This window comes from Acinetobacter tibetensis (assembly GCF_023824315.1).
In the GTDB taxonomy this organism is placed as follows: domain Bacteria; phylum Pseudomonadota; class Gammaproteobacteria; order Pseudomonadales; family Moraxellaceae; genus Acinetobacter; species Acinetobacter tibetensis.
Window position 1 is genome coordinate 2,766,207 of the sequence record NZ_CP098732.1, and the last position, 115,343, is coordinate 2,881,549.

Annotated in this window: 102 protein-coding genes, 4 tRNA genes, 1 pseudogene and 1 riboswitch (1 of these 108 only partly in view); of the genes and pseudogenes, 57 read left to right on the top strand and 50 right to left on the bottom strand. The window is 41.2% G+C overall.

The genetic code is table 11. The features are described from left to right. Positions 1–2 precede the first annotated feature (2 nt). On the top strand, positions 3–488 hold the full coding sequence (yfiB, locus tag M5E07_RS13360; protein WP_252219914.1) for an outer membrane lipoprotein YfiB: 486 nt from the start codon (positions 3–5) through the stop codon (positions 486–488). Between the two features lie 249 nt (positions 489–737). On the opposite strand, the gene M5E07_RS13365 is transcribed toward yfiB, so the two are convergent. From M5E07_RS13365 to secA, 8 genes are all read right to left on the bottom strand, one after another. Beyond that, a tRNA-Pro gene (locus tag M5E07_RS13365) sits at positions 738–814 on the bottom strand. Between the two features lie 4 nt (positions 815–818). Then, positions 819–894, bottom strand: a tRNA-His gene (locus M5E07_RS13370). A 33-nt stretch (positions 895–927) separates the two neighbouring features. After that, positions 928–1,004 (bottom strand) — tRNA-Arg (locus tag M5E07_RS13375). Positions 1,005–1,049: 45 nt separating this feature from the next. Continuing rightward, a tRNA-Pro gene (locus M5E07_RS13380) sits at positions 1,050–1,126 on the bottom strand. Between the two features lie 154 nt (positions 1,127–1,280). Then, positions 1,281–2,348 carry a quinolinate synthase NadA gene (gene nadA, locus M5E07_RS13385; RefSeq protein ID WP_116761533.1) on the bottom strand — a complete coding sequence of 356 codons (1,068 nt, stop codon included), beginning with the start codon at positions 2,346–2,348 and terminating at the stop codon, positions 1,281–1,283. Positions 2,349–2,497: 149 nt separating this feature from the next. Beyond that, complete coding sequence (argJ, locus tag M5E07_RS13390; RefSeq protein ID WP_252219918.1) at positions 2,498–3,718, bottom strand: bifunctional glutamate N-acetyltransferase/amino-acid acetyltransferase ArgJ; 1,221 nt, start codon at positions 3,716–3,718, stop codon at positions 2,498–2,500. A gap of 218 nt (positions 3,719–3,936) precedes the next feature. Beyond that, positions 3,937–4,293, bottom strand: coding sequence for a hypothetical protein (locus M5E07_RS13395; RefSeq protein WP_252219921.1), 357 nt, complete (start codon positions 4,291–4,293; stop codon positions 3,937–3,939). A gap of 176 nt (positions 4,294–4,469) precedes the next feature. After that, entirely contained in the window at positions 4,470–7,202 is a 2,733-nt protein-coding gene (gene secA / locus M5E07_RS13400) for a preprotein translocase subunit SecA (protein ID WP_252219924.1), read from the bottom strand. A 335-nt stretch (positions 7,203–7,537) separates the two neighbouring features. On the opposite strand from secA, the gene M5E07_RS13405 reads away from it, so the two are divergent. From M5E07_RS13405 to M5E07_RS13415, 3 genes are all read left to right on the top strand, one after another. Beyond that, positions 7,538–8,179 carry a peroxiredoxin gene (locus tag M5E07_RS13405; protein ID WP_252219927.1) on the top strand — a complete coding sequence of 214 codons (642 nt, stop codon included), beginning with the start codon at positions 7,538–7,540 and terminating at the stop codon, positions 8,177–8,179. Between the two features lie 138 nt (positions 8,180–8,317). After that, positions 8,318–9,130: an MBL fold metallo-hydrolase gene (locus M5E07_RS13410; RefSeq protein ID WP_252219930.1), complete on the top strand. Its 813-nt coding sequence runs from the start codon at positions 8,318–8,320 to the stop codon at positions 9,128–9,130. Continuing rightward, on the top strand, positions 9,127–9,717 hold the full coding sequence (locus M5E07_RS13415; RefSeq protein WP_252219933.1) for a dual specificity protein phosphatase family protein: 591 nt from the start codon (positions 9,127–9,129) through the stop codon (positions 9,715–9,717). The genes M5E07_RS13410 and M5E07_RS13415 overlap by 4 nt, the downstream gene beginning before the upstream one ends. A 17-nt stretch (positions 9,718–9,734) precedes the next feature. Here the strand turns inward: M5E07_RS13415 and M5E07_RS13420 are convergent, their stop codons facing one another. The 4 genes from M5E07_RS13420 to trpA are packed head-to-tail and all read right to left on the bottom strand — an operon-like array spanning position 9,735 to position 13,730. Next, on the bottom strand, positions 9,735–10,760 hold the full coding sequence (locus tag M5E07_RS13420) for an SPOR domain-containing protein (protein WP_252219936.1): 1,026 nt from the start codon (positions 10,758–10,760) through the stop codon (positions 9,735–9,737). Continuing rightward, positions 10,751–12,037 (bottom strand): bifunctional tetrahydrofolate synthase/dihydrofolate synthase, encoded by a 1,287-nt coding sequence (folC, locus tag M5E07_RS13425; RefSeq protein WP_252219939.1) that lies wholly within the window; start codon positions 12,035–12,037, stop codon positions 10,751–10,753. The genes M5E07_RS13420 and folC overlap by 10 nt, the downstream gene beginning before the upstream one ends. Continuing rightward, positions 12,034–12,930 carry an acetyl-CoA carboxylase, carboxyltransferase subunit beta gene (accD, locus tag M5E07_RS13430; protein ID WP_116761552.1) on the bottom strand — a complete coding sequence of 299 codons (897 nt, stop codon included), beginning with the start codon at positions 12,928–12,930 and terminating at the stop codon, positions 12,034–12,036. Before accD ends, folC begins: the two co-directional genes overlap by 4 nt. Then, complete coding sequence (gene trpA, locus M5E07_RS13435; RefSeq protein ID WP_116761554.1) at positions 12,927–13,730, bottom strand: tryptophan synthase subunit alpha; 804 nt, start codon at positions 13,728–13,730, stop codon at positions 12,927–12,929. The genes accD and trpA overlap by 4 nt, the downstream gene beginning before the upstream one ends. 362 nt (positions 13,731–14,092) lie before the next feature. Between trpA and M5E07_RS13440 the strand changes: the two genes are divergently transcribed. After that, the gene (locus M5E07_RS13440; RefSeq protein WP_252219942.1) at positions 14,093–15,430 is read left to right on the top strand and encodes a Na+/H+ antiporter NhaC family protein; all 1,338 of its coding nucleotides are present in this window, start codon (positions 14,093–14,095) and stop codon (positions 15,428–15,430) included. A gap of 45 nt (positions 15,431–15,475) precedes the next feature. On the opposite strand, the gene M5E07_RS13445 is transcribed toward M5E07_RS13440, so the two are convergent. Next, positions 15,476–16,510 carry an AraC family transcriptional regulator gene (locus tag M5E07_RS13445; RefSeq protein ID WP_252219945.1) on the bottom strand — a complete coding sequence of 345 codons (1,035 nt, stop codon included), beginning with the start codon at positions 16,508–16,510 and terminating at the stop codon, positions 15,476–15,478. 134 nt (positions 16,511–16,644) lie between these two features. On the opposite strand from M5E07_RS13445, the gene M5E07_RS13450 reads away from it, so the two are divergent. After that, positions 16,645–17,529 (top strand): metal-dependent hydrolase, encoded by an 885-nt coding sequence (locus M5E07_RS13450; protein ID WP_252219947.1) that lies wholly within the window; start codon positions 16,645–16,647, stop codon positions 17,527–17,529. A 68-nt stretch (positions 17,530–17,597) separates the two neighbouring features. On the opposite strand, the gene M5E07_RS13455 is transcribed toward M5E07_RS13450, so the two are convergent. The 4 genes from M5E07_RS13455 to M5E07_RS13470 all read right to left on the bottom strand — a co-directional run bounded on the left by M5E07_RS13455 (position 17,598) and on the right by M5E07_RS13470 (position 21,611). Further along, positions 17,598–18,590 carry a DUF2804 domain-containing protein gene (locus tag M5E07_RS13455; protein ID WP_252219949.1) on the bottom strand — a complete coding sequence of 331 codons (993 nt, stop codon included), beginning with the start codon at positions 18,588–18,590 and terminating at the stop codon, positions 17,598–17,600. A 169-nt stretch (positions 18,591–18,759) separates the two neighbouring features. Beyond that, the gene (locus M5E07_RS13460; RefSeq protein WP_252219951.1) at positions 18,760–19,275 is read right to left on the bottom strand and encodes a DUF1543 domain-containing protein; all 516 of its coding nucleotides are present in this window, start codon (positions 19,273–19,275) and stop codon (positions 18,760–18,762) included. Positions 19,276–19,756: 481 nt separating this feature from the next. Beyond that, on the bottom strand, positions 19,757–20,986 hold the full coding sequence (gene trpB / locus M5E07_RS13465; protein WP_116761563.1) for a tryptophan synthase subunit beta: 1,230 nt from the start codon (positions 20,984–20,986) through the stop codon (positions 19,757–19,759). Then, complete coding sequence (locus M5E07_RS13470) at positions 20,970–21,611, bottom strand: phosphoribosylanthranilate isomerase (protein ID WP_116761565.1); 642 nt, start codon at positions 21,609–21,611, stop codon at positions 20,970–20,972. Before M5E07_RS13470 ends, trpB begins: the two co-directional genes overlap by 17 nt. A gap of 143 nt (positions 21,612–21,754) precedes the next feature. Next, positions 21,755–21,961: riboswitch (cobalamin riboswitch) on the top strand. A gap of 35 nt (positions 21,962–21,996) precedes the next feature. Here M5E07_RS13470 and M5E07_RS13475 point away from each other — a divergent pair. The 6 genes from M5E07_RS13475 (at position 21,997) to M5E07_RS13500 (ending at position 28,872) form a co-directional block, all read left to right on the top strand. Next, positions 21,997–23,856: a TonB-dependent receptor plug domain-containing protein gene (locus tag M5E07_RS13475; protein WP_116761567.1), complete on the top strand. Its 1,860-nt coding sequence runs from the start codon at positions 21,997–21,999 to the stop codon at positions 23,854–23,856. A 98-nt stretch (positions 23,857–23,954) separates the two neighbouring features. After that, positions 23,955–24,533: a cob(I)yrinic acid a,c-diamide adenosyltransferase gene (locus tag M5E07_RS13480; protein ID WP_252219953.1), complete on the top strand. Its 579-nt coding sequence runs from the start codon at positions 23,955–23,957 to the stop codon at positions 24,531–24,533. A gap of 221 nt (positions 24,534–24,754) precedes the next feature. Continuing rightward, positions 24,755–25,474, top strand: coding sequence for a glycerophosphodiester phosphodiesterase (locus M5E07_RS13485; protein ID WP_252219955.1), 720 nt, complete (start codon positions 24,755–24,757; stop codon positions 25,472–25,474). 292 nt (positions 25,475–25,766) lie between these two features. Further along, positions 25,767–26,933: an acyl-CoA desaturase gene (locus tag M5E07_RS13490; protein ID WP_252219956.1), complete on the top strand. Its 1,167-nt coding sequence runs from the start codon at positions 25,767–25,769 to the stop codon at positions 26,931–26,933. Positions 26,934–27,018: 85 nt separating this feature from the next. Next, entirely contained in the window at positions 27,019–27,348 is a 330-nt protein-coding gene (locus tag M5E07_RS13495) for a DHCW motif cupin fold protein (protein WP_252219960.1), read from the top strand. A gap of 78 nt (positions 27,349–27,426) precedes the next feature. Beyond that, on the top strand, positions 27,427–28,872 hold the full coding sequence (locus M5E07_RS13500; RefSeq protein ID WP_252219963.1) for a protein adenylyltransferase SelO: 1,446 nt from the start codon (positions 27,427–27,429) through the stop codon (positions 28,870–28,872). Positions 28,873–28,881: 9 nt separating this feature from the next. Here the strand turns inward: M5E07_RS13500 and M5E07_RS13505 are convergent, their stop codons facing one another. The 4 genes from M5E07_RS13505 to baeS all read right to left on the bottom strand — a co-directional run bounded on the left by M5E07_RS13505 (position 28,882) and on the right by baeS (position 34,033). Beyond that, on the bottom strand, positions 28,882–29,952 hold the full coding sequence (locus tag M5E07_RS13505) for a hypothetical protein (protein ID WP_252219966.1): 1,071 nt from the start codon (positions 29,950–29,952) through the stop codon (positions 28,882–28,884). 50 nt (positions 29,953–30,002) lie between these two features. Further along, positions 30,003–31,412 carry a hypothetical protein gene (locus M5E07_RS13510; protein ID WP_252219969.1) on the bottom strand — a complete coding sequence of 470 codons (1,410 nt, stop codon included), beginning with the start codon at positions 31,410–31,412 and terminating at the stop codon, positions 30,003–30,005. Positions 31,413–31,673: 261 nt separating this feature from the next. After that, a complete protein-coding gene (locus tag M5E07_RS13515) occupies positions 31,674–32,360 on the bottom strand; it encodes a response regulator (RefSeq protein ID WP_116761579.1) in 687 nt (228 codons plus the stop codon). Between the two features lie 11 nt (positions 32,361–32,371). Further along, positions 32,372–34,033, bottom strand: a complete 1,662-nt coding sequence (baeS, locus tag M5E07_RS13520; protein ID WP_252219972.1) for a sensor histidine kinase efflux regulator BaeS — start codon at positions 34,031–34,033, stop codon at positions 32,372–32,374. 133 nt (positions 34,034–34,166) lie between these two features. On the opposite strand from baeS, the gene M5E07_RS13525 reads away from it, so the two are divergent. The 4 genes from M5E07_RS13525 to M5E07_RS13540 all read left to right on the top strand — a co-directional run bounded on the left by M5E07_RS13525 (position 34,167) and on the right by M5E07_RS13540 (position 39,452). Further along, entirely contained in the window at positions 34,167–34,775 is a 609-nt protein-coding gene (locus tag M5E07_RS13525; RefSeq protein ID WP_252219975.1) for a hypothetical protein, read from the top strand. Between the two features lie 309 nt (positions 34,776–35,084). After that, the gene (locus M5E07_RS13530) at positions 35,085–36,887 is read left to right on the top strand and encodes an acyl-CoA dehydrogenase C-terminal domain-containing protein (protein WP_252219978.1); all 1,803 of its coding nucleotides are present in this window, start codon (positions 35,085–35,087) and stop codon (positions 36,885–36,887) included. 168 nt (positions 36,888–37,055) lie between these two features. Next, positions 37,056–38,837, top strand: coding sequence for an acyl-CoA dehydrogenase C-terminal domain-containing protein (locus M5E07_RS13535; RefSeq protein WP_252219982.1), 1,782 nt, complete (start codon positions 37,056–37,058; stop codon positions 38,835–38,837). 117 nt (positions 38,838–38,954) lie between these two features. Beyond that, positions 38,955–39,452 (top strand): phosphate-starvation-inducible protein PsiE, encoded by a 498-nt coding sequence (locus M5E07_RS13540; protein ID WP_116761587.1) that lies wholly within the window; start codon positions 38,955–38,957, stop codon positions 39,450–39,452. Between the two features lie 83 nt (positions 39,453–39,535). Here the strand turns inward: M5E07_RS13540 and M5E07_RS13545 are convergent, their stop codons facing one another. Continuing rightward, positions 39,536–39,907 (bottom strand): RcnB family protein, encoded by a 372-nt coding sequence (locus M5E07_RS13545; RefSeq protein WP_252223840.1) that lies wholly within the window; start codon positions 39,905–39,907, stop codon positions 39,536–39,538. Between the two features lie 216 nt (positions 39,908–40,123). Between M5E07_RS13545 and M5E07_RS13550 the strand changes: the two genes are divergently transcribed. Then, positions 40,124–40,576 carry a hypothetical protein gene (locus M5E07_RS13550; protein ID WP_116761591.1) on the top strand — a complete coding sequence of 151 codons (453 nt, stop codon included), beginning with the start codon at positions 40,124–40,126 and terminating at the stop codon, positions 40,574–40,576. Positions 40,577–40,655: 79 nt separating this feature from the next. Here the strand turns inward: M5E07_RS13550 and M5E07_RS13555 are convergent, their stop codons facing one another. Both M5E07_RS13555 and znuD read right to left on the bottom strand, forming a co-directional pair. After that, on the bottom strand, positions 40,656–42,119 hold the full coding sequence (locus tag M5E07_RS13555) for a phospholipase D family protein (protein WP_252219985.1): 1,464 nt from the start codon (positions 42,117–42,119) through the stop codon (positions 40,656–40,658). A gap of 105 nt (positions 42,120–42,224) precedes the next feature. Further along, positions 42,225–44,294 carry a zinc piracy TonB-dependent receptor ZnuD gene (znuD, locus tag M5E07_RS13560; protein ID WP_252219988.1) on the bottom strand — a complete coding sequence of 690 codons (2,070 nt, stop codon included), beginning with the start codon at positions 44,292–44,294 and terminating at the stop codon, positions 42,225–42,227. 159 nt (positions 44,295–44,453) lie between these two features. Here znuD and M5E07_RS13565 point away from each other — a divergent pair, with 159 nt between their 5' ends. The 5 genes from M5E07_RS13565 (at position 44,454) to M5E07_RS13585 (ending at position 49,832) form a co-directional block, all read left to right on the top strand. After that, positions 44,454–45,218, top strand: a complete 765-nt coding sequence (locus M5E07_RS13565; RefSeq protein ID WP_252219990.1) for a DUF4184 family protein — start codon at positions 44,454–44,456, stop codon at positions 45,216–45,218. 161 nt (positions 45,219–45,379) lie between these two features. Further along, positions 45,380–47,167 carry an aspartate--tRNA ligase gene (gene aspS / locus M5E07_RS13570; RefSeq protein WP_252219993.1) on the top strand — a complete coding sequence of 596 codons (1,788 nt, stop codon included), beginning with the start codon at positions 45,380–45,382 and terminating at the stop codon, positions 47,165–47,167. Between the two features lie 308 nt (positions 47,168–47,475). Next, complete coding sequence (locus M5E07_RS13575; protein WP_252219995.1) at positions 47,476–48,360, top strand: lysophospholipid acyltransferase family protein; 885 nt, start codon at positions 47,476–47,478, stop codon at positions 48,358–48,360. Between the two features lie 140 nt (positions 48,361–48,500). Next, entirely contained in the window at positions 48,501–48,719 is a 219-nt protein-coding gene (locus tag M5E07_RS13580) for a hypothetical protein (protein ID WP_252219997.1), read from the top strand. Positions 48,720–48,734: 15 nt separating this feature from the next. After that, entirely contained in the window at positions 48,735–49,832 is a 1,098-nt protein-coding gene (locus M5E07_RS13585) for a glycosyltransferase (RefSeq protein WP_252219999.1), read from the top strand. A 47-nt stretch (positions 49,833–49,879) separates the two neighbouring features. Here M5E07_RS13585 and M5E07_RS13590 read toward each other — a convergent pair whose 3' ends face one another. Next, positions 49,880–50,944, bottom strand: coding sequence for a glycosyltransferase family 4 protein (locus M5E07_RS13590; protein ID WP_252220001.1), 1,065 nt, complete (start codon positions 50,942–50,944; stop codon positions 49,880–49,882). Between the two features lie 449 nt (positions 50,945–51,393). Here M5E07_RS13590 and M5E07_RS13595 point away from each other — a divergent pair, with 449 nt between their 5' ends. Both M5E07_RS13595 and M5E07_RS13600 read left to right on the top strand, forming a co-directional pair. Next, positions 51,394–52,095 (top strand): ELM1/GtrOC1 family putative glycosyltransferase, encoded by a 702-nt coding sequence (locus tag M5E07_RS13595; protein ID WP_252220003.1) that lies wholly within the window; start codon positions 51,394–51,396, stop codon positions 52,093–52,095. A gap of 4 nt (positions 52,096–52,099) precedes the next feature. Beyond that, positions 52,100–53,032: a glycosyltransferase family 2 protein gene (locus tag M5E07_RS13600; protein WP_252220005.1), complete on the top strand. Its 933-nt coding sequence runs from the start codon at positions 52,100–52,102 to the stop codon at positions 53,030–53,032. Here M5E07_RS13600 and M5E07_RS13605 read toward each other — a convergent pair whose 3' ends face one another. The 5 genes from M5E07_RS13605 to M5E07_RS13625 all read right to left on the bottom strand — a co-directional run bounded on the left by M5E07_RS13605 (position 53,033) and on the right by M5E07_RS13625 (position 60,101). Then, entirely contained in the window at positions 53,033–53,839 is an 807-nt protein-coding gene (locus tag M5E07_RS13605; RefSeq protein ID WP_252220008.1) for a polysaccharide deacetylase family protein, read from the bottom strand. 10 nt (positions 53,840–53,849) lie between these two features. After that, the gene (locus M5E07_RS13610; protein WP_252220011.1) at positions 53,850–54,743 is read right to left on the bottom strand and encodes an ELM1/GtrOC1 family putative glycosyltransferase; all 894 of its coding nucleotides are present in this window, start codon (positions 54,741–54,743) and stop codon (positions 53,850–53,852) included. A 75-nt stretch (positions 54,744–54,818) separates the two neighbouring features. Then, entirely contained in the window at positions 54,819–55,745 is a 927-nt protein-coding gene (locus tag M5E07_RS13615; RefSeq protein WP_116758602.1) for a branched-chain amino acid transaminase, read from the bottom strand. Positions 55,746–55,763: 18 nt separating this feature from the next. Next, on the bottom strand, positions 55,764–58,523 hold the full coding sequence (glnE, locus tag M5E07_RS13620; protein WP_252220014.1) for a bifunctional [glutamate--ammonia ligase]-adenylyl-L-tyrosine phosphorylase/[glutamate--ammonia-ligase] adenylyltransferase: 2,760 nt from the start codon (positions 58,521–58,523) through the stop codon (positions 55,764–55,766). A 315-nt stretch (positions 58,524–58,838) separates the two neighbouring features. Continuing rightward, positions 58,839–60,101 (bottom strand): sensor histidine kinase, encoded by a 1,263-nt coding sequence (locus M5E07_RS13625; protein WP_252220017.1) that lies wholly within the window; start codon positions 60,099–60,101, stop codon positions 58,839–58,841. 323 nt (positions 60,102–60,424) lie between these two features. On the opposite strand from M5E07_RS13625, the gene M5E07_RS13630 reads away from it, so the two are divergent. Beyond that, complete coding sequence (locus M5E07_RS13630) at positions 60,425–61,999, top strand: sensor domain-containing diguanylate cyclase (RefSeq protein WP_252220019.1); 1,575 nt, start codon at positions 60,425–60,427, stop codon at positions 61,997–61,999. Positions 62,000–62,083: 84 nt separating this feature from the next. Here the strand turns inward: M5E07_RS13630 and M5E07_RS13635 are convergent, their stop codons facing one another. Further along, a complete protein-coding gene (locus M5E07_RS13635) occupies positions 62,084–64,144 on the bottom strand; it encodes a putative bifunctional diguanylate cyclase/phosphodiesterase (RefSeq protein ID WP_252220021.1) in 2,061 nt (686 codons plus the stop codon). 274 nt (positions 64,145–64,418) lie between these two features. Further along, positions 64,419–66,608 carry a carboxy terminal-processing peptidase gene (locus M5E07_RS13640; RefSeq protein WP_252220022.1) on the bottom strand — a complete coding sequence of 730 codons (2,190 nt, stop codon included), beginning with the start codon at positions 66,606–66,608 and terminating at the stop codon, positions 64,419–64,421. Positions 66,609–66,833: 225 nt separating this feature from the next. On the opposite strand from M5E07_RS13640, the gene nagZ reads away from it, so the two are divergent. Beyond that, the gene (gene nagZ / locus M5E07_RS13645) at positions 66,834–67,853 is read left to right on the top strand and encodes a beta-N-acetylhexosaminidase (protein ID WP_252220024.1); all 1,020 of its coding nucleotides are present in this window, start codon (positions 66,834–66,836) and stop codon (positions 67,851–67,853) included. 109 nt (positions 67,854–67,962) lie between these two features. Then, on the top strand, positions 67,963–68,835 hold the full coding sequence (locus M5E07_RS13650; protein WP_252220026.1) for a class I SAM-dependent methyltransferase: 873 nt from the start codon (positions 67,963–67,965) through the stop codon (positions 68,833–68,835). Between the two features lie 70 nt (positions 68,836–68,905). On the opposite strand, the gene M5E07_RS13655 is transcribed toward M5E07_RS13650, so the two are convergent. Next, positions 68,906–70,231 (bottom strand): alpha/beta fold hydrolase, encoded by a 1,326-nt coding sequence (locus M5E07_RS13655; RefSeq protein WP_252220028.1) that lies wholly within the window; start codon positions 70,229–70,231, stop codon positions 68,906–68,908. Positions 70,232–70,538: 307 nt separating this feature from the next. Between M5E07_RS13655 and M5E07_RS13660 the strand changes: the two genes are divergently transcribed. The 4 genes from M5E07_RS13660 to pta all read left to right on the top strand — a co-directional run bounded on the left by M5E07_RS13660 (position 70,539) and on the right by pta (position 76,071). Beyond that, complete coding sequence (locus M5E07_RS13660; protein ID WP_252220030.1) at positions 70,539–71,804, top strand: glutamate-5-semialdehyde dehydrogenase; 1,266 nt, start codon at positions 70,539–70,541, stop codon at positions 71,802–71,804. Positions 71,805–71,932: 128 nt separating this feature from the next. Then, positions 71,933–72,334 carry a hypothetical protein gene (locus M5E07_RS13665; RefSeq protein ID WP_252220032.1) on the top strand — a complete coding sequence of 134 codons (402 nt, stop codon included), beginning with the start codon at positions 71,933–71,935 and terminating at the stop codon, positions 72,332–72,334. Positions 72,335–72,637: 303 nt separating this feature from the next. After that, entirely contained in the window at positions 72,638–73,861 is a 1,224-nt protein-coding gene (locus M5E07_RS13670) for an acetate/propionate family kinase (protein WP_016168219.1), read from the top strand. 50 nt (positions 73,862–73,911) lie between these two features. Continuing rightward, entirely contained in the window at positions 73,912–76,071 is a 2,160-nt protein-coding gene (gene pta, locus M5E07_RS13675) for a phosphate acetyltransferase (RefSeq protein WP_116758612.1), read from the top strand. Between the two features lie 99 nt (positions 76,072–76,170). On the opposite strand, the gene M5E07_RS13680 is transcribed toward pta, so the two are convergent. Then, positions 76,171–76,779: a class I SAM-dependent DNA methyltransferase gene (locus M5E07_RS13680; RefSeq protein ID WP_252220035.1), complete on the bottom strand. Its 609-nt coding sequence runs from the start codon at positions 76,777–76,779 to the stop codon at positions 76,171–76,173. A gap of 57 nt (positions 76,780–76,836) precedes the next feature. After that, entirely contained in the window at positions 76,837–77,742 is a 906-nt protein-coding gene (locus M5E07_RS13685; protein ID WP_252220039.1) for a DMT family transporter, read from the bottom strand. Between the two features lie 180 nt (positions 77,743–77,922). Between M5E07_RS13685 and M5E07_RS13690 the strand changes: the two genes are divergently transcribed. Next, on the top strand, positions 77,923–78,828 hold the full coding sequence (locus M5E07_RS13690) for a helix-turn-helix transcriptional regulator (RefSeq protein ID WP_252220041.1): 906 nt from the start codon (positions 77,923–77,925) through the stop codon (positions 78,826–78,828). Here the strand turns inward: M5E07_RS13690 and M5E07_RS16420 are convergent. Further along, positions 78,737–78,952: a hypothetical protein gene (locus M5E07_RS16420; protein ID WP_491523324.1), complete on the bottom strand. Its 216-nt coding sequence runs from the start codon at positions 78,950–78,952 to the stop codon at positions 78,737–78,739. The genes M5E07_RS13690 and M5E07_RS16420 overlap by 92 nt on opposite strands. Next, positions 78,861–79,070 (bottom strand): annotated as a pseudogene (locus M5E07_RS16425) (hypothetical protein); the annotation flags it as partial. The gene M5E07_RS16420 and the pseudogene M5E07_RS16425, both read right to left, overlap by 92 nt. Before the next feature lie 379 nt (positions 79,071–79,449). Between M5E07_RS16425 and M5E07_RS13695 the strand changes: the two are divergent. Together M5E07_RS13695 and M5E07_RS13700 are read left to right on the top strand one after the other, a co-directional pair. After that, positions 79,450–80,976 carry a fumarate hydratase gene (locus M5E07_RS13695; protein WP_252220044.1) on the top strand — a complete coding sequence of 509 codons (1,527 nt, stop codon included), beginning with the start codon at positions 79,450–79,452 and terminating at the stop codon, positions 80,974–80,976. 107 nt (positions 80,977–81,083) lie between these two features. Then, on the top strand, positions 81,084–81,632 hold the full coding sequence (locus tag M5E07_RS13700; protein WP_252220047.1) for a DUF2059 domain-containing protein: 549 nt from the start codon (positions 81,084–81,086) through the stop codon (positions 81,630–81,632). 5 nt (positions 81,633–81,637) lie between these two features. On the opposite strand, the gene M5E07_RS13705 is transcribed toward M5E07_RS13700, so the two are convergent. The 4 genes from M5E07_RS13705 to tig form a co-directional block, all read right to left on the bottom strand. Continuing rightward, entirely contained in the window at positions 81,638–82,351 is a 714-nt protein-coding gene (locus tag M5E07_RS13705; protein WP_116758618.1) for a DUF2846 domain-containing protein, read from the bottom strand. Positions 82,352–82,518: 167 nt separating this feature from the next. Beyond that, positions 82,519–83,829: an ATP-dependent protease ATP-binding subunit ClpX gene (gene clpX / locus M5E07_RS13710; RefSeq protein ID WP_116758619.1), complete on the bottom strand. Its 1,311-nt coding sequence runs from the start codon at positions 83,827–83,829 to the stop codon at positions 82,519–82,521. A 28-nt stretch (positions 83,830–83,857) separates the two neighbouring features. Then, a complete protein-coding gene (gene clpP / locus M5E07_RS13715; protein WP_016168229.1) occupies positions 83,858–84,463 on the bottom strand; it encodes an ATP-dependent Clp endopeptidase proteolytic subunit ClpP in 606 nt (201 codons plus the stop codon). 190 nt (positions 84,464–84,653) lie between these two features. Continuing rightward, positions 84,654–85,985 (bottom strand): trigger factor, encoded by a 1,332-nt coding sequence (tig, locus tag M5E07_RS13720; RefSeq protein ID WP_116758620.1) that lies wholly within the window; start codon positions 85,983–85,985, stop codon positions 84,654–84,656. A gap of 267 nt (positions 85,986–86,252) precedes the next feature. Between tig and M5E07_RS13725 the strand changes: the two genes are divergently transcribed. From M5E07_RS13725 to M5E07_RS13755, 7 genes are all read left to right on the top strand, one after another. After that, positions 86,253–88,400: a TonB-dependent receptor domain-containing protein gene (locus M5E07_RS13725; RefSeq protein ID WP_252220050.1), complete on the top strand. Its 2,148-nt coding sequence runs from the start codon at positions 86,253–86,255 to the stop codon at positions 88,398–88,400. 215 nt (positions 88,401–88,615) lie between these two features. Then, positions 88,616–90,916 carry a TonB-dependent receptor gene (locus M5E07_RS13730; protein WP_252220053.1) on the top strand — a complete coding sequence of 767 codons (2,301 nt, stop codon included), beginning with the start codon at positions 88,616–88,618 and terminating at the stop codon, positions 90,914–90,916. A 102-nt stretch (positions 90,917–91,018) separates the two neighbouring features. Further along, on the top strand, positions 91,019–91,702 hold the full coding sequence (locus tag M5E07_RS13735; RefSeq protein WP_252220056.1) for a Fe2+-dependent dioxygenase: 684 nt from the start codon (positions 91,019–91,021) through the stop codon (positions 91,700–91,702). Positions 91,703–92,140: 438 nt separating this feature from the next. Next, the gene (gene leuA / locus M5E07_RS13740; protein WP_116758623.1) at positions 92,141–93,838 is read left to right on the top strand and encodes a 2-isopropylmalate synthase; all 1,698 of its coding nucleotides are present in this window, start codon (positions 92,141–92,143) and stop codon (positions 93,836–93,838) included. A gap of 101 nt (positions 93,839–93,939) precedes the next feature. After that, positions 93,940–95,100, top strand: coding sequence for a homoserine O-succinyltransferase MetX (gene metX / locus M5E07_RS13745; RefSeq protein WP_252220059.1), 1,161 nt, complete (start codon positions 93,940–93,942; stop codon positions 95,098–95,100). Next, positions 95,100–95,693 carry a methionine biosynthesis protein MetW gene (metW, locus tag M5E07_RS13750; RefSeq protein ID WP_116758625.1) on the top strand — a complete coding sequence of 198 codons (594 nt, stop codon included), beginning with the start codon at positions 95,100–95,102 and terminating at the stop codon, positions 95,691–95,693. The genes metX and metW overlap by 1 nt, the downstream gene beginning before the upstream one ends. Continuing rightward, positions 95,690–96,277 (top strand): tetratricopeptide repeat protein, encoded by a 588-nt coding sequence (locus M5E07_RS13755; protein ID WP_252220062.1) that lies wholly within the window; start codon positions 95,690–95,692, stop codon positions 96,275–96,277. Before metW ends, M5E07_RS13755 begins: the two co-directional genes overlap by 4 nt. A gap of 43 nt (positions 96,278–96,320) precedes the next feature. On the opposite strand, the gene M5E07_RS13760 is transcribed toward M5E07_RS13755, so the two are convergent. Next, positions 96,321–96,761, bottom strand: coding sequence for a GNAT family N-acetyltransferase (locus M5E07_RS13760; RefSeq protein WP_350464045.1), 441 nt, complete (start codon positions 96,759–96,761; stop codon positions 96,321–96,323). A gap of 122 nt (positions 96,762–96,883) precedes the next feature. On the opposite strand from M5E07_RS13760, the gene rdgB reads away from it, so the two are divergent. Beyond that, on the top strand, positions 96,884–97,510 hold the full coding sequence (rdgB, locus tag M5E07_RS13765; RefSeq protein WP_116758627.1) for an RdgB/HAM1 family non-canonical purine NTP pyrophosphatase: 627 nt from the start codon (positions 96,884–96,886) through the stop codon (positions 97,508–97,510). Positions 97,511–97,553: 43 nt separating this feature from the next. Here the strand turns inward: rdgB and M5E07_RS13770 are convergent, their stop codons facing one another. Beyond that, positions 97,554–98,432, bottom strand: a complete 879-nt coding sequence (locus M5E07_RS13770; RefSeq protein WP_252220065.1) for an AEC family transporter — start codon at positions 98,430–98,432, stop codon at positions 97,554–97,556. Between the two features lie 150 nt (positions 98,433–98,582). On the opposite strand from M5E07_RS13770, the gene tatA reads away from it, so the two are divergent. The 4 genes from tatA (at position 98,583) to M5E07_RS13790 (ending at position 102,394) form a co-directional block, all read left to right on the top strand. Next, positions 98,583–98,801, top strand: a complete 219-nt coding sequence (tatA, locus tag M5E07_RS13775; RefSeq protein WP_252220068.1) for a Sec-independent protein translocase subunit TatA — start codon at positions 98,583–98,585, stop codon at positions 98,799–98,801. A gap of 18 nt (positions 98,802–98,819) precedes the next feature. Then, the gene (gene tatB, locus M5E07_RS13780; protein WP_252220071.1) at positions 98,820–99,284 is read left to right on the top strand and encodes a Sec-independent protein translocase protein TatB; all 465 of its coding nucleotides are present in this window, start codon (positions 98,820–98,822) and stop codon (positions 99,282–99,284) included. A gap of 2 nt (positions 99,285–99,286) precedes the next feature. After that, positions 99,287–100,063 carry a twin-arginine translocase subunit TatC gene (gene tatC, locus M5E07_RS13785; RefSeq protein ID WP_252223844.1) on the top strand — a complete coding sequence of 259 codons (777 nt, stop codon included), beginning with the start codon at positions 99,287–99,289 and terminating at the stop codon, positions 100,061–100,063. Positions 100,064–100,219: 156 nt separating this feature from the next. Further along, positions 100,220–102,394 carry a PhoX family protein gene (locus M5E07_RS13790; RefSeq protein WP_252220074.1) on the top strand — a complete coding sequence of 725 codons (2,175 nt, stop codon included), beginning with the start codon at positions 100,220–100,222 and terminating at the stop codon, positions 102,392–102,394. A gap of 54 nt (positions 102,395–102,448) precedes the next feature. Here the strand turns inward: M5E07_RS13790 and M5E07_RS13795 are convergent, their stop codons facing one another. After that, the gene (locus M5E07_RS13795; RefSeq protein ID WP_252220077.1) at positions 102,449–103,228 is read right to left on the bottom strand and encodes an NRDE family protein; all 780 of its coding nucleotides are present in this window, start codon (positions 103,226–103,228) and stop codon (positions 102,449–102,451) included. Positions 103,229–103,321: 93 nt separating this feature from the next. Between M5E07_RS13795 and lgt the strand changes: the two genes are divergently transcribed. From lgt to M5E07_RS13810, 3 genes are all read left to right on the top strand, one after another. Then, the gene (gene lgt, locus M5E07_RS13800) at positions 103,322–104,134 is read left to right on the top strand and encodes a prolipoprotein diacylglyceryl transferase (protein ID WP_116758633.1); all 813 of its coding nucleotides are present in this window, start codon (positions 103,322–103,324) and stop codon (positions 104,132–104,134) included. A gap of 93 nt (positions 104,135–104,227) precedes the next feature. Further along, positions 104,228–104,602: a hypothetical protein gene (locus tag M5E07_RS13805; protein ID WP_116758634.1), complete on the top strand. Its 375-nt coding sequence runs from the start codon at positions 104,228–104,230 to the stop codon at positions 104,600–104,602. A gap of 8 nt (positions 104,603–104,610) precedes the next feature. Continuing rightward, a complete protein-coding gene (locus tag M5E07_RS13810; RefSeq protein ID WP_252220079.1) occupies positions 104,611–104,982 on the top strand; it encodes a hypothetical protein in 372 nt (123 codons plus the stop codon). 97 nt (positions 104,983–105,079) lie between these two features. Here M5E07_RS13810 and M5E07_RS13815 read toward each other — a convergent pair whose 3' ends face one another. Continuing rightward, positions 105,080–105,589, bottom strand: coding sequence for a CHAP domain-containing protein (locus tag M5E07_RS13815; protein WP_116758636.1), 510 nt, complete (start codon positions 105,587–105,589; stop codon positions 105,080–105,082). Positions 105,590–105,928: 339 nt separating this feature from the next. Between M5E07_RS13815 and thyA the strand changes: the two genes are divergently transcribed. The 5 genes from thyA to msrA all read left to right on the top strand — a co-directional run bounded on the left by thyA (position 105,929) and on the right by msrA (position 109,622). Beyond that, positions 105,929–106,771: a thymidylate synthase gene (gene thyA / locus M5E07_RS13820; RefSeq protein WP_252220081.1), complete on the top strand. Its 843-nt coding sequence runs from the start codon at positions 105,929–105,931 to the stop codon at positions 106,769–106,771. 72 nt (positions 106,772–106,843) lie between these two features. After that, positions 106,844–107,356 (top strand): dihydrofolate reductase, encoded by a 513-nt coding sequence (locus M5E07_RS13825; protein ID WP_116758638.1) that lies wholly within the window; start codon positions 106,844–106,846, stop codon positions 107,354–107,356. Between the two features lie 24 nt (positions 107,357–107,380). Further along, complete coding sequence (locus M5E07_RS13830; protein WP_252220083.1) at positions 107,381–108,418, top strand: Lnb N-terminal periplasmic domain-containing protein; 1,038 nt, start codon at positions 107,381–107,383, stop codon at positions 108,416–108,418. Between the two features lie 106 nt (positions 108,419–108,524). After that, the gene (locus tag M5E07_RS13835) at positions 108,525–108,980 is read left to right on the top strand and encodes an META domain-containing protein (RefSeq protein ID WP_252220085.1); all 456 of its coding nucleotides are present in this window, start codon (positions 108,525–108,527) and stop codon (positions 108,978–108,980) included. Positions 108,981–109,097: 117 nt separating this feature from the next. Next, positions 109,098–109,622 carry a peptide-methionine (S)-S-oxide reductase MsrA gene (gene msrA, locus M5E07_RS13840; protein WP_252220087.1) on the top strand — a complete coding sequence of 175 codons (525 nt, stop codon included), beginning with the start codon at positions 109,098–109,100 and terminating at the stop codon, positions 109,620–109,622. A 51-nt stretch (positions 109,623–109,673) separates the two neighbouring features. Here msrA and M5E07_RS13845 read toward each other — a convergent pair whose 3' ends face one another. The 5 genes from M5E07_RS13845 to M5E07_RS13865 all read right to left on the bottom strand — a co-directional run bounded on the left by M5E07_RS13845 (position 109,674) and on the right by M5E07_RS13865 (position 113,351). Then, a complete protein-coding gene (locus M5E07_RS13845) occupies positions 109,674–110,078 on the bottom strand; it encodes an ExbD/TolR family protein (RefSeq protein WP_252220089.1) in 405 nt (134 codons plus the stop codon). Then, positions 110,078–110,701: a MotA/TolQ/ExbB proton channel family protein gene (locus M5E07_RS13850; protein ID WP_252220093.1), complete on the bottom strand. Its 624-nt coding sequence runs from the start codon at positions 110,699–110,701 to the stop codon at positions 110,078–110,080. Before M5E07_RS13850 ends, M5E07_RS13845 begins: the two co-directional genes overlap by 1 nt. A 19-nt stretch (positions 110,702–110,720) precedes the next feature. Further along, the gene (locus tag M5E07_RS13855; protein WP_252220102.1) at positions 110,721–111,494 is read right to left on the bottom strand and encodes an energy transducer TonB family protein; all 774 of its coding nucleotides are present in this window, start codon (positions 111,492–111,494) and stop codon (positions 110,721–110,723) included. 216 nt (positions 111,495–111,710) lie between these two features. Further along, positions 111,711–112,577, bottom strand: a complete 867-nt coding sequence (gene purU, locus M5E07_RS13860; RefSeq protein ID WP_026440903.1) for a formyltetrahydrofolate deformylase — start codon at positions 112,575–112,577, stop codon at positions 111,711–111,713. Positions 112,578–112,658: 81 nt separating this feature from the next. Then, on the bottom strand, positions 112,659–113,351 hold the full coding sequence (locus tag M5E07_RS13865) for a TetR/AcrR family transcriptional regulator (RefSeq protein ID WP_016168259.1): 693 nt from the start codon (positions 113,349–113,351) through the stop codon (positions 112,659–112,661). 116 nt (positions 113,352–113,467) lie between these two features. Between M5E07_RS13865 and M5E07_RS13870 the strand changes: the two genes are divergently transcribed. From M5E07_RS13870 to rpmG, 3 genes are all read left to right on the top strand, one after another. Then, the gene (locus tag M5E07_RS13870; protein WP_252220104.1) at positions 113,468–114,916 is read left to right on the top strand and encodes a coniferyl aldehyde dehydrogenase; all 1,449 of its coding nucleotides are present in this window, start codon (positions 113,468–113,470) and stop codon (positions 114,914–114,916) included. A gap of 161 nt (positions 114,917–115,077) precedes the next feature. Then, on the top strand, positions 115,078–115,314 hold the full coding sequence (gene rpmB / locus M5E07_RS13875) for a 50S ribosomal protein L28 (RefSeq protein WP_000048256.1): 237 nt from the start codon (positions 115,078–115,080) through the stop codon (positions 115,312–115,314). Between the two features lie 12 nt (positions 115,315–115,326). Next, positions 115,327–115,343, top strand: the 5' end (the start) of a protein-coding gene (gene rpmG, locus M5E07_RS13880; protein WP_003654787.1) for a 50S ribosomal protein L33. The gene runs 139 nt beyond the window's last position; only the first 17 of its 156 coding nucleotides appear in the window; it begins with the start codon at positions 115,327–115,329; the stop codon falls past the right edge of the window.

Sequence of the window (115,343 nt, forward strand, 5' to 3'; positions counted from 1 at the left end):
CAATGATAACTTTTTCTCGCCCTATTAAACTCGCACTCATTCTATTGCTCAGTAGCGTTTTAAGCGCATGTGCCAGTTGGGGGCATTTAAACTACAAGCAAGCTCGCATGCTGAAAAAAGAAGGCTTCGTATTAACTGATGAAGGCTGGAGTCTACGCTTACCCGAGCGCTTATTATTTGGTTTTGACAGCTATGAGATTAAAGTTGAGCAAACTGACGAACTTATGCGCCTTTCAACCCAATTACAAAAATACAAACTCAATAAAATTAAGATTGTTGGTCATACCGATGATATTGGTGACAGTACGTACAATCAAATTTTGTCAGAAAAACGTGCGACCAGTGTATCTACAATTTTTCTTCAAACCGGCTTTCAACCCAATCATCTTCACACCATTGGACGTGGTTCTTCACAACCCCTTGTAGAAAATAGCTCTGATGAAAATCGTGCAACCAACCGTCGCGTGAATATTATCATTATCCCTTAGACTTGAATCGCTCAACTGTATTCAAGCTATAAAATAACTTACAAACCTATCAACGCTTATCATATTTCAGGTTGTCTAGCAATTCGCCAAGACAACCTTTTTTTGATTTTAAAAACTAAAGATAAAACAAGGAGAGTTTAATTACCGATCTGGTTATGAGAATTTGGCAAGATATAATATCGTTTTATTAAATTTTAGACATAAAAAAACCGCTTAACGCGGCATCTTTATCTCGACCATTTTAATAAATGGTCGGAGCAGTAGGATTCGAACCTACGACCCCCTGGTCCCAAACCAGGTGCACTACCAGGCTGTGCTATGCTCCGAAATTGGGGTGAATGACGGGATTCGAACCCGCGACAACTGGAATCACAATCCAGGGCTCTACCAACTGAGCTACATCCACCACTATATAGTCCTACAATATCAAGCTACCAAATGGCGCGCCTGACAGGATTCGAACCTGTGACCATCCGCTTAGAAGGCGGATGCTCTATCCAACTGAGCTACAGGCGCATGACCGATGATACTAATATCATATGATACTTTGCCTTGAAGAATTGGTCGGAGCAGTAGGATTCGAACCTACGACCCCCTGGTCCCAAACCAGGTGCACTACCAGGCTGTGCTATGCTCCGATTCATCTCAGCTTTTACCGTATCGCACATCGTGCGGTACGGTGTGCATTCTAGGCGTGACGCCCAAGAACGTCAACACCTATATTTAAAAAAAGTTAAAAAAACACATCAACCGTATAAATATCAAGCATTTCTGATATTTTTTATACAAATTTTAACGTTTTAAACTCGCACTGAAGTTTAGCATGCGATCTAGAGGTAATTTGGCACGCTCTGCCAAAGCTGGATCAACATGAATTTCCTGATCGCCTTGCTGTAATACCTGCAAAATTCCATCCAACTCATTCATCGCCATCCAAGGACAATGTGCACAGGAACGACATGTCGCCCCCTCACCTGCCGTCGGTGCTTCGACTAAAATTTTATTGGGTACCGCTTGTTGCATCTTGTAGAAAATACCGCGGTCTGTTGCCACGATTAAACGTTCATGCGGTAAGGTCTGTGCAGCTTTAATCAGTTGTGAGGTACTTCCAACAGCATCGGCGATATCAACCACAGATTCTGGCGATTCAGGATGAACCAAAACAGCCGCATCTGGATAGAGTGCTTTCATGTTGGCAATGCCACGTGCACGGAATTCTTCATGTACGATACATGCGCCATCCCAAAGTAGCATATCTGCACCCGTTTTCTTTTGAATATAGCGCCCCAAGTGCTGATCTGGTGCCCAAATGATCTTCTCACCCAAGCTATCCAAGTGCTCAATAATCTCAACGGCACAACTAGAAGTCACGACCCAATCTGCACGTGCTTTTACGGCAGCAGAAGTATTGGCATAGACCACGACAGTATGATCAGGATGCTGGTCACAGAACGCTGTGAATTCATCTACAGGGCAGCCTAAATCGAGTGAGCAGGTTGCTTCTAGCGTCGGCATGAGTACCGTTTTTTCTGGCGAGAGAATTTTTGCTGTTTCTCCCATGAATTTCACACCAGCCACAACTAAAGTTGAGGCAGGATGATCACGACCAAAGCGAGCCATTTCTAAGGAATCTGATACACAGCCGCCAGTTAATTCTGCCAATTCCTGTACTTCAGGATCGCAGTAATAATGCGCGACAAGAACAGCATCACGTTTTTTCAATTCCGCTCTGATTTGTTCAAATTTTTCCTGTTTGGCTTGCTCAGTCCAATGATTGTCTTTTGGCTCGCCTAAACGGTCTAAATGCGCCTGCACAATCGATTTTGCGTCATTGGCAATTAAATTGGTCGCATCATTCATAAAAACGTCTTCTCTATCCCAGCTGCTTGTTCACAAGCGGTGCATCCATAACACGGTCAAACTTTTGCATATGCCGTTGACCAGTCATTCAAAAAACCTTGATTGATAAAAAAGCCTCACATCGGAGGCTTTTCTTCACTCAAATTCCATTAAGAACGGTAATCCGCATTAATTTTGACATAGTCATAAGATAAATCACAGGTATAGACCGTGTCCTTCGCTTGACCGCGACCTAAGTCCACCCGAATGGTAATCTCTGGTTGTGCCATTACGTGTGCGCCCTCGGCTTCCGTATAATCCGCTGCTGCGCCACCATCCTTACAGATTTGTACATCATCTAACCAAACCTGAATTTTTTCAACCTCTAAATTTTTTACTCCAGCATAACCAATCGCCGCCAAAATACGTCCCCAATTTGGATCTGAAGCAAAGAATGCCGTTTTTACTAACGGAGAGTGCGCAATACTGTAGGCGATATCACAACATTCTTGCGTATCTGCACCACCTTCAACTGCTACTGTCATGAACTTGGTTGCACCCTCTCCATCACGTACAATCAGTTGCGCTAGGCGTTTCATGACACGAATGAGGACTTCAAGCACAGTTGCATAGCGAGCATCTTCTGTTGATGTAATTTCAGTACCACCTGCTTGACCTGTGGCGACAAAAATACATGAATCGTTGGTCGAAGTATCCCCATCAATGGTAATGCGGTTAAAAGATTGATTCACAGCAATCTGTAACAATTGTTGAACCAATTCACGTGAGATTGGTGCATCCGTCGCAACATAACCCAACATGGTCGCCATATTAGGACGAATCATGCCAGCCCCTTTAGAAATACCCGTCATGGTATACACAACACCATCTAGTTCAAACTGCTCAGATGCTCCCTTAGGTGTTGTATCCGTAGTCATAATACCAAATGCAGCATCTGTCCAAGCATCTTCCTGCAAACTATCCAACGCTGGCTGTAAACCTGCGACTAAACGTGGCAATGGCAATTGCTCACCAATCACACCTGTAGAAAAAGGAAGAACCTGTTCTGGATTAACGCCTACCAATTTTGCCAATTGCATACAAGTTTCTTGGGCATTTTGCATTCCCAAAGTACCTGTTCCAGCATTGGCATTGCCTGTATTAATAATTAAATACCGTGGATTTCCCACAGCTAAATGAGCTTTTGACACATGTACTGGTGCTGCACAGAATGCGTTCTGTGTGAAAACACCCGCAACATTTGAACCTTCGGCAAATTCAAAAATGACCAGATCACGTCGGTTCTGATAGCGAATATATGCTTCAGCCGAACCGATTTTTACCCCTTTGACCACATGCATCTGTGGCATAGTAACGTCACCCACTGCCATTTTTAAATGTCCACTTTGTTGTTCAAGTAAGTGTCACAGCTTAGTAGAAATGCAACTAAAAATCGAGGTGTTTCAGGCAATTTCCTGCGTATTCCGCTTACACAGCTAAAAATTATTTTCACCCCAATTTAAAAGGGTATTTCGCATAATTAAATTCGACTCGAACCCATACTTATGTAAAAAAAAGCAGCTCGTAAGCTGCCTTTTGATGTATTGACTTAGTTTGCAGCCAACTGCGTTGAACCACCTATAAGGGTTTGTTTCGCTTGTTCTTGGCTTTCCATCGAAAGTGCTGGGTTTGTAGCAACAATACGAGTTGCCGTCGTTGTAGTTGCAGCACTCACTGCTGCGGTTTTTAAGATGATTGGGCGCTGTTGCGTATTTGGAAAAGTATATTTAATTCCTGTACGCGGGCTCATTACAGTCACATTAGTATCTTGTACGGTGGCTGATGCAGTTGTTGCACCTTGAGCAGCTTGTACTTTTTCAACCGTCGTTGTTTCAGGCGTATTCGCCATAGCCAAAGTCGGAATTGCCAAAACAGCAATGACTAAAGGTTGTAATAATTTTTTCATTATCTTTCGCTTTTCAGGTTCCAATGAGCAACTTAATACCACTTAATAATAGACACTGCAAACCTTATTCACATCTTGAAAATATTTAACTACAGTTCGCACAAAAACAAAAAACCCTTGCAGTACGTCAAAAAGATAGAAGCCATACAAGGGTTTACTTTAGTCAATTGATAAAATTAAATTTTACCGTGACATTGTTTATATTTTAAACCTGAACCACATGGACAAGGAGAGTTACGACTAGCTGGTGCAACTACATTGTGATCTGCCACAGGGCTGAAACCTGAATGTTGCTCTGAAGTAACGAGCGAAGTTACTTCACCTGTTAATCCATCCACTTCATCATGCGAAAGATTCAATTGCATTGCTTCGGCTTGCGCTTGCTTCTGTGCTTCCATCGCAGCTAACTCTTCTGGTGTTGGCACATGTACACGAGATAAATCAGTCACCACATCCGTTTTGATCACAGCCAACATATTCACAAATAAGTTGAATGCTTCTTTCTTGTATTCTTGCTCAGGGTTCTTTTGTGCATAACCACGTAAATGAATCCCTTGGCGCAAGTAATCCATTGCCGCCAAATGATCTTTCCAATGGCGATCTAAGGCACTCAAAACAAAATGACGCTCAAGCATGGCTGCCGATTCTGCTCCCATTTGTTCTCGACGTGAACGGTAGCGCGTGACAATCTCATCAGTAATGCGATCAACCAGTGCTTCTTCATCGAGACGACGCTCATTTTCCAACCAGTGATTAATCGGTAAATCGACTGCAAATTCTTCACGTAATGCACGCTCAAGACCTTCAATATCCCACTGATCGTGAATCGACTCTGGTGGAATGTAATTGGCAATCACCGCTTTCATCACTTCATGATGCATTTCTTCAACATATTCTTGCAGCGTATTTTCTGCGAGAACATCATCACGTTGTGAATAAATAATCTTACGCTGTTCGTTATTCACATCATCGTACTTCAATAGATTCTTACGAATATCAAAGTTACGTGCTTCCACTTTACGCTGTGCATTTTCAATCGAGCGCGACACCATTTTGTGTTCAATCGCTTCGTCTTCTTGCAAGCCCATGGCACGCATCATGGCAACCACACGGTCACCTGCAAAGATACGCATCAAGTCATCTTCAAGTGACAAATAGAAGCGTGATACACCAGGGTCACCTTGACGACCCGCACGACCACGCAACTGGTTATCAATACGACGTGATTCGTGGCGCTCAGAACCAATAATATGTAAACCACCTGAAGCCAAGACCATTTCGTGGTTTTGCTCCCACTCTTCTTTTAAGCGAGCTTCATCTTCAGGTGTATGATTTTCAATTTTCGCGAGTTTTGCTTTCCAGTTACCACCCAAAATAATGTCGGTACCACGACCTGCCATGTTGGTGGCAATGGTTACCGCGCGTGGTGAACCTGCTTGGGCAATAATATCGGCTTCACGTTCATGCTGTTTCGCATTCAAAACTTCATGCTGAATGCCTGCTTCTTTCAGCTTTTCAGACAAGATTTCAGACGCTTCAATAGTTGCCGTACCAATCAAAATTGGAGCAACACCTGCTTCATGCACACGTTGAATTTCTTGAATAATCGCATTGTATTTGCCATTACGATTTAAATAGATTAAATCATTTTGATCCAGACGAATCATTGGTCGATGCGTTGGAATAATGACCACATCCAAACCATAAATTTCTTTCATTTCCGCAGCTTCTGTATCTGCGGTACCGGTCATGCCTGACAATTTTTTGTATAAACGGAAATAGTTTTGGAAAGTCGTGGTTGCCAAAGTTTGGTTTTCTGGCTGAATTTCCAAGCCTTCTTTGGCTTCTACAGCTTGATGCAAACCTTCAGACCAACGGCGTCCAGGCATAGTACGACCAGTGTTCTCATCCACAATGATGACTTCACCTTCGTGGATGATGTAATGTACATTGCGTTGATACAAGAAATGCGCACGAATTGCAGCCGTCACATGGTGTACCAAATTAAGGTTTGATGCTGAATACAGGCTCTCACCTTCAGCCAACAAGCCCATTTCAATCAATTCATTTTCAACAGTTTCAAAACCAACTTCGGTCATTTCTACCGAACGTTGCTTTTCATCAATCCAGAAATGACCGCCATCTGCAACTTTTTCTTCTTTTTGCGCATGCAGTTTGGGTGGAATGGCATTGATCGCTGCATAAAGCTGAGAAGAGTCATCGCTTTGACCCGAGATAATCAACGGCGTACGCGCTTCATCAATTAAAATCGAATCGACTTCGTCAATAATGGCATAAATCAAACCACGTTGTTTTTTCTCTGCAAGCGCAAACACCATATTGTCGCGCAAGTAGTCAAAACCAAATTCATTGTTGGTCCCGTAAGTGATATCTGCACGGTAGGCATCTGCTTTTTCCATTGGATTTTGCATGGAATAAATAATCCCAATACTTAAACCCAAGAATTCAAACAGTGGGCGGTTTAACTCGGCATCACGCTGAGCCAAGTAGTCATTGACTGTAATGACATGCACGCCCTGACCACTGATCGCATTCAAATAACACGCCAGTGTGCCCATGAGAGTTTTACCCTCGCCCGTACGCATCTCAGCAATTTTACCTTCATGCAGGGTAATACCACCAATCAACTGCACATCGTAATGACGCATACCCATGACACGTTTTGCTGCTTCACGACAGACAGCAAATGCTTCAGGCAATAATTTATCGAGGCTTTCACCTTTGTTATAACGTTGTTTGAATTCTTCGGTTTTTGCAGATAAGTCTGCATCGTTTAAGGCAGATATCGTCGGCTCGAGCGCATTAATCTTGTCTACGATTTTACGCATGCGTTTGAGTTCGCGCTCATTTTTGGTACCGAAGATTCCTCCGATCAGACTTGCCAACATGAATAGACTCTCTAAATCTTGCTTGTCAATGAATAAATTTTTTCTCAGACGTTATTATGGTGCTAGAAATTTGAAGTACAAGGGTTTTGCACAAAACCAATAAAAAAATTCTGATCACAGGTTCTAGCCACAGATCTAAGGCGAATTAATGTAACAAATTTCAGCCATGCGATATAGAGCGTTCCTCTTGAATGGCAGGATATTTTCCAACCTTGATGCAACCCTTTTATTCCTTATTGGTATAAGCAAATGCAAAAAAGCTATTTTTCAGAGTAAAAGAATTGCGCGATAGTCTGACTTAAATCACATACACAAAACAATTGAGGTAAATAAAAATGTCACTACGTTTAGGCGATATCACCCCCAACTTTGAGCAAGATTCAAGTGAGGGAAAAATTAATTTTTATGATTACTTAGGTGATAGTTGGGGCATTCTGTTTTCCCATCCCGCTGACTATACGCCTGTATGTACCACAGAGTTAGGTTATACCGCAAAACTAAAAGATGAATTTGCACAACGCGGAGTCAAAGCGATTGCGTTGTCAGTCGATGATGTCGAATCACATCATGGCTGGATTCAGGACATTAATGAAACCCAGAATACTACGGTCAATTTCCCGATTATTGCTGATAAAGATCGTAAGGTCTCCACCCTATATGACTTTATTCATCCCAATGCCAGTGAAACCTTGACAGTACGTTCTTTGGTGATTATCGACCCAAATAAGAAAGTCCGCTTAATCATTACTTATCCTGCGTCAACAGGACGTAACTTCCACGAGATTTTACGTGTCATTGATTCATTACAACTGACTGATCATCATAAAGTTGCGACCCCTGCCAACTGGACACATGGCGATGATGTGGTAATTGTACCTTCTTTACAAGATGAAGCTGAACTGAAACAACGCTTCCCGAAAGGCTATACCGCAGTAAAACCTTATTTACGTCTTACTCCACAGCCGAATCTAAAATAAAACGTAAGCTTTCCAACCTGCATGATGAACCTGTCTACGGACAGGTTGCTTATGCTTCACAAAGGTCGACCAAGTTCTATTTGGTATTTTGATCACAGTCAGTTATAAATACAGCAAACCATTTTAAGAATAACGACTGTGATTCATAACATTCATCATTTACACTGCGGCACCATGTGCCCTGTTTGCGGCCCCTTATTTGGGCAAAAAGGATTCCATGCTCATGTGATCTGTCATTGCTTACTGTTAGAAACAGACCGTGGATTGGTCTTGATTGATACAGGTTTAGGTATGCAAGATCTCCTTCATACCAAAGCCCGTCTTGGGAACATGATTGCGCGGTTTGGAAAAATTGAAAACAATTTAGAACTGACAGCCATCGCACAAATACAAAAATTAGGCTTTAACCCCAAAGATGTGCAACATATTTTTGTCTCACATTTAGATTTTGACCATGCTGGTGGTATCTCTGATTTCCCTCAAGCGACGGTACATGTGCTGTCTTCCGAATACAATGCTACACAAAATTTGAACCACTACAAACGCAAAGCTCGCTATAAAGTGAAACAATTTCAACAACATCGTTACTGGAACTTTATTGAACCCATTGCCAACGACGACTGGTTCAACCTCAAACAGATTCGCAATTTTGATTTATTTAAAAATGACCTGTTGATGATTCCCCTCTTGGGACATACCGCAGGTCATAGTGGTATTGCTGTTCGTAACCAAGATCAATGGTTACTGTTCTGTGGAGATGCCTACTATTCACATTTACAACTCGATGGTCAGCATAAGCTCAGAACCTTAAATCAAGTGGAGCAATTCTTTGCCGAAGATAATCAAGCACGTGTGGAAAATTTAACACGATTGCAAACACTGTCCCAAACCCATCCTGAAGTTCAACTCATCTGTGCACATGACCCTGTAGAATTGGCCCGATACCAATGAAAATTCAAACGCGTATACTTTATAGCTGCCTATGTCTCAGCACGTTAAGCTTTACTGGCTGTATGACCACGCCAGCACTACCGCCCGAAGCTCGACCAACGCAATGGGGAACCTTAATCAATCAAGCTGATAATTTTTATCAAATCAGTACAGATGTCTTTCGTAGTGAACAACCCAATACAGAAATGGCCGCAGCACTCAAAGCTCATGATATTGATGTCGTGATTAACTTAAGATCACGACATCAAGACCCGCAAAATTTGAATGCACAAAATTTTAAGTTGGTGCATATTCCCATTCATACTTGGGCTATTGATCGGGAAGACTTATTAGCAGCGATGCGCCAAATTCAATTGGCCAAAGCACAACAACAAAAAGTACTTATTCATTGTTACCACGGCTCAGATCGTACAGGTGCCAGCATTGCCATGTATCGAATTATCTTTGAAAAATGGAGTATTGATGATGCTTTACAAGAAATGAAATATGGGGGCTATGGTTTCCACCCCATTTGGCAAAACATCGAAAATTTATTTACCCCCGAAAATGTAAAATGGATTCAAGAGCAACTCTCGAATCCATCTTAAAGCATGACTGAAATGAACTAACGACGGTCTAAGGGTACCCAATCAATCACCCATGCGGACTTCATATTTAAGCTCGCATCAGTGGTAATCTTTTTACGGGTTACGTCTGCAACATCACGACTTTTGGCAGGTCCAACCATAATTCGAATACCTTTCGATGTTGGGCTTTGTACCACCTTATAGCCTTTCGCCTTTAACTTGGAAATGACGCTATCAGCATTGGCCGCATTGGCCGCCAGTGCCACTTGAACCATCCACTGCTTATCACCATTTTCGAGTAAGTCTCTTGCCTTTTCGGCCTCAGCTTTCTTCTTGGCATCTTCTTTGCGTTTCGCTTCGGCTTCACGCAATTTCTTTTCTTCAGCAGCTTTGGCTGCTACTTGACGCTCTTGATCTGCTTTACGCTGTGCCTCTAATTTACGTTGAGCTTCCGCTTCACGTAATTTTTTATCCTCAGCAGCTTTCGCAAGCGCCTTACGTTCTTCATCTGCCTTACGTTGAGCTTCTGCCTTTAAACGCTCTTCATTACGTTTTTTATCAGCTTCAGACGATTGTGATGCCTTCTGCTGATCTAGCTTCTTTTGTGCAGCAAGCTTTTCCTCCGCTAAGCGCTTTTGCTTGGCTTTTTCATCTTCAACCAATTCAGGCGGAATGTTATCTGAGCTTTGCTGTGCACCCGTCCGTGCTGCATTTAATGCTGCATATTCTTCGGCTGCTTTACGTGCAGCATCGGCTTCTGCCTGCTGTTGCTGTGCCAGAAACTCCGCTGCACGGGCTTCCTGCTCTGCTACGGCCTTTTCACGGGCACGGCGTTGCTCTTCAAGCAAACGCTTTTCCGTTTCAACATCAACAGTGAGGCCTTGCAGTTGCACCATGCCACTGTCTTTGACATTCTGTTGCTGAACTTGCTCGACCAATTCAGGGTGTTTGATGTTATTTTGATGTATTTCTTCTTTACCTTTCAGAAGCAAGGCTGCCAATAAAACACCACCACCTAATAAAACAACGCCACCCATCCAGCGTTGTTTGTTATTCATTGACATTCTTCCAAATACTCCCAGACTGCTTCCAAAGTATGAAATGAACCACATACTAAAATCAGCTGATTATTTTTAGATTCATCGAGGGCTGATTGGAAAGCTAATTGAACATTAGTGAAATGCTGTACTGTCTGTTGTTGTAATGCGTCATCGAGTTGGGCAATTTCCGCAGCTCGTGGCACCGTTAATGGTGCAATTTTCCACATTAAAATACTATTTTTCAATGACTCAACCACAGATTTAATATCTTTATCGGCCAACATTGAAAAAACAGCAACCACTTCTGTGTATTGTTTATTGTATTTTAGGAAATTTCGCAATTGCTTTAACAAAAAATCAACGCCATGTGGATTATGTCCCGCATCAAAAATAACGGTTTTATCCGCAATTTGACGAATTTCAAAACGCCCTGACAGTTGTGCCTGCTGAATACCCTGTGCAATTACTTCCTGTCGAATCTCCAAGCCACTCAACAAAACAGCGGCAACAGCGGTAGAAATATTTTCTAATGCCAAACGCCCGAGTGGTAATTTTAAGGTGGTTCCAGAAGATGCAAACAACCAATGCTGCCCATCTGCACTCAGTTGATAAAAATAATCGCGTTCAGCAGCAAATAGTGGCGCATGACACTCTTGTGCTTTTTTGGCAATCGCTTCTGGTAAACTTTGTAATCCACCAAAAATAACAGGAATATTAGGGCGAATAATGCCTGCCTTTTCATAGGCAATTTTTTCAATGGTATCACCAAGCCAATCGGTATGGTCTAAACCAATATTGGTAATGACTGCAACATCTGGATCAATCACATTGACCACATCCAGACGGCCACCTAGCCCCACCTCAAGCACCCAGACATCACAAGCTTGCTGTTTAAAAATCAAGAAAGCGGCCAAAGTGGTCGCCTCAAAGAAAGATAAACTCAAATTGCATGCACGACGTGCTTGATCGACCTGTACAAAAGCATCAATCAGACTTTGATCATCAACTTCCTGACCTGCAAGTTTCACACGTTCATTAAATCGATAAATATGCGGCGACTGATAAAGTCCAACCTTATAGCCTTGCGCATTTAGAATTGCTGCCAAGGTGGTTGTGGTTGAACCTTTGCCATTGGTGCCAGCAACCGTAATTACTTTCGCTTCTGGTTGCGTTACACCAAGCATTTCAGCGACGGGAATGACGCGTTCTAAACCTAAATCAATTCCCGTAACGTGAACATGGCCCCAATACGAGAGCCATGTGTCTAAATTATCTTGTACAAGTGGTGCAGTATGGTTCAAGGTAAATTCATCAATTTAGTCACAATGCGATATACAGTATCACGTAATGCATGACGATGAACGATTTGATCGACTACACCATGATCAAGCAAGTATTCAGCACGTTGGAACGGTTCTTCCAATTTCTCACGTACTGTTTGCTCAATCACACGTTTACCCGCAAAACCAATCATTGCTTTCGGCTCTGCAATATGCACATCACCCAACATGGCTAATGAAGCGGTTACACCACCATATACAGGATGGGTTAACACCACGATGTACGGTAAGCCTGCTTCTTTTACACGTTGAATCGCTGCTGATGTACGTGCCATTTGCATTAAAGACAACATGCCTTCTTGCATACGTGCGCCACCTGATGCGGCAAAACAAATGAATGGCTGTTTCAATGCAATTGCACGTTCAGCCGCTTGCACAAAACGATCACCAACAACTGTACCCATTGAACCGCCCATAAAGTCGAATTCAAAAGCACATGCGGTCATGGCTACATCTTTCAATGTACCTTGCATCACGATTAAAGCTTCAGATTCACCTGTTTTCTTTTGCGCTTCAACCATACGTTCTGGGTAAGGCTTACTGTCAACAAATTTAAGTGGATCTTTGGCAACAAATTCTTGACCCAGTTCAGTTTTAACTTGGTCAAAGAACCATGTTAAACGATCACGCGCTTTCATGCGTAAATGCTCGTCACATTGTGGGCAGACATAAGCATTGAATGTCATTGCGGTGCGTGTCACCAATGCATGACATTCAGGACATTCAACCGTTGGTTCTGTAAACGTTGCTTTGAGTGCTTGTTGCTCATCGGGAACTTCAATGCCTGGAACGCCACGTTCAGTCCACGGTGTCGATGGGCTAAGAATTTTCCCTGATTTCACTTCTTGATTCATACTAACTCATCGAGCGCTGCTCGAAGCTCCTTGACTTTATTAACCGTTTCAACAACGGCTTGTTCTGGTGCCAAGCTTGCAAATTGTTTTACAAATGCACTGCCGACAATCACAGCATCCGCCACACCACCCATTGCTTTCGCAGAAGCAGCATCGCTAATACCAAAACCGACACCAACAGGAATATCTGTCTCTGCTTTAATTTTTTGGATACGTGCCGCAGCTTCAGACACATCTAAAGTTGCTGCACCTGTTACCCCTTTCAAAGATACATAATAGATAAATCCACTGGCCTGCTTCACCACATGACGAATACGTTCATCCGTAGAAGTTGGCGCAAGTAAGAAAATTTGATCCATTTCATACTTTTTCAGGACATCATCCAGAGCTTGGGCTTCTTCTGGCGGTAAATCGACCAGCAAAATGCCATCCACACCACATTCGTTGGCATAGGCTACAAATTTTTCATAGCCAATCACTTCAACAGGATTTAAATATCCCATTAACACAACAGGTGTTTCTTGGTCTTTTTGACGGAACTCTTTCACCATATTCAATGCATCTAGGGTATTGGTTCCACCAGCCAAAGCACGCTCAGCGGCTAAAGCAATGACAGGACCATCCGCCATAGGGTCTGAAAATGGTAGTCCAAGTTCAATAACATCTACGCCCGCCTCAACCATTTGATGTAACAGAGGTACTGTTACTTGTGGATGAGGATCTCCAGCCATCACATAGGAAACTAGCGCTTTACGCTGTTGAGATTTAAGTTGTCCAAAACGAGTGGCTAAACGTGACATAGGGTTGTACTTTCCTTGAATTATTTAAAACTGAGGAGTTGGTTTTGTAGAAATACAAGACAACGCATTGTAACGCTATTTTTTACACCTTGAATAGAGTTCATGCACTTCCTTTGAATTTCATACGACATCACCTGATTCAGAACAACCCGAAAGCTACATTTACTAATATTTGGCGAGTTTTCTCAATGATCAAAGATGCCTAATTTTCGCTTTTATGCAGACCGCACCAACTCTAGAAAATGACAATCCCTTTAGCAAAGTCAACGAAATTCAGCTACTCAGGTTTTACATTTTAAATTTTTAGAAATGATCAAAGCTCCATTATACTGTGCGCACTTATTCGCTGTTTCCTAACATTTATGACCTCCGACCCACAGGGTAAAGTGCAAGCCCGAGCGCTTGCGCTACTCCCCCTTATTGTTTTTTTGGCTATCTTTTTGGGTAGCGGAATTTATCATTCCCTAATTGGCACTGAATTTGCCTTTTATCAAATTAAAGCCCCAGTAGCCGCGCTCCCTGCTGTAATACTGGCTGTACTTATTTATAAAGGTCACTTAAACCAAGCCATTGAGACTTTCCTCAAAGGTGCCAGCCACCCTAATCTGATTCTCATGTTTATGGTGTTTATGCTGGCTGGGGCCTTCGCGAGTATCAGCAGTGCAATTGGCAGTGTAGATGCGACCGTCCAACTTGGGCTATCGCTCATTCCTCCTGCTTTTGTTCTCCCCATGTTGTTTGTCATCTCTGCCTTTATTGCAACAGCCATGGGCACTTCCATGGGCACCATTGCGGCCTGTGCCCCCATTGCTTTTGGTTTTGCCCAAGTGACCAATATTGAAACCGTGATGGCGATTGGTGCTGTCGTGAGTGGTGCGATGTTTGGTGACAATCTCTCTATGATTTCAGACACCACCATTGCAGCAACCAGCAGTCAAAAAGTGCAACTCCGCGATAAATTCCGCGTCAATATTTGGATTGCAGGGCCAGCGTCTATCATTACCATTCTGGTGTTTATTTTGATGAGTAAGGATTCTCAAGCCATTCAATATCAAGACTATGATTTATGGCTGATTCTTCCTTATGTTGCCGTGTTTTTCTTGGCTTTTAGTCGCTTACACGTTTTAGCGGTTCTAACCATTGGAATCATGATTTCTGGTGTAATCGGTTTAATACAACAGAGCGGCTTTACCTTACTTAAATTGAATACCTCAATTTATGATGGCTTTGTCGGCATGTTTGAAGTGGCATTGCTCTCAATGCTATTGGGCGGGCTATCCAGCATCATGCAACGTGAAGGTGGTTTAGAATGGCTGATTCAACGGATTTATAGCCTGACGCGTCTTTTAAAAATTGGACAACAACGTGCTGGCGAGCTTGGTGTCAGCTTTCTGGTGATCTTCTCGAACTTATTTGTTGCCAATAATACTGTCGCAATTATTTTATCGGGTGATATGGCCCGTGAAGTGGCACAAGAATACGGATTAGATCCGAAACGTGTTGCCGCACTCATGGATATTTTCTCCTGCGTGGTCCAAGGTCTGATCCCCTATGGCGCACAACTACTTTTGGCATGTTCTATCGCCAAACTCTCTCCAGTCGAACTAATTGGTCATATTTACTATTGTTGGGTCTTGGCGATTTTTGCCATTTTAGCCATCGTACTACGCTACCCGAAATTGAATCAAAAGACGATCTAATCAAACTTGCTCAATTCCAGCGGTTCAATGAACCGCTTTTTTATCTCATTCACGCAGTTTGAGCTGTTGCCGTCGCCCTAAAAGCGTCTGTCCTGTTGCCGCCTTATAGGCACGTGCCAAAGCCGATTGGTCTGAATACCCCAGTGCTAAAGCCACTTCACTCAAACTCATTTTTTGCTGTAGCAAAACATCGCAACGTTTCATTCGTTCCGTTTCAATAATTTTTTTAAATGAACTGTCAAATTCACTGAGCTGCCGCTGTAAAGTACGTACCGATAAGTGCAGTTCTTGCGCCACCCATTCCAGCTTTGGCACATCTTGATGAAATACTAAATATTCTGCCACAAGCGTATGTAAATGGGTCATGAGCGTGATATGCGCTGATTTTGCTGCAATCACCTCTTCAGCATGTTTAAGTAGTAAATGATTAAGCGATGGGTCGGGTTGCTGAGACTTCAGCAACAAACTTTCACGATTCAACTCTAAGGCATAACGCACTTGATGGAAAAATACATCACAGCCATAAAAACGCTGATAATGATAAACCGCACAACGTGGTGCATGCGCAAAATATAATTTTTTCAATGAGAACTGATCAAAAGAAAAAATCTGTCGAGCCAATTGCACCATTGCAGCAACGGTCATTTCATTAATCAGCACATGCTCGCTGTGGGAAAATCCCCAATGAATATGAATGCTCTGATCCACTTGAGACATATGCATGGGCAGCGTTTCTCGCCCATCAATCACTAAACGGTTAAAACGTAAAACAAACTGTAACGCTTCTGCCACACTGGTACTTTTCGATGCGATATAGCCCAACACGCCAAAATGTTCAGGTTGTATATGCTGTACAATATCGAAAATAAGATGAGGACAATTGAGTTGCTGCTCTGTTTGTTGTATTAAATCAATAAATAAAGCATACGATGATTGTGCATCAATCGGTTGTGATAAAATATAACTCAACTGTTGTTTTTGCACTGCCGAGAAAGGAAAGGCAAAACCATCAATATCACGTAATTTAAGATAGCTATGCCATAAATGAAAAAAGCCATTGGGGATTTGTAATGTATACATGGCTCTACCTGTCTGTTTGACATTTTTTATTTTCGATATGGCATAAAATGTATAAAAAATGGCAAGTACTGTCAAAACTTCTCCGATAAACACCGACATACTGCTCTTATCGAAGGTTCTATTAGTAAAAAACAATGAATACAATAGTCCGAAATCAAGTTCATCCCGTTGTGCGTACCGAATTCGATTTTAAATTGGATCAGGTCCCTCGCTTCTGGATGAACAATGACCCATTTTTAACCCGTGTATTTGACGCGTTGAGCCTCACTTTTCCTGATGGGGAGCGTTACTTTATTCAATCGGTACGCTTGTTTCGCGATAAAATTACGGATCCTGAGTTAGAACAACGTGTCGGCGCTTTCATTCGCCAAGAAGCCCAACACGGTATCGCACATGAAAAAATGAACCATGTCATGCGCGCCCAAGGCATGCCTGTCGATCAATTTATTCAACGAATTAACCGAGTATTTAAGTTCGAACTTGAAGAGCGTTCTCCTCAATACAATATTGCCATGACAGCAGCGGCAGAACATTTGACCGCCTTAATGGCAGAAACCTTTTATGGTAAAAAGGAAACTTTAGCCAACGCTCATCCTTACGTACGTGCACTCTTGGCGTGGCATGCGATTGAAGAAATGGAACATCGTGATGTCGCATTTGATGTGATGCAACAAGTGGGTGAAGTATCAGAGTCAATGCGTCGATGGGCACTCATTCTCACCACGCTTATGATGATTGGCTTTACGCTCTATCGCGCCAATGTCATGTTAAGACATGATGGCTTTGGTCGTTGGCAACGCTTCTGTATGATTATGAAAGGATTACCTTGGTTCTTTGGTCGTAAAGGTACCTTAACCAGTATTCGCAAACAATATTTTGATTGGTTTAAGAAAGGATTTCATCCCAGCCAACAACCAATTATTCGTCAATACAATGTGTGGGTCGATACCCTTGCTGCAACCAACGATCCTATTCAAGCAGGTGAAGCTTTTTGGCAGGCTGCACAAAGTAAAAAATAAGATGCAACCAGATCATGCTGCATCTAAATTAAATGCCCTAATTTAGATGCAATTGAAAGTAGATATTTCTACCATTTCGCATAATGCTGTTCCAAAAGACCATACTCATCGACCAATACTATTTCTTGATCATCTTGCTGAATCGTTCCACTGATACGTGCCTGCCATTGACTAAATTGGCTACCGACCAATCTTAAGTTCAAATTTTCATAACGACGCCAACTGGTCGTAACGATTAGATTCAGACGTTGATCCAAAGAACGAATATTCCAACGTCCTTCTTCAAGATGCTCAAATAAAATATCGGTCAATTGAAACAACTGACCATTTACCCACAAGCAATTCTCATTACCAAAACTTTCATTGACACCAGAGGCTAAATTCAGTCCAATTCGTTGATGATTGGTATCCCAGAAATTACAAGACAACCAGAACCAAGCCGTTTCTGGTCGAAGAAATCCACATGTATCATCTAAAGAAGCAAAAGTCTTATCATGAAATTGCACCATTTCATTTTGCTTATTGACAAAATAGCCTTCACACCCAAGTGTGGTGAGTTTTTGCGTATAGGTCCAACCATTAATTCCTGTTGGACTACACATGCTTAAGGGTTGTGTTCCTGCACAGAAAATACGGGCATTCAGTTTAATTTCACCATATTTAGTCACACGGATATAACGCACCCCATTGGCATGTTGCATTTCAATTTGAAACGGCGATTTATGAAAAAAACTTTGGTTATATAAAGGCTGCTCATCTAAAAGTGTATTACGCGCCAAAAAATTAATGGCATTCCATTCCATGACGTCCTGAGTAAGGTGGTTATAAACGTAAAAAAAACCATGCCCTGCCCATGCAATATCGGCAATGGCTACCCCAATGGTGTAATGTTCATGCTGAATGGAGCAAAATTTAAATTTCTTATATTTTAAACGTTTACGCCAACCATCCAACACCTCTCCATAAGGGGTTTTGTATTGGTATTTCTGAACGTCAATATTTTGAGGTAATGCATTAAAGCGACCATAATGTGGCTGCCCATTCGACTGAATTAAATCCATTTATCCAATTCCATTTCACATATCGCTAGATCTGCTTTGACCTATACAGCATGTCACATTAAGAATTTTTTTCGTTCTTTTTATGCAGCAAGTATCGATCATTTCTTACTCACCCCATGTTAGCATAAAAAAATGCTATATCAGCACAACGCACTTAAAATGTTTAAAATTAAACATTTAACGTAAGATAAGTATTTTCCCATGTGTTTGCATCAAACTCAGCTTCAACCAGACTCACATAACGACCATGTATACAATCAATGGCAATACAGTCATCCACTTCTAAAACACGATCTGTATGTTGCTTTTGCCACTTTTGATCAAAGTGATGTTTGCCAAGGTGTTTGGCTTCTGCGGCATGAGGAGCAACAACCAGCACATAGCGATGTAACTCACCAAATTCACGCGCATCATAGCCGCCTAAATTAATTAGCCACAGCTTTTCATCTGCGACTTGAGGTTGGGCATCACTAAACTGAATCTGGTATTTTTTTCCTGCACTTTCGACACCATTTACCTGTGCCCAAGCATCAATGTGTAAACCTTTTTGTTCACCAAACCATGCATTTTTTAACTGTGTATAGGTGTCTTCTAGGCTATCGCCCACAGCAAATACAACATCATGGACTTCGGTATTGGCACGTGCATGGCGACCACCAAGCATGACCATAAATAGACTAGGCATTTTCTTTCCTTTCTTTTGAGATATTTTTTTATAGCTAACAGGCGATTCACGGAAACGTCATTCACAATTGTTCGAGGTAGACCACACTTCGAGAGAAATGTTTTTGCAACTCCATTAATCACATGAAAGTATAGGACGAGTTTTGCGAATGACAATGCCTTTGGTTACTTTGGGCTTATCCAAAGTAACATGACAAACTCCTTACATTCGAGGTGTAAGCAGCAAGACTCCGTCAAAATACAAATAACGTTACATGACCAATAAGATAGATTTGACCAGAGTTTTCATTGGTAGGAAATATCTTACTTTTGTTTCGAATAAATCAACAAAATCATCTTGTTGAGCAGACATCCATATCGCCTTTCCTTATTCATGTTTTGGATAAACTTTTATTTCAACAAAAAACGTGCTGAATTGCTTCAGCACGTTTTTAATATTTGACAACCTTCTCCAAAGAGAGAAGCTTCACATCAGAGGAAAATCACATCTCAACCATTTCCACACCATCAATACGTGCCACGGTCATTAAGTCTTTATCACCACGGCCTGAAACCGTCGCAATAATAATTTGATCCTTAGACATGGTTGGCGCAAGTTTTGTCACATAAGCCATCGCATGTGAACTTTCTAATGCAGGGATAATCCCTTCAATATGGGTTAAATCGCGGAAACCTTGTAAGGCTTCATTATCATTGATCGCCACATAATCCACGCGGTGCATATCTTTTAAGAAGCTATGTTCAGGGCCTACGCCCGGATAATCTAGACCCGCAGAAATTGAATGCGTTTCAATGATCTGACCTTGTTCATCTGACATCAAATAGGTACGGTTACCGTGTAAAACACCAACATGACCAGCATTTAAAGGTGCAGAATGTTTACCTGTTTCAATGCCATAACCTGCGGCTTCGACACCATACATTTTGACATCTGGGTCATTCAAGAATGGGTAGAACAAGCCCATCGCATTTGAACCACCACCTACACATGCCACTAAGGCATCAGGTAAACGTCCTGCTTGCTCTTGAATTTGTTTGCGAGCTTCACGACCAATAATAGACTGGAAATCACGGACTAATTGTGGATATGGATGTGGGCCTGCAACCGTACCAATCACATAGTAAGTTGAGTCAACATTAGTCACCCAGTCACGCATCGCTTCGTTCATGGCATCTTTTAATGTTTTAGAGCCACTTTCCACAGGTACAACGGTCGCACCGAGTAAACGCATACGATAGACGTTCATGGCTTGACGTTTCACGTCATCTGCACCCATGAACACTACACACTCAAGACCTAAACGCGCTGCGATGGTTGCCGTTGCGACACCGTGCTGACCTGCACCAGTTTCAGCAATAATACGTTTTTTACCCGAAAGTTTTGCCAGTAAAGCCTGACCAATGGTGTTGTTCACTTTATGTGAACCCGTATGATTCAGGTCTTCACGTTTTAAGTAAATTTGCGCACCACCCAACTCTTTCGACCATCGTTCAGCATAATATAAAGGACTAGGACGACCTACATAGTAGGCGAGATCACGGTCGAATTCTGCCAGAAACTGCTCATCATCTTTCATACGAAAATAGAGCTTTTCTAAGTCTTCTAATGCTGCCATTAGAGTTTCTGACACAAAACGTCCGCCATGGATACCAAAATGCCCACGTTCATCTGGGTATTGGGTATAGTCAATCATATTACTTTGCTGATCCACGATGGACTCCTTGCATGAAGTTTTCTATAAGTTGTTGGTCTTTTATACCTTTAGCGGATTCTACGCCTCCGCTGACATCTACAGCATAAGCCCCAGTCGTCTTTATAGCGTCTTCAACATTAGTGGGGGTTAAACCACCAGCTAAAATTAAAGGAATATCAAGCTTAGGGAATTGCGACCAGTCAAAACTGTGCCCTGTTCCCCCTTTTAGTTCAGGATGCCATGCATCTAACAGTACTGCACTTGCCCCTGCCTGTTGGAAGCGTTGAACTTCTGCCACTACATCCAGTTCAGGTTTCACCTGAATGGCTTTATACCAACGACGCCCAACTTGTGTCGCAATCATCTGACAGTCTGCTGGTGTTTCATCACCATGAAACTGAATAATATCGAGCGCCACTTGTTTTAACACATCCGCAATGTCATCCGCAGTGGCATTCACAAAAAGTCCAACAGTTTGCACATAAGCAGGCACATGTTGAATCAATTCTTTGGCTTGAACTACACTGACATGGCGTGGACTGGGCGGGAAAAATACAAAACCAATTGCATCTGCCCCTGCATTGACCACAGCTTGAATATCTTGGCTACGGGTAATTCCACAAATTTTGGCACGGGTTCGCATAGATTATGACTCTGGCTCGACCCTATTTATAGCTGATCTATAAATAACAGGGCGAATCATTGTAATGCAATTTTTTCGCCTTGCGTAAAGTTCATCCTGAAAAATCTTTACATCGATTGTTTAATTCGCATACAAACCGTATACTGCGCCCAAATGCAATAAGTCATAGCCATATGCTTTAGGGAAGTTGGTGCAAATCCAACACTGCCCCCGCAACGGTAAAACGAAACGTATATCTTTATAAGTGCTTGCACTTACATCACTGCACTCGTGTGGGAAGATGGGTATACCAATATTGTTCGCAATATTTATATTTAAGTCCGGAGACCTGCTTATTGCGCCGTTTAACTCAATCATTCACGGGGGGTGAATGTATGGAGCCAGCATGCCAAATTTATTTCAGCCTACTGCTTTAGTGGGCGCAATCGCTATTGCGATGGGTTTCTCTACGTCTGTATCTGCGCAAGACAACACGAATGTTGTGAATGCTTCTCTAGATACTTTGGTGGTAACTGCAACACGTTCTGAAGAAAAAATTAAAGACGTCCCTGCACGTATTTCAATCATTGAACCACAAATTGTTGAACAATCTCCTATTGCAGAATTACCACATTTGCTCATGAGTGATGCTTCTATCGATATGATGCAATACGGTGGTTATGGTCAAGCAGCATCAATTTTTACTCGTGGAACAAATTCAACTCATACTCTTGTATTACGTGATGGTGTTCGCCTTAACACAGGTTCTGCTGGTTCTGCTTCACTAGCATTTATTGATACAACTGATATTAAGCAAATCGAAGTACTTAAAGGTCCTGCATCCGTTCTATATGGTACAGATGCAATTGGTGGCGTAGTCCAGTTAGTTTCTAAAACACCAGAAAAAACTGGGGCTTTTGTAACTGGTGAAATCGGTGAGCACAGTACCTATAAGTCTGTCATTGGCGCAGATTTGGCTGAGAATGGAATTTATGCGCAAATTCGGGGTCAACGCTTAGAATCTGACGGAACACAAGTTACAGACTTCAAGGATGCTCAAGTCAATGCAGGAGCCTATGATCAAAAAGGCTTTAGTGCAAAATTCGGTATAGAAAAAGAACAATATGCTGCATCAGTTGATTATTCAGAGAATCAAGGTACTTCTACCTATGTTGATGGTATCAATGATGCGAATTGGAATCTGATTGGTCTAAAAAATGTCTCTCAAGATTTTAAAAATGAAATCATTAATGTTAAAGGTCGTGTAAACCTAAGCGATAACTTTGCACTTCATGCTCGCTTATCTCAATTCAAAGATGATCTTGAGCAAAATGATTCTCATGATGCAATCTACAATACAACAAAAGAAGCTGAACTTTATAGTAAATGGCAATTTAGCCCTACTCAGAATCTCTTGGCTGGGGTCGCAACGAAAAATGTCGAATCTGACGTTCTTTCAGGTAGTGGTTATAATGCTGTGGACTATGACAAAGAAGTTGATAGCACAGGTTATTTTGTTCAACACCAATACCAATCTGAAAAACTACACACCCAATTAGGTGTCCGTGTAGAAGATCATGAGACATTTGGTACTCATACCGTAGGGCAAGCTGCTGCACGTTATCAAATTTTACCAGCTACTAGTATTTACACCAATATTGGTACTGCTTTCCGTGCCCCAACGAATAATGACTTATATGCATTAAGCTGGGGTGGAAACCCTGAGTTAAAACCAGAAGAAAGTGTTTCATATGAAATTGGTCTTGACCAACAACTTACAAATCACTTAACAATGGGATTATCTGCTTACCGTAATGAGGTTGATAACTTAATTACTTGGCAGAATGGTAAAAATTTCAATGTAAAGGAAGCAACTTTTACTGGTGGCGAATTCAACCTTGATTGGGCAAAAGATGAGTTATTTACAAATCTTTCATATGCCTATGTACAGCCAAAAGACAAAGAAACTGATCAAGATCTGCCTCGTCGTTCACGCCAAAGTCTAACTTTGACATCAGGACTACAAAATGAAGTGTATGGCATTAGTGCATCACTTTCAGCTAAATCTAGACCTAAAAATAGCACTATTTCAGGATATGCTACTGTTGATGTAAATGCATTCTGGAATGTAAATCCTAACGTTAAATTATTTACGAATATTCAGAATATTGGTGATGTTGAATACAAAACGACATCTTATGGTAGCGGATACTATTATGTGAATGGTGGCCGTCAAGCTTCCGCAGGAGTCACTTTCCGTTATTAATTTAACTTAAAGACTCAAAAAAATTTTAAAACAGCGCAGTTTATGGATAATGTTTTGACCGGCATTATCCTTTTTTTCATTTAAACCTAGGAAACATTATGGGCCACCGTTTAAGTAAAATTTATACCCGCACAGGTGATACAGGAACCACAGGACTTGGCGATGGTTCTCGTGTAGCCAAAGATGATCTAAGAATTACCGCACTTGGTGATGTGGATGAACTCAATTCAACGATTGGTGTCCTGCGTGCTCAAATTAGCGCAAGCTCAATCACTGACAAAGCAATCTGGGATAAAAGCTTAAGTCTCATTCAGCATTGGCTTTTCGACTTAGGTGGTGAAGTGTGCATTCCCAACTATCATTTGCTACAGCCGGTTTGCATTGAGTTTCTTGAACAAGAAATTGACCGTATGAATGAAAACTTGCCCATGCTGAAAGAATTTATTCTCCCTTCTGGTTCTTTGGCATGTAGCTATGCACATCAAGCACGAGCAGTATGCCGCCGAGCAGAACGTAGCCTAATGTCGGTACAGACCCGTGATCAGAACATTCAAGCCACTGCATTAAAGCTGCTCAACCGTTTATCCGACTGGTTGTTTGTTGCCTCGCGCGCCTTGCAACGTGCTGAAGGTGGCTCAGAAGTGCTTTGGCAAAAAAATATTAACGACACGATTTAAAAAACAACCTGATTGAGGCTAGATCATAAATCTTCAGTCTCAATCATCACTTTTGCTCTGTTCAAGTTCATTGAATCGAACTTTGATTTTTATCACTATTCAAACAATCCTATAGCGTTTAAATTTCTAAAAATAAGGATTCAAATACAAGTCAATGGACTGTGAAATTTCACATAACTCCGTAATAATCAAAATAGAGTAATCACTAAGCAGATTTAAACATGCAAATTATCGGACATCGCGGCGCACGGGGTGAAGCACCTGAAAACACCTTAGGTGGATTTCAATATTTACATGACTTAGGCATCCGTGCTGTCGAGTTCGATGTGCGCCAGCTCAAAGATGACACTTTTGTGGTGATGCATGATGATAATTTTTTACGCACCACTTCAATTGAACAAAATCTTTATGCCTGTACAGCTCATGACTTACACCACTTCAATCAAGCTTCTATCTGGATGGATTGGCAACATGAAAATACGCCAACCCTAGAACAAAGCCTGAATATTCTGCGTGAATTTTCTCACCTAGAAGTAGAAGTGAAAGCCGTGAATGATTTCACAGCCGCAGAAAAACTAATTCAAAGTTTAGAACACGCTTTAACAGGGTTTGAGCACAATGCAGTCATCACCAGTTTTGACTTGAAAATTCACCAAGCTTTACAACAGTCTAACTCGCGATTTAGACGCGGACTTCTGATTAAAGAAGACATCCGAGAACGTGCGATTGAACAAGCACTGGAATTAGGCTGTAGCCGTATTGGTTGGATGAACCAATTGGCAAGCGATGCCTTAATTCAAGCCACCCAAGCTGCAGGATTAAAGGTCAGTGTCTGGACCGTCAATGATGTACAGCGTGCCAAACATTTGCAAACCTGTGGTATTGATGGCCTGATTACCGATTTCCCTAAATTGATGCTGCAACAGCTAAATTTGGACTAAAAATTGGTTCGGATAACAAGCAGAATTGATCCGAAATTAAGAGGAGTACAGCAGTTGACCTAAAGTACAATAGAAATATATCAAGCAACCAATAAAAATAGCGGATTGATTACGATAAATTCAATCTTAGCATGGTCTTATTCTGTTACTGTTTAGTACAATACAACTGTACAATAATGCTAGAGTACGAATGTTGCTCATGCTAATATGCCAGAATCTTAATCCTTACAAGTTGTAATGATTTAAGTTCTCAATTTTAACCTGTATCAGGTTTCTAGGAGTGCTGTTGGAGATGAATCCTCCCCTACCTCAAGCCCCAATTAACTGGATTGCAATTTTTGCACTGGTTTTTTTACCTATTGTTGCGGTTATCGCTGTTCCACTCTATGCCATTAATCATGATTTTAGCGCAAGCGCGTGGGTCAGCATGATTGTGTTATTAGGTATAAGTAGTTTGGGTATTACTGCGGGCTATCATCGCTTATGGGCACATCGTGCTTATGAGGCGACGCTACCTTTAAAAATCATTCTGATGATTATGGGTACTTTTGCAGTTCAGAACAGTATTTTATTCTGGTCTTCTGGTCACCGTACCCATCACCGTCATGTCGATGATGTGGAAAAAGATCCGTACTCAATCAATAAAGGCTTTTGGTTTGCCCATATGGGGTGGATGTTACATGACTATCCTGCAGCAGAGCCTAATTTTAAAAATGCACCTGACCTGCTAAATGACAAGTTGGTCATGTTCCAACATAAATATTATGTGCCTTTGGTTATTTTGGTACATACTGGTATTTTATTACCGATTGGTTGGGCGGTTGGCGATATGTGGGGCGTGTTACTTTTAGGCGGATTAGTACGTTTAATCCTGAGCCATCATGTGACCTTCTTCATTAACTCACTTTGCCATATGTGGGGTAAACGCCCATATACGGACGAAAATACAGCACGTGACAACTTCTTGCTTGCGATTGCCACTTGGGGCGAGGGTTATCACAACTATCATCATATTTTCCAATACGATTATCGTAATGGTGTGAAATGGTGGCAGTATGATCCAACCAAATGGTTAATCTGGTCATGTTCAAAACTCGGTTTAGCGAAAAACTTGCGTCGTATTCCAAGCTTTAATATCAAGAAAGCTGAACTTGCGATGAAGTTCAAATACGCTGAACAAGACTTAGAAGTTCATGGTCTAAACGTTAATGACGATATCAATTCGGCTAAAGCTCGTATTGCTCAAGAGTATGATGCATTTACTCAAACCTTGAATGACTGGGCAAAGTTGAAAGAACAAGAAATTCAAGCCAAGAAAACTGCTGTGGCTGAAAAAATCCATCTAATGGATGAGAAACTCAAAGTTGAATTTCAGTTGGTCGAAAAGCGTTTAGGACATCATCGTGAGACTTTAACCAAGCTGATGCGTAGCATTAAAAAAGCACCTGTTTCACAGTAATTGCTGTCTAATGAATTGATCATTTCAAAAGAAAGCTCCGTAAGGGGCTTTTTTTAGCAATACATAAAACCTAAAGGAAAACCATATGGATATAATGAACATCCCTTTTGGCATCACCAACTGGGCAGAGATACCAACCACCCGTCATACAGGTGATCAAGGTTATGCCTTGTGGCGTACTCAGCAATTTGACACGATTCGCGTGCGCATGGTGGAGTATTCGGAGAACTATCTTGCCGACCATTGGTGTTCTAAAGGACATATTCTGTTGTGTTTAGAAGGTGAACTCCACACCGAACTAGATGATGGCCGTAGCTTTACCCTCACGGCTGGAATGAGTTACCAAGTTGCGGATCAGGCCGAAGCCCATCGCTCATCTACCTCAAAAGGTGCCAAGCTGTTTATAGTTGACTAAAATAGTTGGATATATGTCTTAACACGAAAACTTTGCTATATTGATGGAATCATGGCTTATCCCTTGTGATCCTTCACTATGCAGTTCAATTCACGCTACTCCCTCCTTCCTTCAAAGCTTTATCACCATCAACAACCCTTGCCTCTGAAAGGGGCAAAAGCAGGTCATTTCAATACCGCTTTGGCAGAACAGTTGCAATGGTCTGAAGCCGACAAACAGTCTTGGGTGGACATTTGTAGCGGACAAAAAACCTTTGCTGAGTTCCCGCCGCTTGCGATGGTTTATGCTGGGCATCAATTTGGACAATGGGCGGGTCAACTCGGTGATGGGCGCGGTTTACTGATTGCCCAAATTCTCGATCAAAAACAACAAACCATAGACTTACATTTAAAAGGTGCTGGTTCTACCCCTTACTCGCGTATGGGCGATGGGCGTGCTGTATTACGCTCGGTTATTCGGGAATATCTGGCAGGTCATGCCCTAAATGCACTGGGGGTTCCCTCTAGCAATGCAGTCGGTTTTACTTCATCTACCCAAGGTGTACAGCGGGAAAAACTAGAGTTAGGTGCAATGATGCTACGCACATCAGACTGTCATATTCGTTTGGGACATTTTGAGTGGATTAATCAGTATCAATCCGACCTATTGGCAGACTTTACGCAAAAATGTCTTGAATGGCACTATCCTGAATGCCTGCTAGCCGAACAACCCATTTTGGCATTTGCCACCCAAGTGGTTCAACGGACTGCGGTGATGATTGCCAAATGGCAATTGGTTGGTTTTGCACATGGCGTTATGAACACCGATAATTTGAATATTACGGGTTCAACCCTCGATTTTGGCCCTTATGGCTTTATGGAACGCTTCCGCCCCAATTGGATCAATAACCACTCCGACTACCAAGGCCGCTATACCTATCAGCAGCAACCGAGCATTGGTCACTGGAATTTATGGACATGGCTAAATAACCTCATTCCGCTTTGCCCTCAAGACTATGACAAAGAACAATGGAAGCAAGACCTTGCCACTTGCCTAGAACACTATGAACCAACATTCTTGGAGCACTATAAACTAGGTTTAAGTCAGAAAATGGGCTTGCCTCATTTCCATACTGACAGTTTTGACTGTGCCATGGCCTTCTTACGGATTCTACAAACCGAACAGCTCGATTACACGCAAAGCTTTATTCGTTTGCAAAATAAACAATATGAAATAATCAAAGACGATTGTCTCGACCGCCGTCAGTTTGAAAGTTTCCTTGCGCAGTACGAGCAGATTCGTGCCAATCAAGACACAGCAGAACTGGATGCAGCAATGCAACAAGCCAATCCAGTTTATATCCTGCGCAATCACATGGCGCAAAAAGCGATTGAACGGGCTGAACGAAATGATTTTTCAGAAGTCGATCGACTGTTTAACTTGCTCAGTCAGCCTTTTACACAACAGCCTGATTTAGAAAATGCTGAAGATTTAGCCCCATTAGCAAATGATGCGCCTGAAGTGATGGTCAGTTGTTCGTCCTAGCACAGCATATTACCAACGATGTTGGGCATACAAATAAGTCTGAAAACGATGTGCCTGATTGGTCTTTAAATCATCTGTAAGATATTTCAGCCCCCAATTATGATGCTGTAGGGATATGCCATAAGCATGTGTCTGCGGTTCAAAATGCGCACCGTATTTTACGGTGCCTTGGTTCCAGTAACTATTCAATTGGGCAAGGGTTAAATATTCATTTGAAAAACTGCTGATACTTACGCTCCATGGTTGGGTTTCAGCAACATATGTAACTTCAGCACGGAGCTTATAAGGTAAAGTCTGACGATATTGTTGATCTGTGCTAAGTTGCCCTTTTAAATCCATTCTTGGTCGTGCATTTTGATCATAGCTAAGCATATAGCGTGTATAAGGTGCATCTTCCCAATATAAAAAACCCAATATATCTTCTGCCGAAAAATACAGCTCCCACTGCTGATATTTCCCTGTTAAGGCAAAATCTAAAGCATAACCGTAACCATTATTCGTTTGCCCATCCCACCCCAATTCATCTTCTTTTAATGCTGGTCGATCATAACTGTAATCTAAATATCCATTTAACCAATCAACACGATCCATCAATTCAGGCATATCAATGGTTTGCCCTATAGCCTTAAAATTTCCGTCTACGTAATGACGTCCTAAAAGTGCAGTAATCCCTGTAACAAGATTCCATTGCGAATTTAACTGCCAATCATAAGCAAAACGCGCCCCAAGTGTTTCTACATGTTGCGCCTCCAACGCTAATACATAACGCGTATTGGCATCAATTTGCTGTTCATTCTGTGTTTGATAATACAGTCGCGCCATATCCTCACTAAAATGTAATTGATAATCGTACGACCACACCCAACCATAAGACCAATTATCTTTTTGAGTCAATAAACTCATTTTGCCATGTGCAAATGCATTCTCGCCTTTTTTTAAATTAGGACTATCCCAATCATTAAGAAATGCATGTATTGAAACTGGCTGACTGTATAGATCAGCATAAACATGATATTGAATCGCCTCTTGTGAAAAGGCATGTACGGGCAATGACAGCATTAAATACGTAATTTTTTTCATGCAAATTAAAAAAGAGACAGCCAAGACTGTCTCTTTAATACCTATTCAGATTATGGGGTAATGTAAATAAAGCTATTATCAGTAAATTTAGCAACATACTGACCTGAAGAGTTTTTAGTCACAGTCCCGTAGCTACTGTTGCCTACTTGTACTGCCGCTGACTTAAAGTTTTGAATATCATTAACTTGAACAAAGGCACCATTTGCATGACGGATGGTAGCATCCATGATTTTTTGCTCTTGGTCCAAATTTCTTGCAATTAAATCGATGCTAAGCGCATTTTGGTCAACCTTTAAAGTCACTGTCGCAGTTCCCTGAACAAACTCAGCTCGTTTTGCACTGATATCAAGATTAAATGGCGTTGGAGCAGCATTCGCGCCTTTGAGCTTACCACTGAGCTTCACAGCTAAATTTGCATTGATAAAGTTGGTCGCTGTTTCACCTAGGCTTACATCAATCGGTTTACTAAAATCATTATTTAGTTTTATTGTTGCATCAAGATTTAATGATTCTTGTAAATAAGTTACTGTTCCCTTAAGCGTTAATTCTAAAGGTAGCAATTGTTCAACAGTTTCCACACCAGATTTAAACGTGACTTTTTGTGCTATAGAGGTTAATTCTGTCAAAGCGAACTGCGCACCAGCACTTTCTAGCATAATCCCTTTTAAACTGATCGTCGCTTTTGCAGGAATATCTTCTCTGTTTTCAATCGTATCATTGCTTGCATAAACAATAGATGCCGTACTCTCTGCAGTAGCACTGAAACTTGCGGTTTGATTATTTTGGTTTTTGACCGAAATTTTCCCATCTTTCTGTATTTTAAAATTGTAGGTTGTTCGAGGCGTATCAACAAAAGGGGCGACCAATGTCAAATTAGAAGCAGTGACTTCTGCTTCATCCGCATAAATTGAATATGTTGGATCATTAAACCAAGCCTCTACTTTAGACCATGCTTGATCTGCAGTGACCTTATCCCAATCATAACCTTGCCAATACTGTAGCTTGGCATTACCTGAAATCGTAATTGTCTCGCCAGCCACTTTTGCTGTTAAGGTATTACTCACAAACTTATAATCAGCAGAATTCGCTTCTATCAAATCTTGTATTTGTTGAGTGGTATATGACTTTGTTTGGCCTTGTGCATCTTCAGCCACGACTTCAGCAATAGCCAATAATAATCCCGTTGCGCGGCTTAAATCCGAGGCTGTTTCATTAATGACTTGGGCTGGAACTTTATACTGTTCAGAAATATCCTGAAAACCATCATAATAAGCGACTATGCTATTGGTTGTCTGAATCAACTTTTTCGCTTTATCTAAATCTGAAACTGGGGTTGTTGTACTCCCATTATCTGTTGTTCCGCCAGTTGTTGGTGTAGAGGATGAACTCCCACCGCCCCCACCACCGCAAGCAACCAGTGAAAAACCACACATAACTACCAGTAATGTTTTTTTCAACATTATTTATACCCTCGAATAAAATTTTTATATTTAGAATGATTTAAGCCGATGAAAATATATTTTTTTGAATATTAATTCAACTTTTTATTCAAATATTTGATTGATTTCTTTAAATTTACACTCAGATTTTTTAGCTTTACTTATTTTATTTTTTAGTAAAATTATAAAAAGATTCTTGTTTATTTCCTCTACACGGTTATCCACATTTTCTGTGGATAACATTGTGATTATCCACAGGAAAACTTCATTTATCCTTAAAGCTTAATCTTCTGGATACTCAAAACGATAGCCAACACCATACACAGCTTGAATCCATTCATGACGGTTGCCGGTCTCTGCCGCATCCGAAATTTTTCGACGTAAGTTCTTGATATGACTATCAATTACACGGTCTGCCACATCAAAACTATCTGGATTAATATGGTCTAATAATTGTACGCGTGAATAAACTTGTCCCACATGTTCAAGGAACAATTCCAATAGGCGGAATTCGGTTGGGGTTAAGTTGAGGGTCTTTTGTTGATACCAAATGCGTTGTTGTGCTTTATCTACTCGAAATAAGCTGTTTTCTTCAGGCTCAGCTTTACGCTCTAAACGGCGTAAAACTGCTTGTACACGCGCCACCAATTCTTTCGGGCTAAAAGGCTTACACACATAATCGTCTGCCCCCATATTTAAGCCCAACACACGATCAATTTCTTCTGTTCGTGCAGTCACCATAATAATCGGCAAGTCAGATTGTTCCCTGACCTTACGACAAATAGTGAGCCCGTCCATACGTGGCACCATCAAGTCTAAAATCATTAGACTGGGTTTACGTTGCATAAAACTGTCATAGGCTTCCTGCCCATCATGGAACAGGCTCACTTCCAGACCTGCTGCCTCTAGATAATCACGGACCAATTGAGCCAGTTCAACTTCATCTTCAACCAGCATAATATGCTTCATGAATATTTCCTTTATGGTTTCATTTGTTTGGGAAAAGTGAGTTTGCAACGCAAACCACCCAAGGGTGAATGTTCAAAACCTAAACTTCCACCGAGTGCCTGAGCAATCTTACATGAAAGTGCCAAACCTAGCCCTGTTCCACCTGTGCTTCGGGTTCGCGAATCATCCACACGATAGAATCTTTCACCCAAATGCCGCAATTGTTCATCAGTCAAGCCATACGGGCTATCATCGACATACAGGCTCCACGCTGTTTCTGTTTGCTCAGTGTGAATCTGGATTTCTCCACCCAATTCAGTATAACGAATGCTATTGCTGAGTAAGTTGACCACAATTTGTTTGAATCGGTCTGTATCTAATTGTAAGACTGGAGCATCACCCTGCACACTCACATTTAGATTCGCCTGTTCAAACTTCGGTTTGAAGTTTTCCACTTCTTGCACGACCACATCCCACGGATTTACAGCAGTAAAATAACACTTCAATTGCTGAGCATCGGCTTGAGCCAAATCAGCTAAATCTTGGGTCAATTTTTTCAAACTGCTCACTTGACGCATCATGGCATCCAGATGCTCAGGGGTCGCCTTACGGATACCATCTTGCATGGCTTCGATTTGCGCCTGTAACACAGCCAATGGCGTTTTTAATTCGTGCGAAGTATCAGCCACCCATTGACGACGTGACGTTTCATGTTGATTTAGAATTTCAGCCAATTGATTCAACTCATTGGACAAATCACCTAATTCATCATTACGGTTAATTTTGACTTGATGTTGGTAATTGCCTTGAGTCAGTTCACGTGTACCGTTCAATAAGCGCTGAATCGGTTTCTTAAAATAAGTTGCCAGCAATAATGCAGCAATTAGACTGGCTAAAATGGTCAAACCATAGACCAAGAACAAATAGCGCTTTTGATTACTAAAGAAGTTGATACTTAATGCATCATCCTGATCCAAGACAGGCTTTAACCCTAAATAACCCACCACTTTGTCATCCACAATAATCGGGCGATAGGAAATTTGATCTGAAGAGGGTTCACCTACCACAAATTGTCGTTTGGCATCATATAAAGATAAACGTGAACTCAAGCCCAAACGGTCTGGCATCGAAATAAATTGCTTTTTCTGATTGCTATTTTTTAACTTATTCTGTGCTTGACCTTCTTTACGATCAGGCGGTCGGAAAGCATTTTCATTCGATTTTAAAGGAAATTTTAAACCTTCAAAGGGTTGGTATTCAGAAGGTAAATTTAACTCTAACCAACTTAATTCCTCTTGGTCGAGCAACGGTTTTTCCTGATCTGCCCGTGCCAGCGTTGGTGGTAAATTCACAAAAGTGTGTTCTTCAAAATAACGCTGCTGTAAGGCAATATCATATTGTCGACGTAACCACCAATGCGACAGTCGATCATAATCATCAGGGTCGGCCTGCCCCTCAATTTGTAAAATCTGAGCTTGTATGGCATTGCCCCAATCATGATAAACCGTGTACACCCCTGCCAAGTTGGAAATCAGATGATCGAGCTTTTGCATTTCGACATCTGCCACATACTTGGTGAAGTTTTTTTGCATGGTCCAGTGCAACACCCCTAAACTCAGTGTGATAATCACCAAGGTGGTTAGCAATACAGTCAAGAAGAGGCGTAGCGCAATCGGGACACGTCGAGTATTCAACAGTGGTGCTCGGTTGTTATTTTGTTAGCACTATTGTAACCAACCTATTTTCAAAAAACCCTCCATTGTTTCTTCATCTTTATTATTTAATCTTTAAGCACAAATTTAATAATCGCGGCTGGGGTAACTTGTAATGAACTTGACCAAAAAAATTGTATTAGCAACCTGTGGCGTTTTAAGTGTTGGTGCTTTAACGGCTTGTCAATCACACCCAGAACCACAAGAGCAATCTCATCGTATGATGGATGGTCGTCATGCAGATCGTATGACGCCTGAACAACGTGCCGAACATAAACAAATGCGTGCTCAACACAAAGAAATGTTCAAACAGATGAAACAGGCTTGTGAGGGTAAAACTGCTGGACAAACTGCTCAGGTGAAAGCTGGTACACAAACGATTGATGGTCAGTGTCAGGTGGTATTCCAGCCTGATCAAAAACGCGGTCATGGCATGCGTATGGGGCAACCTCCTATGCAAGATGATGAAGGTATGATGCGTCCACAACGCGGTGACAAACTAACCGATGCACAACGTCAGCAAATGGTGCAGCAATACGATCAACGTTTGAGAGAAAAACAAGCCTTCCAACAAGCCGTAGAAACTGCATGTAAAGGTCAAGCAGATGGTAAAGTGGTGCAAATTAAAGCAGGTGAACAAACCTTATCGGGTAAATGTGCGGTACGTTTCTTCCCGAATCAGCCGCAACCGAATGCCATGCCTACAGCAAAACCAGCAGCATAAGCAGATTTACAACAAAAAAGACGCCGTAAGCGTCTTTTTTTATGCCTAAATAGCAACATAACTTTTTACGTTTTTTGACTATTTGTATCATTAAAAAAAAACATAAAAACGTTTACACTCAATGTACTTATAAAATTCAAGCCACCTTTTTTTGACTTTACAGTCACTAAGAAATGGGGGGCAAGTGCTTGTACCTTATAACAAGATGTTGCACGATTAACTTGTACTTAAAAACGTGTCATTGAAGGCACGTCACCATGTTTATTAGGATTATAACGCTGGTTAAAACCAGTATTGAGGAAAACCGACATGCCACAATACAAAGCGCCCTTACGTGATATGCAGTTTGTTTTGCATGAATTACTAAATGCTGAACAACATTATGCAAAACTTCCTGCTTTCCAAGAAACCGTAAGCCGTGAATTGGTTGACCAATATTTAGAAGCTGCGGCAGATTTCTGTGAAAATGAATTGTCTCCAATCAATCAAAGCGGTGACCGCGAAGGTTGTACTTGGAATGATGGTGTGGTGACTACACCAACTGGTTTTAAAGAAGCGTACCAAAAATATATCGAGTTAGGCTTCCCTTCACTTTCAGCAGAAGAACAATACGGCGGTCAAGGTTTACCAGTTTCTTTAGGTAACGTGATTTCAGAAATGGTCGGTACTGCAAACTGGGCTTGGGGTATGTATCCTGGGCTTTCTCACGGTGCAGTCCGTACTTTAGAACACCATGGTTCTACAGAACAGAAAGACGCTTACTTACCAAACCTTGTATCAGGTGTTTGGACAGGGACCATGTGCTTAACTGAATCTCATGCAGGTTCTGACTTAGGGATTATCCGCACTAAAGCTGAACCAAATGCTGACGGTAGTTATGCAATTACAGGCGAGAAAATTTTTATCTCTGCTGGTGAGCATGACATGGCAGAGAACATTATTCACATTGTACTTGCTCGTCTTCCTGGTGCACCAAAAGGTACCAAAGGGATTTCACTCTTCATCGTGCCAAAATTCAACTTAAATGCTGATGGTACTGTGGGTGAGCGTAATGCGGTACGTTGTGGTTCTATCGAACACAAAATGGGTATTCATGGTAACGCAACGTGCGTCATCAACTTTGACAACGCAAAAGGTTACTTGATTGGACCTGAAAACCGTGGTCTAAACTGTATGTTTACCTTCATGAACACAGCACGTATTGGTACTGCTGTTCAAGGTCTTGCTGCATCTGAAGGTTCATTCCAAGGTGCGCTTGCATATGCTAAAGATCGTTTAGCAATGCGTTCACTTTCTGGTCCTAAAGCACCTGAAAAAGAAGCAGATCCAATTATTGTTCACCCAGCTGTACGCAACATGTTGTTAACGCAAAAATCTTTTGCTGAAGCAGGTCGTGCATTGGTTTACTTGTTGTCTTTCCATGCCGACATCGTAGAGCAAGGGGCAACTGAAGAAGAGCGTAAATACTCTGACAACATTTTGTCGTTGCTTACTCCAATTGCAAAAGCTTTCTTAACTGAAACAGGTTCTGAATCTGCAAAACACGGTGTACAAGTGTTTGGTGGTCACGGTTTTATTTCTGAACATGGTATGGAACAAATTGTTCGTGATACCCGTATCGCTTGCTTATACGAAGGTACAACCGAAATTCAAGCTTTGGACTTGTTAGGTCGTAAAGTTTTGGGTACTCAAGGTGCAATGTTGAAAGACTTCACCAAGATTATTCACAAATTCTGCGAAGCCAACAAAGACAACACTGCAATGAAAGAATTTGTTGAACCGCTTGCTGCACTCAACAAAGAATGGGGCGACCTCACCATGCAAATTGGTATGCGCGCTATGCAAAACCCAGATGAAGTCGGTGCTGCTGCTGTAGATTACTTGTATTTCTCTGGCTACGTCACGCTGGGTTACCTCTGGGCTCAAATGGCGTTGGTTGCACAGCAAACACTTGCTGCGGGTACCTCTGATGTTGACTTCTACAATGCCAAAGTGACCACTGCACACTTCTACTTCAAGAAAATCTTGCCACGTGTTCGTTCACACGTTGATGTGATTGCTGGTGGTGTAGAGCCATTAATGTCATTAGACGCAGAACACTTCGCGTTCTAACCATACTTTAATATTGCTTGCAATGTTAATTTAAGAAAAAAGGACTGGTCGGTTTTGACGGTCCTTTTTTTATGTAATCAATGCTAAATTTAATTCTATCAATAATACGTGTGAATGCGTGTTATTCCACATTCAGCACATGATGTATACAACAAAGGTGAACTAACTATGCCAATTTATAACGCACCGCTTGCAGATATGAAATTCATCTTAAATGATGTTTTTAACGCAGAACAATTCTGGCAGTCGAACGAAAATCTAGCGCATTTAGATGCCGCGACTGCAGAAGCTATTTTGGAAGAAATGGCAAAATTTGCGCAAAATGTAACGCTTCCGCTAAACCGTACAGGTGATGAGGAAGGTGCAACTTATAACAATGGCACAGTAACGACACCTGCTGGTTTCAAAGAAGCATTTAAGCAATATGCCCAAGGTGGCTGGATTGGTTTAGGTGCAGAAGAAGAATGGGGTGGTCAAGGCATGCCAAAAATGCTGACTGTACTTTCTGACGAAATGCTATTCGCAACCAACCCTTCTTTCATGCTTTACCCATTACTTTCTGTGGGTGCTGGTATGGCACTGAACAGTTATGCCTCTCAAGAGCAAAAAGAAACCTATTTACCTAAAATTTACTCTGGTGAATGGTCAGGCACCATGTGCTTAACAGAACCCCACTCAGGTACAGATTTAGGCATTATCAAAACTAAAGCTGAACGTAACGAAGACGGTACTTACAACATTACGGGTACTAAAATCTTCATTACTGGCGGTGACCACGACTTAGCTGAAAACATCATTCACTTGGTGTTGGCGAAAACTCCAGATGCACCTGCGGGTTCACGTGGTATTTCATTATTCATCGTGCCGAAATTCATGGTAAACGAAGATGGTTCAGTGGGTGAGCGTAATGCTGCTGGTCCAGGTTCAATCGAACACAAAATGGGGATCAAAGCCTCTGCAACTTGCGTCATGAACTTTGACGGTGCAAAAGGTTACCTCGTCGGTAAAGAAAACGAAGGTCTTGCAGCAATGTTCGTCATGATGAACTACGAACGTTTATCAATGGGTATTCAAGGTCTTGGCGCATCTGAATTTGCTTACCAAAATGCAGCACAATATGCGACGGATCGTTTACAAGGTCGTAGCGCTTCTGGTGTGAAATCTCCAAACAAACCAGCAGACAGTATTTTGGTGCATGGTGATGTACGTCGTATGTTGTTAAACGTACGTGCCAACAACGAAGCTTCTCGTGCATTTGCTGTGTATGTGGGTCAACAGTTAGACATCACCAAATTCTCGACTGATGCGGCAGCGGTGAAAAAAGCCAATGACCGCGTTGCACTTCTTACACCAATTGCGAAAGCTTACTTAACTGACACTGCATTCCAAGCAACGCTTGATGCACAAATGTGCTTCGGTGGTCATGGTTATATCCGTGAATGGGGTATGGAACAATGTGTTCGTGACTTACGTATCGCACAAATCTACGAAGGAACCAATGGCGTTCAATCTCAAGACTTGATCGGTCGTAAAACCATTAAGTGTAACGGTGCCTACATTGCAGAATACATCGAAGAAATTCGTGATTTCGCTAATAGTTTAGATGCGGACTTAAACTTCATTAAAGACGCAACTTTGGATGCAGCGACAGAAATTGCCGACCTGACTCAATTCGTACTTGCTCAAGCGGCTGAAAGCGTAGAATTCCCAAATGCAGCAGCAGTAGACTACTTACATGCTGTGGGCTTACTCAGCTTCGCTTATATGTTTGCTCGCATTGCCAATGCAGCAAAAGACAAAGATGGCGAGTTCTTCCAAAACAAATTGGCACTTGCTCAATACTTCGCACAACGTATTCTTCCAGAATTAGACATGCGTATTGCTAAAGTAAAAGCAGGTTCTGACTTGATTATGAATTTCAGTGAAAATTACTTCACTAGCCAAGCATAATCCTTAAGTGTAAAAAAACGCCTGCTCTGTCAGGCGTTTTTTTATGCCACAATGTTCATGTGCATGAAATTTGCTTATGATTGAATAAGTTGTTATTTCAAATAATAGGAGGTAAAGATGTCTGAACGAGATACTAAAGTGGTTAAAATTGAAACCCTCCTCGACCGATTAGGCAATTTAGCAGTTGAAAGCTTTCACTACATTGCCCTATTCATTATTGGCTGTATGGTGGCATGGTCCGCCGTTCATACCGTAATCGAAATCCTCACCGTCAAACAATACGCCACCATTGACGATATTCTGTTGTTATTTATCTATTTAGAATTGGGTGCCATGGTTGGCATTTATTTTAAAACCAATCACATGCCTGTCCGCTTTCTGATTTATGTGGCAATTACCGCCCTCACCCGTCTTTTAATTTCAGATATTCAACACGATCATAAAGCCGATATGGACTTGGTAATTATTACAGGTTCAATCTTGATTCTTGCGCTAGCCATTTTAATTGTGCGTTATGCGTCATGGACGTTTCCTTCCGTCATGCGTGATAAACATCAAGATCAACCCTTACCTCAAGGTAAAACCCCGCGCCCTGAAGATGATGAATTGGCTTAATTGAATCTTGTAAATCTAGCTTACCTACTTTCGAGCATGACCTCTGTGGCTGCGTGAAAATCGGAAGTTGGTAAGTTTTTTCTCTATCTTGGGACTAATACATAGCGACCATTTTCAAAGATCCAGTACATGTTTTGTGGCGGTTCAGGTAATCCTAAACGTTGCCAATCATTGATAATCCGATAATTTGAACTTTCAATGCGCGAATTGGCATCACCAAAAACATAACTGGTACTTTGATGATTGTATTGAGTATAAGTAGGCGCCTGTAAATTAATACTGACATTGGCTTGTGGTCGATTCCAATTGGGTGGCCGATGATCCTGTGGCGGATAAGGTCGGTTTGGATAAGGCGGTTGCGGTGGATAAGGTCGATAATTCGGGCGTTTGGTACTGGTGCCCTGATAGTTTGACCAGCCATTGGCATCTGCGAAGGCATAGTTAGAACTCAGCATCAAGATGACTATCCCACATGCAAAACAGGACTTCACTTTCATCTGCTGCTCCCAATGATATTTGTTGATATTTTAACCTAAGTTTATACCCAAGCATGCATAAAAATAGCAGGCTGGGCAAAGATTTGTACAGGATGTTATTCCTGCTCTGAATGTGAATTTTGATTGCTACGCTTTATGTTAAAATAATTTTTTTCATGGATTAGGTGGAACATTGTGGCGGAATTGAACTTTGAACGACTGCATCAATTTTTCTCAAAAGTACCGAGCGTACAAAAAAGATTAATCGACTCTTATGGAACAGACGGTCAACATGCGTGGTGGTTTAAATTCCAAATTAATGTCGATCATCCTCTTGCATGGCAAACCGTTCAAGAACTAGGACATGTACTGAATTACATTTCAACCAATGAACGTTTACCAACGCAATTTCTTCCAGTTTCGCCTCCACCTTATATGAATGGTGAAGCCAAGGAATTTCTGGCGTGGGTCATTCAATGTAATCACCCAGATTTTCCACCCGATGTGGTTTGTGACTGGCTTGAAGCCCGTTTACCACAACCTGTCGAAGATGAAACGCAGTGGAAAATCAAAACGGATCTACATGAATTAGACAATATGACCGACAAAGAGCTGGATCAAATCATTCCACCAAATCCTCAGGTATAAACAACACCCCCTCTCAATTCCTGATCTAAATCAGGAATTCCCTCCCTTTAAATAAAGGGAGGTTAGCAGGGATTAAAAATTAAAACGTCGATAAACCACTCCATTCCATAAAACGATACAACGCATATTTCAACTTCGAGTCATCCGCGTACTTGGTATAGTCCACACTCATTTGTTTCCCTTCAAGGTTTGACCATGCTGTATTAAAATACTGATTCGCATCTTGGAACACTGGGGCCTGAGTCGAACCCAATACACGCAAGTCTGTCTCTAAATTATAATTTTTAATATTTCTCGCAGTAAAATTGGCTGAACCTAAAATCATCTCACTGCTATTCGCACTCCGCTTCACAATCATTTTACTGTGGCATTGTTCACCTTGGGTATTACACCAACGCACAGCTATGCCCGCTTCATGTAACTCCGATGCCACCTGACGGTTTGGAATGCCATTTTTTTGACGTCCAAAAGCATCTTTATTCGGGTCAAGTAAAACCCGCAGTTGCACACCACGCTCCTGTGCTGCAATAAGGGCTTGAATAATTTGTCGTTCAGATAAATAGAACATTGCCAAATCAATCTGATCGTGTTTTTTTGCAGTCGTAATTAAGTTTAACGTCGCATCTAAAATTGCTTGTTCCGTCAAGACTTGCACTTGGGGTTCTGTTTTGGCGGCTTCAAACTCACCCAGAATAATCACAGGCATGTCACCACCAGACATTCGACCGACCGCTTGCTCAGTCTTTAAAATATCGATGGCGGTATTTCCCGTCACCACTAAAGCGATATTAGAATGTCGCGAACTGCCATCATGTGGGTTCATCGAAGTGACTAAAGCCTTCCACCCCTGTGCAGTATCCACCACCAAAGTTTTACGATGATTGGCTTTAAAATTAAACAAATTAAAATAACTGCGTAAGGTAATTGGTTCTTTACCGAATGGATTTGGCAACCAACCTTTTTCGGGATTATTGCCTGCATTTTGACAGCACAAATACCAGAAACCTGACCAAGTTGGATTTGATGCCCGGAGTGGACGCAAATCGGTTTCAATCACATCAATGCCTGCCTGACGCAGTTGACGATAATGTTCAGGCGCTACGCCACCATAGACTGAATTAATGGGATCGGTAATAAATTTAATTTCAACCTGCGGAAACTGACGGCGTTTCGAAATTAAGGCATCGGTTAATTGTTGGGTTAAAGCTTGCTGTTGCAGCTTCGACTCACCCACTTCTTTATTGAATAAAAACATATCCAATACAATGGTGGTTTGGGCTTCATCAATCATTTTTAACATTTCATTAAAAATGACATGCTGTTGCTGCTGTTTGCCATCACGGGTTAAATAAGTCTGATCCGCTAAAAACTTCACTTGGGCATGCCGTAGTTTCCCTGTGTAATTTAAACCTTCGGGTAATGGCTTTAGCGTATGATAAATCCCTGAAGCCAAATAGCCCAGTGCCAAGAAACTGACAATCACCGCAACATAACGCTGCGGTGTCCAATTTAATTTATGATGAATTTTTCGGAAAATACGCATAAGAAAAAACCTAACCCAATAGGTTCAGGCTAGGTTTTCTTGACACATTTTTCAAGTGGCTTTGTGTGACATCACCTTGAATCCATTCAAAAAGCTGATAGTTCCTTAAAAACCGAACTCCAACCCAACTGTGAAGTTCCGCCCCATTTGTGGAAGTGTCGATAAGAATGACGCGTGGTTATATACGGTTTCATCTAACAGGTTATTGGCTTTGGCATAAACCCGATAATCTGTTTTATCTGAAAGGCGGGCGGCATAAGCTAGACCCAGATTTACCATATTGTAGCCATCTGTTTCTGTTTCATAGACTGCAATTTTGTCTTGCTTGAAGGCACGGTAATATTCCGCAGTTCCTGAAAAACCATCACCAAAATCAGCATCAAAACGTGTTCCTACACGGCCACCAGGAACACGTGGCGCATCCCCTTCAGCATCAATTTTTCCTCGCACATAGTCACCAAATAACGTGGCAGTATAGATTGGCGACAGTTGATAGGAGATTTCCCCTTCAGCCCCATAAAAGCGTGCTTTATCTTGCGTATATTGAATTAAACGAAAATCTTCATAACGATCTAAGGTCTGCGCATAAATATAATCATCAAACCAGTTATGGAACACATGAACATGATAGTTCAGTCGATCAGTATCGTAATGGAAACCCAATTCAAGGTTATTCGATTTCTCAACAGCTAAATTTTCATTGCCCAACTCATAGGTATTGGTTGCCAGATGCTTACCTTGTGAATATAGCTCCTGCGCCATCGGTAAACGTTCTTGATGAGAGGCCACCAAAGACAATTTATAATTCGGTGCAAATGCCCAGTTTGCTGCACCTGAATAAGAAAATGCATGATCGTCATAATCTTTTTGTGGCGAATCAATATCAATACTTTGCTGATCCAAACGTGCTGCCAGTTCAAAATGCACATCGTTCCATTGACGATGCTCTAAAGCAAATAAGCTCCATTTATCTGTGGTACTTGGCCCAGCAAATAACGCTTCTTCTCCCGTAATATCGAGTTTTTGACGACCAAACTGCGTGCCGATTACCCCTTCCCATGCCCCAATCGGGTTATGCAGCAATTCTAAACGCGTGTCATAACCTTCGCTTTTAAAGGTTGTGGCAGCTTGACCTTCTTCAATTTCATCATGTTGATAATCGGTATAACTTGCTTGTACACGTAGTTTTTGGAAGCCTGCAAATGGGTCTGCCAACTCACTTCTAAAATCATAACGCTCGGATTTTAGATCGACCCAAGGACCAGTTTCATGTACGTGCTCGTCATGCGCTGAATCATGTTCGCCATGTGCTGAATGATCATCTTCACCCTCTCCACAGCCAATCAGTACATTTCCTGATGCTTCACAGCTTTCATATTCATGATTATGACCTGGCAATCCATATTGATCTTGACGATTGGTATAAGAAATTCCCGTAAAACCACGATCATAAATCCACGACAACCCCAAGGTCACATTTTGAGACTCCGCAAAAGTGTTATCTACACGACGTTCTTTTTCACCTTCATGAACATAATCTGGGGCAATATAATTATTTGCATCGCGTTTTAGGCCTTCAACACGTAATGCAACTTGATCACCCAAACCAACTGTTACCCCTGCTGTAGCTAACTTTTCATCGTTGCCCGTGTTGTAACGTACACCAAGTTTTCCTTCATAGCCGTTCTCTGGCATCTGGGTGGGAATCTTATTGTCCGTGACATTAACTAAACCACCCACATTTCCAGCACCATACAATAAGGTTGATGGGCCACGTACAATTTCAATTTGCTTGGCCAAAGTGGGATCAACCGTCACCGCATGATCGGGCGATAAAGTGGATACATCCATGGTTTCAGAAGCATTTGCCAAGACTTTTACACGTGCTGCATCTTGTCCTCGAATCACGGGGCGACTGGCACCTGGACCAAACTGATTGGAATATACGCCGACCTGATCACTTAATGCTTCACCTATGGTGGTACCGCCTTGTGCCAACTGATCGCTCTTAATAACATTATCGGCAGCAGAATAATCCACTGCGGTCTGTACCAAAGGATGTGCTGTCACTTGAATGGTTTCTAATTTTTGCGTAGATTCATCATCTTGTGCAAATGCAGAAGGTGCGATTACCGCAAGAATCGCAACGGAAAGTAAATTCTTATGAAATAACATGAGTCAGGTTTGGTCTGGTGAAAGCTATTAATTGTTATAATATAACATTGCAATTATTTTGCAATAAAAAACAGAATCTACATGCTAAGTTCTTTATCCTGTTTGAGCGCAATATCTATTTTATCGCCTTATTTCGAATTATGGGATTAACCAGATTTCATGCCCTTTACCCTGTCTCATGCTGTTCTCGCACCTCCTCTTGCTAAACTCAGCAAAGGATATTTACCCACTGCTGCCCTCGCGATTGGTTGTATGACGCCCGATCTGATACGGCTTTTTACCCAACAAGATGGCGGAAAAACCCATCTCTGGAATGCTTTAATTTATCCGAATTTGGCAATTGGACTGATTTTTTGTCTGTTCTGGTATTTACTCTATCGCCCTGTGTTATATCGTTTTTTAGGATTACAAGATCCATTACAGCTCACACAACTCAAAACAAGCATGGGTTTTATTGTAGGCGTTGTCATTAGCATTTTGGTTGGGGTAAGTACCCATCTCATTTGGGACGGCCTGACCCATGTCGACTTCAGAACCTTTGCCTTTCATGATTTCCTGAGTCAAAGCATCTCCCTATTCGGGCAGAATTTTCCTGTGCATCGTGTGCTTCAAATTGGCACATCAATCGCTGCATTACCCATTCTTGTTTGGATGTGTATCCATTATTTTCAACAGTTCCGACAAAGAGAAAAAGTTTCGCTCAAGATTAAGCTCTATGCTTGGAGTTTATGTGGCTTAACGTTGCTGAGTGGTATTTATTCAGTTTGGGATTATGCTCGTTATTTTTCTCATGAAATCTGGGTCGCAGATCTTTACTATTTTACCGGGCGAAGCATCAATGAATTTAGTCAAGCCGCTTTAGTCATCTTCAGCGCAGGCTGTCTTATTTTTATGTTCTTCGATCAAAAACAGTATTTCAAATAACCTTTTGTTCCCGAATTTTGCACCGAAACGTCCTGAAATAATGTGGAATTTGGATCTAGTCCTTGTGACAAAATCATCAACGAGGCATAATCCTTCCTTTACAGGCGGTACGCTGTTTACGTATGCGCTTCCTTAACCCATATAGTTGGATTTTATACGCTATGATGCGAACTCATTACTGCGGTTCTTTAACCGAAGCCCAAATTGATGAAACAGTAACCCTTTGCGGTTGGGTACATCGTCGCCGTGACCACGGTGGTGTTATCTTCCTCGACATGCGTGACCGTGATGGTTTAGTTCAAGTCGTTATTGATCCAGATACTCCTGAAGCATTCGCAACTGCGGACAAAGCACGTTCAGAATTCGTATTAAAAATTACAGGCCGTGTACGTCGCCGTTATGAAGGCACAGAAAATGCCAATATGGTGAGCGGTCAAATCGAAGTTTTGGGTAAAGACATTGAAGTTCTTGCTCAGTCTGAAACTCCGCCATTCCCTTTGAATGACGAAAATACCAATATTTCAGAAGAAATTCGTTTGAAATATCGTTTCTTGGATATCCGTCGTCCAGAAATGTTAGAGCGTTTACGTTTCCGCTCTAAAGTGACTAACTTAATCCGTAATTACTTCGAAGATCACGGTTTCCTTGACGTTGAAACACCAATTTTGACCCGTGCAACGCCTGAAGGCGCACGTGACTATTTAGTGCCAAGCCGTGTTTCTAATGGTAGCTTCTACGCACTTCCACAATCACCACAATTGTTCAAACAGTTGTTGATGGTGGGTGGTATTGATCGTTACTACCAAATCGCGAAATGTTTCCGTGACGAAGATTTGCGTGCAGATCGTCAGCCTGAATTTACCCAAATCGACGTTGAAACATCGTTCATGAGTGACGATGACATCATGGATTTAATGGAAGGCTTAACGGTTAAAATGTTCAACGAATTATTGAATGTAAAATTCGATAAATTCGAACGTATGACTTATGCAGATGCGATGCGTGACTATGCCTCTGACAAACCAGATATGCGTATTCCATTGAAACTGGTTGATGTTGCAGACTTGATGCAAGACGTTGAGTTCAAAGTCTTCGCTGGCCCTGCAAAAGATCCTAAAGGTCGTATTGTGGCTTTACGTGTGCCAGGCGCAGGTTCACTACCACGTAGTGCGATTGACGAATACACTAAATTTGTTGGCATCTACGGTGCGAAAGGTTTGGCTTATATCAAAGTCAACGAACTTGAAAAAGGCATCGAAGGTCTTCAATCTCCAATCGTTAAATTTATCGAGCCAATCGTACTTGATCTATTGAAGCGTGTTGGTGCTGAAAATGGCGACATCGTATTCTTCGGCGCAGACAAAGCCAAAGTTGTAAATGACGCAATGGGCGCACTTCGTGTGAAGATTGGTCATGACATGAAACTTGCAACTTGTGAGTGGGCGCCGCTTTGGGTGGTTGACTTCCCAATGTTTGAAGAAACAGATGATGGCAAATGGACTTCTGTGCATCACCCATTCACACTGCCAAAATCAAGTGTTGAAGAAGTGAAGAACAACCCAGGTGCTGCGCTTTCTGTTGCTTACGACATGGTATTGAATGGTACAGAAGTCGGTGGTGGTTCACTGCGTATCTATACTTTAGAAATGCAAAAAGCCATTTTTGAAGCATTAGGTATTGGTGAAGAGGAAGCAGAAGAAAAATTCAGCTTCTTACTCAATGCATTACGTTATGGCGCGCCTCCGCACGGTGGTTTAGCTTTTGGTCTTGACCGTTTGATCATGTTAATGACAGGCGCATCATCTATTCGTGATGTGATTGCATTCCCGAAAACCAAGACTGCTGAATGCCCATTGACTCAAGCACCTGCACCAGTTGAAGCCAACCAATTGCGTGACTTAGGTATTCGTTTACGCGAAAAACAAAAAGCTGAAGCAAAAGAAGCATAAGCTTTCGCTTCACTCAAAACCCTGCCTTGTGCAGGGTTTTTTTTATTTTTTAATGAACAACTTTTTTGGACATTGTATTTTTACAGATCATTGCTATTTTTCTTTTGAACTTTTTCTTAATCACGCTTAGAGTAAACCCCAATAGTCAATATTCTGCTGCGACGGTTTTTGCCCTAATTACGCTATTCAAAAATCCATTTTGCTCTTAAGATGCTCTTCTTTTTTTGATTCTATCTATCATAGATTTTAAGTTTCTTTGCAAAATTTTCTCTTACCCTTTCTTGTAAAAAAGATGCTTGAGTCAAAATATGGCTATTTATTTCCTGCTTAAATTTATCGCAATTTTACCTTTGTCATTTTTACAAAGAATCGCGCTTTGGATTGCCTATCTACTCTTTCATACAAACTCCTCCATCAAACGAATTACAGCGATTAATCTCCGATTAGCATATCCTGAATTAAATGAGCAAGCCTTACAAAGGCGTCTTCGTCTCAGCATTCAAAGCCAATGCATGACCTATATCGAATTTGTAAAATGCTGGGGAATGTCACCTCAATACAGCCTAGACTTACTCAAAAATATTCATGGTGCAGAGCTCTTAGAAAAGGCTTTAGCCAATCAAAAGGGCGTGATTGTGGTCGTTCCTCACTTTGGTTGTTGGGAACTGTTAAATGCTTGGTTAAATATTTATACGCAACCCATGATCATGTACAAACCTGACAAAATAAAAGGCGTGAATCGGTATATTTTAAATGCCCGACAGAAATTTAATGCCACCTTGGTACCAACAGATGAAACAGGAATACGTCAAATTTTTAAACATCTAAAGCAAGGTGGTCTGACTGTCGTTTTGCCTGATCATTTACCTAAAGCATCTGGCGGAATTTATTCACATTTTTTCCAGCAAAATACACTATCGGCAACATTGGTTTCGAAAATGGCGGCCAAGACCCAATGCAATGTCATTGGCTTAAGCTGTATCCGTAATCCTGAATTCTCCAGTTTTGATGTATATTGCACCGAATTGCCTCAAACAATTCTTTCAAAAGATTTACAACAATCTGTGGACAGCTTAAATCTGGCAATGCAAGAGATGATTCAGCTCGCGCCCGAACAGTATATCTGGTCATACAAACGTTTCAGGAATTGTTATGGCAATGTCAATGTTTACTGTAAACAACCCACGATCTGACTTTTTGTAGATTATAAAAATGAAAGCTCAAATTTATATAAATTTGTATAACATTGAGCTGATTGTTTTTATTCATTTGAGATCAATTCTGAGCAGTGGCATAATAGCCGCCAGTTTTATATAGATAGATGAGCAAGCTTATGGCTATGCGTCCTGAAGTCCGCCGTCGTGGTCTTGTGGTAATTGTTTTTGCAGTCGTCCAGTGGTTATTCATGCGCTATATTCTTGCCAATGGTTTATTTAACTTAGACACCTCTGACCGTATTCTGTATTTCTGTGTGAGTAGTTTAGGGGGGGCCTTTGCCATCTTTGTCGGCTTGATTTACATGGTATTGAAGGGTAATCCAGAGAAGGATTAATAAATAAAGTACGAAATGAAAAAAATTTTATTTATTGTAGATGATTTAGGAAAAGGTGGAGCCGAAAAGGTAACACTTGAACTGGCGCACACTTTAGCAAACAATGAAAATTTAGTAACTCTTGCTGTTTTAAATTCAAGCAAAAATACTCTAGTCGTTGATTCATCTATTGAATATATTGATTTAAATATCAATCCTAAATTCGCATTTGGAAAACTTTGGAAATTCAAAGAACTATCCTTACAAGAACAAAAAATAGTTTCTTCGGTGATTAATGAAAAAAAATTTGATCTTATTATTCTAGGTTTTCATAATGGCTATTATTTGGGTAAATATCTGACCCAGAAAAAAAATGTCTGGTATTGGATTCATGGGGAACTGATTGAGTACCGTCCAACTAAAAGCTTATTTAAACGTATTAAAGAAAATTTTCGACAAATCAAAAATCAATATAAATTTCGTAAACTCTTCGCACATAAAAATCTGATTACAGTTAATAGAGATCTACAAAATAAATATCAATTTTTATTACCCAATAGTAAAGTCATACATATTGCAAATGGTGTTACTATTCAATCAGAATGTTATTCTAAATTAGAAAAAAAATGGGATGTCATTTTTGTAGGGCGTTTAACATCTATTAAACAAATCGATCATGCTATTTTAGCTTTTTCTAAAAGTTGTTTATCTGGAAAGATGGCTATTGTTGGTGATGGTAATGAAAGTGATAAAGCTAAACTTATAGCATTATGTGAAAAACTCAATATTATTGAACGTGTTGATTTCTTGGGTTGGATCAATGATCCATATCCTTTCATAGCCCAAGCATCCTGCTTGGTCATGTCTTCAAATTATGAATCTTTCGGTTTAGTAATCGCAGAAAGCTTATGTCTAGATACCCCAGTGGTTGCCTACAATTGTTCACAAGGTGTTGCTGATATTTTATCATTACAAACTGATATGCAAGAATATTTGGTTGAAAAGCAAAACATTGATGAACTTGCACAAAAGTTAGCACAATGTGTGCAATCCCCCTATCCCATCTTAACCAACACTAAGAAAAAATTAAGTATTCAAAATACAGCCAAGCAATTTATTCAATTAATAGAATAAAAACTATCAGCATACTCTCAATTTAATTAGAGTGAAATTCCCCAATTCTATAATTTTAAAGTAGTAATAAATTGATCATACTGTTGGGCTATTATTTTAAATTGATATTTTTCTTTAGCATCTACATATCCCCCTTGAGCAACTTTACAAAGTTGCTCAGGATGTTCAATTAAAAAAGCAATATTGTTAGCTAAACTATCAACCTCACCACACTTTGCCATCAAACCATTTTCACCTTGTCGAATAATTTGTTCAACACTAATATGATCACTCGCAACAACTGGCTTACCCCATGCAAAAGCATCCAATATGGCTAAAGGTTGAGTATCATTCATGGTAGGCACGAGTGCAATATCAATATCTTTATAAAATTTACTTTTATCTTTGCCACCAATCCAGCCTAAAAACTCTACTTCACTTTCTAAATTCAAATCTTTTACCTGCTGAATTAAAGCCTTTTTCTGCTCGCCTTCTCCAGCGATAAGAAGCTTCACTTTATATCCTTGTCGCTTGAGTTGTTCTACCGCAGAAATTGCTAAATGTGTACCTTTATATTCTACCAATCTCGTCATGATACCCAGAACAACTGGCTGCCCCAAGCTTTTAGATAAAGATGGTAGATTATCTGGTACGTGAATTAAGTTTGAAATAATAGCCTGTGGTTTTTTAGTTAAATCGATACCCTTCTTTTTTGAAGCATCTGCAACACACTGTGCTACATAAGGCGTAATATGAATAAATCCATCTGCTCTCACCGTTCTTTTCACATTATGGCTGTGATTCATCGCAATTACAGGACATTTGATTCGTGCAAAAAACATTGCATTTTTAAATAAATAAACTGCACGTCCGCTGTGGGCAATCACGACATCAGGACGATAACTACGCAACCATAAAGCCAATTTTACTGAGGCTAACAGATCATAGAATCCTGAACTGTTGAGATAAAATTTTGGATAATTTTCAGATTTTAAATTCTTATTTTCCTCACCATATACCAAGACACCCTCATGCCCTTTACTGGCTAAGGCATCAAAAGTATTGAGCATAGCTTGCCAACGACCACCTGAAGCATCGCCATATACAGTGTGAATAATTTTTAATTTTTTCAAGAAAAAGAGCCTTTACGGTAAACTTTACCAATTGTTCATTTGGTCCACATTCTAATATTTTCAACCAAGAGAAACCATCACCTATTTTAAAATAATCCTTTGCCTATTCTCGTTAAATCTCACTTCTGACAAGATTATAGAATTTTGTTACCATACAAAGCAGATAGATCAAACACTCAAATATGATGAAAAGCAAACCTAGCCTTGCAGTTCTCCTTATTCACGACCAACGTGCTGGACACCTAAATCCCAGTCTTGGCGTATATGACTGCCTAGAAACAGCTTATACAACAATCTTAAATAAAGTCGAAACTCCCAGCATAAAGAAATGGCAAATAAGCCTTTTGAAAAAGCTCAGTTGGTATCCACCTTTATTTGATTTTTGCTCAGCCATTTTTTTCAAAAAAATTCATTCAAAGCAAAATATTGACTGTATTATCTGTTCAGGCATGCCAAATTTGCTCTATGGTATTTTTGTCAGTCGCAGATTAAAAGTTCCATTGTTTTACGCAGGTGATTTACGCAAAGTAAATGGACAACTGGTGAACTGTACAATTACAGCACTAGAACAAAATACTGCTTCGGACCAAGTTGTGCTTGCCACCCCACCAGTTAAAAAAGACTTTATTAATCTGCAACAGGACCAACTCGACCAAACAACAGCTTTATTGATCTTAGGTGGCCCGACAGATGAGCATCCTTTTACATATGACGATTTTGAAAAAATCATCGATAAATTTATTGCATTTTGTACTCAAAATCAACTGAAGGGACTCATCACCAATTCACGCCGCACACCGGATTTAGATCGCTATTTTCAAAAAACTGATATCCCTGAAAATATTCAATTGCATTTAGTTCAAACAAAAAATGCGTTATCTCTGGTTCAGCTCATTCAACAGACCACTTATATTTTTGTCACAGAAGATAGTACCTCAATGCTAGCTGAAACCATTCAAAGTGGGCGTTTTATCTGTTCAATTTATAGCTCTGAGTCTGTTTTAGAACCTTTAAATCAGAAATATCTTCAACATAAACTCATGCAGCGACAAAATTTAGCAGAAAATTTTCAACGTCCAGAGTATAAAAATACCCAAGATTTGGATTTAACTGGACCAATTGTCCAAGCTTTTAAACGTAATTTAGGATAATAAAATGATCTCAGTCATCCTCACTCACTACAATAAGGGTTTATTGCTCAACAGAACGATCGATTCACTACAACCCGAAGATGAAAATTTACATGAAATTATCGTGGTGGATGACTATTCTACAGATCCAGAATGGCCAACTAATTATCAATACTTATTGGTCAATTATCCCAAAGTCAAAATTATCCAAAATACAGACAATAAAGGTCCCGCAGTTCGCCTGAACCAAGGTGCATTTGCTGCAACTGGCGATTATCTTTTTTTCATGGACTCTGACGATATCCTAGCTCCAAATCGCTTAAATATGTTTTTACATGAGATGCAAAAACAGCAAGCAGATTTATGTTATGCAGAAAAAGTAAAGATTCACGATTTAAATGAAATTAGAAAACATACTACTGGAACCTGGGAATCTAGTACAACTCCCCTAAGCTATGTACTTGAAAATAATATTATGCAGATGTGTGTCATGTGTACTCGTGAATTATTTTTAAAGTCGAAAGGCTGTAATGAAAATATATTTATTCAAGATGAGTCGCTTGCCCTAAATTTAGCCAAATATTCTCAAAAAATTATTTCTAGCAATTTACATAGTGTTTTTGTTCTTTTAGATGAAAATGAAACCAAAGCGATTCGTGGAGAAAATCGTTTATCACGCCATTTAGCACAACAACACCACGATATGTTCTTTACGATTGATGACTTTATTCGTGATTACCTTGATCTAAATGAACAAGATAAAAAGTTATTAACTAAAAAAGCACTTTCAACATACTGGAAAAGTATTCGTCATACACCACAAAAAAAGTTTTCTGACTTTCTGATGTATTTAGCTGCGCAGATTAACCCTATTCAAACCTGGAATAAACACCATCAAAAGCTCACCATATATTTTAATCAATTAAATCCTGTACGTAAAATTAACCAAAGAGCGTAATTACGCTCTTTTACCTAATTTCATTCGCAATTTAACCGCAAAAAGTGAATCTTTCCCACTAATTTTGATACGTTGCAGTTGCATAAAGTCTGGTTGTAAACCATCAATACCTTCTACAGTCGTGACTGCATTACTATACCCAGCCTGCCGAGCCAGTTTCACGTCTCTATCTGAATAAATCCCAAATGGGTAAGCAAAACTGGTGACTGGTTGAGCTATCAGTTGTTCAAGTTGCTGTTTTGCATCAACCAGTTCACGTAAACAATCTGCATCATCCAGTTCATTTAAATTAGCGTGTGTGAGCGTATGCGAACCAATTTCAATCAGCCCACTATCTGCTAATTGCTTAACCTGTGCATCATTCAATTTTGGTTCACGCATGAGTTCACCACTATTATGGTGTGCTTTTTTATAAGTCGACCAGTCACGATCATGCCGATCAACCACCACATAAATGGTGGCTTTGGCTTGATATTTTTCTAAAATTGGATATGCATTTTCCAAGTTATCCAAATAACCATCATCAAAAGTAATCGCTACGGTTTTTTCAGGGTGTTGTCCCCAATTCTGTTGTAATTCTTGCATCGTAACAAAATGGAAACCTTGTGCACTCATCCATGCAACTTGTTGCTCAAATTGTTCTGGTGTAACTCTCAACTTATTAAATTTTGCCCCATCAATATGCTCTCGTACCATGTGATACATCAGCACACGTGGTCGTTTCCAATCTACCGCAGGTTTCCACCACGCATATTTATAACTAAACATTACAATAAGTAAAACCAGTAAAATTAGAATATAAATCACAGTACCAAACTCAATTTTTTGCTAAAAGATATGTTGCCACACGCTCTGCTTCTTTAAAAGCATTTGGTTCAGGCAACTGAGCTAACAAGAGCGATTTCGAGACAATTCCTTTCGCCAATAATCCATCTACCGATGTCGTAATACGGTCCTGTTTGGTTCGATCCATAGCAATGACCCCAACTCGACAACCAGCAGTCAATGCCTCATAAATCATCGAAATGCTATCTTCCGTAACCCAAACCGCCTCTGCCTTTTGCATTTCTTCAAAAATCCAGCCTTGCGGCGTCTGTTCTACAGGAAAAAAGTGCACATGAGGTAAAAAAGTATATCTCTTCAAACGTTCAACAAACGGCTCAGGTGTTCGACGCGAAGTGGTAATAATGATTTCATTATTCGGATGTTGCTTCACAATGTGTTCAAGCGATGCAAAGACTTTATCCTCATGCCATTGATGGCGTTTAGATGAACCACCCAGTGCAATTAAAATCCGCCCCGATTGGTGGCGCTGTTCATTCACAATTGGATTCAGTGCCCCTTGGGTCACAATCACCCGATCAGAGGCTGAAATGCCATCATGTTCTGGAATCACACTGTAATTGAACCAAGCGAATGGATAATTCGGTTTCATTAAAATCACAGTTTTGGCCTGAGTATAAATTTTCCCAAGCAACAACACGCGTAATTGGGTATGACTGCCAACACCAAAAATAAAATCGGGTGCAGTTTTGAGCTGTGGAATAGATCTACGGAATAGTCCGAGCAAAAGTGGAAATAAAGCTAAATCTTCTATCGAGATTTCTTCAAAGCTGACCGTTTCTGAGGATTGTCTTTGTATAGCTTTAAACAAGCCGAGTGCTTGTGAACGGTGTCCCGCCTTTCCATCACTAACATAGACAATATGCATAAACTTAAACCATGATAAAATTTCAATAAAAAAAGGCGAAACCGAAGTCTCGCCTTTTGATCTTAACCGATCAACTTAGTTTACGTAAGTCAACCAATGTGCATATTTGTCGTTACGACCTTGAACTGCATCAAAGTAAGTCTTTTGAATTTCAGTTGTAATCGGACCACGTGCACCGCAACCAATTTGACGGTCATCATATTCACGAATTGGCGTTACTTCCGCAGCAGTACCCGTAAAGAATGCTTCATCGGCAATGTAGAATTCGTCACGTGTAATACGACGCTCAACAACTTGATAACCAAGATCTCTAGCAATCGTCATTACGGTTTGGCGTGTAATACCGTCAAGCGCACCACCAGAGATATCTGGGGTATGTAACACGCCATCTTTAATCAAGAATACGTTTTCGCCAGAACCTTGGCATACATAACCTTGAGGATCCATTAACATTGCTTCATCATAACCAGAATGTGCAACTTCTTGGTGAGCAAGAATTGACAAGGTGTAGTTACCAGATGCTTTTGCTTTACACATCGTCACGTTTGGATGGTGATGCGTGAAAGAAGAAGTTTTTACGCGAATCCCTTTCGCCATAGCTTCTTCACCCAAATATGCACCCCAACCCCATGCTGCAACTGCTGCATGAATGGTGTTGTTGGTCGCTGCAATACCTAGTTTTTCAGAACCAATCCAGATTAACGGACGTAAATAGCAAGATGCTAATTTATTTTCACGAACCACATCAATTTGAGCTTGTTCTAGCGTCGCTTGATCAAATGGAACTTTCATTTGATAAATTTTTGCAGAATTAAGCAAACGCTTAGTGTGGTCTTTTAAACGGAAAATCGCTGTACCTTTTGGTGTCTCGTAAGCACGCACACCTTCAAAGACACCCATACTGTAGTGCAAAGTATGCGTTAAAACGTGAACTTTCGCTTCACGCCAATCAACCAATTGTCCATCTTGCCAAATAAAACCATCACGATCAGCCAAATTCATGGCACACACTCCAAATTTTTATATACTGTCATTTTTATCCAACATAGCCGTAGCGGTTGGATCTATTAATCTTTGCCATAACTTGCAAACGATCACGCGGGTATTGTGCCAGTCCGCAGCATTGACTTGCATGGATTGATTCGCAAGCGCTAAACGGTGGCTCTCGGCTCGTTCACTGAGATAAGCTTGAATCAATGCTGTTGCATCGTTACTGGATAAGCAACCTGCTTTTGCAGCGTCTTCAAGGATTCGTACATTGTCGGAGTAGTGGGCGAGATCGGAATTCGACCCACTCCAGGCTAACACAGCATACTGTGCCATAAATTCAATATCAACGATACCACCTGCATCCTGTTTTAAATGAAAAATTCCATCTTTTTGCTGTTCTTTAGAAGAGCCTAAATGGTCTTTCATTTTTTGGCGCATTTTGAGTACTTCTTCGCGCACATTTGCCTCATCTCTTGGTTGCGTTAAGATGCGACAGCGCAGTTGCTCGAACTTATCTCGCAACGTTTCTTCACCTGCAATCGAGCGTGCGCGTACCAATGCCTGATGTTCCCACAACCACGCATTTTTAAGCTGGTATTGTTCAAATGCTTTTAAGCTGGTGACAAGCACACCTGCTTCCCCCGAAGGACGCAAGCGGGTATCAATTTCATAGACCCGACCATCTAAAGTTTGTGTCGTCATCAATGAGATAAACTTTTGCGCCACACGCATGGCAAATTCAAAACCACTGATAGATTTTGGTCCGTCGGTATCTGACTGTTCATCCATATAGTGAATAAACACCAGATCCAAGTCTGAACCATAGCCCAACTCAATGCCACCAAGCTTACCATAGCCCACAACGGCAAAAGCCATATGGTCAATGGCACAGCGCTGCCCTTCATTATCGAGTGGAAAACCATGTCTTTTCGCAACCATTTGATATGCCATGTTCAAAGTTGCATTCACAGACACTTCAGCAATATCGGTTAAGGCATCAGAGACTTTCATGAGTGGACTTTCAGCTAAAACATCGCTGGCTGCTACTGCCAAAACATTAGATTTTTTAAATAGACGCAACACTCGCATCAGGTCTTCGACTTCATCCAGTTCAATGCGCAGTAATTGCTGACGTAATGAATCTTGTAAATCCTGACGGCGGGGCAATTCAAAATCCATCGATAAAAATTCATCTAGCAATACGGGATAATGCGTCAATTCTTCACAAATCCACGGACTCACAGTGGCCATTTTGACTAAACGCTGTAGCGCACCTTTACTTTCGATCAACATCACCAGATACACAGTACGACGCATTACCGATTCGACCAAAGGCATTAAACGCAATAAAGCCGTTTGTGGTTTATCCGACTCTAAAATTGCCTCAATCAAATGCGGCCAGAACATTTTCAAACGTTGTACAGCTTTTGCAGGCAGTTTTTTCAAAGCATTGCCATACCAAAATTCATGCACTAAATTTTTGGCATCATCATCCAGTACGGCTTGTAAACGTTGTTCTAGCTGACCAAAACTCTCGACCAATGGGTCAGGTTCTTTTTCTTTAATCAAATGCTCGAATTGATAAATGACTTTAGCGCGCTTTTGATTGAGCACATCCAGAAATGCTTGCCAGTCAGCATAGCCCAAAGTTTCTACCATACGTTGGCGCAGTTCAGACTCATAGGGTAAAGATTGCGTCTGTTGATCATTTAAGGCCTGAATGGCATGTTCTACTCGACGCAGAAATAAATAGGCATCTTCCAGTTCAATCACCACTTGTGGGTCAAGTAATCCGACCTCACCCAAATGATGCAAACTCACCAGACATTGACGATCTTGCAACTCGAGTTTTGAACCGCCATAAATTAATTGGAAAACTTGTACGATAAATTCGACTTCACGAATCCCACCTGCACCCAGTTTAATGTCATCTTCAATATTACGACGCGCCACTTCTCGCTCGATCATGGCTTTCATTTCGCGCATAGCTTCAAATGCGGTGTAATCAACGTAGCGTCGGAATACAAATGGACGCGTCATGGCAAGTAGCTCATCACCTTCCTTGCCCCCCGTCACAATACGCGCTTTAATCCAAGCATAACGCTCCCATTCGCGTCCGTGCTGGCTCAAATATTTTTCCAAAGCCACATGGCTAATTGCGAGCGCAGACCCATCTCCCCACGGACGCAGACGCATATCCACACGGAACACAAAACCATCGGCAGTCATGTGATCCAGTAAATAAATCAGCTTTTGCCCCCAAAGAATACAAAACTGCTGAACATCAATGCATTTACGTCCATTGGTTTCACCTTGCTCATCGAAGGCAAAAATCAGATCGATGTCACTCGATAGGTTTAACTCTTGTGCACCATGTTTTCCCATGGCAATCACGATCAAATCTTGGACTTTACCACTATAGCCTATTGGCTCGCCATGCTTAGCAACCAGAGGTTTACGCGCAAAATCTTTCGCCGCACAAACCATCGCATCCGCAAAATCAGATAACTCCCGTGTTAAGGTCACAACATCGGTCAATTGGTTCGCATCTTGCCAAATCCAGCGAAACATAAGGCGTGCCCGCAAAATTCGACTTAAGCGTAGCCATGTGGTTTCATCTTCTACGTTGTCTAATTCTTGGTGAACTTGTGCAAAAATTTGTGGGGTGGTTAATGAAGTCTGAAACTGATCAACGCCATAATCTTGTTCTAATAAGGTTGTATGGATTGCCAAGACCTGTTCTGCATACTGGCTCGCACACAACGTTTTTTGCAATTGTTCAGCGTTCATCAAGAGCTACTCTCCTTCTTTGGCACATGCCTGATTCAACTTTTTTAAGCCATCGAGCTTCATGACATCTTAATTTTAATATCTGGACTCATCATTGCTGTTTTAATCCTGATTCGACCATCAATGGCTCTTTTGATCAGCAAAGTTCTGGTTGAACAATAAGCATATTTCGAAATAATCTGAGCTGATATTGGGCATAAGTATGACGTCGACTCCAGCTCGAGTGTACTCAATCAAATGCGGGGATACTACCGAATGCGTGTAGTTTTGAAGGTTTTTTTTGAACAATATGAATCATCTGGAAAAGAGATGTGATTAAGACGAAGTTTCTTTTTTCTTTTGGTTTTGACTCAGGGCTAAATAAGATTCCGCTCGTGGCAAAGTCACTTTAAATAGAGTACCTTCCCCCTCTTTGGATTGCACTTGAATTTCGCCCTGATTAATTTCTACAAAGCGTTTACACAGTACTAAACCAAGCCCCATCCCTTTTTCGCCGTCTGTGCCTTTAAAACTGACCGTTAACCGCGGTTGAAATAGCTGTTCAATTTGTTGCGAAGTCATACCCAAACCTGTGTCTTGAATCGCAATCTCAACCCCTTTGCTTGTGACTTCAGCAGAAATTTTGACTACGCCAGAACCATCCATATGCGTAAACTTTAACGCATTGGAAACTAAATTCTGAATCACCGAAGTGACCATATTAATATCGGCAAAAACTTTGATTTCTTCGGGTACAGCATTAATCAATTGGATCTTCTTTTTAACAGCTAAGCCATTCAGCACATCAAAAACAATTTTTGAAGCCTGTTTTAACTGGAAATTAATCGGATGGAAGACAAAACGCCCACCTTCTGCCATTGCCCAATTGAGTAAACTTTCTAATAAGCTATATGTCGATTGCGTCGTGTCATGCAAATAGTCTGCAATATTCTGAATACTGTCTTCATCCAAACTGCTCCGCTCTTGGGCTAAAACCTCTGAAAATCCAAGCAAGCCATGAAATGGGGCACGTAAATCATGTGCAATAATTTGGAAGAATTTGGTTTTACTAAAATTTAATGCAGACTGCTGCTCATACATTTCTTTCAGTTCTGCATGATCAATTTTAAGTTCAATATGCTTCATTAAACTGGCAAATAGCTCTTGCAGCATTTGAATTTGATCTTGCGTAAATGCCTGTGTTTGATGGTCAAACAAAGCCACGTGACCGACCGAATCACCTTCGCTATTTTGTAAATTCAAAACCACTAAACGAGGCTGTGATACCAAGCCTAAAGTTGAAATTGCTGTTAAGAAAATTGAATAATCAGGATGTCGCTCATCGATATACGCTTGTCTGACCAAACTGGGAAACAATGGGGAACTGGCATAGGCTTTTAAACCCGACTGCATTGACACCCATGCATAAGGCTCATTATAAAATTGTAAAACAGCATAATCCACAGCAAGCAGTTGCCGCGCCAATTTGAGAAAACTCGAAATTTGATTCTGTGGTGATGTGATCCCTAACAGCAATGAAAGTCTACAAGCGCTTAACTGCTCGGTTTCTGAGCCAATCTCTAAGAGTTGTATGTTCATAATTGCCTCGGAGAAAATCAAACATTGCGACAGTCGATTATGCAGATTCAGTTAAACCTTTAATTAAGAACAGATTTTTTAATTATGATACAAAAAATTAAAATATATTTACAAAAACAATATAATACTTAATTTCTGAGTTGACCAGTCATACATGTGTTAAACGCATAGATAAATTTCATCAAAACTAGATTTTTATCTCGTTTCTCTATACATTGTTCAATGTAAAACAAGTTTTATTCAGACTGACTTTCAATCCAATATCGTCACTCGACAGCATTTAGCACATACGACATTTTCAACAGCACTTGACCCATATTGTGATGACCATTCTGCAAAGGCTACTTTCAAAACTCAATCTAGATTTGAGAAAGTTAATTCTTTTTCTTGCGATGTTTAGTGTGTTTAGCCTATTTGTGATTTCACTGGCCGTCAGCTACTACATTCAGCGCCAACAACTGATTGAAAATTCATTGTCTGTCAATTTTGATTATGCTTCAAAAATTGCCCAAGGAACGGACTTACAATTTAAAAGTTTAGTCAAGCAACTGGCATATAGTGCAGACATTCTGGGTCATTCTTTTGATGATTCCAGCACACTGCAAAATGAAGTCAATCGCTTACGTTATCAATCCGATTTTTTTGACAGTGTCGTCATCATCAATAAACATGGACGCTTTGTCAGTTATGCACCAGAGCATTTGGCATTTAATAAACAGCAAGTCAATAAAACCTACGGCATTCAACTGTCATTAGAAAAAAAAGCCCCTGTTATCACACCACCTTATTATTCAATTCGACATAATTTAATCGTCTTTATCTCCCAACCGATTTTTGACCAAAACCACCAATATCTCGGTTTTATTGGCGGAGCATTGTATTTAAAGAAAAATAACTTAATCCGAGAGTTGCTCAGTATCAAATATAATTATCAAAACAGTTATATGTATGTGCTTGATCAATATAATCGCATTATTTTTCATCCTGATCCTAAACGAATTGGTGAAACGGTCACGCACAACTCGGGGCTTGCCCACATTCAGGCGACCAAGTATGGAAAAATGGAATTGGTAAATAGCCAAGGGCATGAAAATCTCGCGGGTTTTGCCTATGTACCGTCAACCAAATGGATCATCGTTTCCCAACAACCCACTGCGGTACTCTTAAAACAAGCCACCAGTATTGTTTATAAAATTTTGTTCGGTATGTCGATCTTTTATTTAGTTATTTTCTTTATTGTGTGGCGTATTGCCTATCTCATTTCCAATCCACTAGAACAGCTTGCAAAAATGGCCAGTGTATTGAATACCCCAGATATCGATCAAAAAATTAAAAGCATTGAACCTTGGTATTTTGAAGTTTTAAAATTCCGCCTATCTTTACTGCTGAGTGCTCAAAACTTTAAAAAGCGGATTAATGAGCTAAATTACCATGTCAATACTGACCCACTGACGGGCTTTTATAACCGTCGTGGCATGGATGTATTTACTCAAGAATTGATCAATGCCAAAACCCAATTTTGTGTGATCGCCATTGATATTGATCACTTTAAACAAGTCAATGATACCTATGGACATGACAAAGGCGATTTGGTCTTACAAAAAGTAGCTGAACTGATTCAGGCCAACTTCCGCGATAATGATGTGTGTTGCCGTTTCGGTGGTGAAGAATTTATTGTTTTAACACCAAGTACCGATTTGAATATTGGTTATAAACTCGCAGAACGCCTAAGACTAAAATTAGAATCGACTTTAATTGAAGGGATTGGTCCAATCACCATTTCCATTGGTCTTGCACATTGGCCTGACACTTCCATTCATATTAAAGCCGTCATGAAACTGGCTGATGAAAACATGTATCAAGCCAAAGCGAATGGGCGTAATCGCATCTGTATGTAACGTAAACTGGTGCTTGAGAATTGAATCGCGCCGAATAAACGTCATCTTAAGCAATCAAAATCAGATTACCTCCATCCCCACGTTTCACGATTTGATGGTTAAAAGCTCGAGTTGCTCGACTTCCATGGGCATAGCGAGTAAATAGCCTTGTAATTGTTGACAACCTAAACGCGATAAAATTTCTGCTTGTGAGGCACATTCCACCCCTTCAGCTGTCACCACCAAACCGAGTTTAATCGCCAGTTGAATAATACTTTCTAGAATCATTTCTTCTTTAGAATCAACTTCTAAATCATAAATAAACTCACGATCTATTTTCAACTCATCCACTGGAAGATTTTTTAAATACAGAAAACTCGAATGGCCTGTACCAAAATCATCAATTGCCAACTTGATGCCCATTTGACGCAAACGCTCAAAACTCAAAATACTGGATTCAATATGATGCATCGCTGTCGTTTCTGTAATTTCAATCATCAAATGACTTGGATCAATTTGATATTTTTCAAATAACTGTTCTAGGTTGCTAAATAAATGCTTGTGTTCAAATTGCACAGCAGAAAGGTTTACAGCAACAGGGAAAAACGGTGCATTATTTTTTTCCCAAATTTGAATCTGACGGCACGCTTGTTCCAGTACCCAATAGCCCACTTCAATAATCAGTCCGGTCTTTTCAGCACCCCGAATAAACATATTTGGGGTTAATAGCCCCAAAGTTGGATGCTGCCAACGAATTAATGCTTCCACACCACAAATTTGATGATCGCGAGTAGTAAATTTAGGTTGGTAAAACAAGATAAATTGCTGCTCTTCCACAGCCTTATATAAATCATTGATTAATTTAGTTAAACTTTTTGTTTCTTGCTGATCTACCGTATAGTTAAACACCGAATAGGTATTGCGACCCTGATATTTCGAGGAAAGCATTGCCGCATCTGCATTGATTAGTAAATCTTGCAAATTATTGCCATGTTCAGGAAACATCGCGATACCAACGCTTGCCGAGATATTAATTTCCTTCCCTGCAATCAAAAAGCTATTTTGAATTTGTTCAAGTGCAACATTTGCCATATGTTCGGCTTGTTCTAAACTCGCATCTTCAATCACCATCAAGAATTCATCACCACCAATACGGAGTAATTTTTGATGTTCATTCAATTGGGCATGAATACGGCTTGAAAGCTGAACCAACAATTGGTCGCCAACATGATGACCAAAGACATCATTCACCCCCTTAAATCGATCTAAATCAATAAAAAGAAAAGCAATTTTTTGGTCATTATAACGGTGATTGGTAAATAGAAAGTGCGCATATTCAGCTAAATACAATCGGTTAGGTAATTTGGTCAGATTATCCCGAACCGCTTGTTTCGCCAGCTCTTGGTTTGCCGTATATAATTGTAAGTTGCGCTCTTCTAAGCGTTGCTCTAACACCGCGACAAAAAAAGCGGCAATAAAAATCAGAGAAGTCACCAATAATACGGTGAATAAAATTAAGCTATAACCCGATTGGTTTAAGATGATCAAATCGGTGGCATATTTCACAAACTTGGTAGCAGCCATACCACTAAAATGCATACCGACAATGGTCGTCGACATCATTAATGCAATACCCAGTTTTAACCAGAGTTTATATTTGATTGCAGCTTTATATTTAAATGTTAACCAGAAGGTTAAGCCTGAACCACAGATTGCAAAAATAATTGAAAACACCACCAACATGGCATCGTATTGAATATGATAAGACGGCAATTCTAATGCAAGCATCCCTGTATAGTGCATGCCAGAGATACCCAATCCCATTAATACCGCCCCCATAATGAGACGTGCAAATGATAAGGTTGGACGGGTAATTAGCCATATGGCAAATGTCGAAGCAATAAATGCAATTAAATAAGATGTTAAAGTTAGCCCCAAATCTACAGTAAATGATTCTGGGAAATGGTAGGCGAAAATAGCAATAAAATGCATACACCAAATGGCAACCCCAAGCACCAATCCACTGGTCACCAAAATTACGTTGTGAAGCTTCTGCTGTGGCTCACGAAATAATAATTGCTCGAGTGACACGACCATTAAACATGCCAACAAAGCAAATAAAATAGAACCTATAACTAGGCTTAAATCATAATGTATATGAACCATATAAAGCTTCCGTTTAGGTCATCTTTTTTTTATCAATACATTCAAAGTCGAGCTCTCAAGCGATAAAAAACGGTAAGTTTTTTCAAATTTTATAATCCTGTTTAGAATCTAATACTCTATCCTTTTGGTCAAGTGTTTATTCTTGAATATTTTGAAAAAATAGTAGCACAATTGACTGTTATCCATTTATTTTTTATGCCTTTTTTAACACTCAGAATACAATAAAGCCAGTCCGATGGGACTGGCTTTAAATCAGGTCTATCCTGCTAAAGAATCAGGACTTCACTTTCGGTATTTTCGCATAATCCAGCAATACATTCGCCGCTTCGGTCACAAATGCTTCCTCTTCAGGTAATGCAGGGCGTTGCGTTGCTTTCATTTTGGCACGAGACTCCGCCAATGCATCTAGAGATGCTTGGTAGCTCTCCCAATTTGCATATGGCTTTTGTCCTGTCGCCTGACGACGTTGGTTTTCCGCCTGTAAAGTTTCTTGCTCTAGTGCTGTCAACTCCGCTTTACGTTGGTCCATATCGAGAACAATACGTTTTTGTTCATCCGATTTTTTCGCAATCGCTTTGCGCTGTTCCAAATATTTGAACTGTGGCTCAACACTCACGCGTTGTTCAGAAGCTTGATCAAGTTGTTGTACATAAGGTTTAACGGAACCTTCTCGCTTAAATGGTGCTGTCGGAATGGTGTCCCATTTCAAGGCATTCTTCGCTTTACGTTCACCAAACTCTTCATTATAGATATCCACCAACGTTACATCTGGAATGACACCTTTGTTTTGTGTGCTTCCGCCTGTGATACGGTAGAACTTACGTTGAGTCAAGGTCGCCTGTCCATAAGCCAAACTGTCCAGTTGGACCTGTGCAGTCCCCTTACCTGTGGTGGTACTCCCAATGACAATGCCACGCTCATAATCTTGAATGGCAGCAGAATAAATTTCACTGGCCGAAGCTGAAGCCAAATTAATCAAGATTGCCAACGGACCCGCATAGGTCTGCGCGCCACCGTCATCATCTTCAAACACGCTGACATTGCCATTGCCATCTCGAATTTGTACCACTGGACCAGACTTAATCACCTGCCCTAGCATACGCGCCACTTCTTCTAAAGAACCACCAGGGTTATTCCGTAAATCAATAATGATGCCTTCTACATTTTTCGTTTGCAGATCTTTCAAGGCATTGTTGGTATCTTCTGACACCGAACGATATTCATTGCCCGCACGACGCGCGCGATAGTTCAAGTAGAAAGATGGGATTTCAATGACACCCATCCGGTGCACTTTACCATCACGTTTCACTTCAACCACACGTGAACGTACTCCAGCATCTTCTTCCTGAATCACATCACGTACGATGATGACATTACGTGCTTGGTTCATTGAAGCACCCGCTGCCAATAGACGTACCGTCACTTTGGTGCCACGTTTACCACGAATCAACCCCACAATTTCATTGCTTGGCCAACCGACAACATCAATCATTTTTTCGCCGTCTTGCGCCACACCAATAATGCGGTCACCCGACTTCACTTGCCCTGTTTTACTTGCAGGACCACCATCTACAATGGTTTCAATCTTGGTGTAGTCTTCATTGCCACGTTCTGGGCGAATGGATACCCCAATTCCTTCTAACTGTAAGGTCGTTTGACGGTTCAATTCCATCGCATCAACAGGTGGGAAATAGTTGCTGTGCGGATCATAGGTCAGCATCATCGCATTTAAGGTTTTATCCAGAACATCATCACTTTTGGTACGGCTAATACGTTCCAATTGACGGGTATAGCGTTTAGTCAGGGTTTGTACTGGAGTCAGGTCTTCTGGACTGGTTAGATCCTGTCCATTGGCGAGTTCTGGATTATCTTTCAGAACTTTTTGCTTGGCTTGCTCTTCTTGTTTGCTAATGTTCAAATTGATGAGTTGTGACACCAGCATTTTTTGCCAATAGGCACGCTGCTCTTGAGTATTTTTAAAATAAGCTGCTTTTTCACGATCGACATCAATATAAACATTTGGCTGATTCAAATTTTGCGTTTTTTTCAGCTCTGCCAACATAAACGCATAAAACTGTGTCAAACGTTCACGATATTGGGCATGAATGGCATAAGGACCAGTTAAATCCCCTGCTTTTAATGCTGCGCCAAAGGTCGCACCATATTGTTTCTTATATTGCTCAACTTCTGAGTTCAGAAAAATTGTATGGTCTGGATCTAAACTGTCCAGATAAAAATCGAGAATGCGGTTCGAAGTATCTGCATCCAAACGCATATTTAAATAATGTTGACGGTCAACTAAGGTTGCCAATTGTCGTGAAACTAGCGCTTGTTCTTTTGTTGGCACGACAGATTTTGAGACTACAGCGGTATCGTTGGCTGCAATTGCTTGATTGATTGCGTGTGTGAAAAACAAACCACCAGTCGCAATGGCAACTGCACAAGCTATTGTTTGAAGTTTCATAAATAATTTGTACTTCCTTGGTTTTTGACCAAAATTACTGCGTCGTTATTCAACATGAATGGTGCAGATTCAACATCTTAAACAACTAAATATGTTTATGTCGTGTAGTTTTATCATAATCTGTGCTGACAAAATGTAGCAAATCATTGCAGAATTCGGGTATTGTTTCGCGGAAGCTGATCCCTTCAGCTTCTTTATTTAAATAATTCAAACACGGACACCGATATGATTGGCGCATTGATGCTAGACATCGCTGGCACAGAACTTACCCAAGAAGATATTGAACTATTGCAAGCTCCGCAAGTCGGTGGCGTGATTTTATTTGCACGAAATATTCAGTCCCCACAACAAGTCCGTGCACTGACCGATCATATGCGTCAAATTCGTCCTGAAATTTTAATTGCGGTCGATCAGGAAGGTGGACGTGTACAACGTTTAAGACAAGGCTTTACCCTACTTCCTGCCATGGGTCGCTTTGGTGAGTTATACCAAAAAGATGCTGAGCAGGCATTAGACCTTGCTGAACAATGTGGTTGGCTCATGGCAACTGAGGTTTTGGCTGTTGGGATTGATTTTAGCTTTGCCCCTGTGCTCGACTTAAATGACATTAGCGATGTGATTGGTGACCGTGGTTTTGCCAAAAACATGCAAGACATTGTGCCGCTTGCCAGTGCTTTTCTGAACGGTATGAAACGTGCAGGTATGGCTTCAACAGGCAAACATTTCCCTGGGCATGGTTCAGTGAAGGCAGACTCACATGTCGCGGCTGCCATTGATTCACGTCCTTATGCGGAAATCTTTGCCAAAGACATGCAAAGTTTTATCCAACTGATGCCTCAGCTTGATGCCTTAATGCCCGCGCACGTGATTTATGAGCAGGTCGATCCGAACCCAGCAGGTTTCTCTGAGTTCTGGATTCAAAACATTCTTCGTCAAGAATTGAAATTTAATGGCGTGTTGTTCTCCGATGATTTAAGCATGCAGGCTGCGTGTGTCGTTGGTGGTGCAGATGCCCGTATTCAAGCTGCTCTGAAAGCAGGTTGTGATATGGGGCTGGTGTGTAATGATCGTGCTGCGCAATGTATCGCTTTGGCAGGCATGACAGAATTACCGCTACCAAATCAACAACGTTTAGAACGTATGCGCGGGAAAATCCCGAATATTCAAATTGGTGAAACTTTAGCGTTGGGCGCTGAATGGCAACGTGTAAGAGACAACATTACCGCCTTTAGAAATACCAACTAACTATTCGACGGAAGGAGCACCACAAAGTGCTCCTTTTTCTTTATGATGTAAGCACTTTCAGCAACGATTGCTGTACTAAAATCAAAACAAAAAAGTAGGTCAGGAAGACATGACAGAAGGACTTTCACAACATCGCCATATCTCTTTTACAGCCCATTACACAGGTTACATTTGGTATCAAATGGGGATTTCAAATGCCGTTTTTGCCACAGCCAAAGGTAAATTTTTAGCAAAACTGGTGCATCCTTTAGAATCTTGGGCAGAGCGCTATGTGGGGGGCAGTATGCGCAGTACCTTGAAGCAACGCCACCGTATGATTGATGAACATCTCTATCAATTGATTGCACAACACCCGCAGCTACAAGTCTTAGAAATTGCATGTGGGCTTTCACCGCGCGGTTGGAGTTTCCGTCGCAAGTTTCCAAACTTGGTCTATCGAGAATTAGACTTGCCCGAAATGGCACACGTCAAAACTCAAGCACTGCAACAACTTGAATCCAATAGCCCTCAGGTATTCAGCGCTGATATTTTTAGCGATGAATTTACTCAGGTTTTTCAAAAATTTGACACGCGATTTCCACTGGTGGTGATTAGTGAAGGACTAATTAACTACTTTGATAAAACCCTATTGGCACAATTATTCCAAGCAATTAATCACAATGGGCAGCATTTCCCTGAAATTCATTATCTCAGTGATATTTACCCTGAACCCGTCAAAAATAAATTGGCACATATTATTTGGAGTAGCAGCAAACTGTTAAAAATGATGTCCCGTAGTGCCTTTAGTTTTCACTTTACTCAACCGAATGAGCTTCAGCATTTTTTGCAAGATGCAGGTTTTCAAACCTCATCCATCATTCAACCCAAACTCTATTTCCAAGCACAAACAGATGAAAACACCTCTGAAGAACATCTGGGCGATTTGGTCTGGATGCTACACGCCTCAAGTAAACCTGCCTCACAACCCACTTTAAAGTACTAAAATAAAAAAGGGAGCGATCTATAGCTCCCTTTGATTGACACTTCATTGCAAATTTCTAGTCACTGGATTTTTAAGCACTTGCCGACATCATCAAGGCTTGCTGGCGTTGAATATAGCGCAGTAGACGTTCCGCCACGTCAAAGCTGCCGTGTTTAAATAGGGCACGAACATGCGTTTCACCTATTTCGAAGATCAAACATTCAATCGCAAAAGAACCTTCCTCATCGTGCAGATGTAAAGCTAAATCACGTGGATATTGTGCAGCGATTTGACTGTCACCTTGGGTAAAATTGAGTTTTAAACCAAAGAAATTCATATCTTCAATTTCAGTTGCTAGCTGTAAATCTGAATGGCGATGAGTTAAATGCGTAAATGGTTGACTCACCTGAATTCTTGCTTCGCCACGCCGCTCCATGGTTAATAGCTGTGCCCGTGTCATATTTAGAATGCCATCTAACTGCTGAATAGACTCGCCACGTAAATAAGTTGCGAATAAATGCATGGTTTCTTTACGGCGTTGTAATTGTGGCACATGATCCGCATTGGCAATCATGGCAAATTCCATCTCAGGACATTGCAAGGCAAAATTGGCATTTTCATACGGCAAGGTGAAACTGTCATATTGACCGCAAGCCACTAAAACCTTACAGCTTGGAATTGGTACATCGGTTAAACGGAGCAAGCGATTACAGTTAATCTCATAGCGTTCTTGCTCGGTTGCAGTAAATTCTGCCATCTGTCGAAAGAACAAACGCTTTGCTGTTGGCGACATTCGAGTCACATCCAGTTTGGCATGATTCACCAAATACAAAATGACCGCCTGACCGAATTCCTCCATACGCTGTTCTTGCATTAAAAATAAGGATTCTTCGAGTAACATGCGCCAGCTTTTGCGTGTTTTTTGCATTACGCCCATCAGAATCATGCGATCAATCAATTCTGGACGTAAATCTGCCAAACCCGATGCCAACACGGAACCTAAAGACATTCCCATGACTGAAACTCGCTTCAGCCCGACAATATCCAACCACTGTCCCAACATGACTGCAAGATCACTTAACTCTAATGTCCCTGCCGAAAGCCCTGTATCGACATTGCTAATTTGCTGATTTGCACCCATAGATGGTAAATCAATTAAAATGACGGGGCCTGCGGCAAACAGTTGCTCTACACAATATTTATAGGAGTTAAAATTTTGGAATGCCCCACCAATAATCACAATGGGCGTACGGTGAAGCGTTTCAGGTTCAGCAATTGCCATGTACTCGATTTTCCACCCATCTATCCAAGTGGTTCGAGCTGGCTGTTTAAAGCTGTGCTTATTATATAAATCAAAAAAACCATGACGATTTATTGATGACTGTAATTCCGCGTCCAATTGGATAATGGAATTCATATTCCTTACCTCCATCCTTGTCTTATTTTTATTTTGCAAGACACTACTTTAAGCAACGTATGTACCTATTTTTAAGCACAAACTCATTCTATTTTTGTGTAAGACGTCAATGTCATTATCGCTTGTCATAATATACAAAGGTTGTTTTTAGGCGCAACTCATTCCATGACCGCTTATCTTTTTTTACGGTAAAAGCGATGTAAGACATAGCACATGCTAAATTTTTGCCTATTTTTACCGAGATACTTCATTGTCAGTACACAGGCTGTTACTATCGGAACTGAAATTTCTAAGTGATCAAACCGCCATGCAAGAGTCGATTGAACAATATATGCAAACGGTAGGACAACAAGCACGCCAAGCTTCGCGCGTGTTAGCCAGCGCTTCTACCCAAATGAAAAACAATGCTTTGTCAGCAATTTACACAGCATTACAGAACAATGAGTCTACGATTTTAGCGGCCAACCAAATAGACATGGATAAAGGCCGTAACAATCAATTAGACAGTGCCTTGCTTGATCGCTTAGAACTTACCCCCACACGCTTTAAAGCGATGCTACAAGGTCTGAAAGATGTCATCAGTCTGGTCGATCCGATTGGTGAAATCACGGATTTAGCCTACCGTCCTTCTGGCATCCAAATTGGAAAAATGCGCGTGCCACTGGGTGTGGTCGGTATGATTTATGAATCACGCCCAAATGTAACCTTAGAAGCCGCTTCTCTGGCGTTGAAGTCTGGTAATGCCATTATTTTACGTGGTGGTTCTGAAGCATTGGAGTCGAATAAAGCCATTGCGGCAGCTATTCAGCATGGCCTCAAAGCATCAGGTTTACCTGAAACTTCAGTTCAAGTGATTAATACAGTGGATCGTGCAGCAGTAGGTCATTTGATAACCATGTCGGAATATGTGGATGTGATTGTTCCACGTGGAGGCAAAGGTTTAATTGAGCGTATTAGCAATGAAGCCCGTATTCCTGTGATTAAACATTTAGATGGCAACTGCCATGTCTTTGTGGAAGCGCAGGCAGATTTACACAAGGCGCTACCGATTGCACTGAATGCCAAAACCCATCGTTATGGCGTGTGTAATGCTATGGAAACACTCTTGGTGGATGAGAACGTTGCCGAAGCGTTTTTACCACGTATTGCAGAGCTATATGCAGAGAAAAATGTTGAACTGCGTGGTTGCCTTGAAACACAACGGATTTTAGGCAGTGGCGTCAAGCCTGCAAGTGAAGAAGATTGGTACACCGAATATTTAGGTCCAATTTTGGCAGTTAAAGTCGTATCAGGAATGGATGAAGCCATTGAACATATTAATAAATATGGTTCGCATCATACCGATTCGATTATTACTGAAAACTTCAGTTTGGCGCGTCAATTCCTTGCACGAGTCGACTCTAGCTCAGTGATGGTGAATGCCTCTACACGTTTCGCCGATGGTTTTGAATATGGTCTAGGCGCTGAAATTGGCATCTCTACCGACAAAATTCATGCGCGTGGCCCAGTCGGCTTAGAAGGTTTAACTTCGCAAAAATGGATTGTGTTAGGCGACGGACAAATTCGTCAATAATTCCTCTCTATCTAAAGTATCTTTAAGTGTTCAGTTTCAACCATGAAGCTGAACACAGCGACTACACTCTCCCTGCCCTAAATCTTGTAACATGATAAAAAAATTGAAAAAGATAAAAGGGAAATCGCATGTTTTACTATTTGATCATTTGTACCTTTTTACTGGCATTACTGGTTTCTTTTACGGTAATGAAAATTTTTTCCAATTCGATTAATGCTATTCTGGCACGCATTATTCACGATCCGATTCATGAAGCTTGGGCAAAATACACCAAATTTGCCGGTATGGTGGTCGGAACATCTTCAGGCATTCGTATTTACGATATGGAAAAATACATCACGCCGCTGACTTATACCGATAATGACAAGAAAATTGTGATTGAACTGACTCAAGAGCGCTGGGTACTGGAAATTTATCGGACGATTATTGAAACCTTACAAGGTCTGGCTTGGATGATGCTGGTCTTTTTTATGGTGGCATTAATTGCTTATGTGATTGTACGCTGGTCAGAAATCAAGTATCAAAACTAAGCATAAAAACAACATTTAGCACCTGCTCAAAATTCATTTCTCATGCTAGGGTTAAAGACGTACAGGCAGGAGAATTTATGCTTGGGTACTATTTCATTAATAAATGAAAACCATCAACCAATAAATTCTATTTATTATTATTTCACTGGTCGATAGTGCTTAAGTCTAATCTCCTAAAGTCTATCTAGGACAGAAAATCAACACATGATAAAACATCATTACTGATCTGGATTGCATTGATAAGTACTGCATAAAGATCACTTTAGGGACGACTTATTTCAATTAAAATTCGGGTATATAAACGTGTCTACATCAGTATTAGTAATTAACTGCGGTTCATCTTCAATTAAATATGCACTTGTTTCAGAACGCCGTGAAGATCGTATTTTTGGTTTGGCAGAAAACTTAGGCTCTGCTGAAGCCCGCATTAAAGGTGTCACTGTTGGTGGCGCACCACTAGAACTGTCTATTCCCCATGCGGATCATGAAAAAGCATTAGAAACAATTTTAGAGCGTCTTTCTCACTATAACCCTCAAGCCATTGGTCATCGCGTTGTACATGGTGGTACATTGACCAAAGCTGAATTATTGACACCAGAAATTATTGAACGTATTCGTGAAGCGACGCCGCTTGCACCGCTTCACAACCCTGCACACCTTGTTGGCATTGACGCGACCATGCGTTTATTCCCTGAATTGCCACAAGTTGCTGTATTTGATACTGCATTCCACCAAACCATGCCTGCACATGCTTATCGCTATGCGGTGCCTAAATTCCTTTACACTGAACACAATGTCCGTCGCTATGGCTTCCACGGCACCAGCCACGCTTATGTGTCTGAACGTGGTTCAGAGTTGGCAGGCAGCTTAAAACAAGGCGGCTGGTTGACAGCTCACTTAGGTAACGGTAGCTCGACTTGTGCCATCTGGAATGGTCAAAGTGTTGACACTTCTATGGGCTTAACGCCACTTGAAGGTATTGTGATGGGGACTCGTAGTGGTGATGTAGACCCGAGCTTACACAGCTTCTTGGCAGCTAACCTTGGTTGGGATGTCTATAAAATTGACAAGATGCTCAACAAAGAAAGCGGCTTACTTGGCTTATCTGACAATTTGTCTAACGATATGCGTACCTTGATTGAAGCGTCTGAACAAGGCAATGAAGATGCGACTTTGGCGATTGAAGTTTTCTGCTATCGCCTTGCAAAATCTCTAGCTGGACTGAGCTGTGGCCTACCGCGTTTAGATGGTTTGTTCTTCACAGGCGGTATTGGTGAAAATTCTGCGTATATTCGTGAAAAAACCATGGCGTACTTACCGCACTTTGGTTTTAACCTGAACAAAGAACAAAATAACAACCTAAAACGTGGTACTGAAGGTCGCATTGATGCAGGGACTGGCCCACAAATTTGGGTGATTCCAACCGATGAAGAAGGTCGTATCGCGAAAGAGACAGCAATTGTTGTCGACAATGAGGTTAATCAGACAACTGCAAAAAAGCCTGAATCAACTGCCGCGATTGCTTAAGCAATCGCGCCTTGACTGCCTTTCCTTTTTTTAATGAATACATAACGACTATGAAAACAATTCTTTTAGTCCCAACTGGTGAAGGCGTTGGCCTAACATCGGCATGTTTAGGTTTAAGCTATGCTTTAGAATGCCAAGGTGTTAAAGCGGGCTTTCTTAAACCTTTTTCTCAAGAAACTAAAATTGAAGCTGATCGCACCAGTGCACTTTTTCAGCATCTTACCAAAAGTGAAACAGTTGAGCCTATTCCTTATGCAACCGTCACTCAGCAATTAAATTGTGGTGAAAGTGATGAACTGTTGGAAGAAGCTGTTCGTCTACATCGTCAAATTGCAAAGAAGCATGACATTATTATTGTTGAAGGGTTATTACCCAACGCACGTGATGCTTTTGCCTCTGAACTGAATGCCGCGTTAGCAAAAGCATTAGATGCCAAAGTCATCATCGTGAGCAATGCAGATATTCATAATGCCCCTGCATCGGCTGAAAAAGTCGAAGCTCAACTGCGTCATTTTGGTGGTGCATCGAGTGACCGTACTGCTGGGGTGCTATTCATGCGTACCAAAGGCTTGCCTGAAGGTTCTGCACAAATTCCATTGACCTTTGATCCAAGCCTACGCTTAGTAAGTGATACCAATAAATTTGTGGCAGATATTCAAAAAACTCATGCCCATATTGGGACAGCACAACTGCCCGTCATTGGTCTGGTGCCATTCAGTAATACACTGAGTGTACCGCGCATGTCTGATTTAGCAGCCAATTTACAAGCTGAATGGATTAGCCAAGGTGAAGCGTTACAACGCCGAGTTCTGCACAGCAGCCTGATCGCAGCCAATATTGAACACGAACTGGATAAGTTTGTTGCAGGTGAGTTAATCATTAGTGCTTCAGACCGTATTGATGTTTTGTTGGCAAGTAGCTTGGCAAGCAGCAATGGAACGCCACTCGCAGGTCTACTATTAACTGAACACCATGCACCCAATAGCCAAATTCTAGATTTCTGCCAGACTGCGATTAAGCAAGGCTTACCAATCTTACATACCCCACTGAGTACGTTTGAAACGGCGCAAAGCTTAATGAACTTGAGCAATGAAATTCCAGTGGATGACACTGAGCGCGCCGAGCAAGTCACTCGCTTCGTCTCAAGCCATATTAATGAAGAATGGTTAGCTCAGCTCCTGAAGGGTGCTTATCATCCTCGTCTATCTCCTTCGGCTTTCCGTCATGAACTGGTGCAAAAATCCATCCATGCCAAAAAGCGCATTGTATTACCTGAAGGTGATGAGCCGCGCACCATTCAAGCCGCTGCAATCTGTCAATCTCGTGGTATTGCCCAATGTATTCTTTTGGCTAAACCAGAAGCTGTGATTGAGGTGGCAAAAGCCCGCAATATCGAGTTGCCATTTGACCTTGAAATTATTGACCCTGACCTTATTCGTGAAAACTATGTCGGGCAAATGGTCGAGTTACGTAAAGGCAAAATCAACGAATTACAGGCACGTGAGCAACTGCAAGATACTGTGGTCTTAGGCACTATGATGCTAGCGCTCGATCAAGTTGATGGTTTAGTTTCTGGTGCAGTACATACCACAGCCAATACGGTTCGCCCTGCATTCCAGTTAATTAAAACTGCCCCAGAATACTCATTGGTTTCTTCAGTATTTTTTATGCTGTTGCCTGATGAAGTCTATGTTTACGGTGACTGTGCGATTAATCCAGATCCAAATGCTGAACAACTGGCGGAAATTGCCATTCAATCGGCAGACTCGGCAAAAGCATTTGGTATTGACCCACGTATTGCCATGATTTCCTACTCTACAGGTACATCAGGTGCAGGTGTAGAAGTCGAAAAAGTGGCCCAAGCGACAGCTATTGCAAAACAGCGTCGCCCTGACCTCTTGATTGATGGTCCATTACAGTACGATGCAGCCTCTGTGGAAAGTGTTGGCCGCTCTAAAGCACCAGATTCTCCAGTTGCAGGTCGTGCCAATGTCTTTATCTTCCCAGATTTAAATACAGGTAATACCACCTACAAAGCAGTACAACGTTCTGCCAATGTCGTAAGCGTCGGCCCAATGTTGCAAGGTTTAAACAAACCTGTAAATGACTTGTCTCGTGGTGCCTTGGTGGATGATATTGTGTTCACAATTGCGCTCACTGCGATTCAAGCAGAACAACAAGTTGAAGCCAAAGCCAGCAAAGCGTCTTAAACAATTTTTCGTTTTTCCAAACCACTCTTTCGAGAGTGGTTTTTTTTGCTTTGATCAATCAATCCAATTACCCATTTACCCCAGAATATCTACAGTGGTTCAAACTTTTCTTGCCAACCAAACGGTATGCCCCGTACATTCAGGATCTTCCGCCACCATTTTCAACACCTCAAAGCCATATTGAACTAATAAATGGTGGTATTCTTCTGGGGCTAAACTGGCATGATACAATGCTTGACCAAACAGCTCCCCTATCGCTTTGCCCTGTGCAGGACCGCTGGTAAACATCAGCACTGTTCCCAGTTTGGCATGTCGTGCAAATTGCGCAAACATGTGCCGTTGATCGTCTTGCGTCAAATGGAAAAAGCTGTCCCACGCCAAGATTGCATCAAATTTTTGTTCTAGATTGAGTTGGCGCATGTCCGCCTGAAGCCATGTTTGTTCAGGAAAGTTTGCTCGTGCCATTTGTAACATTAGCTCGGAACTATCTACCCCAGTAATTGCGCAACCCTGTTCAATTAAATAAGTAGCAATCGGTTTCCCCGACCCACAGCCTAAATCCAAAACATGTGCTTGATCTGGCAGCAAAGCCAACATGCGATCCAACCACACTTTTTCAAATAGCCACTCTCCACGCACTGCCATCCATTCACGTGCATACTTTTGATAAAGCTCAATAATATTTTCTGATAGATGATTGTTTGGCATCACGTTTCTTATTTATGTTAAAGACATGAATGATCTGCTTTGTGATCTACCCAAAACTCAGCTTTGTTTTGAAAGTTGTATACCCTTTGACCGTGGTATTTTAACAAAGAAAATCGCGTTACCACATAAAATCAGGATCACCCCAATCACTGCATTCGAATGCCATTGATAACCTTCCCACACTGTTGAAATCACTAAAGCTACCAACGGAAATAACAAAGTACTATATGCCGCCTTGCCCGAACCAATACGCCCCACCAAATAGAAATAGGCCGTAAAACCAATCACCGAACCAAAAATTGCTAAATAAATTAAAGCCGAAATTGCACTTAAAGGCATCGTTGGAAAAAAGTCGTCCTGTTGGACACATGAAATGAATGCCATTAAAAAAGCACCATAGAACATACCGTAGGCATTGGTCGTAAAAATATCCAATCCATTTTTCTGATGGCGCGTACTAATCATATTGCCCAGAGAAAACCCATAAGTTCCGACCATACACAGTGATATTCCGAGTAAGGTTTGACTGTTTAATCTGGTGCCAATCACATCCTGCCAAAACAAAGCAACAATCCCGAGCACCCCAAGCAAAGCCGCAGGATAGAACCGAGATGGAATTTGCTGTGCAAAGAACAGTTTGGCATTCAAGGTATTAAAGATCACCGCCATGGAGAAAATCACCGCTTCTAAGCCACTACTCACATATTGCACTGCATAATAAAAACAGACAAAGTTAAAACCAAAAATACAGCAGGCCTGTAACATGCAAAACAGATGATCTTTCACTGTCAGTTTTTGCAATTTACGCCACAGCGCAATAAAAGCAAACAAGACAAGTGCTGAAATAAAAAAACGCCAGAACACCGCCACATTGGCAGATATACCGCTTTGTTGTTGTAGGCTAATAGCAATCCATGTTGTGCCCCAAATCACCACAACCAAAGCATATAATAGCGCATTCATTCAATTTCAACCCAAACTCATAACCTTGAGCACATTATCTCGGAACAAAGACACTCAATACTTACAGCTTCTTGCGGTCACTATCATCAACTTGTGATTTTTTACCGAATTTTGCCTACGGATGACAAGACCGAATAGAAGTCCTACACTAGTTACTCAATTTGGCACTGCGTGTAGAAGATGAAATATCAGATTCTAGATCAATTACAACAACACAAAGCCCAACTCCTCGACTCAGTCGAATTGGGTTCAGGCATGCAGCTCGCCATGTGGCAAAATAACCAAGACTGCGTACAGGTCTGTAGCAATCACCACACTTTAAGCATGTACATTCAGGGTGGATATCACAGTTATCAAAAAACCGCGCGCGGTTGGCAGAATGGTGGTGGTCCCGACCACATGTGTCTGTTGCCACAGGATTTTGATTCAACATGGGATTTACGTGATCCACTGACCTTCGTGCATTTATACTACACTGAACAACACTTAAAACGCGTAGCAGAACAAGTCTGGGACCGTGAACCAAGCCAAATACAGTTAAATCCGCAAAGTTTTGTCGCCGATCCACAAATTGCGATGATTTATCGACACTTTTTACTCAATAGTGCCTGGCAAAACCGTGAAAACCATTTGCAGATGAGTACTGCCACCACGCTGCTGCTTAACCATTTAATTAAAAATTATAGTCATACCGAGTGGCAAGCTCCTGAAGTCAAAGGGGGCCTATCACCTTATATCCTAAAACAACTTTTACAATGGATTGATCGGCATCTACATTTAAGTTTAACCCTGTCCGATTTAGCACAACAAACTCAGCTCAGTGAGTATCACTTTGCTCATATGTTTAAACAGTCTATGCATATGCCACCGCATCAATATGTGATGCTACGACGACTGGAATTGGCACATCAGACATTACAAACCACCACTGCCACAATCACAGAAGTTTCAACGCAATATGGATTTAGTTCCAGCAGCCATTTTAGTCATCGCTTTAAAAAACACTTTGGCTATTCGCCTTCGCAAATGCTGAAAATGGGAAAAATCCAGCCTTTAAAAGAGACATTTGAAGATTTGAAGATTTGAAGATTTGAAGATTTGAAGATTTGAAGATTTGAAGATTTGAAGATTTGAAGATTTGAAGATTTGAAGATTTGAAGATTTGAAGATTTGAAGATTTGAAGATTTGAAGATTTGAAGATTTGAAGATTTGAAGATTTGAAGATTTGAAGATTTGAAGATTTGAAGATTTGAAGATTTGAAGAAAGTTTAAAACAAAAAAAGAAGATAAAGCTTAAGCCTGATCTTCTTTTTGACCGTAAAACCATGTTGCCGCAATAAAACAACTAAAACCAACAACCATTAGAATTGCAGATGCCATAACAAAATGCTCTATTTGGAATGCGCTTATTATGTGAAAGTTTTATGACAAATTTATGACAATTCCATCACTTTGAATTTACTCAAATCACCAACAAAGTAAAGTCAGTTAATTCAACACATTAAATTTAGGTCCTCCATTCACCCTTGTACTTTTTCAATCAATGTTGTCAGTTGTTCAAATATCGCAACTAAAATATGGTGTTCTTGATAACCGATTTTATCCATTAAACTTTAGCCCAAAAATGCAGCAAAATACCCACAACCGTGACGTTATACCTTATAATTTAGCCCGCTAGCTAACAGCCCGCTCAAGAGATATTGGATATGACAACTATTATCAAGCAAGATGACTTGATCACTTCGGTCAAGGACGCGCTTCAATTCATTTCGTACTATCACCCGCAAGACTTCATCCAAGCGATGAGCCGTGCGTATGACCGTGAAGAAAACAAAGCTGCGAAAGACGCCATTGCACAAATCTTGATTAACTCTCGTATGTGTGCAGAAGGTCATCGTCCAATCTGCCAAGATACTGGTATTGTTAACGTCTTTGTTGAAGTGGGCATGGATGTTAAATTCGATTTAACCATGAGCCTCGATGATGCAATCAATGAAGGTGTACGCCAAGGTTACTTAGAAAACTCGAATGTACTTCGTGCATCAGTTTTGGCTGATCCAGCATTTGGTCGTAAAAACACCAAAGACAACACCCCTGCTGTGATTTACCACAAACTTGTTCCAGGCAACAAAGTGGACATTACGGTTGCAGCCAAAGGTGGCGGTTCTGAAAACAAATCTAAGCTTGCAATGCTTAATCCATCTGACTCGATTGTAGATTGGGTACTCAAGACTGTTCCAACCATGGGTGCAGGCTGGTGTCCTCCTGGTATGTTGGGTATTGGTATTGGCGGTACTGCTGAAAAAGCCATGATGCTTGCAAAAGAATCACTCATGGAAGAAATCAACATGGACGAATTACTTCGTCGTGGGCCTGAAAATAAAATCGAAGAACTTCGTATGGAAATCTTCGAAAAAGTTAATGCTCTCGGTATTGGTGCGCAAGGTCTTGGCGGTTTAACTACCGTTCTTGATATTAAAATCAAAGACTACCCTTGCCACGCTGCGGGTAAACCAGTCGGCATGATTCCAAACTGTGCAGCAACTCGTCACGCACACTTCCAATTAGATGGTTCAGGTGTTGCACACATTCAAGCACCGAAACTTGAAGACTACCCTTCTGTTACTTGGGATTCTTCAAGTTCTAAACGTGTTGACCTTGATACTATTACTCAAGAAGAAATGAACGCATGGCAACCAGGCGACACATTATTGCTTAACGGTACAATCTATACAGGTCGTGACGCTGCGCACAAACGTATGGTTGACATGTTGAACAATGGTGAAGAGCTTCCAGTTGACCTTAAAGGTAAATTTATTTACTACGTTGGCCCTGTCGATCCTGTAGGTGATGAAGTGGTTGGCCCTGCTGGTCCTACAACAGCAACTCGTATGGACAAGTTCACTCGCCAAGTTTTAGAAGCGACTGGTATGTTCGGTATGATTGGTAAAGCTGACCGTGGTCCAGCGGCAGTTGAAGCCATCAAAGATAACAAAGCAACTTACCTTATGGCTGTAGGTGGTGCGGCTTACCTTGTTTCTAAAGCAATTCGTGAAGCTGAAGTGGTTGCCTTTGCTGACTTAGGTATGGAAGCAATCTACAAATTTGTTGTGAAAGATATGCCTGTATCGGTTGCGGTTGATGTGAATGGTACATCTGTACATGCAACAGCACCGAAAATCTGGCAAGCGAAAATTGGTAAAATTCCTGTAGTAGATGCTGCAGCAGGCTAAACCCTAAGTTTTGCTTTTTTCAATACCCTTAACATGCTAAGGTCTTGTTAAGGGTATTTTTTTGCCCAAAATTTCTCTTTCTAAAACTATCGTTCATTCTAAATATCATGAAAAAATTAAGCCATATCCTGACAACACTCACACTTTGCACACTCAGTTTCAGCACTTTCGCAAAACCTGCAACTGAAGCATCTGTCGAAAAAGCCCTACTACTTGGTGACATTAAAGGGACTTTGGCTCAATCTCAAAAAGAAATGCGTCCTGTTTATGAACAACAAGCAGAAGAAATGCTCAAAAATATGTTTAAAACAACCACACTGAATACAGAACAACAAAAAGCAGCACAGCAAATTGCCGATATCACTGCATCTTTTAGCAACAAATTGATTTCTGATCCAAAATTTATGCAAATGCTGAAAGATGTTTATATGCAGACCTTTACTGAAGAAGAAGTACTTGCCAATATTCAGTTCCTTGAAACACCCATTGGACAATCGATTAACAAAAAAAGTAGTAAAATGATGAGCGAAATCATGCGTAACAGTATCGAGATGTCGGCTCAAATGATGCAAGATCCTGCAACGCAAGACGAAATCAATCAGCAAGTGGCAAAAACACTTGAGCCATTATTCAAACAGTCAAAAAAGAGCAAATAAGCTGATTACCACGTACGAATATCCCAAATTTTAAAGGGTTGTGTAAGTTGCACATCAGATTGAGCGTCATATTTTGCTGCTTTAATTTTTTGTGCTTTATGACGTAACTCACCTGTTTGCTGGTCTTGTGCGACAAAGTTATAACTTGCAGATTTCAGTTGGGTAAATGCGATTTCATTTTGCCCAATCGAGTTAGGCACCAAAATTAAGGGACCTGAGACTTCCTTACGTGTACTCAAATTTTCTTCATCATATTTCACGTAATAGCTCTTACCAGCTTCAACAGTGAAATCCAAATATTTTGGTTTTTGAAAATGCTGAATACCTAAAGGTCGACTACTCGATAAACGATAAGTTCCTGCAGGAAGCTCCAACCAATAATAATGATTATTCAACAAACTGGGAATGTGCTGTTTATTGATAAAAAGACTGGAAGCCACAATTTCTTGACGATTCCAACGACTGTCTGGACGATAGAGATAAACCACAGCAGCCTGATCATGTTGCGCCTGCACAGGATGGTAACGTTGACCTAATTTTTGATTGACCCAACTACCCACCGAAGTCATCCCAAATCGGTACTGCTCAACAATTCCAGGGGCTTGACTGGTATCCACAGGGTGCAGCGTAGAGCTTAATTCAGGTTGTTCCAAAACTACCTGCTTATGGCATCCAAATAAAAATAAACTGCTACATAACATAAGATAAAGCGAACGCATGATTTTCCCTCACCACGTATTTTCTTTTATTTATTAGAGTAGATCTTGGATATATTCCATTTTCTAGGCATCCTCGCCTTTGCCCAAGAGTAACATTCAGTTTTTGGCTTGCAAATAAAAAACGTGCGGAAATCATAAATTTCCGCACGTTTCAGACGAATAACAAATTAAGCAGATTTTGAGTTAATCACTTTTAAATCAACTTTGTTTGCATCTTCAGTCGCTGTCTTCGGTTGACGTTCAGGCAGTAATTCAGGTTTAGCAGTACCATTAATCACGGCTTCATTCACCACAACAGTACCCACGTCTGTACGGCTTGGTAAGTCATACATCACTTCAAGTAAGGCATTTTCCAAAATTGAACGCAGACCACGTGCACCCGTATTACGTTCAAGCGCTTTTTTTGCGACTGCTCGTAATGCCGAATCTTCAAACACAAGGTCAACATGTTCCATATCGAACAAATGCTGATACTGACGTGTTAATGCATTCTTTGGTTCTGTCAGAATTTGCATTAATGCTTCTTCATCCAGTTCATCCAATGTTGCAATAACGGGTAAACGGCCAATGAATTCAGGGATTAAGCCGAACTTCACTAAATCTGTTGCTTCAACTTGACGGAACAAATCTGAAAGCTGTTTGCTTTCATCTTTTTTCTTCACATCTGCGGTAAAACCAATACCGCCTTTCTCTTGACGCTGCTGCACAATTTTCTCTAGACCAGAGAATGCACCACCACAGATAAATAAGATATTCGAAGTATCAATTTGAATGAATTCTTGCTGCGGATGTTTACGACCGCCTTGCGGTGGAATCGAAGCAACCGTACCTTCAATCATTTTCAGCAAAGCTTGTTGCACACCTTCACCCGAGACATCACGCGTGATCGATGGGTTTTCAGATTTACGTGTGATTTTATCAATCTCATCAATATAGATAATGCCTTTTTGTGCCTTTTCTACATCGTAATCTGCTTTTTGCAATAACTTTTGCACGATGTTTTCAACATCTTCACCGACGTAACCCGCTTCGGTCAAAGTCGTTGCATCTGCCATAGCAAATGGGACATCAAGCAAACGCGCTAAGGTTTGAGCAAGTAAGGTTTTACCTGAACCTGTTGGTCCAACCAACAAGATATTACTTTTCGCAATCTCAACTGCATCATCGTGCTTATGCCCACTATGTGTCGCTTTAAGACGTTTATAGTGATTATAAACTGCAACAGAAAGCGTTTTCTTGGCAATATCTTGACCAATGACATATTGGTCTAATGCAGCACGAATTTCTTGAGGTTTCGGCAAAGGCTTCGCAGCCCAGTCACCAGATTCGACCTGTTGGCTGGTTTGCACTAAGTCTAAGCATACGTCCACACACTCATTACAGATGTATGCGTCCTCACCTGCAATCAGTTTCCCGACTTCAGACTGCGTTTTACCGCAAAATGAACAATGCTTTTGTCCTTGAGGATGTTCGGACATATTTACTCCAATACTAAAATCTTAAAACTTATGGACGTTTGCTAAGCACTTCATCCACAAGACCGTATTCTTTTGCTGCCTGTGCAGTCATAAAGTTGTCACGGTCTGTATCTCTTGCCACAGTTTCATAGTCTTGACCACTATGCTCTGCCATCAAACGGTTTAAACGCTCTTTAATGAAAAGAATCTCACGTGCATGGATTTCAATATCCGATGCTTGTCCACGGAAACCACCGAGTGGTTGGTGAATCATAACACGCGCATTTTCTAAACAGTAACGTTTCCCTTTCGCACCTGCATTCAATAAGAATGCACCCATTGATGCAGCTTGACCCATACAGTAAGTCACAACATCTGGCTTGATAAACTGCATGGTATCGTAAATTGCCATACCTGCTGTTACCGAACCGCCTGGTGAATTAATATATAAGTGAATATCTTTATCTGGGTTCTCTGCTTCTAAAAACAACATCTGTGCCACAATTAAATTGGCCATGTTGTCTTCCACTTCACCCGTTAAAAAAATAACGCGTTCACGCAAAAGGCGCGAAAAAATATCAAATGAACGTTCACCACGAGACGATTGCTCAACTACAACTGGGACTAACGCGTTTTCAATAGTTGGAACATACATACGTTTATTTATTCCTAGATTTTTTGTGACTTAACCCATATCCACAATATGAGGGATAATGACCGAAATTGCAAAATATTCCCCATTAAATAACAGATATTTTTTGCATAAGCTTTGTGAATATGGGACAAGCCGAGATCTGTTGAGATAAAAAAAGGCGCTCAAAGCGCCTTTTTTAATTCAAGCTAAATTAGCCTTGTTGACGAGCTTGTTGCTCTTTCAACAACTCTTCATAGCTCACTGCTTTATCAGTTACTTTCGCAGCTGCTAAAATGTGATCTACAACTTGATCTTCTAATACAACAGCTTCGATTTGTGAACGTTGTTGTTTGTCATTTTTGAAGTATTCGATGACTTCAGTTGGATCTTCGTAAGAAGAAGCCATGTCTTCGATGTAAGCTTCAACGCGAGCTTGGTCAACTTCAAGTTTAGCATCAGCTAATACTTTGCTTACCAATACGCCAAGTTTTACAGATTTTTCAGCTTGTTCTTTGAACAATTCGTCTGGAAGCATGCTGCTGTCAAATGCTTTTGCACCTTGAGCACCAAACTGTTGCGTGAATTGTTGGATCATTTGTTGACGTTGACGGTCAACTTCTTGAGCAACCATTGCAGCAGGAAGTTCAACTTCGTTTGCAGCAACAAGCGCATCAAAAGTCGCGCCTTTTACTTGGTTACGCAAACCATTTTTCACTTCGCGTTCCATGTTTTTACGCACGTCAGCTTTTAATTTTTCAACGCCTTCTTCTTCAGTTAGACCGAAGATTTTAAGGAATTCAGCATCAACTTCAGGAAGTTTTTGTTTTTCAACAAGCTTCACTGTGATTTTGAATTGCGCTGCTTTACCAGCAAGGTTTTCAGCTTGGTAGTCTTCAGGGAAAGTTACATCAATAACTTTCTCTTCGCCTTTCTTCATACCAACGATACCGTCTTCGAAGCCAGGGATCATACGACCAGAACCTAATACCAGTTTAAAGTCTTCAGCAGCACCGCCTTCAAACTTCTCACCATCAACAGTACCTTCAAAGTCGAAAGTGACTTGCATGTCTTTTTTCGCCATGCCTTTGGTTTCAGCCCAAGAAGCGCGTTGCTTCTGAAGGTTTTCGATCATTTGATCAACGTCTTTGTCTTCAACTGTAGACGCTTTACGCTCAACTTCTAAACCTTCAAATTTAACGTCAACTTCTGGATAAACTTCAACAGTCGCTTCGTATACAAGCGCGTCGTCTTTGTTTTCCACTTTATCAATGTTTGGCATGCCAACAGCATTGATCTTTTCTTGTTGAATTGCTTCAAATACTGTGTCACGGATAACGTCATTTACCACTTCTTGGTAAATACCCGCGCCATATTCACGGCGAACTACGTTTAATGGCACTTTACCTTGACGGAAGCCGTTAATCTTTACAGTTTTAGCAGTGCGTTTTAAACGTGCTTCAAATTGCTCGTTCACACGGCTCGTCGGTACAGATACATTTAAACGACGGGCAACGCCCGAAACCGCTTCAGAAGTTACTTGCATGGCTTCCTCGAAATTTAGTAATTACAGTTTATAAAAAGTGCCACATTATATGACAACATTCAAAGATATACAAAACTGGATGTTTAAACTACAAGATTTTATCTAATTTCTTTTTGTCTTTTGGTTAATTCTCTAAATTTCCGATCATTTTCTTATTTTAAAATGGCTTTTATTGCAAATGATAAGCCTTATCATTATTATGTGAAAAAATATCACATTTATATTTATTTTCAGTTATTTATCTCGTCCAACTATGGAATTCTATTTATGAGTAAGTTCAACCTTCGCCCACTCAGTCTTGCAATACTGGGTTTATCCACCAGTTATGCTTTTGCGGAAAGCAGCTCCGAAAGCTCCTCTTCGACGCATCAACTTTCAACCATTGTGGTTTCCGCAGCGGGGTTTGAACAAGATATTAAAAATGCGCCTGCCAGTATCAGCGTGGTCACCAAAGAGGATATTGAAAAGAAAAATGCAACAAGTATTGCAGACCTCCTGGCCGATGTACCGGGAATTGATATTCGCTCGGGTGTAGGTAAAACCGCGGGCTTAAACATTAAAATGCGTGGTTTGGGGAATGATTACAGCCTGATTTTGATTGATGGACGTCGCCAAACAACCTCCTCAGATGTTACGCCAAACGGTTTTGGTGAAACTTCAAACAGCTTCCTTCCACCGCTCTCTGCTATTGAACGTATTGAAGTGATTCGCGGTCCCATGGCAACGCGTTACGGCTCTGAAGCGATGGGTGGTGTCATTAACATTATTACCAAAAAAATCAGTAATGAATGGAATGGTAATGTCACAGTAAGTGGCAATTTGATGGAACATAAAGCAGAAGCCGACTCATGGAAAACCAGTTTCCTACTTAATGGTCCACTTATTCAAAATCGCCTTGGACTGCAACTTCGTGGCAGCTATTTAGATCGTCAAAGCTCTGAACGTATCGTTGCTGGCTCGACTTCACGTGATCCTCGTCCGAGTGAAGCGGATAACTATGATGTTGGCGGTAAATTAAATCTGAGTCTGAATGACCAAAATTCGCTTTGGGTCGATGCCTTCCATTCAAATCAGACTTATAGCAATGCAGATAACCGCCTAGGCACACAAGATACTTTTACGCGCGCACGTGGCTATAAAGATGAGCTAAAGTTTAACCGCGAACAATATTCACTTGGTCATGATGGTAATTATGACTTCGGGACATGGAACACCTATATCAGCCAAACCAAAACGGAAACGATTGGGCGTACGATTCCGACCAATACCTTCCCGAATAATGCTTACGCAGGTCGTGATCGTACACTAGAGAATACGGATTTGGTTGCGGATAGTCATATCATTACAACTCTCAGAAATCACAAATTGACCTTAGGTACAGAATATAAAAAAGCTGAAAGTGTGGATGATATTGCAGGTCTAGGAGCTGAGTTTGAGAAGGACTCTTACTCATTCTATGCAGAAGATGAGTGGAACCTGATGGATAATCTGCATTTCACCTTTGGTGGACGCTATGAAGACCATTCAGGTTTTGGTGGACATTTTAGTCCACGTGCCTATCTGGTCTGGAATACAACAGATGCTTTAACCCTTAAAGGTGGTGTGAGTACGGGTTATAAAGCCCCTTCGGCTAAAGCTTTACACAATGGAATAATCAATTTTAGTGGGCAAGGAACCACTCCTGTTCTAGGCAATCCCGATTTAAAACCTGAAACCTCGGTTAATTATGAAGTAGGCTTAAATTATCAGCCTTCGGATCGATTCGATTTTAATACCACTGCATTTTTCAATGTTGTTAAAGATAAAACCATATCTAAAGAATTTAATTGCAGCATCAGCGACTGTTCGGGTTTGGGCAACGGTGTAACATCTTATTCCAAGAGCTTTAATGCAGATGAAGCAGAAATTTATGGCCTCGAAACCTCATTAAAATATCAAATCATTCCCGAGTGGGATATTAAAGCTGCCTATACCTTTACCGAATCTGAGATTACCAAAGGCGAAAACAAAGGTTATGCACTCGAGTCTACAGCTAAACATTTATTCAACCTCACATCGACATGGCATATCAATGATGTATTTGATCTATGGTTACAACATGAATATCAGTCTGGTCGTCCCCGCTACTTAGAAAGCCAAACAGGTGATGCGCTGAATATTCAAAAGCAAACCGATAATGAGTTCTCTGGCTATAACTTATTTAACTTGGGTAGTAGTTATCAGCTCAATGATCAAGTGCGTATTAATGCTGCTGTAAATAATTTGTTAGATAAAGACTTTACCGAATATATGGACTATTACGACCTAAATGGTGATGTACAACAAGCATATAAATACCTTTCGATAGGGTCTGCTATGTCTGGAACCTATATCTCTGGGCGTAACTACTGGTTATCTATTTCTTACGATTTCTAAAATTCAAAATCCCAATAAAAAACCCTGCTCTAGCAGGGTTTTTCTATTTATATAATAAATCATATACTTACATACAAATTGTTACACAATCTCATTAATTTTTACATTTTCTTTACAAGCCTTTATCGACAATTCCAATCATTTATAATTGGTAAAATAAATAAGAATTATTATTATTCGCATAAGAATTTTTACTACTCTTTGTGAGTTCAGAAATGTCATTTATTAAAACGCGTAAAAAATTAGTGTCGGCAGCAATTGCCTCATCATTATCAGTTGTTGCAACCACGGCTATTGCACAAGAAGAAACTGCCCAATTGCCAACCATTCGCACGGAAGCAACTCAAGAAGAATCTTTAAAAGTTGATCAATCTGCAAATGCTAAATTTGTCGCGCCACTAAAAGATACGCCTAAATCTGTTTCTGTCCTTTCACAAAAATTACTGAAAGAAACCAACTCGAATACGCTGTTAGAAGCATTACGTTATGAACCAGGCATTACTTTAGGTGCGGGTGAAGGCGGTACACCATTTACAGATATGCCTTATATCCGTGGTTATAGCGGTCAATCTTCTATTTATGTTGATGGTGTTCGTAATACCACTTCACAAAGCCGCGATATGTTTGCCATCGAACAAGTTGAAGTTATTAAGGGCTCTTCTTCTGCCCTTGGTGGTGGTGGTAGCGTTGGCGGAAGCATTAACCTGATTCCTAAAGTTGCTCATGAAGGCGACACTTATCAAGGCAGCGTTCAAGGTGGTACCGACAACTATAAACACATTCAATTAGATGCCAACAAAGACTTTGGTAATGGTATGGCTGGCCGTGTCATTGTGATGGGGCACGAAAATGAAAAAGCTGGACAAAGTGATGGAGCCGAATTTGCACGTGCTGGTATCGCAACTAGCCTCGCCTTTGGTCTAGGCTCTGACACACGTGGCTCTGTTGGTTATTATTATTTGCGTAGCAATGATGAACCAGATGCGGGTATTCCATTCAATAATGCAAAGCCAACAACACCTCCTCCTGGTGTAACTGTTACTCCTGGCGACGGTAAACCTGTAAGCGTCAAAGCTGGAACTTATTATGGCTGGAAAGCACGTGACTTTGACAAACGCGAAAACCAAATTGGTACGTTTAAGCTTGAACACGATTTCAATGAAAATCTGACATTAGCGAACATTGCTACATATAACAAATCTAAATCTGATTATATCTATACCAATGCAGATGACTCTAAAGGAAACATCTACCGTGGTACTGTTGCACGCCGTGCTTTAAGTCGTATTTTAGAGAGCGATGCTTATAGTGACCAATTGTCATTACGCGGTAAATTCAATACTGGTGCATTAAATCACTCGTTTAATGTCGGAACTGAATGGAGCCTGCAAGAAACGGATCAAGGTATGCATACCTTTACTAATGCAGCAGGTCAAACGACTTCTACCATCTTAACTTCAAATATCAACTCATGTGATGCAAGCGCTGCAGCACTTAATGGTTGGTGTACTGGCTTAAACAACCCAAGTAACGGTTCATTTACCGATACGATTGGCAGTATTAAAGGTCAGTCTACAACGCGTAGTCAAACGATGTCAGTGTATGCTTTAGATAGCATCGAATTTAACCCACAATGGTTGCTTAACTTAGGTATCCGTTGGGATAAATTTGAAACTGAAAAGAAATATAATCAAGATGTCTATAAAACCAAAGATGGTGCTTATACTTCTGAAGTCTCTATTCCTAAAGGGACAAAATATGAAAGTGATTCAGACTTTTTCACTTATCAAGCTGGTTTAGTGTACAAGCCAACTGAAAATGGCAGCATTTATACCAGTTTCGCAACCTCTGCAAACCCTGTTGGTGTTCTCGCCGAAGGTGATAGCAGTGATAACGCCTTAGGTACGACGGATATCATCAATGCCCTCAAGCCAGAAGAAGCACGTACTTTTGAAATTGGAACCAAATGGGACCTATTTAATAATCGTGCGAACCTAACGGCTGCAATTTTCCGTACTGAAAAGCAAAATACACGTATTCAAATTGATTCAACCACTTCTGCCAATGCAGGTGAAAGCCGTGTTGATGGTTTTGAAGTGAGCTTAAACGGTAAAATTACCAATAAATGGGAAGTTTCAACTGGCTATAGCTACTTAGACAGTGAAATTACAAAAGCGGCATACAATGCAATTGCTCAAGAAGGTAAGCCACTGCCATTCGTTGCGAAAAACAGTGCAACTTTATGGTCAACTTATCGTGTTATGCCAAAGTTAACTTTGGGTGCAGGTGCCGAATATCGTGATCAAGTTTATGTAAACACAACTGTACCAAAATACTTGCCAACCTATACCATTTACAACGCGATGGCTAAATATGATGTCAACCGCAATGTGAATGTACAGCTCAATGTGAATAATATTTCTGATAAGCGCTATTTCACAAGTGCTCACGCAGCTCACTACGCATTTGAAGGCAATGGTCGCAATGCCGTATTGGCAATTAACTTTAAATACTAAGACAAAATCCCATAAATTAATTATGGGATTTGTTTAAGTTAAGATAAAATAGCCTCTGCCCAGAGGCTATTTTATCACCATTTATTTAGAAGGATATAGGCTGTGATTCATCACATTCCAAATGTTTTATCCAAAGAACAAGTCTCTGAATTTCGCCAATTAATGGCAACAGCAAATTGGGTCGGTGGGAAAGTAACAGCAGGTACCCTTTCTGCCTCAGTCAAACAAAATCAACAACTTTCGGAAAATGATCCCCTCACCCATCACTTGAGTGAGTTGGTGATTCAAGCCATTTGGAAAAATCCAGTTTTTCAAGCCGCTGCATTGCCGCATCAAATTATTCCACCACTGTTTAACCGTTATGATGAACATGAAAGTTTTGGTTTTCATGTTGATAACTCGATTCGCCTGATTCGTGGAACTTCACAGCAAATGCGTACAGATTTATCTTGTACATTATTTTTAAGTGAGCCCGAAGAATACGATGGTGGTGATTTGGTGATTGAAGACACCTATGGTTATCATGAAGTGAAGTTACCCGCTGGCGATGTCGTACTCTACCCAGCAACTAGCTTACATGAAGTCAGTAGCATTACTCGCGGTACACGTTTTGCTTCATTCTTCTGGGTACAAAGTTTAATTCGTGATGACCAGAAACGACATCTACTCTTCAATCTTGATGAAAGTATTCGTCAATTACGTAAGGATCATGATGATGCTTATCCTGAAGTAATGAAACTGACCAACATTTATCACAACTTGATACGAATGTGGTCGGAATTATAAGTATTTAGCACACTTTGTTATCATATTTTTCAAAAAATAAATCTATCTTGGGAAATTTTTTCTAATATTTAAATAATACTGCAAAATTAGAAAAACATTTCCCTTACAATCCAACTAGAATAAATTATGAACTTTTTGCACTGCATGCAATTTTCGCCTAGACTGCATTTAACGCTATGCGAATGCTTGCACAAGTAAAACCACCCTATTGATCTTGATGGTTACATGATGAAAACGAATGATATTTTTGCTTTTCCGACTCACGCTCAACCTCAAATGAATCTCCTGATGCTGCGCCACGCGCGCGTATAAAAATTTTGCCTGTTTGGCAATTATTTCTACTTTTCCCTTTAAATATTTTTAAATAAACACCATATATTGGTAGCAAGTTGCAGATTTCACAAGACCAAGCAACCCATGCTGCACAAGGAGTTCCTCATGATGTTGGCTGATCCAAGTAAAAAATATCGTCGCATGTACCAGCGTGTAGACTTGCCTGACCGTCAATGGCCAAACAAAGAAATTACCCAAGCTCCAATTTGGATGAGTACCGACCTTCGTGACGGTAACCAAGCAATTTTTGAACCGATGGATATGGAACAAAAGTTTAAAATGTTCCAAATGTTGGTCAAAATTGGTTTTAAACATATTGAAATCGGCTTCCCTTCTGCATCTCAAATTGACTTTGACTTCACGCGTAAATTGATTGAAGAAGGTCATATTCCTGATGACGTCTATATTGAAGTTTTAGTCCAAGCACGTGACCACTTGATTCAACGTACTTTTGAATCATTACAAGGTGCAAAACGCGCAATTGTGCATATCTACAATTCAAACTCTCCGACATTTCGTCAAAAAGTATTAAATGTCGATGTTGCAGGGGCAAAACAATTAGCCATCAATGCAGCAGAAAAAGTCAAAGAATATGCAGCCAAGCAACCTGAAACTGAATGGGTTTTCCAATATAGCCCAGAATGTTTCTCTGCAACGGAATTAGAAGTTGCGAAAGATGTCTGTGATGCTGTGACTGAAATCTGGGATGCACGCCCAGAACAAAAAGTCATTTTGAACTTACCTGCAACAGTGGAAGTATCAACTCCAAATGTCTATGCAGACCAAATCGAATGGATGCACCGTAATATTCAACGTCGTGATGGCGTGATCATTTCAGTTCACTGTCACAATGACCGTGGCTGTGGTATCGCTGCTTCTGAATTAGCCATTATGGCAGGTGCTGACCGTGTAGAAGGTTGTGTGTTTGGTAACGGTGAGCGTACAGGTAACGTGGACGTTGCTGCGATTGCCTTGAACATGTATACCCAAGGTGTAGCACCGAACTTAGACTTCTCTAACATTAATGAAGTGATTGCGACGGTTGAAGAATGCACAGGTTTACCTGTACATCCTCGTCATCCTTATGCAGGTGACTTGGTCTTCACTGCATTCTCTGGCTCACACCAAGATGCGATTAAAAAAGGCTTTGAATACCAGAAAAATGAAGAAATCTGGGACATGCCTTACTTACCCATCGATCCGAAAGATTTAGGTCGTGACTACGATGCTGTGATTCGTGTCAATTCACAATCGGGTAAAGGTGGTATCGCGTACTTGTTAGAAGCAAACTACAACGTGGTATTGCCACGTCGTTTACAAATTGAATTCTCACAAGTGGTACAACAAGTTGCCGATGATGAAGGTGTTGAAGTTTCAGCACAACAAATCTGGGGCTTGTTTAAAGACAAGTATGTCAGTACAAAAGATGCCCATTATTCAGCGAAAAATTACCGCTTGTCTGACGACAATGGCAACCAAGTGATTGAATTAGATATCGAACTTGATGGTGAAATCCAGCATTTACGGGGTGAGGGCAACGGTCCAATTTCTGCGATGTTAAATGCGCTTCAATTACCTATTGATGTCTTGAACTATGAAGAGCGCAGCATTAGCTCAGGCGCACATGCCAAAGCCTTGGCATTAATTGAAATTCAAGTGAAAGGTACGGGTAAATCTGCCTTTGGTGCGGGTGTTCATGACAATATTGTGACCGCCTCTATCGAAGCAATCCTTGCATGTACCAACCGCTTAATTGAACAAGGTGTACTTAGCACTGAACAAGTGATTGCTGCTGCGGTATAAGTATTAGCAATAATAATTAGCACTAAAATGACTTTAGAAGGATACCCTCAAGTGGTATCCTTTTGTTTATTGTTCTAAAAAATATAAGGCGAAGTATTTCTGTGTCTTTTCCAGCTGACTCAGTGGGTCTCGTAACCCCACAAAAGTTCCAATTCGAAGAGCCGTTAGAACTAGAATGTGGTCGTGTTTTACCACGTTTCGAAATGATGGTTGAAACCTACGGCACGCTCAACGCAGATCACTCGAATGCCATTCTCATTTGTCACGCTTTATCGGGACATCATCATGCTGCTGGTTATCATCATGAAGATGATAAAAAAGCAGGTTGGTGGGATGCATGTATTGGCCCTGGAAAAGCAATTGATACCTCTAAGTTCTTTGTCATTGCCCTAAATAACATTGGCGGCTGTAGTGGTTCGACAGGTCCAACCTCACCAAATCCTGAAAATGACAATCGTCCTTATGGGCCAGACTTTCCTTTAGTGACAGTACGTGACTGGGTAAAAACGCAAGCGATGCTGTCTGATCGCTTAGGCATTCAGACTTGGTATGCGGTAATCGGCGGCTCTTTGGGAGGCATGCAGGCTTTACAGTGGTCGGTTGATTATCCTGAGCGTTTACAGAAATGTGTGATCATTGCCAGCGCACCAAAGTTATCTGCACAGAATATTGCCTTTAACGAAGTGGCACGTCAGTCGATTTTGTCTGACCCCGACTTTCATCAAGGTCGTTATTTAGAACATGACAGCTATCCGAAACGTGGTCTAATTTTAGCCCGTATGGTCGGTCATATTACCTACCTGTCTGAAGAAGCCATGAAACAAAAATTTGGTCGTGACTTAAAGTCAGGCAAATTTATGTATGGCTTTGATGTCGAGTTCCAAGTCGAAAGTTATTTGCGTTATCAAGGTGAACAGTTCAGCCGAAACTTTGATGCCAATACCTATTTAATTATGACCAAGGCACTGGACTATTTTGATCCGTCGCGCGAATATGAACATTCATTGACCCAAGCGATGTCTCAGACCCAATGTCAATTCTTGGTGGTGTCGTTTACCACGGACTGGCGCTTTACCCCTGAACGCTCACAAGAAATTGTGGATGCACTCATTAGCAATCATAAACCTGTGAGCTACCTTGATATTGATGCTGAACAAGGCCATGATTCGTTCTTATTCCCAATTCCGCTTTATGTAAAATCATTACGTGCATTTTTAGGTGGTGAAGAACAGCTTAAATCTACCGCTAAGGAGGCTGTGTAATGCGTATCGATCATCAACTCGCTGAAGCATGGATTAACCCCAACTCTAAAGTCCTCGATTTGGGCTGTGGTGATGGCGAATTGTTAGCTCACATGAGCAAACAGCACAATATTCGTGCATATGGCTTAGAAATTGATCAGGAAAAGATTGCAATTGCGATCAGCCGAGGGTTAAATATTATTCAGCAGGACTTAAATTTAGGTTTAAGCCGCTTTGCCGACCAGTCTTTTGACTATGTGGTCATGGCACAAGCTTTGCAAGCTGTAGATGCGCCTGACGTATTATTACGTGATATGGTGCGTGTGGGGAAACAGGCGATTATTACTTTTCCAAACTTTGCACATTGGAAGACTCGTTCTTTCTTGGCTTTAAAAGGAATGATGCCTGTTTCAGAAGCATTACCGTATATGTGGTATAATACTCCAAATATCCACTTATGTACTTTTCGAGATTTTGAAGCACTTTGTGCAGAAAACAACATCCGAATAATTAATCGACTCGCCGTGAATGGGGACCAGCAAGGTAGTTTACTAAGCAAACATATCCCAAATCTGTTTGGTGAAGTCGCAATTTATCGAGTGAGCGCGCTATGAAAAAATTATTATTAAGCACACTAGTTTTTGGACTTTTTAGCATTCAGTCTCATGCTGAATATGTTTCGCCATCTGCTTCCATTTCTAGTCAAGCTGCCCAATATTCAACCATGGATATTGGTAACTTAATCAAAGCTGCAAAAGCGGGACAACCTGCCGCACAGTTTTACTTAGGTGCCAAATACCAAACAGGTAAAGACGTCAAGCAAGATGACCGTCAAGCTTTTGCTTGGTTTAAAGCTGCGGCTGATCAGGGCTTATCCCCTGCGCAGTTAAATGTGGGTCGCATGTATGCCGATGGTGTTGGGGTTGCCAAGAGTGAAACTTTGGCTCGTCAATACTTTGAAAAGGCAGCCAGCCATGGCGACAACCGTGCCAGCTTTAACCTTGCCATGATGGAAGAGCAAAAGAAAAACTACATTGGTGCTTACCAGTGGTATGAACTTTCAACCCGTGATGGCATGCTCGACAATAAAGTCATTACCATGTCTGAAGGTAAAAAGACTGCTTTGGCAGCAAACCTGACCCAAGACCAGATTCGTTTAGCACGTGACCGTGCAGACAAATGGATTCAAGCGCAATAAGATTGCACGGATTCTAAATAGCACCTTCGGGTGCTTTTTTATTTTAGGCAGTTGTGTTTTTTTGCATCATCACAAACCTTAAACCATGCGCTTCAATCACCTCAGATATAGCCTCAAAGCCAAATTTTTGATAAATAGGCTGCGCATAACAACTTGAATTTACGCTTATTACGGTAATATTTTCCTGTAGTTCAGCAATAACATAATTCCACAGCTTTCGACCAATCCCCTGCTTCTGTACAGCAATATCTACAAAAAAATGTACGAGATGGGCGGGTTCTTTATAAGCAATGATGCCTAAAATTACTTCATTCTGTTCATAGACATAATAATGAACTTGTTGGGTGTTTAATAATTTTAAAATGGTGGCTGAAGAAAATTTTTCTTCACCTTCACGGCTTATGGCAAAGTCAGCAATATAAGGCTGAATTAATCTCTCAATTTGTTCTAAATCTGCATGGGTGGCTGGGCGGATCATATTCATTTATCTCTTGTTCTTATTCAAAGTCAGCTATTGGTTTTAATCTTCATGGATTATGCTGCTTTTATACAATCTAATTCAGCTAAAATATAGACCTTTATTTTCAATTTATGAGCACCAATACAATGTCTGCAAATGCATGGTTATCTCAAGGCACATTAGTGCTTGCCAGTAACAACAAAGGTAAAATTGCTGAATTTGAGAAACTTTTTGCCGAACTTCAACTCCCAGTCAACGTTGTGCCGCAAGGTCAACTGAATATTGAAGACGCCGTGGAAGACGGATTAAGCTTTGTTGAAAATGCCATCATTAAAGCCCGTCATGCCAGTCGTATTTCAGGAAAACCCGCGATTGCCGATGACTCAGGTATTTGTGTCCCTGTTTTAGATGGCGCACCTGGCATTTATTCAGCACGATTTGCGGGTGAACATGGCGATGATGCTGCCAACAACCAAAAGCTGTTAGAAAAATTAAAACCACTGCGTAAAGATGGTGAAACCATTGAAGGCATGTTCGTTTGCGTATTGGCACTGGTACAACATGCTGAAGATCCACTTCCACAAATTTTCCAAGGCATTTGGAAAGGTGAAGTGTTGGAAGCAGCACGTGGTGAAAATGGTTTTGGCTACGACCCATTATTCTGGTTACCTGAACTGGGCATTTCTAGTGCTGAAATGAGCAAAGAAGAAAAAAATAAAATCAGCCATCGTGGTCAAGCCATGCAGCGCTTTAAACACAGTTTAGAAAAGTAACAGAGTTTTCTGCTCTCTCTTTAGGGAGGGAGCAAGCGTCTTTTTAGATAAACAAATGCAATAACACGCCATACAGACTGACCACAACACAACTGACAATTGTCCCCGAAGCGATATATTTTGCTGAGGTTCCTGTACCCTGATAATGCGTTTCCAAAGCCACAATATTTGCCGCAGGTGGCAAACAAAATAATAAGAACATGACCCCAATCGATTGTTCAATATGTGGTATAGGCAAAAAGCGATACGCCAACCCACATAACACTAAACCACAAAGTAATTTCAAGGCTGCGGTTTGCGTACTTTGCCATAAATCCGCTGCATGGACTTTGGTGTGCCTGAGCCACATACCCAACACACACATGCCTGAAAAGCTCATGCCCAACTTTGCAGCAGCATATATCCAATCAATACCATGCTGTTGTAGCCAATGCTGTATACCCAACAACCAAAACAATGCAGCCAAACTTAAAGCAACGATTGGGGGTGAATACACGACTTTTTTTAGAATCATACTGAGTGGCTGAGGTGTATCACTCACAGCAGTGACTGCCCAAAGGTTACCAAAAATAGAACCACCGACATACAATGCCACCATGGCAGGACTGATTTCAGTGCCGAATAGCGCAATGGCAAAAGGAAAGCCTAACCATGCCATATTGACATAACTAAAACACAAGGCATTCAACTTATTCTTTGAAACATAGAGGAAAAAATAAAACAATAGAACAGCGACGCCAAAGCTAAACAACATCAGACTAAGGCTACCTGCCTGATAAAACACCATGTTGTAAATAATCACGATAGGGATAAAACACCGCGCCAATAAACTAGATAGTATCGTTTTTAATTGCGTAGCAACTGGTGTTGTGGCAAGAAGTAATCCTGTTAAAAATGCCAATAATGGCAACAGCAAAGCCACACCGATATTCCTTGAAATTTCACCCAAATATCATAACACCCATCGGATTTTTTTCCAGAAAATCCACTGTCTTGAAATTGCAATCCTATCGTCACACGCCTGTCATGTTGAACTGTTGAGATATGGCTAAATATAAAAGAGGAAAACAAAATGGCAGGTTTATCGATTTGGCATGTGCTGATTTTTGCAATTGTCGTGATCTTACTATTTGGTACGTCTAAACTGAAAAACTTAGGTAAAGATGTCGGCGGTGCCATCAAAGACTTTAAAAAGTCAGTTAAAGAAGATGAGACAACCTCCACACTCAATGAACCACGTACTTTAGAACATCAAAGTACCGCGGAAGTTAAAACGTCGACACGATCATAAGCCACAGGTATTTACCAAATGCTCAATATTGGAATGACTGAACTGTTGACCTTCGGCATCATTGCATTATTGGTGTTGGGGCCAGACAAACTGCCTGAAGCGGCACGTTTTGCAGGTAAATGGTACGGCAAGTTCAAACGCATGATCAGCAATGTTCAAAATGACATAGACCGCGAATTACGCATGTCTGAGTTACGTGAACAAATGCAAAATGAGATGAAACGAATTCAAGAACTTGAGCTTAAAATGCAGGCTCAGATGCAGGAATTACAACAACAAGGTCATAGCGCAATCGAACAACAACAGCAAAACAGCGTTACTGAAAATAAAAATTTATTTTTGACTTATATTCCACTCACACAGCAAAAATATTCAATGCTGTATCGACATCCATTGCCTTCGGTCATGCCTTGTACGAATAAAATGGGGACTGCTGTAGTGGATTGTCTCGAGCAATTACCTGAATTAAAGGTGGCGGTATGAATATGCCTATAGAATCCAGTCACTTGCCAAGTTCATTACAGCAAGAACAAGCACCACTAGAAGAAATGCCGATCACCAAACATCTGGTTTCATTAAGACAGCATTTGTTCAAAGTTGTTGGTTTATTGCTTGTGCTATTTTTTTGCCTACTGCCTTTTGCCAATCATACCTATCAGCTCATGTCCGAGCCATTGCGCGCGCAGTTACCCATTTCATCGTCCATGATTGCGACAGATGTCACGGCAACCTTTATGGCCCCCTTTAAGCTGAACTTTTTTGTGGCGCTGATGCTGGCCATGCCGTTTATTTTTTATCAAATCTGGGCCTTTATTAAACCTGCGCTGTATGAAAAAGAAAAAACGCTCGCACTGCCCTTATTGGTCGGTAGCATTGGTTTATTCTATGCAGGGATTGCGTTTGCCTATTATGTGGCTTTGCCCTCAATCTTGCATTTCTTTATGAGTGTGACACCTGAAACGGTTGCACCCATGACCGACATTAATAGCTATCTCACATTTTGCCTAAAACTGTTTCTGGTCTTCGGTCTGACTTTTGAAATTCCTGTGATTACCTTGTTGCTGATTTTGATTGGCTTGGTATCCACACAGCAGTTGGTGGAAAAACGGCGTTTTATTGTGGTTGGATGTTTCTTTGTTTCCATGTTCGTCACACCACCCGATGCCTTATCCATGATTATGCTTGCAGTTCCCATGTGGATCCTGTTCGAGCTGGGCTTATTTTTTGGCAAACTCATTGAAAAGAAAAGAAGTATTGCATAAAGGAAATCGCTTTAACTCAGCAGACTTCGGTCTGCTTTTTTTCATCAAAATGACTTCATTTTTTCACCAGATTTTCACTATTTGGTAAAAATCTTGTCACATTAATTCCCTAAGTTAATGACAACTTTATAACTTATTGATGAATTAGGAAAAATCATGACCGATTTGATGCCATATCATGAAGATCAGGAACTAGATAATAATACCTCTGATAATGCTCACTTCAGTGACATTTTAGAACAGCGTATGACACGCCGCAGCCTTATTGGTAAAACTGCAAGTGGTGCTGTCGCACTCGCATTGGCATCCTCATTGACTGCGTGTAGTGACGATGATAACGATAATGCGACACCGCCAAACAAACCTGTTGATCCCAATAAAAAACCAACAGAACTCACCTTCTCTGTGGTGAATAAAAACTTAGATGATATTGTGACTGTACCAGAAGGCTATCAAGCCACTGTACTGTATGCACTTGGCGACTCGATTAATCCAAGCTATGCCGATTGGGATGATAATAATATTCCTTCAGGTCCAAGCTTCCAGTTCCGTTCTGGAGACTGCCATGATGGTATGCACTATTTTGGTTTAAACAGTAGCAGCAAATTTGATGACACGGTGTCGACTGAAGGTTTGCTGGTGATGAACCACGAATATATCAACCAAACTTTCCTGCATCCTACAGGTGCCACTAAAGTCGACGGTCGCCGCCCAGAAGACGAAGTCATTCGGGAAACCAATGCGCATGGCGTATCCATTGTGCATATTAAAAAAGATAGCGCTACGCAAAAAGTAGAGATTGTGAAAAACTCACTCTTTAACCGTCGTATTACGGCATCAACGGTGATGGATTTTGCGGGTGCCGCAGCAAATTCAGATTTGGTCAAAACCAAGTTCTCCCCTACGGGCAAGCAAACCCGCGGTACGCACAACAACTGTGGTAATGGCTATACTCCTTGGGGCACCTACCTCACCACAGAAGAAAACTTCATCGGTTATTTTGCGCGCAGTGCAACGGATGATGCAAGCCGTAGTGCAGCCGAAATTGTGGCACTGAAACGTTATGGTCTAAAAGCAGGTTCAAGCTCACGTTATGGCTGGGAAACTGTACTCGGACAACTTGAATCGCAAGATCTATATGACCGTTGGAATGCCAGTGCCGTGGCAGATCAGGCGACAGCAGACTATCGTAATGGGCCGAACACTTTTGGTTGGATGGTCGAAATTGATCCTTTTGACCGTGGTCAAAACCCTGTAAAGCGCACTTCTCTAGGTCGTTTTGCTCATGAAGACAGTGCTTGTCGTGCTGTACAAGGTGAACCTTTAGCCTTCTATATGGGCGATGACTCACGTGGTGAATACATCTATAAGTTTGTTTCCGCTGCCAACTGGGATAGCAAGGATGTTAACGGTGGTTATACCGCTGGTGACAAGTACATGAATAATGGGACATTATACGTTGCCAAATTCAATAGTGATGGTTCAGGTCAGTGGTTAGAACTGAGCTATGGTAAAAATGGTTTAGATACCTCAAACAGCATCTATCCATTTAGTTCACAAGCCGATGTCGTGACTTTTGCGCGACTTGCAGCAGATGCTGTGGGTGCAACCAAAATGGACCGTCCTGAGTGGGCAACGGTCAACCCTGTAAATGGCGAAGTTTACGTTACCCTAACCAACAACTCGAAGCGTGGACTTGACTATCCAACAGATGCAGCCAATCCACGTAACTATAGCGACCCAGAAGGTGGTAAAGGGAACGTCAATGGTCACATTATTCGTTTTAAAGAAACCGATAATAAAACCACAGCGACAGCCTTCACGTGGGACATCTACCTATTTGGTTCTGAAGCCGCTATGGCTGCCAACATCAACTTGTCAGGCTTGACGGATAATAATGATTTGTCTTCACCTGATGGTATGTGGTTTGACCCACGTGGTGTACTGTGGATTCAAACCGATGATGGTGCCTACACAGATGTCACCAACTGTATGATGTTGGCAGCGCTGCCGGGACAAATTGGAGATGGCGCAGCAACGACAGTGCTGAATGGGCAAGCGACCATTGCAGGTGCTCAAGTCACAGATAAAACCTTACGTCGTTTCTTGGTGGGACCAAAAGAGTGTGAGATTACAGGGATTGCCATGACACCAGATTACAAGGCCATGTTCATTAATGTACAGCACCCAGGTGAAGATTCGGACAGTTATAATGCGGCAACCAGCCATTGGCCAGCAACGCAAACTAACCCAAGCAACAGCACGGCACGTCCACGCTCTGCAACAGTTGTCATTACCCGTAAAGATGGCGGTGTCATCGTAGGTGCATAATCCAGAATAATAAAAAATGCCGACTCGATGTCGGCATTTTTTATGTTTGATTACTTACACCAAAGTCTCTTGCACTTGCACAATCTGCCCTTGCACTTCGCCTTGTTGTGACTTTTCTAGCCAGTTCCAACTACTGTTATTCATTCTCAGGAAATTAGAGCAACGGGTCCCATAGGCAGGACTCTGAATAAAGGTGGAAGACAAGAGTGCCTCCATCTCAGGGCTAATACCCGTATCTGGTAAAAGCTCAGGAATAATTTTACGTTCATCTTCCAGAATATCCCATACGGCATATTGCAGCTCCGCTTCAGAACTTTGTCCACGTTGTAGCATCGGCAATAATTCTTGGGTAAAGCGTTTACGCAAATGCCGAGTTTTTTCCCAATGCTCTGTCATCAAGCCGTTCGACACCACATACACGCCTTTGGCGAGCACTTGCGGTGCTTCACCACGATTACTCATATAAATCGCTTGCTCCCGATCTCCCAAAAACAAATTAAAACCTGCATATTTGCGTTGTTGCAGTTCTAGCTGTTTTGCAAAGCGAATTGGTGCCAAATCTGATTCTAAAAATGCTTGTACCAAATGCCCACGTGAAGTTGGATAGCTCTGCTGATCTCGTCCATCTCGAAAATTGGTCACAATGGCCCAACGACCTGTTGGTGTTACGCCCATCCAAGTCCCTCCTGATTGCAGATCTTTGCCTGCGATGACGGGACGATCTGACCATTGAAACAAGGCTTGTGTAGGACGATGATAGAACTCATCTCGGTTTGAAATTAGGCATAACGGCGTTTGCTCTAAAATATGCCATGCAAGTGCCACAATACACATAACTTTTGCTCTATATCTTTACACATTGAATGTACAACATTTTTCATTGTATTCCGCTAAAATCTCTACAAAACATAATGACTAGGAACAGGAATGCTCACCTATCCAAATATTGACCCGATTGCGATCTCATTGGGCCCCTTACAAGTCCATTGGTATGGACTGATGTACTTATTGGCTTTCCTTTTTGCATGGGGACTCGCCACGTATCGTGCCAAACTCAGAACGGGCTGGACTTCAGACATGGTCTCTGATCTGATTTTTTACGGCGCGCTTGGGGTAGTGATTGGTGGTCGTGTTGGTTATGTGTTCTTTTATGGCTTTGAACAATTTCTTGCCAATCCATTGTGGTTATTCCAAGTCTGGACTGGCGGAATGAGTTTCCACGGTGGTTTTCTTGGGGTAATGATTGCCATGTTACTTTGGTGTAAAAAGTACCAAATGACATGGTTCCAGACCTTAGACTTTATTGCACCGTGTGTCCCAACAGGCTTGATGTTTGGTCGTATTGGTAACTTCATTGGCGGTGAACTGTATGGTCGCCCTGTCTCTGACCCTAACTTTGCTTTGGGAATGATTTTTCCGACTGACCCTTTGCAACTGGTTCGCCATCCCTCTCAGCTTTACCAAGCACTATGTGAAGGACTGATTCTGTTTATTGTCCTGTGGTGGTTCAGCTCTAAACCACGCCCTCGTATGGCGATATCTGCACTGTTCCTGATTGGTTATGGGATTGCGCGCTTTGTGGTCGAGTTCTTCCGCGAACCTGATAATGGTCAATTGTTTATTGCATGGATGAGTAAAGGGCAATTCTTAACTATTCCGATGATTCTGATTGGTATCTGGATGCTCTGGTATGCCTACCAGAAAAAAGTCTACGATTGGGGCCCCCTTAAAAATAATTAATTCTGTACTTCTTTACCCTAGAGTACGATCCGTGCGTCGTGCTCTAGCATGTGCTAAAGTTTAAATTCTCTTGCTACCTCCCTCTTAAAATCTATGCTCGAATTCTGGTTTGATCCCAAAATCGCTGTATTCAAAAAACTGGCACTATTTGTTCTGATTGGCTTAGTAACCGCGGGGCTGTATTGGATGCAACCCTTAACACTCGACGCAATTTTAATGTTCATGGGAACAGGGATTGTGTTTCTGATCTGTCGTTATTGCAAAATCCACTTCGCTAGCGCTCATCCTACTGGGCTCCTGTATCGTTTATTCACTTGGATTCCATTGGCACTGCTTTTAGCACTGATCTTTATGCATCTTAAATCAGGGGACATTCTCATTCCTGGCGCGCAAGGTATTGGCTTTATGGCATTGTCTATCTGCCTATTTTCGCCGTTATCCCTACTCAATCAACATCAGCAGGATTAAACCCACTGATGCTCGAATTTTGGTATTCAGAACGCTGTAGCCGTGAAATCAAATTGCTCAGCAGCATTGTGGTGTGTAGCGCTATTTATTTCTGCTCCAGCATTGCTGAACTTGCACCGCTCTGGGTAGGATTAAGCCTATTGTCGGGAATACTGATTCATGTCCTGTTTACACAGTATCTCAAATTAGCAACTTCCCACCCTTATCGAATCACGCTTCGTAATGGAATTTATATTTTCCAACTGTTTGCACTGTTAAGCTTGGCCTACGTATTACCAGAACAGCATAAATGGGTGCTGTGGTTACAATGTGTTGGCTTTCATGCGCTTGGATTGTTTTTGGTTTCAATTTATAGCAAGCGTGCCAAACGCCATACTTAGCGTTACTCAGGAATATTGGATCGCATATCCTTTACATAAAAAGACCGTTTATCTGTATTAAATAAACGGTCTTTTTATCTGCTCATTACAGTTTGGTTTAGTGATCTAAGCGGTAATAACTATATTGCACATTGGCATTTTTATAAACGGCATAACCCGTTTGTTTAAAATCAGAGACCCAACCTGAACCTGAATAACCTGCAATATGCCCATAAGTATGACCTTTAGTACGGTCAATAATATAGATATCACCTTTTTTAGGCTGGTCAAAGGATGGACTAATACGACGGTAACCGAGTCGTTCTAGCGTATTGCCCCAATCTGCGGCAGCAACTGGATGACTTTGTACATTTGCACCAGCAGACTGCAGCGCAAGACGAATGCTTTTGGCACATTTCTGGGTACTGGTACGACGCGTAATACCGCTGAGCTTCTGCGTAAATTTATCAATATCAATACGCTGTGCATTGTTCGAAGTATAATTACGACTACGCTCTGTGTTCTTGCGTTTGTTATCAGGTCTTTGTTGCGCATTGGAACGAATAATGATCTGTGTTTCGGCAGGAGCATGAACATCACTCATACCCGTATTAACATCATAAATCATCTTTAAACCTCTAACTTCTTACATCAGACACACAAATCTTCGAGCGCTGATAGTAGCCCGTGAAATTTAATTTTTCAGGCGTAAAATGTAAAAAAATATAAATATGTAAACAAAGCGTTGCTAATTGCTTATTTTTACGGTGTTTCCGCAATAGATTCTCATTATCTTTTTGGTTAAATTTCAACCAAATCTCAAAACTATATGATTCGTCGTTTGCTCTACATTTTTATCGTTTCTATCATATTTTGGGTATAATCGACCCTAGAAATTAGATTTGACTCTGGATGGATAAGTACAAACCTCTAGGAACTTATCCTCCATTTTTTGTTTGAGAATTTTATGAAAACGTATTTAGACCTGCTACAACACATCCTCGATCACGGCGGTGATAAAGGCGATCGTACTGGTACAGGTACGCGCTCGGTATTTGGTCATCAAATGCGTTTTGACCTGAATCAAGGCTTCCCCTTACTGACCACCAAGAAAGTTCATTTCCGTTCAATTGTGATTGAATTATTGTGGTTCCTTAAAGGCGACACCAACGTAAAGTATCTACAAGACAATAAAGTCAGCATTTGGGATGAATGGGCAACCGCAGAACAAACGGCTCGTTTTGGTCGCCCTGAAGGTGAACTCGGTCCCGTCTATGGCCATCAATGGCGAAACTTTGGTGCAACCAAACTTGAAAATGGATTGTATGCGCAAGATGGTTTTGACCAAATTTCATGGTTGATCAATGAAATTAAAACCAATCCAAATTCACGCCGCTTAATTGTGTCGGGTTGGAATCCACAAGAAGCAGGACAAGTGGCCTTACCGCCATGTCATACTCTGTTCCAGTTCTTTGTCCAAGATGGCAAATTATCTTGCCAGTTATATCAACGTAGTGCCGACGTGTTCTTAGGCGTGCCATTTAACATTGCCAGCTATGCCTTACTGACGCATATGGTGGCGCAAGTGTGTGGTTTAGGTGTGGGTGATTTTGTTTGGACAGGTGGCGATACGCATCTTTATACCAACCATTTTGAACAAGCCAAACTACAACTGAGCCGTGAACCTTTAGGCCTGTGTCAATTAAAACTAAACCCTGAGATTCAAGATATCTTCGATTTCGAATTTGAAGATATTGAAATTGTCGGCTATGAGTCACACCCAGGCATTAAAGCCCCTGTAGCGGTATAAGTCTGAAGGTCAATGCTTCCTTCACGGTGGAAGCATCTTTTTTCAAAGCATCATTCGTCAGGTAAGTAATTCATGGCATTCCAGAATTTAGAAGTTGTACATGTTGTAGCAATGGATCAGCAACGTTGTATTGGTAAAGGGAATGATTTGCCTTGGCATATTCCAGCCGATCTCAAGCATTTTAAAGCCATCACGCAAGGTGGTGTGGTGGTGATGGGGCGTAAAACCCTAGAGTCGATGGGACGGACCTTACCAAAGCGTGTCAATTGGGTGATTACCCGCGATCCAAACTGGTCTTTTGAAGGCACTAAAGTAGCCTATAGTATTGAGGAAGCACTCACACACGCGGTAGCGGATGTACAAGCCTCAGAAAAGCCTGAAAGCATCTTTATTATCGGTGGTGGTGAAATCTTTAAGCAAACCATGACTATTGTAGACCGTCTGGAATTGACCCACGTTGAACTTGATGTACAAGGTGATGCATATTATCCTGAAATTCCAACTGAATTTAAAAAAGTAAGCTCAGAAAAACAACGAGATGAAAATACTGGGATCGTGTTTGAGTTTGCAACCTATACCAAATAACTATTCAAAAATGAGTGGCTGAGTATGCAGCAAAAAGGATCAGGTACATTGTTGTTCAAAACGCTGCAATGGTTGATCCACTGTATGTTCAGCCTGTTTGTACTGTTATCTTCAATTTGGCTGTGCCTCGCGCTCTGGATTCAGCAGCCTATTCATGCTGTTGTGACCTATGCCCTCATTTTAGCGTGGGCTTGCTTTTCCCTCAGTATCTTAGGCATTTATTTTAGCCAACACCTCATCAGTCGTAATAAAGATATTCTGCTGTATATGTTCGGCTTTGTATTGGCACTGGGTTGGTACTTTGGCTTAGAAGCTCGACAAGATCGTGATTGGAACCCTGAAGTCTCACGACTGCTCAGTTATGAAATAAGAGACCATCAAGTCACTTTACACAATGTTCGAGACTTTCACTGGCATGCCGATGGCAGTTATAGCGCTGCATGGCAAACGCGAGTTTTAGATTTGAATCAAATTACAGGGGTTAATATTATTACCTCCTATTGGACAGGCCCACAGATTGCCCATACTTTGGTCAGTTTTGATTTTGCCAATGCCGCCCCACTCACATTTTCCATCGAAATTCGCAAGGAAAAAGGCGAAGAATTTTCCGCAATTGGCGGCTTTTTCCGTAAGTATGAACTGAATTTAGTTGCTTCCAATGAAACTGACATCATTTACACCCGTAGCAATATTCGGCATGAACAGGTCTATTTTTTTCCGATCAAGATGTCAAAAGCACAAAGCCAAGCCTTATTTCTCGAGTATCTGAATAAAGCCAGTGAATTGGCACAACAACCCAAATGGTATAATACGCTCAGCAGTAACTGCACCACGCTAGTATTTGACATGATTCAAGCCGTCACACAAAAACCGCTGCCTGTAGATTACCGCCTGTTGGCGTCAGGCTATTTGCCTAACTATCTCTACGACTTGAATGCAATTTCACACCATTACAGTATGCATGAATGGTATCGTCAAGCACACGTCAATCCCAAGGTTCAACCTTTAGCGTCAATCCAAGACTATTCCAGTACCATGCGTCAAGGACTACCAACTCAGTAGGTGCTGTATTCTGTCTTCACAAGAAGAAATACGATAATCAACTAGAAATTTGAATCCGCTTTGTTTATAAAATAAAAAATAAAGTTAAAAAAATTGGAATTACAACATGTTAAAAAAAACCTTAAGTGTTGCCCTACTCGGCTCAGCATTACTGTTTGCTGGCTGCCAGTCCACACCAAGCTCTTCTGCTGCCGAGGTCAATAATTTACAAATGCTTCAAAACCGCACGTGGATTGCGACTCAAATTGGAGCTCAAAACATTAAAACCAATCCAAGTGCCCATAATATTCCTGCACTACAGTTTGATGAAGCAACAAAGCGTGTTTCAGGCGCTGATGGGTGTAACCGTTTGATGGGAACTTATCAAGCCACGGGCAATACCTTGGTACTTTCACAAATGGCATCTACTAAAATGGCGTGTATTGATAATACCTTGCCGAATCAATTTAACACCGCACTAGCCAACGTCACCAACTATCAAGTGTATAACAACACCCTGAAATTACTGGATCGCAATGGCAACCTATTGGTTGAATTTACCAGAGCAAAACAACCGCGTTAAAATTTTAAGATAAGGGTCTGTATTACAGACCTTTTTCATTTGTATAACCAACATTACATCTGTGTGCCACAAAATTCGCTTATCGTGGTCACGTATATTCAGAAAAGGAAAAAATTCATGCAACAAGCATTATTGGGTGGTGGCTGCTTTTGGTGTGTCGAAGCAGTATTTCTTCAATTAAAAGGCGTGACTCGAGTGGTCAGTGGTTATGCAGGTGGCACAACTGAAAATCCGAGCTATGAAGACATCTGCCGAGGCAATACAGGACATGCAGAAGTCATCCTGATTGATTTTGATGAAAGCCAAATTCAATATTCACAATTGCTTGAAGTATTTTTTGCAACGCATGACCCAACGACGTTAAACCGCCAAGGCAATGATATTGGTACACAATATCGCTCAGTGATTTATTACTTCAACCCAGAACAGCAGCAAGCTGCGGAACACATCATTCAGGAATTAAAAGCCCAAGGCATTAACATTGTCACGGAAGTGACCTCTGCACCACCGTTTTATCCAGCCGAAGAGTATCATCAAAATTACTTTGCTCGGAATCCGACTCAAGGTTACTGTAATTTTGCCATTCCACCGAAACTTTTAAAACTGCACAGTAAGTTCCAAGCACTGCTGAAAACTGAATAAGTCAGCAATAAAAAAGCGACCAATATGGTCGCTTTTTCGCATCATCAATGCTTAATTTTCACTGACAAAAGCAATATCACTGAGTCCGGCTTCACTCGCGCGTGACATCACTTGTGCAACAGTATCATAACGTGATTCTTTATCGGCACGTAACTGTACGGTTGGCTTCTGTTCGGCTTGACCCGCCTCATTAAAACGAGTCTGCAACTCATCTAAACTAATGATTTGGTCATTCCACGCCACTTCACCATTGGCATTAATACTGACTGTAATTGCTTCAGGTGGTGGATCAACAATATCCGCAGTGGTTTTTGGCAAGGTTAATGGAATTGATGGGTTGGCAACGGTTGCAGTCACCAAGAAGATGATCATCAATACCAACATAATATCGATGAGCGGAATGAGATTCATCTCATTCATGCCCGAATCGTTGTCTTCACCCAATTGAAAAGCCATTAAGCTTGACCTCCAACTAAACCTTGTTGTGTCGCTTTCACTTCAACTTTTTGCGTTGTTGTTTCTTGCTGCAACATGGTATCAATCAATAAGCTGTGTGCTTGATCTTGCAGTTCATTTGACAAAGTACGGTTGGCACGTACACAAATGTTGTACGCCAATACCGCAGGAATCGCAACTGCCAAACCTAAACCCGTCATGATCAGTGCTTCACCTACAGGGGTTGCCACTTGAGCTAAACCTGCTTGACCACTTTTACCAACAGCAACCAGAGCATGGAAAATACCCCAAACTGTACCAAATAAACCGACAAAAGGACCGATCGAAGCAATGGTACCTAAAACCGATACACCTTTTTCTGCATTGGCTTTTTCTACAGAAATTTGACGCAATAGCGCTTGTTCTGCAACTGCTTTACGCTGTTCAAAACTTAGCGGTGCCAATTTCGCTTTCAGCTTAGTGAGTGCTGCTGCAAGTTGAGCATGTGCTTGTTGTTTAAGTTGGCGTGTGCCCATCAGACGTAAAATAAAAATCGTCCATGTTGCGATAGACATTGCCAATAATACGAAATACAGGGTTTTACTCACCGCATCCGCATGTTGCCAATAAACTGAAAAGTTCATACTCGAACTCCTGAAATAGTTAGCCGTTAGGATTCAATGTCAATTCAAATGGTTGCTCTGCTCGAATAGGGTAAGCAACACCATTTTCCTTGTACGGTTTGAATTTTGCATTACGCACAGAGCGTAAAATCTTTTCATCTAAAGCGGAAACACCTGTCGACTTGGTCACACGCGCATTAGTAATTTTACCCTTTTCATCGGCCTCAATGAGGATGATGATGCTACGTGTCTCACCCTTTAAGTCACTGTTGCTGTAACTTGGCTTTGGCGAACGACTCCATTGCACCCCTGAACCACCAATTGAAACATTTCTTGTTGTTGGTGTTGGCGCAGGTCTTTCCACCACTGGTTGAGCTACAGGTGCAGGTCTACTGACCACTCTGGTTTCAACCGCTGGAGTACTCACCACGGCTGGTCTCTGCGGCTGTACAGTAGGCTGTGTAACAGGTTTGACGGTTTCTGCTTTTTTAACTTGTTGAACTTTTTCCACCTTCTTCGGAGGTTGTGGCTGAGGTTTTTCCACCACTTTGACCTCTTTTACTTCCTTTGGCTTTGGCTGTTCTTTTTTCGGTTCAGCTTTCGGCTTTGGCGGTAAAGGTTTCGGTTGTTCTTGAATTTTGACAAATCGTACTTTTAATGGCTCTTTTTCCACTTTAGGAAGTTCAGGCGCTTTCATTTGGCTGACCGCCCACAATACCCCAACATGCCCAATGGCAACTGCAATTAAGGCTGAGATGATTTTCTTTTTCATCGGATTAGGAGCTTGCATAGAGGGGGTAGAAAGTTGACTCATTAGAATCTATGACCTAAAAGAAGCGACTGCTCACGACAGTTTAATCGTGGATTTAACAATCAAGCTCATCGGTTAGTACAATTAAAGTATCGCAATAATAAATGAGAAGTGTTTTCATTTGCAACTATTAATTTCACTGTTTTAATGAGTTTTTTGAATCAAAATAAAAAAAGGACCGTTAAAAAACTGGTCCTTTTTCGCATAGGCTAAAAATAGTTATTGGAAAACAACTGTTTTATTGCCATCGACAATAATGCGGTCTTCTAAATGCCACTTTACTGCACGTGCCAAAACATTACGTTCAACGTCTTGACCCAATTCACGCAATTGCTCAACGGTAAAGTCGTGGTTCACACGCTCAACATCCTGCTCAATAATTGGACCTTGGTCTAAATCAGCAGTCACATAGTGAGCCGTAGCACCAATCAACTTCACGCCTTTCTCATGTGCTTGTTTGTATGGATTTGCCCCGACAAAAGCAGGTAAGAACGAATGGTGAATATTGATGATTTTCATTTCCCAGTGCTTCACAAACTCTTCATCCAGAATTTGCATATAACGCGCTAAAACAAGCAAATCATTGCCTTGCATCAATTCATCAATTTTTGCATAGGCTTCCCGTTTGTTTTCTTTGGTCACTGGAACCACTTCAAACGGAATACCGAAGTTCTCTACCGCTTCACGTAAATCAGGATGATTGGAAACTACCTTCGTAATTTCACATGGTAAGCCGCCACGCGCATGACGCCATAACAGCTCAAGTAAAGCGTGATCGACTTTAGAGACTAAAATACCCACTTTTTTCACGTCGCTGACCAAGGTCAAGCGCCATTGCATGGCGTAGCGCTCGGCAACGTTTACCGCAAAAGTTTGGATCAAGCTTTCTTTGCGTGTTTGCAAATGGTCTAATTCAAACTCAACACGCATGAAATAACGCCCGCCCGAAGCTTCCGTTGCGTATTGATCAAGTGCGGTAATATTTGCTCCCTGATGATACAAAAAGCTCGATACAGCCTGCACGATCCCTGGCTTATCTTCACAAGTAATCAGTAAGCGTGCTGTGTTGGCAGTTGTCATGTTCATGTTGGTTCTTATTACACCTAATTTAAATAAGCCGAGTATTCTAGCGCGTTTTACACGCTGACTAAATAGCTGGTTTCAGCTTCAATTGTTTTTCACATGTGAGAGACTGGCAAATAACTCAGAAGGGCCAAAACTTTCCAGTAATCGCTCATAGGTTTCACGGCTTTCACCACGTAAATAGGCCCCTTCAAGGAACACCATTTGACGTAAGGCTTGCCACACCCACTTTTCTTCCAGATGGTTAGAGTCACTGATGTGTCCCGACATATATAAGAAGTTGGTCCAGTTGGTCAGTACAATCCACAAATTAATGACCAAGGCTTCAATTTCTGAAGACGTCATTTGCATTAAACCTGCATCTACAAAGGCTTGATAAATTTTCTGGCCTTGTTGCATGACTTGTCCCGCAAAACGTGGATACATTTTGCGAAAATCTTCATTATTTTCAACCAAATGATAAACATCACGGTGCAAAAATCGATAAGCCCACAACTGGTTGCTTAAGACTTGAAAATAACTAATTTTGTCATTCACATCCAAAGCACGGTCATCGGGTAGCGCGAGCATTTCCAACGTTTCTTTCTGGTACTGCTCCATCAACTCTTTAATAATTTCATTTTTATTGCGAAAGTGGTAATACAAATTGCCTGGACTCATACCCAATTCAGCAGCAATATGATTGGTCGTGACCGAGCGTTCACCACGTTCATTAAACAACTGCAAACTCAATTGCAAAATGCGTTCTTTGGTTTTCACCGTTTTGGAGTGAGACATCCTAAAGTAACCATATATTCAATGGGTTAGAAAACTAACACAGTAAGTGACTTGACTATTTAGAGCATTTGCTCTAAAAAATTAATTATCCGCTTTAATGTAACTGGTAACGCGTCATGAACAGTCAAACAAAAACAACAGCAATGACACCCCATGCTTTTGATCTTCAATACTTACACGACGTACTTGAACAACAAAAGCATGCTTACCAACGCTATCCTTTACCAACAGCAAAGGAACGTATTGATCGTTTAGCACGGCTTAAGCGTATCTTGGTTAAGTACCAAGATCAATTCGCTGAAGCAATCAACCTCGATTATGGTAACCGTTCTATCGCCGAAACCAAAATCGGTGAATTACTCACTTGCCTAGAGCAGATTAAATATTATAGCAAGCATTTAGCAAAATGGATGAAGCCCTCCAAGCGACACGTCGGAATCATCCATCAACCTGCTAAAGCTTGGGTGCAATATCAACCTTTAGGCATCATCGGTATTATTGCGCCTTGGAACTATCCTTTATTGCTCTCGGTTGGCCCTCTCATTTGTGCTTTGGCTGCTGGCAACCATGCCATGATTAAAGTTTCAAGTTCATCCAGTAATTTTGGTCGTGTACTTGAACTGGCTTTATCTGAAATTTTCCCACAAGAGTTGGTAGCCGTCATAAATGGTGGTGGCGCCATTTCCGATGCGTTTAGTCATCTGGCTTTTGATAAAATTGTATTTACCGGCTCCACCAATGTTGGCAAAACCGTGATGGCAGCCGCTTCAGAAAATTTAGTTCCCGTGATTCTGGAACTAGGCGGTAAATCCCCAGTCTTGGTTCATCCATCAATTGATTTAGAAGATGTCGCACAGCGAATTGCTGTAGGAAAACTATGGAATGTAGGTCAAACCTGTGTGGCTCCAGATTTTATGTTCCTACCCAAAGGCAAAACTCAGGAATTTATTGAAAAGTTTCAAGCTTGCGTTTTAGAGATGTATCCGCATTTTAAAAACAATCAGGATTACACCTCTATTATTAATGACAAGCAATATCAACGCATTCAAGGCTATCTGGAAGATGCCCAAGCGCATGGTGCACAAATTATAGCGATTAACCCATTACACGAAGACTTGCACGAAGTGCGTAAAATTGCGCCAACCATTGTCGCAGGCGTGACGCCAGACATGCAAATTATGCAAAATGAGATCTTTGGTCCGCTTTTACCGATCATGGAATATGATCAAATAGATGATGTAATCGACTTTATTAATAGCCGTCCTCGTCCACTTGCTTTATACTACTTCGACTTTGATCAGGCGCGTGCAGATTATGTCGCACAGCGTACCCATTCAGGGCATTTTGGACAAAACACGGTATTAACCCATGTTGCACAAGACGATTTACCCTTCGGTGGCGTTGGTGCATCAGGAATGGGCAAATATCATGGTCCAGAAGGTTTCTTCAGTTTGTCGCATGAACGGTCTATGATGTCGAATCCAAAGCTGTACAGCTTTAAATACATCCTCCCACCGTTTAATAAGCCGATTCACAAATTGATTTTGAAAACTCTTCTTCGCTAAGTGATCAAGGCATGATCTATTGCATCAGATCATGTCCCGTTTTATCAAAAATCGCTTGTCTTTTAAGCGCATTTTTGTTATAAAACGCCCCTTGAATGATTTCATCTGTTTACTTTTAATGACTAGCGCACAATCGGTGCTGTCTAGCAATGGAGTTCACCATGTCTAAGGTTTGCCAAGTTACCGGCAAGCGTCCAGTCGTTGGCAACAACGTCTCGCACGCCAATAACAAAACCAAACGCCGGTTCGAGCCGAACCTGCATCACCACCGTTTTTGGTTAGAAAGCGAAAAACGTTTCGTACGTCTTCGTTTAACCACTAAAGGTATGCGTATTATCGACAAATTGGGCATTGAGAAGGTTGTTGCTGACCTCCGTGCTCAAGGTCAAAAGATCTAAGGAGTCTGAACCATGCGTGATAAAATTCG

Bases quoted from the DNA above. Each gene is read 5' to 3' on its own strand.
- M5E07_RS13635 (WP_252220021.1), bottom strand. From the start codon at position 64,144: ATGGTTCATATACATTATGATTTAAGCCTAGTTATAGGTTCTATTTTA.
- nagZ (WP_252220024.1), top strand. From the start codon at position 66,834: ATGATTGGCGCATTGATGCTAGACATCGCTGGCACAGAACTTACCCAA.
- nadA (WP_116761533.1), bottom strand. From the start codon at position 2,348: ATGAATGATGCGACCAATTTAATTGCCAATGACGCAAAATCGATTGTG.
- clpP (WP_016168229.1), bottom strand. From the start codon at position 84,463: ATGTATGTTCCAACTATTGAAAACGCGTTAGTCCCAGTTGTAGTTGAG.
- M5E07_RS13610 (WP_252220011.1), bottom strand. From the start codon at position 54,743: ATGCATATTGTCTATGTTAGTGATGGAAAGGCGGGACACCGTTCACAA.
- msrA (WP_252220087.1), top strand. From the start codon at position 109,098: ATGCAACAAGCATTATTGGGTGGTGGCTGCTTTTGGTGTGTCGAAGCA.
- yfiB (WP_252219914.1), top strand. From the start codon at position 3: ATGATAACTTTTTCTCGCCCTATTAAACTCGCACTCATTCTATTGCTC.
- M5E07_RS13415 (WP_252219933.1), top strand. From the start codon at position 9,127: ATGAAAATTCAAACGCGTATACTTTATAGCTGCCTATGTCTCAGCACG.
- M5E07_RS13700 (WP_252220047.1), top strand. From the start codon at position 81,084: ATGAAAAAATTAAGCCATATCCTGACAACACTCACACTTTGCACACTC.
- M5E07_RS13870 (WP_252220104.1), top strand. From the start codon at position 113,468: ATGAACAGTCAAACAAAAACAACAGCAATGACACCCCATGCTTTTGAT.
- M5E07_RS13630 (WP_252220019.1), top strand. From the start codon at position 60,425: ATGACCATTCTGCAAAGGCTACTTTCAAAACTCAATCTAGATTTGAGA.
- M5E07_RS13685 (WP_252220039.1), bottom strand. From the start codon at position 77,742: ATGAATGCGCTATTATATGCTTTGGTTGTGGTGATTTGGGGCACAACA.
- M5E07_RS13455 (WP_252219949.1), bottom strand. From the start codon at position 18,590: ATGGATTTAATTCAGTCGAATGGGCAGCCACATTATGGTCGCTTTAAT.
- lgt (WP_116758633.1), top strand. From the start codon at position 103,322: ATGCTCACCTATCCAAATATTGACCCGATTGCGATCTCATTGGGCCCC.
- M5E07_RS13555 (WP_252219985.1), bottom strand. From the start codon at position 42,119: ATGCGTATTTTCCGAAAAATTCATCATAAATTAAATTGGACACCGCAG.
- M5E07_RS13405 (WP_252219927.1), top strand. From the start codon at position 7,538: ATGTCACTACGTTTAGGCGATATCACCCCCAACTTTGAGCAAGATTCA.
- M5E07_RS13695 (WP_252220044.1), top strand. From the start codon at position 79,450: ATGACAACTATTATCAAGCAAGATGACTTGATCACTTCGGTCAAGGAC.
- aspS (WP_252219993.1), top strand. From the start codon at position 45,380: ATGATGCGAACTCATTACTGCGGTTCTTTAACCGAAGCCCAAATTGAT.
- M5E07_RS13850 (WP_252220093.1), bottom strand. From the start codon at position 110,701: ATGAACTTTTCAGTTTATTGGCAACATGCGGATGCGGTGAGTAAAACC.
- thyA (WP_252220081.1), top strand. From the start codon at position 105,929: ATGAAAACGTATTTAGACCTGCTACAACACATCCTCGATCACGGCGGT.
- M5E07_RS13505 (WP_252219966.1), bottom strand. From the start codon at position 29,952: ATGAAAAAAATTACGTATTTAATGCTGTCATTGCCCGTACATGCCTTT.
- rpmB (WP_000048256.1), top strand. From the start codon at position 115,078: ATGTCTAAGGTTTGCCAAGTTACCGGCAAGCGTCCAGTCGTTGGCAAC.
- M5E07_RS13460 (WP_252219951.1), bottom strand. From the start codon at position 19,275: ATGCCTAGTCTATTTATGGTCATGCTTGGTGGTCGCCATGCACGTGCC.
- M5E07_RS13565 (WP_252219990.1), top strand. From the start codon at position 44,454: ATGCCCTTTACCCTGTCTCATGCTGTTCTCGCACCTCCTCTTGCTAAA.
- M5E07_RS13525 (WP_252219975.1), top strand. From the start codon at position 34,167: ATGAACTTGACCAAAAAAATTGTATTAGCAACCTGTGGCGTTTTAAGT.
- M5E07_RS13495 (WP_252219960.1), top strand. From the start codon at position 27,019: ATGGATATAATGAACATCCCTTTTGGCATCACCAACTGGGCAGAGATA.
- M5E07_RS13835 (WP_252220085.1), top strand. From the start codon at position 108,525: ATGTTAAAAAAAACCTTAAGTGTTGCCCTACTCGGCTCAGCATTACTG.
- M5E07_RS13580 (WP_252219997.1), top strand. From the start codon at position 48,501: ATGGCTATGCGTCCTGAAGTCCGCCGTCGTGGTCTTGTGGTAATTGTT.
- M5E07_RS13640 (WP_252220022.1), bottom strand. From the start codon at position 66,608: ATGAAACTTCAAACAATAGCTTGTGCAGTTGCCATTGCGACTGGTGGT.
- M5E07_RS13540 (WP_116761587.1), top strand. From the start codon at position 38,955: ATGTCTGAACGAGATACTAAAGTGGTTAAAATTGAAACCCTCCTCGAC.
- M5E07_RS13855 (WP_252220102.1), bottom strand. From the start codon at position 111,494: ATGAGTCAACTTTCTACCCCCTCTATGCAAGCTCCTAATCCGATGAAA.
- argJ (WP_252219918.1), bottom strand. From the start codon at position 3,718: ATGGCAGTGGGTGACGTTACTATGCCACAGATGCATGTGGTCAAAGGG.
- trpA (WP_116761554.1), bottom strand. From the start codon at position 13,730: ATGTCACGTTTAGCCACTCGTTTTGGACAACTTAAATCTCAACAGCGT.
- M5E07_RS13705 (WP_116758618.1), bottom strand. From the start codon at position 82,351: ATGCGTTCGCTTTATCTTATGTTATGTAGCAGTTTATTTTTATTTGGA.
- M5E07_RS13725 (WP_252220050.1), top strand. From the start codon at position 86,253: ATGAGTAAGTTCAACCTTCGCCCACTCAGTCTTGCAATACTGGGTTTA.
- M5E07_RS13865 (WP_016168259.1), bottom strand. From the start codon at position 113,351: ATGTCTCACTCCAAAACGGTGAAAACCAAAGAACGCATTTTGCAATTG.
- M5E07_RS13730 (WP_252220053.1), top strand. From the start codon at position 88,616: ATGTCATTTATTAAAACGCGTAAAAAATTAGTGTCGGCAGCAATTGCC.
- M5E07_RS13595 (WP_252220003.1), top strand. From the start codon at position 51,394: ATGCCAAATTTGCTCTATGGTATTTTTGTCAGTCGCAGATTAAAAGTT.
- M5E07_RS13490 (WP_252219956.1), top strand. From the start codon at position 25,767: ATGAATCCTCCCCTACCTCAAGCCCCAATTAACTGGATTGCAATTTTT.
- clpX (WP_116758619.1), bottom strand. From the start codon at position 83,829: ATGTCCGAACATCCTCAAGGACAAAAGCATTGTTCATTTTGCGGTAAA.
- M5E07_RS13510 (WP_252219969.1), bottom strand. From the start codon at position 31,412: ATGTTGAAAAAAACATTACTGGTAGTTATGTGTGGTTTTTCACTGGTT.
- M5E07_RS13615 (WP_116758602.1), bottom strand. From the start codon at position 55,745: ATGAATTTGGCTGATCGTGATGGTTTTATTTGGCAAGATGGACAATTG.
- M5E07_RS13585 (WP_252219999.1), top strand. From the start codon at position 48,735: ATGAAAAAAATTTTATTTATTGTAGATGATTTAGGAAAAGGTGGAGCC.
- M5E07_RS13665 (WP_252220032.1), top strand. From the start codon at position 71,933: ATGTTTTACTATTTGATCATTTGTACCTTTTTACTGGCATTACTGGTT.
- secA (WP_252219924.1), bottom strand. From the start codon at position 7,202: ATGTTGGCAAGTCTGATCGGAGGAATCTTCGGTACCAAAAATGAGCGC.
- M5E07_RS13760 (WP_350464045.1), bottom strand. From the start codon at position 96,761: ATGAATATGATCCGCCCAGCCACCCATGCAGATTTAGAACAAATTGAG.
- leuA (WP_116758623.1), top strand. From the start codon at position 92,141: ATGATGTTGGCTGATCCAAGTAAAAAATATCGTCGCATGTACCAGCGT.
- M5E07_RS13515 (WP_116761579.1), bottom strand. From the start codon at position 32,360: ATGAAGCATATTATGCTGGTTGAAGATGAAGTTGAACTGGCTCAATTG.
- pta (WP_116758612.1), top strand. From the start codon at position 73,912: ATGAAAACAATTCTTTTAGTCCCAACTGGTGAAGGCGTTGGCCTAACA.
- M5E07_RS13485 (WP_252219955.1), top strand. From the start codon at position 24,755: ATGCAAATTATCGGACATCGCGGCGCACGGGGTGAAGCACCTGAAAAC.
- purU (WP_026440903.1), bottom strand. From the start codon at position 112,577: ATGAACATGACAACTGCCAACACAGCACGCTTACTGATTACTTGTGAA.
- M5E07_RS13440 (WP_252219942.1), top strand. From the start codon at position 14,093: ATGACCTCCGACCCACAGGGTAAAGTGCAAGCCCGAGCGCTTGCGCTA.
- M5E07_RS13475 (WP_116761567.1), top strand. From the start codon at position 21,997: ATGCCAAATTTATTTCAGCCTACTGCTTTAGTGGGCGCAATCGCTATT.
- accD (WP_116761552.1), bottom strand. From the start codon at position 12,930: ATGAATCAAGAAGTGAAATCAGGGAAAATTCTTAGCCCATCGACACCG.
- M5E07_RS13600 (WP_252220005.1), top strand. From the start codon at position 52,100: ATGATCTCAGTCATCCTCACTCACTACAATAAGGGTTTATTGCTCAAC.
- M5E07_RS13395 (WP_252219921.1), bottom strand. From the start codon at position 4,293: ATGAAAAAATTATTACAACCTTTAGTCATTGCTGTTTTGGCAATTCCG.
- M5E07_RS13795 (WP_252220077.1), bottom strand. From the start codon at position 103,228: ATGTGTATTGTGGCACTTGCATGGCATATTTTAGAGCAAACGCCGTTA.
- M5E07_RS13445 (WP_252219945.1), bottom strand. From the start codon at position 16,510: ATGTATACATTACAAATCCCCAATGGCTTTTTTCATTTATGGCATAGC.
- M5E07_RS13530 (WP_252219978.1), top strand. From the start codon at position 35,085: ATGCCACAATACAAAGCGCCCTTACGTGATATGCAGTTTGTTTTGCAT.
- M5E07_RS13755 (WP_252220062.1), top strand. From the start codon at position 95,690: ATGAAAAAATTATTATTAAGCACACTAGTTTTTGGACTTTTTAGCATT.
- M5E07_RS13845 (WP_252220089.1), bottom strand. From the start codon at position 110,078: ATGGCTTTTCAATTGGGTGAAGACAACGATTCGGGCATGAATGAGATG.
- tig (WP_116758620.1), bottom strand. From the start codon at position 85,985: ATGCAAGTAACTTCTGAAGCGGTTTCGGGCGTTGCCCGTCGTTTAAAT.
- M5E07_RS13420 (WP_252219936.1), bottom strand. From the start codon at position 10,760: ATGTCAATGAATAACAAACAACGCTGGATGGGTGGCGTTGTTTTATTA.
- M5E07_RS13660 (WP_252220030.1), top strand. From the start codon at position 70,539: ATGCAAGAGTCGATTGAACAATATATGCAAACGGTAGGACAACAAGCA.
- M5E07_RS13535 (WP_252219982.1), top strand. From the start codon at position 37,056: ATGCCAATTTATAACGCACCGCTTGCAGATATGAAATTCATCTTAAAT.
- M5E07_RS13810 (WP_252220079.1), top strand. From the start codon at position 104,611: ATGCTCGAATTTTGGTATTCAGAACGCTGTAGCCGTGAAATCAAATTG.
- tatA (WP_252220068.1), top strand. From the start codon at position 98,583: ATGGCAGGTTTATCGATTTGGCATGTGCTGATTTTTGCAATTGTCGTG.
- M5E07_RS13500 (WP_252219963.1), top strand. From the start codon at position 27,427: ATGCAGTTCAATTCACGCTACTCCCTCCTTCCTTCAAAGCTTTATCAC.
- M5E07_RS13655 (WP_252220028.1), bottom strand. From the start codon at position 70,231: ATGAATTCCATTATCCAATTGGACGCGGAATTACAGTCATCAATAAAT.
- M5E07_RS13450 (WP_252219947.1), top strand. From the start codon at position 16,645: ATGAATACAATAGTCCGAAATCAAGTTCATCCCGTTGTGCGTACCGAA.
- M5E07_RS13830 (WP_252220083.1), top strand. From the start codon at position 107,381: ATGCAGCAAAAAGGATCAGGTACATTGTTGTTCAAAACGCTGCAATGG.
- M5E07_RS13480 (WP_252219953.1), top strand. From the start codon at position 23,955: ATGGGCCACCGTTTAAGTAAAATTTATACCCGCACAGGTGATACAGGA.
- M5E07_RS13470 (WP_116761565.1), bottom strand. From the start codon at position 21,611: ATGCGAACCCGTGCCAAAATTTGTGGAATTACCCGTAGCCAAGATATT.
- M5E07_RS13575 (WP_252219995.1), top strand. From the start codon at position 47,476: ATGGCTATTTATTTCCTGCTTAAATTTATCGCAATTTTACCTTTGTCA.
- tatB (WP_252220071.1), top strand. From the start codon at position 98,820: ATGCTCAATATTGGAATGACTGAACTGTTGACCTTCGGCATCATTGCA.
- M5E07_RS13825 (WP_116758638.1), top strand. From the start codon at position 106,844: ATGGCATTCCAGAATTTAGAAGTTGTACATGTTGTAGCAATGGATCAG.
- M5E07_RS13545 (WP_252223840.1), bottom strand. From the start codon at position 39,907: ATGCTGAGTTCTAACTATGCCTTCGCAGATGCCAATGGCTGGTCAAAC.
- M5E07_RS13680 (WP_252220035.1), bottom strand. From the start codon at position 76,779: ATGCCAAACAATCATCTATCAGAAAATATTATTGAGCTTTATCAAAAG.
- M5E07_RS13690 (WP_252220041.1), top strand. From the start codon at position 77,923: ATGAAATATCAGATTCTAGATCAATTACAACAACACAAAGCCCAACTC.
- znuD (WP_252219988.1), bottom strand. From the start codon at position 44,294: ATGTTATTTCATAAGAATTTACTTTCCGTTGCGATTCTTGCGGTAATC.
- tatC (WP_252223844.1), top strand. From the start codon at position 99,287: ATGCCTATAGAATCCAGTCACTTGCCAAGTTCATTACAGCAAGAACAA.
- rdgB (WP_116758627.1), top strand. From the start codon at position 96,884: ATGTCTGCAAATGCATGGTTATCTCAAGGCACATTAGTGCTTGCCAGT.
- M5E07_RS13815 (WP_116758636.1), bottom strand. From the start codon at position 105,589: ATGATTTATGATGTTAATACGGGTATGAGTGATGTTCATGCTCCTGCC.
- M5E07_RS13650 (WP_252220026.1), top strand. From the start codon at position 67,963: ATGACAGAAGGACTTTCACAACATCGCCATATCTCTTTTACAGCCCAT.
- M5E07_RS13805 (WP_116758634.1), top strand. From the start codon at position 104,228: ATGCTCGAATTCTGGTTTGATCCCAAAATCGCTGTATTCAAAAAACTG.
- metW (WP_116758625.1), top strand. From the start codon at position 95,100: ATGCGTATCGATCATCAACTCGCTGAAGCATGGATTAACCCCAACTCT.
- glnE (WP_252220014.1), bottom strand. From the start codon at position 58,523: ATGAACGCTGAACAATTGCAAAAAACGTTGTGTGCGAGCCAGTATGCA.
- M5E07_RS13625 (WP_252220017.1), bottom strand. From the start codon at position 60,101: ATGAACATACAACTCTTAGAGATTGGCTCAGAAACCGAGCAGTTAAGC.
- M5E07_RS13790 (WP_252220074.1), top strand. From the start codon at position 100,220: ATGACCGATTTGATGCCATATCATGAAGATCAGGAACTAGATAATAAT.